The sequence below is a fragment of the Arthrobacter sp. CMU6 genome (assembly GCF_059090205.1).
The window spans coordinates 1-94,438 of sequence record NZ_JBNHFL010000021.1; the positions used below are offsets into that span (position 1 = coordinate 1).

The 94,438-nt window shown below is 66.9% G+C and carries 84 protein-coding genes, 3 pseudogenes and 1 riboswitch; of the genes and pseudogenes, 44 read left to right on the forward strand and 43 right to left on the reverse strand.

What is annotated here, in order from left to right:
• Positions 1-374 precede the first annotated feature (374 nt).
• Positions 375-1,643, reverse strand: a complete 1,269-nt coding sequence (locus AC5RWD_RS15215; protein ID WP_494020806.1) for a helix-turn-helix transcriptional regulator — start codon at positions 1,641-1,643, stop codon at positions 375-377.
• A 199-nt stretch (positions 1,644-1,842) separates the two neighbouring features.
• On the opposite strand from AC5RWD_RS15215, the gene tkt reads away from it, so the two are divergent.
• The 6 genes from tkt to AC5RWD_RS15245 all read left to right on the forward strand — a co-directional run bounded on the left by tkt (position 1,843) and on the right by AC5RWD_RS15245 (position 8,055).
• Positions 1,843-3,990 carry a transketolase gene (gene tkt, locus AC5RWD_RS15220; protein WP_494020807.1) on the forward strand — a complete coding sequence of 716 codons (2,148 nt, stop codon included), beginning with the start codon at positions 1,843-1,845 and terminating at the stop codon, positions 3,988-3,990.
• Between the two features lie 22 nt (positions 3,991-4,012).
• The gene (tal, locus tag AC5RWD_RS15225; RefSeq protein ID WP_494020808.1) at positions 4,013-5,134 is read left to right on the forward strand and encodes a transaldolase; all 1,122 of its coding nucleotides are present in this window, start codon (positions 4,013-4,015) and stop codon (positions 5,132-5,134) included.
• Positions 5,135-5,226: 92 nt separating this feature from the next.
• Positions 5,227-5,946 carry a ribulose-phosphate 3-epimerase gene (rpe, locus tag AC5RWD_RS15230; RefSeq protein ID WP_494020809.1) on the forward strand — a complete coding sequence of 240 codons (720 nt, stop codon included), beginning with the start codon at positions 5,227-5,229 and terminating at the stop codon, positions 5,944-5,946.
• A gap of 12 nt (positions 5,947-5,958) precedes the next feature.
• Positions 5,959-6,432 carry a ribose-5-phosphate isomerase gene (locus AC5RWD_RS15235; protein WP_494020810.1) on the forward strand — a complete coding sequence of 158 codons (474 nt, stop codon included), beginning with the start codon at positions 5,959-5,961 and terminating at the stop codon, positions 6,430-6,432.
• A gap of 1 nt (position 6,433) precedes the next feature.
• Positions 6,434-7,456 (forward strand): class II fructose-bisphosphate aldolase, encoded by a 1,023-nt coding sequence (gene fbaA / locus AC5RWD_RS15240; protein ID WP_494020811.1) that lies wholly within the window; start codon positions 6,434-6,436, stop codon positions 7,454-7,456.
• Between the two features lie 32 nt (positions 7,457-7,488).
• Positions 7,489-8,055, forward strand: coding sequence for a ribose-5-phosphate isomerase (locus tag AC5RWD_RS15245; protein WP_494020812.1), 567 nt, complete (start codon positions 7,489-7,491; stop codon positions 8,053-8,055).
• A gap of 139 nt (positions 8,056-8,194) precedes the next feature.
• Here AC5RWD_RS15245 and AC5RWD_RS15250 read toward each other — a convergent pair whose 3' ends face one another.
• The 10 genes from AC5RWD_RS15250 to AC5RWD_RS15295 form a co-directional block, all read right to left on the reverse strand.
• Positions 8,195-8,689: a MarR family winged helix-turn-helix transcriptional regulator gene (locus tag AC5RWD_RS15250; RefSeq protein ID WP_494020813.1), complete on the reverse strand. Its 495-nt coding sequence runs from the start codon at positions 8,687-8,689 to the stop codon at positions 8,195-8,197.
• A gap of 30 nt (positions 8,690-8,719) precedes the next feature.
• Positions 8,720-9,808, reverse strand: a complete 1,089-nt coding sequence (locus AC5RWD_RS15255) for a calcium:cation antiporter (protein WP_494020814.1) — start codon at positions 9,806-9,808, stop codon at positions 8,720-8,722.
• Between the two features lie 46 nt (positions 9,809-9,854).
• Positions 9,855-10,157, reverse strand: coding sequence for a DUF4193 domain-containing protein (locus AC5RWD_RS15260; protein ID WP_003802821.1), 303 nt, complete (start codon positions 10,155-10,157; stop codon positions 9,855-9,857).
• A gap of 110 nt (positions 10,158-10,267) precedes the next feature.
• A complete protein-coding gene (locus AC5RWD_RS15265; protein ID WP_494020815.1) occupies positions 10,268-10,477 on the reverse strand; it encodes a hypothetical protein in 210 nt (69 codons plus the stop codon).
• A gap of 296 nt (positions 10,478-10,773) precedes the next feature.
• Positions 10,774-11,427, reverse strand: coding sequence for an IclR family transcriptional regulator (locus AC5RWD_RS15270; RefSeq protein ID WP_494020816.1), 654 nt, complete (start codon positions 11,425-11,427; stop codon positions 10,774-10,776).
• A 22-nt stretch (positions 11,428-11,449) separates the two neighbouring features.
• On the reverse strand, positions 11,450-13,159 hold the full coding sequence (locus AC5RWD_RS15275; RefSeq protein WP_494020817.1) for a thiamine pyrophosphate-binding protein: 1,710 nt from the start codon (positions 13,157-13,159) through the stop codon (positions 11,450-11,452).
• Between the two features lie 33 nt (positions 13,160-13,192).
• The gene (locus tag AC5RWD_RS15280; protein ID WP_494020818.1) at positions 13,193-13,729 is read right to left on the reverse strand and encodes a gamma carbonic anhydrase family protein; all 537 of its coding nucleotides are present in this window, start codon (positions 13,727-13,729) and stop codon (positions 13,193-13,195) included.
• A 109-nt stretch (positions 13,730-13,838) separates the two neighbouring features.
• On the reverse strand, positions 13,839-15,272 hold the full coding sequence (locus tag AC5RWD_RS15285) for a 2-hydroxycarboxylate transporter family protein (protein ID WP_494020819.1): 1,434 nt from the start codon (positions 15,270-15,272) through the stop codon (positions 13,839-13,841).
• Between the two features lie 82 nt (positions 15,273-15,354).
• Positions 15,355-16,230, reverse strand: a complete 876-nt coding sequence (locus tag AC5RWD_RS15290; protein ID WP_494020820.1) for a hydroxymethylglutaryl-CoA lyase — start codon at positions 16,228-16,230, stop codon at positions 15,355-15,357.
• Between the two features lies 1 nt (position 16,231).
• Positions 16,232-17,467, reverse strand: coding sequence for a CaiB/BaiF CoA transferase family protein (locus AC5RWD_RS15295; RefSeq protein WP_494020821.1), 1,236 nt, complete (start codon positions 17,465-17,467; stop codon positions 16,232-16,234).
• 164 nt (positions 17,468-17,631) lie between these two features.
• On the opposite strand from AC5RWD_RS15295, the gene AC5RWD_RS15300 reads away from it, so the two are divergent.
• The gene (locus tag AC5RWD_RS15300; RefSeq protein WP_494020822.1) at positions 17,632-18,399 is read left to right on the forward strand and encodes a lytic transglycosylase domain-containing protein; all 768 of its coding nucleotides are present in this window, start codon (positions 17,632-17,634) and stop codon (positions 18,397-18,399) included.
• Positions 18,400-18,443: 44 nt separating this feature from the next.
• Here AC5RWD_RS15300 and AC5RWD_RS15305 read toward each other — a convergent pair.
• The 3 genes and pseudogenes from AC5RWD_RS15305 to AC5RWD_RS15315 form a co-directional block, all read right to left on the reverse strand.
• A pseudogene (locus AC5RWD_RS15305) lies at positions 18,444-18,798 on the reverse strand (ammonium transporter); the annotation flags it as partial.
• Positions 18,799-18,885: 87 nt separating this feature from the next.
• On the reverse strand, positions 18,886-20,271 hold the full coding sequence (locus tag AC5RWD_RS15310) for an APC family permease (RefSeq protein WP_494020823.1): 1,386 nt from the start codon (positions 20,269-20,271) through the stop codon (positions 18,886-18,888).
• A 230-nt stretch (positions 20,272-20,501) separates the two neighbouring features.
• Entirely contained in the window at positions 20,502-21,173 is a 672-nt protein-coding gene (locus tag AC5RWD_RS15315) for a DNA alkylation repair protein (protein WP_494020824.1), read from the reverse strand.
• 47 nt (positions 21,174-21,220) lie between these two features.
• On the opposite strand from AC5RWD_RS15315, the gene AC5RWD_RS15320 reads away from it, so the two are divergent.
• The 3 genes from AC5RWD_RS15320 to AC5RWD_RS15330 all read left to right on the forward strand — a co-directional run bounded on the left by AC5RWD_RS15320 (position 21,221) and on the right by AC5RWD_RS15330 (position 24,891).
• Complete coding sequence (locus tag AC5RWD_RS15320; protein WP_494020825.1) at positions 21,221-22,369, forward strand: MFS transporter; 1,149 nt, start codon at positions 21,221-21,223, stop codon at positions 22,367-22,369.
• A gap of 124 nt (positions 22,370-22,493) precedes the next feature.
• On the forward strand, positions 22,494-23,855 hold the full coding sequence (locus tag AC5RWD_RS15325; RefSeq protein WP_494020826.1) for a hemolysin family protein: 1,362 nt from the start codon (positions 22,494-22,496) through the stop codon (positions 23,853-23,855).
• A complete protein-coding gene (locus AC5RWD_RS15330; RefSeq protein ID WP_494020827.1) occupies positions 23,848-24,891 on the forward strand; it encodes a hemolysin family protein in 1,044 nt (347 codons plus the stop codon). Before AC5RWD_RS15325 ends, AC5RWD_RS15330 begins: the two co-directional genes overlap by 8 nt.
• Positions 24,892-24,988: 97 nt before the next feature.
• On the opposite strand, the gene AC5RWD_RS15335 is transcribed toward AC5RWD_RS15330, so the two are convergent.
• Both AC5RWD_RS15335 and AC5RWD_RS15340 read right to left on the reverse strand, forming a co-directional pair.
• Positions 24,989-27,277 (reverse strand): fibronectin type III domain-containing protein, encoded by a 2,289-nt coding sequence (locus tag AC5RWD_RS15335; RefSeq protein ID WP_494020828.1) that lies wholly within the window; start codon positions 27,275-27,277, stop codon positions 24,989-24,991.
• A gap of 349 nt (positions 27,278-27,626) precedes the next feature.
• On the reverse strand, positions 27,627-28,025 hold the full coding sequence (locus AC5RWD_RS15340; protein WP_494020829.1) for a DUF5997 family protein: 399 nt from the start codon (positions 28,023-28,025) through the stop codon (positions 27,627-27,629).
• A gap of 94 nt (positions 28,026-28,119) precedes the next feature.
• Between AC5RWD_RS15340 and AC5RWD_RS15345 the strand changes: the two genes are divergently transcribed.
• Together AC5RWD_RS15345 and AC5RWD_RS15350 are read left to right on the forward strand one after the other, a co-directional pair.
• Positions 28,120-28,869, forward strand: coding sequence for a LysR family substrate-binding domain-containing protein (locus AC5RWD_RS15345; RefSeq protein WP_494020830.1), 750 nt, complete (start codon positions 28,120-28,122; stop codon positions 28,867-28,869).
• Positions 28,870-28,980: 111 nt separating this feature from the next.
• Positions 28,981-30,432: an APC family permease gene (locus AC5RWD_RS15350; RefSeq protein WP_494020831.1), complete on the forward strand. Its 1,452-nt coding sequence runs from the start codon at positions 28,981-28,983 to the stop codon at positions 30,430-30,432.
• A 66-nt stretch (positions 30,433-30,498) separates the two neighbouring features.
• Here the strand turns inward: AC5RWD_RS15350 and AC5RWD_RS15355 are convergent, their stop codons facing one another.
• Positions 30,499-32,556 carry an Ig-like domain-containing protein gene (locus AC5RWD_RS15355; protein ID WP_494020832.1) on the reverse strand — a complete coding sequence of 686 codons (2,058 nt, stop codon included), beginning with the start codon at positions 32,554-32,556 and terminating at the stop codon, positions 30,499-30,501.
• A 245-nt stretch (positions 32,557-32,801) separates the two neighbouring features.
• Positions 32,802-33,014, reverse strand: coding sequence for a hypothetical protein (locus tag AC5RWD_RS15360; protein WP_494020833.1), 213 nt, complete (start codon positions 33,012-33,014; stop codon positions 32,802-32,804).
• A 321-nt stretch (positions 33,015-33,335) separates the two neighbouring features.
• Between AC5RWD_RS15360 and AC5RWD_RS15365 the strand changes: the two genes are divergently transcribed.
• The 7 genes and pseudogenes from AC5RWD_RS15365 (at position 33,336) to AC5RWD_RS15395 (ending at position 40,233) form a co-directional block, all read left to right on the forward strand.
• Complete coding sequence (locus tag AC5RWD_RS15365) at positions 33,336-35,060, forward strand: multicopper oxidase family protein (protein ID WP_494020834.1); 1,725 nt, start codon at positions 33,336-33,338, stop codon at positions 35,058-35,060.
• 1 nt (position 35,061) lies between these two features.
• Positions 35,062-35,895, forward strand: coding sequence for a hypothetical protein (locus AC5RWD_RS15370; protein ID WP_494020835.1), 834 nt, complete (start codon positions 35,062-35,064; stop codon positions 35,893-35,895).
• A 77-nt stretch (positions 35,896-35,972) separates the two neighbouring features.
• Positions 35,973-36,020: pseudogene (locus AC5RWD_RS15375) on the forward strand (hypothetical protein); the annotation flags it as partial.
• Between the two features lie 79 nt (positions 36,021-36,099).
• Positions 36,100-36,603 carry a LacI family DNA-binding transcriptional regulator gene (locus tag AC5RWD_RS15380; RefSeq protein ID WP_494020836.1) on the forward strand — a complete coding sequence of 168 codons (504 nt, stop codon included), beginning with the start codon at positions 36,100-36,102 and terminating at the stop codon, positions 36,601-36,603.
• A 360-nt stretch (positions 36,604-36,963) separates the two neighbouring features.
• Positions 36,964-37,872, forward strand: coding sequence for an ABC transporter ATP-binding protein (locus AC5RWD_RS15385; protein ID WP_494020837.1), 909 nt, complete (start codon positions 36,964-36,966; stop codon positions 37,870-37,872).
• The gene (locus AC5RWD_RS15390; protein WP_494020838.1) at positions 37,872-38,795 is read left to right on the forward strand and encodes an ABC transporter permease; all 924 of its coding nucleotides are present in this window, start codon (positions 37,872-37,874) and stop codon (positions 38,793-38,795) included. The genes AC5RWD_RS15385 and AC5RWD_RS15390 overlap by 1 nt, the downstream gene beginning before the upstream one ends.
• A gap of 28 nt (positions 38,796-38,823) precedes the next feature.
• Positions 38,824-40,233 (forward strand): LLM class flavin-dependent oxidoreductase, encoded by a 1,410-nt coding sequence (locus AC5RWD_RS15395; RefSeq protein ID WP_494020839.1) that lies wholly within the window; start codon positions 38,824-38,826, stop codon positions 40,231-40,233.
• Here the strand turns inward: AC5RWD_RS15395 and AC5RWD_RS15400 are convergent.
• Entirely contained in the window at positions 40,230-41,249 is a 1,020-nt protein-coding gene (locus AC5RWD_RS15400) for a bile acid:sodium symporter family protein (RefSeq protein ID WP_494020840.1), read from the reverse strand. The genes AC5RWD_RS15395 and AC5RWD_RS15400 overlap by 4 nt on opposite strands.
• A 156-nt stretch (positions 41,250-41,405) precedes the next feature.
• Between AC5RWD_RS15400 and AC5RWD_RS15405 the strand changes: the two genes are divergently transcribed.
• Positions 41,406-42,545, forward strand: coding sequence for a GGDEF domain-containing protein (locus AC5RWD_RS15405; RefSeq protein WP_494020841.1), 1,140 nt, complete (start codon positions 41,406-41,408; stop codon positions 42,543-42,545).
• A gap of 240 nt (positions 42,546-42,785) precedes the next feature.
• On the opposite strand, the gene AC5RWD_RS15410 is transcribed toward AC5RWD_RS15405, so the two are convergent.
• From AC5RWD_RS15410 to AC5RWD_RS15420, 3 genes are all read right to left on the reverse strand, one after another.
• On the reverse strand, positions 42,786-43,589 hold the full coding sequence (locus AC5RWD_RS15410) for a hypothetical protein (protein ID WP_494020842.1): 804 nt from the start codon (positions 43,587-43,589) through the stop codon (positions 42,786-42,788).
• 3 nt (positions 43,590-43,592) lie between these two features.
• Positions 43,593-43,758: riboswitch (cyclic di-AMP (ydaO/yuaA leader) on the reverse strand.
• A 180-nt stretch (positions 43,759-43,938) separates the two neighbouring features.
• Positions 43,939-45,441, reverse strand: a complete 1,503-nt coding sequence (locus tag AC5RWD_RS15415; RefSeq protein WP_494020843.1) for a SulP family inorganic anion transporter — start codon at positions 45,439-45,441, stop codon at positions 43,939-43,941.
• A gap of 6 nt (positions 45,442-45,447) precedes the next feature.
• A complete protein-coding gene (locus AC5RWD_RS15420; protein ID WP_494020844.1) occupies positions 45,448-46,554 on the reverse strand; it encodes a GTP pyrophosphokinase in 1,107 nt (368 codons plus the stop codon).
• 206 nt (positions 46,555-46,760) lie between these two features.
• On the opposite strand from AC5RWD_RS15420, the gene AC5RWD_RS15425 reads away from it, so the two are divergent.
• The 6 genes from AC5RWD_RS15425 to AC5RWD_RS15450 all read left to right on the forward strand — a co-directional run bounded on the left by AC5RWD_RS15425 (position 46,761) and on the right by AC5RWD_RS15450 (position 52,970).
• Positions 46,761-47,582: an alpha/beta hydrolase gene (locus AC5RWD_RS15425; protein WP_494020845.1), complete on the forward strand. Its 822-nt coding sequence runs from the start codon at positions 46,761-46,763 to the stop codon at positions 47,580-47,582.
• Positions 47,583-47,933: 351 nt separating this feature from the next.
• The gene (locus tag AC5RWD_RS15430) at positions 47,934-49,052 is read left to right on the forward strand and encodes a ferredoxin reductase (RefSeq protein WP_494020886.1); all 1,119 of its coding nucleotides are present in this window, start codon (positions 47,934-47,936) and stop codon (positions 49,050-49,052) included.
• Between the two features lie 14 nt (positions 49,053-49,066).
• Positions 49,067-50,245, forward strand: a complete 1,179-nt coding sequence (locus AC5RWD_RS15435) for a fatty acid desaturase family protein (protein ID WP_494020846.1) — start codon at positions 49,067-49,069, stop codon at positions 50,243-50,245.
• 52 nt (positions 50,246-50,297) lie between these two features.
• A complete protein-coding gene (locus tag AC5RWD_RS15440; RefSeq protein ID WP_494020847.1) occupies positions 50,298-51,263 on the forward strand; it encodes a carbohydrate kinase family protein in 966 nt (321 codons plus the stop codon).
• 9 nt (positions 51,264-51,272) lie between these two features.
• Entirely contained in the window at positions 51,273-51,803 is a 531-nt protein-coding gene (locus AC5RWD_RS15445; protein ID WP_494020848.1) for a YbhB/YbcL family Raf kinase inhibitor-like protein, read from the forward strand.
• Positions 51,804-51,974: 171 nt separating this feature from the next.
• Complete coding sequence (locus AC5RWD_RS15450; protein WP_494020849.1) at positions 51,975-52,970, forward strand: substrate-binding domain-containing protein; 996 nt, start codon at positions 51,975-51,977, stop codon at positions 52,968-52,970.
• Between the two features lie 73 nt (positions 52,971-53,043).
• On the opposite strand, the gene AC5RWD_RS15455 is transcribed toward AC5RWD_RS15450, so the two are convergent.
• The 3 genes from AC5RWD_RS15455 to AC5RWD_RS15465 form a co-directional block, all read right to left on the reverse strand.
• The gene (locus tag AC5RWD_RS15455; protein WP_494020887.1) at positions 53,044-53,748 is read right to left on the reverse strand and encodes a cache domain-containing protein; all 705 of its coding nucleotides are present in this window, start codon (positions 53,746-53,748) and stop codon (positions 53,044-53,046) included.
• Positions 53,749-53,823: 75 nt separating this feature from the next.
• Complete coding sequence (locus AC5RWD_RS15460; RefSeq protein ID WP_494020850.1) at positions 53,824-54,840, reverse strand: sugar phosphate isomerase/epimerase family protein; 1,017 nt, start codon at positions 54,838-54,840, stop codon at positions 53,824-53,826.
• The gene (locus AC5RWD_RS15465; protein WP_494020851.1) at positions 54,837-56,015 is read right to left on the reverse strand and encodes a Gfo/Idh/MocA family protein; all 1,179 of its coding nucleotides are present in this window, start codon (positions 56,013-56,015) and stop codon (positions 54,837-54,839) included. Before AC5RWD_RS15465 ends, AC5RWD_RS15460 begins: the two co-directional genes overlap by 4 nt.
• 144 nt (positions 56,016-56,159) lie before the next feature.
• On the opposite strand from AC5RWD_RS15465, the gene AC5RWD_RS15470 reads away from it, so the two are divergent.
• On the forward strand, positions 56,160-57,164 hold the full coding sequence (locus tag AC5RWD_RS15470) for a LacI family DNA-binding transcriptional regulator (RefSeq protein WP_494020852.1): 1,005 nt from the start codon (positions 56,160-56,162) through the stop codon (positions 57,162-57,164).
• 43 nt (positions 57,165-57,207) lie between these two features.
• Here AC5RWD_RS15470 and AC5RWD_RS15475 read toward each other — a convergent pair whose 3' ends face one another.
• The gene (locus AC5RWD_RS15475; RefSeq protein WP_494020853.1) at positions 57,208-57,519 is read right to left on the reverse strand and encodes a putative quinol monooxygenase; all 312 of its coding nucleotides are present in this window, start codon (positions 57,517-57,519) and stop codon (positions 57,208-57,210) included.
• A 9-nt stretch (positions 57,520-57,528) separates the two neighbouring features.
• On the reverse strand, positions 57,529-58,578 hold the full coding sequence (locus tag AC5RWD_RS15480; protein ID WP_494020854.1) for a LacI family DNA-binding transcriptional regulator: 1,050 nt from the start codon (positions 58,576-58,578) through the stop codon (positions 57,529-57,531).
• Between the two features lie 204 nt (positions 58,579-58,782).
• Here AC5RWD_RS15480 and AC5RWD_RS15485 point away from each other — a divergent pair, with 204 nt between their 5' ends.
• The 4 genes from AC5RWD_RS15485 to AC5RWD_RS15500 all read left to right on the forward strand — a co-directional run bounded on the left by AC5RWD_RS15485 (position 58,783) and on the right by AC5RWD_RS15500 (position 64,186).
• Entirely contained in the window at positions 58,783-60,135 is a 1,353-nt protein-coding gene (locus AC5RWD_RS15485; RefSeq protein WP_494020855.1) for an NAD(P)H-dependent oxidoreductase, read from the forward strand.
• Positions 60,136-60,222: 87 nt separating this feature from the next.
• On the forward strand, positions 60,223-61,245 hold the full coding sequence (locus tag AC5RWD_RS15490) for a DctP family TRAP transporter solute-binding subunit (protein WP_494020856.1): 1,023 nt from the start codon (positions 60,223-60,225) through the stop codon (positions 61,243-61,245).
• 96 nt (positions 61,246-61,341) lie between these two features.
• Positions 61,342-63,261: a TRAP transporter large permease gene (locus AC5RWD_RS15495; RefSeq protein WP_494020857.1), complete on the forward strand. Its 1,920-nt coding sequence runs from the start codon at positions 61,342-61,344 to the stop codon at positions 63,259-63,261.
• 28 nt (positions 63,262-63,289) lie between these two features.
• A complete protein-coding gene (locus AC5RWD_RS15500) occupies positions 63,290-64,186 on the forward strand; it encodes an NAD(P)-dependent oxidoreductase (RefSeq protein WP_494020858.1) in 897 nt (298 codons plus the stop codon).
• A gap of 7 nt (positions 64,187-64,193) precedes the next feature.
• Here AC5RWD_RS15500 and AC5RWD_RS15505 read toward each other — a convergent pair whose 3' ends face one another.
• From AC5RWD_RS15505 to AC5RWD_RS15515, 3 genes are read right to left on the reverse strand one after another with little or no spacing between them, the layout of a single operon-like run.
• Positions 64,194-64,550: a hypothetical protein gene (locus tag AC5RWD_RS15505; RefSeq protein ID WP_494020859.1), complete on the reverse strand. Its 357-nt coding sequence runs from the start codon at positions 64,548-64,550 to the stop codon at positions 64,194-64,196.
• Between the two features lie 26 nt (positions 64,551-64,576).
• Positions 64,577-65,044, reverse strand: coding sequence for an NUDIX hydrolase (locus tag AC5RWD_RS15510; protein ID WP_494020860.1), 468 nt, complete (start codon positions 65,042-65,044; stop codon positions 64,577-64,579).
• A gap of 20 nt (positions 65,045-65,064) precedes the next feature.
• Positions 65,065-65,988, reverse strand: coding sequence for an EamA family transporter (locus tag AC5RWD_RS15515; protein WP_494020861.1), 924 nt, complete (start codon positions 65,986-65,988; stop codon positions 65,065-65,067).
• A 69-nt stretch (positions 65,989-66,057) separates the two neighbouring features.
• Here AC5RWD_RS15515 and AC5RWD_RS15520 point away from each other — a divergent pair, with 69 nt between their 5' ends.
• Complete coding sequence (locus AC5RWD_RS15520; protein ID WP_494020862.1) at positions 66,058-66,924, forward strand: LysR family transcriptional regulator; 867 nt, start codon at positions 66,058-66,060, stop codon at positions 66,922-66,924.
• A gap of 123 nt (positions 66,925-67,047) precedes the next feature.
• A complete protein-coding gene (locus tag AC5RWD_RS15525) occupies positions 67,048-67,374 on the forward strand; it encodes a PepSY domain-containing protein (RefSeq protein ID WP_494020863.1) in 327 nt (108 codons plus the stop codon).
• A 26-nt stretch (positions 67,375-67,400) separates the two neighbouring features.
• Here the strand turns inward: AC5RWD_RS15525 and AC5RWD_RS15530 are convergent, their stop codons facing one another.
• From AC5RWD_RS15530 to AC5RWD_RS15540, 3 genes are read right to left on the reverse strand one after another with little or no spacing between them, the layout of a single operon-like run.
• Positions 67,401-67,550 (reverse strand): hypothetical protein, encoded by a 150-nt coding sequence (locus tag AC5RWD_RS15530; protein ID WP_494020864.1) that lies wholly within the window; start codon positions 67,548-67,550, stop codon positions 67,401-67,403.
• Entirely contained in the window at positions 67,547-67,864 is a 318-nt protein-coding gene (locus AC5RWD_RS15535; RefSeq protein ID WP_494020865.1) for a hypothetical protein, read from the reverse strand. The genes AC5RWD_RS15530 and AC5RWD_RS15535 overlap by 4 nt, the downstream gene beginning before the upstream one ends.
• Positions 67,865-67,869: 5 nt before the next feature.
• Entirely contained in the window at positions 67,870-68,127 is a 258-nt protein-coding gene (locus tag AC5RWD_RS15540; RefSeq protein ID WP_494020866.1) for a hypothetical protein, read from the reverse strand.
• Between the two features lie 264 nt (positions 68,128-68,391).
• Here AC5RWD_RS15540 and AC5RWD_RS15545 point away from each other — a divergent pair, with 264 nt between their 5' ends.
• The 8 genes from AC5RWD_RS15545 to metH all read left to right on the forward strand — a co-directional run bounded on the left by AC5RWD_RS15545 (position 68,392) and on the right by metH (position 80,664).
• Positions 68,392-69,102, forward strand: a complete 711-nt coding sequence (locus AC5RWD_RS15545; RefSeq protein ID WP_494020867.1) for a TetR/AcrR family transcriptional regulator C-terminal domain-containing protein — start codon at positions 68,392-68,394, stop codon at positions 69,100-69,102.
• A gap of 480 nt (positions 69,103-69,582) precedes the next feature.
• Entirely contained in the window at positions 69,583-70,863 is a 1,281-nt protein-coding gene (locus tag AC5RWD_RS15550) for an ABC transporter substrate-binding protein (protein ID WP_494020868.1), read from the forward strand.
• Between the two features lie 81 nt (positions 70,864-70,944).
• Positions 70,945-71,832: a carbohydrate ABC transporter permease gene (locus AC5RWD_RS15555; RefSeq protein ID WP_494020869.1), complete on the forward strand. Its 888-nt coding sequence runs from the start codon at positions 70,945-70,947 to the stop codon at positions 71,830-71,832.
• A complete protein-coding gene (locus AC5RWD_RS15560) occupies positions 71,832-72,779 on the forward strand; it encodes a carbohydrate ABC transporter permease (protein WP_494020870.1) in 948 nt (315 codons plus the stop codon). Before AC5RWD_RS15555 ends, AC5RWD_RS15560 begins: the two co-directional genes overlap by 1 nt.
• Positions 72,780-72,865: 86 nt before the next feature.
• Positions 72,866-73,909 (forward strand): LacI family DNA-binding transcriptional regulator, encoded by a 1,044-nt coding sequence (locus tag AC5RWD_RS15565; RefSeq protein ID WP_494020871.1) that lies wholly within the window; start codon positions 72,866-72,868, stop codon positions 73,907-73,909.
• Between the two features lie 38 nt (positions 73,910-73,947).
• Positions 73,948-75,531, forward strand: coding sequence for a glycoside hydrolase family 32 protein (locus AC5RWD_RS15570; RefSeq protein WP_494020872.1), 1,584 nt, complete (start codon positions 73,948-73,950; stop codon positions 75,529-75,531).
• Positions 75,532-75,563: 32 nt separating this feature from the next.
• A complete protein-coding gene (locus tag AC5RWD_RS15575; RefSeq protein ID WP_494020873.1) occupies positions 75,564-76,904 on the forward strand; it encodes a right-handed parallel beta-helix repeat-containing protein in 1,341 nt (446 codons plus the stop codon).
• Between the two features lie 109 nt (positions 76,905-77,013).
• Entirely contained in the window at positions 77,014-80,664 is a 3,651-nt protein-coding gene (gene metH / locus AC5RWD_RS15580) for a methionine synthase (protein WP_494020874.1), read from the forward strand.
• Here metH and AC5RWD_RS15585 read toward each other — a convergent pair.
• From AC5RWD_RS15585 to AC5RWD_RS15610, 6 genes are all read right to left on the reverse strand, one after another.
• Positions 80,654-83,647, reverse strand: a complete 2,994-nt coding sequence (locus AC5RWD_RS15585) for an ATP-binding cassette domain-containing protein (protein ID WP_494020875.1) — start codon at positions 83,645-83,647, stop codon at positions 80,654-80,656. The genes metH and AC5RWD_RS15585 overlap by 11 nt on opposite strands.
• Complete coding sequence (locus AC5RWD_RS15590) at positions 83,644-84,201, reverse strand: hypothetical protein (RefSeq protein ID WP_494020876.1); 558 nt, start codon at positions 84,199-84,201, stop codon at positions 83,644-83,646. Before AC5RWD_RS15590 ends, AC5RWD_RS15585 begins: the two co-directional genes overlap by 4 nt.
• Positions 84,202-84,317: 116 nt before the next feature.
• Positions 84,318-85,457 carry an N-acetylglucosamine-6-phosphate deacetylase gene (gene nagA, locus AC5RWD_RS15595; RefSeq protein WP_494020877.1) on the reverse strand — a complete coding sequence of 380 codons (1,140 nt, stop codon included), beginning with the start codon at positions 85,455-85,457 and terminating at the stop codon, positions 84,318-84,320.
• Positions 85,454-86,548, reverse strand: a complete 1,095-nt coding sequence (locus AC5RWD_RS15600) for an SIS domain-containing protein (protein WP_494020878.1) — start codon at positions 86,546-86,548, stop codon at positions 85,454-85,456. Before AC5RWD_RS15600 ends, nagA begins: the two co-directional genes overlap by 4 nt.
• Positions 86,549-86,610: 62 nt before the next feature.
• A complete protein-coding gene (locus AC5RWD_RS15605) occupies positions 86,611-87,591 on the reverse strand; it encodes an N-acetylglucosamine kinase (RefSeq protein WP_494020888.1) in 981 nt (326 codons plus the stop codon).
• Complete coding sequence (locus AC5RWD_RS15610; protein ID WP_494020879.1) at positions 87,591-89,000, reverse strand: sugar porter family MFS transporter; 1,410 nt, start codon at positions 88,998-89,000, stop codon at positions 87,591-87,593. The genes AC5RWD_RS15605 and AC5RWD_RS15610 overlap by 1 nt, the downstream gene beginning before the upstream one ends.
• A gap of 121 nt (positions 89,001-89,121) precedes the next feature.
• On the opposite strand from AC5RWD_RS15610, the gene AC5RWD_RS15615 reads away from it, so the two are divergent.
• A complete protein-coding gene (locus AC5RWD_RS15615; protein ID WP_494020880.1) occupies positions 89,122-89,838 on the forward strand; it encodes a GntR family transcriptional regulator in 717 nt (238 codons plus the stop codon).
• 200 nt (positions 89,839-90,038) lie between these two features.
• Complete coding sequence (locus tag AC5RWD_RS15620) at positions 90,039-90,494, forward strand: hypothetical protein (RefSeq protein ID WP_494020881.1); 456 nt, start codon at positions 90,039-90,041, stop codon at positions 90,492-90,494.
• 65 nt (positions 90,495-90,559) lie between these two features.
• Here AC5RWD_RS15620 and AC5RWD_RS15625 read toward each other — a convergent pair whose 3' ends face one another.
• Positions 90,560-91,723: an ABC transporter substrate-binding protein gene (locus AC5RWD_RS15625; RefSeq protein ID WP_494020882.1), complete on the reverse strand. Its 1,164-nt coding sequence runs from the start codon at positions 91,721-91,723 to the stop codon at positions 90,560-90,562.
• Between the two features lie 179 nt (positions 91,724-91,902).
• A complete protein-coding gene (locus AC5RWD_RS15630; RefSeq protein ID WP_494020883.1) occupies positions 91,903-92,517 on the reverse strand; it encodes a DUF6919 domain-containing protein in 615 nt (204 codons plus the stop codon).
• A gap of 189 nt (positions 92,518-92,706) precedes the next feature.
• On the opposite strand from AC5RWD_RS15630, the gene AC5RWD_RS15635 reads away from it, so the two are divergent.
• Entirely contained in the window at positions 92,707-93,708 is a 1,002-nt protein-coding gene (locus AC5RWD_RS15635; RefSeq protein ID WP_494020884.1) for an ABC transporter substrate-binding protein, read from the forward strand.
• Between the two features lie 5 nt (positions 93,709-93,713).
• Here AC5RWD_RS15635 and AC5RWD_RS15640 read toward each other — a convergent pair whose 3' ends face one another.
• Together AC5RWD_RS15640 and AC5RWD_RS15645 are read right to left on the reverse strand one after the other, a co-directional pair.
• Positions 93,714-94,286, reverse strand: a complete 573-nt coding sequence (locus AC5RWD_RS15640) for an MOSC domain-containing protein (protein ID WP_494020885.1) — start codon at positions 94,284-94,286, stop codon at positions 93,714-93,716.
• A 43-nt stretch (positions 94,287-94,329) separates the two neighbouring features.
• Positions 94,330-94,438, reverse strand: a pseudogene (locus AC5RWD_RS15645) (lipoyl synthase); the annotation flags it as partial.

A 94,438-nucleotide genomic window follows, 5' to 3' on the forward strand; every position in this document is an offset into this window, starting at 1 on the left:
CACCACCGCACGCAAACACCCCACCCGCACCGAACACGCCCTCGAAGCCCTCAGCGCCACCACCATGGCCCTCATGTTCGCCACCATGACCGCCTAGGACAGACCCCCGCCAACCCCGCCACCCCTACCCAAAAGGATCGTTTTGCAGGGGGCGGGGTCCTTCTGTCGGGACTGCTCGGCCGCGTCCCGAGCGCCGCAGGCGTGACGCCGGCCCACCTTCCCGGCGCCGGACAAGAAAGAGTTCCACCATGCACACCGGACTGACCGGCCATTGGAAAATGGGGTTAACGGGTGTGAACGGCGCACGCGCCAAAGTGCCCGGCGTCCTGGAAGGAGCCGGGCACTTTGGTCGGGGGAGCCCGGTTAGTGCCCGGTCACCGCAGTCCGTGGCTGTGTGCCAGTGCAATCGCCTCGGTGCGTGAACCGACGTCGAGCTTCCGGAACAGGTTCCGGACATGGAACTTGACCGTGTTCTCGCTGATGCCCATCGTCGACGCGATGGTGCGGTTGCGGTGTCCGGCGGCGAGGTGCTGGAGCACTTCGAGTTCCCGGGCGGCAAGGTTCCATCCGGCGGCATCCCCGGACGGGCGTGCCGGCAGGTCCAGCGGGAGCGAGACGAAGATATCGGCGCCCCAGCCCGGCATTACGTCCATCCGCAGCTGTCCGTTGAGCGCCTGGACCCTGCGGTCCAGGCGGCTGATGGCCGGGTCCTCGGTAGTGAGAGCGCCGCCGCCGTCGTCGCGCACGTTGATCAGCAGGTTTTCGCCGTCGCAGTCCCAGTGCGTCCGGATCCTGCTGACCTCGGGCTGCTCCATCATGGTCAGCACCAGGCCGCGGACGACGGCCCGCGCCGCGTGGGCAACTTCGCCGGGAAGCGCTCTTCCGTTCAGTGGCGGTTCGATGAACTGGACTTCCGTTCCGCTGAAGCTCGTGAGCGGCCGCAGGTCCTCCCGCAGGCGTTCAAAGGCTTTGGCGACGGGCTCTTCCACAAGGTCCGTCGTGCGGTCGCTGAGGGTGCGGAGCCCGACCAGGGCCTTGGCGGTGAGGTCGGTGACTGTTGTGCGGGCTGCGGCGTCCTCCAGTGAGGATGAGCGCAGGGCCGCCAGCAGGGTCTCCAGCGTGGTGGAGTGCAGGTCGGTCAGTTCGGCCGTCACGCGCACGCGTTCAGCCGAGGCGGCCCGCGATTCCGCGAGGTACGACGGCGGGGCATCGGCCACCTTCTCCTGGATCCGCCGGGCAGTAATGCCCCATAGGTACGTCAGCAGGTCCAGCCCAGGGCTGTCGAGTGGATCTGCCGGACGAGGCTCGGTGAGGACGAGGAGTGCCTGGCTGGGACCGTGTTTCAGGGCAAGTGCGGGCCTGGGCTGGCCGGCGAGCACCGCTTCCCCCAACCAAGGCGTCTCATCCGAAACGCCGGCGCGAAGCTCATCCAACTCGGCAATGGAGACCCGGGAAATGATGTCTTCCTGGCCTGCCTTCTTCTGTGGGCGGCCCGTGCAGTCTTCGGTGAATATAACCAGCGCGCTGCTTCCCAGGTGCGGAAGCGCGGCGTCACGCAGCCGTTCCGCTATCTGGGCCAGGGGGGCATCAGCCAATGCTGCCACGGAATGCAGCAGCGGCCACGGCAGGTCTGAAAGGGACATAGTGAATTCCTTCATGGACTGGTGAGCGGAGCGGCTGCGCTTCGTCGCACAGCCACCGGGCGAAACATCCGCCCACCCGAAAGTATAGCCAAAAACCGTCAGAAAACAGTGTTACCACTACCCATTTGTTTCGGAAGTATGGGTAGCAACCAGAGACCGGCCCTTATATAGCCGACGACCGTATCAAAGGAGATAAATCGTGAATCCGACTGCAACCGCGACACGCATCACTGAGTCAGCAACGTTGGAATGGACGTCCAAGGACCAGCGGGCGGTGGACACACTCCGGGTTTTGGCCGCAGACGCCGTCGAGAAGGTGGGCAACGGCCACCCCGGCACCGCGATGAGCCTGGCTCCGGCCGCCTACCTTCTGTTCCAGAAGCTGATGCGGCACGACCCGAAGAACCCGGAGTGGATCGGCCGCGACCGGTTCATCCTCTCGCCGGGGCACTCTTCACTGACGCTGTACAGCCAGCTGTTCTTCTCCGGCTACGGCCTGGAGCTGAAGGACCTTCAGGAGCTGCGCACGTGGGGTGCGCTGACCCCTGGCCACCCGGAATACAAGCACACCCCGGGTGTGGAAATCACCACCGGCCCGCTGGGCCAGGGCCTGGCCTCCTCGGTCGGCTTTGCGTACTCCCAGCGCCGCATGCGCGGCCTGTTCGACGCCGATGCTCCCGCCGGCGAGAGCCCGTTCGACCACACCATCTGGGTCATCGCTTCCGACGGCGATATCCAGGAAGGCGTGACCTCTGAGGCTTCCTCCCTGGCCGGACACCAGGAACTGGGAAACCTCGTTGTGGTCTACGACGAGAACCACATCTCCATCGAGGACGACACTGACATCGCCTTCACCGAGGACGTCCTGAAGCGCTACGAGGCCTACGGCTGGCACACCCAGCGCGTGGACTGGACCGAGACCGGCGAATATGTCGAAGACGTCCAGGAGCTGTACTCCGCGCTCCTCGCCGCGAAGGCCGAGACCTCCAAGCCGTCCATCATCTCGCTGCGCACCATCATCGGCTACCCGGCCCCGAAGAAGCAGAACACCGGCAAGATCCACGGCTCCGCCCTCGGTGCCGATGAAGTCGCAGCCTTGAAGGAAGTGCTGGGCTTCGACCCCGCCAAGTCCTTCGAGGTGGACGAGGACGTGCTGGCCCACGCCCGTCAGGTTGTGGACCGCGGTGCGGCCGCCCGCTCGGAGTGGGAAGAGTCCTTCTCGGCCTGGCAGTCCGCCAACCCGGAGGCTGCCGCCCTGCTGGAGCGTGTCGAGGCCCGCCAGCTGCCCGCTGGACTTGACGCCGCACTGCCCGTCTTCGAAGCAGGCAAGGACGTCTCCACCCGCGCCGCATCCGGCAAGGTCCTGAACGCGATCGGTCCGGTCATGCCGGAACTGTGGGGCGGTTCGGCCGACCTCGCGGAGTCCAACAACACCACGATCGAGGGCTCGCCGTCGTTCATCCCGGCCTCCCGCTCCACCGAAGCGTGGAAGGGCAACCCGTACGGCCGCGTGCTGCACTTCGGTATCCGTGAGCACGCTGCCGCGTCGATCGTGAACGGCATCAGCCTGCACGGCAAGACCCGCGCGTTCTCCGGCACGTTCCTGATCTTCAGCGACTATCAGAAGCCGGCGATCCGCCTCGGCGCCCTCATGGGCGTCCCGTCCATCTATGTGTGGTCGCACGACTCGATCGGCCTCGGCGAAGACGGCCCCACCCACCAGCCGGTGGAGCAGCTCTCCACCCTGCGTGCCATCCCGGGTCTCGACGTCGTTCGTCCGGCCGACGCCAACGAGGTTGGCATAGCGTGGAAGACCATCCTGGCGAACCACGAGAACCCGGCCGGCATCGTGCTGACCCGCCAGAACGTCCCGACGTTTGCCCGCGGCGGAGGCGCGGCAGAGGGTGACACCTTTGCTTCTCCAGCCGGCGTGGCCAAGGGCGGTTACGTCCTGGCCGAGGCGTCGAAGGACGGTAAGACCGTTGACGCGCAGGTCATCCTGATCGGCACCGGTTCCGAGGTCCAGCTGGCTGTCCAGGCCCGCGAAACCCTGCAGGCCGAAGGCATCGCCACCCGCGTGGTGTCCATGCCGTGTGTTGAGTGGTTCAACAAGCAGGATGCGGCCTACCGCGAGGCTGTCCTGCCCGCAGCGGTCAAGGCCCGCGTCTCCGTCGAAGCCGGCCTGGCCCTGGGCTGGAAGGAGTTCGTCGGCGACGCCGGACGCTCCATCAGCCTCGAGCACTACGGCGCCTCGGCAGACTACAAGCGCCTGTTCCAGGAATTCGGCATAACGGCAGAAGCAGTTACCGCCGCCGCCAAGGACTCCGTCGCCGCTGCGGCCAACTAGCCCCCGAAGGAAGAAACAAGCCATGACCAACGCAACACCCACCGCCCAGCTTTCCGAAGCAGGTTTGTCCATATGGCTGGACGACCTGTCCCGCGAACGGCTCACCAGCGGCAGCCTGCAGAAGCTCATCGACCAGAAGAACGTCGTGGGCGTGACCACCAACCCGTCCATCTTCCAGGCCGCGATCACCTCCGGTACGGACTACGACGCTAGGATCGCCGAACTTGCCGCGCAGGGCGCCGGCGTCGAGGAGACCATCTTCGAGATCACGACGACGGACGTCGCCGACGCCTGCGACCTCTTCGCCCCGGTCGCCGCGGCAACCAGCGGTGTGGACGGCCGCGTCTCCATCGAGGTGGACCCCCGCCTCGCCTGGGACACCGCAGGCACGATCGCCGAGGCCAAGAACCTCTACAAGAAGGTCGACAAGGACAATGTCCTGATCAAGATCCCGGCCACGCTTGAAGGCCTGGAGGCCATCACCGCGGTCCTGGCCGAAGGCATCAGCGTCAACGTGACCCTGATCTTCTCCCTGGAGCGCTACCGGGCCGTCATCAACGCCTTCCAGACCGGTCTGAAGCAGGCGGGGGAAAACGGCCACGACCTGTCCAAGATCCACTCCGTCGCCTCGTTCTTCGTCTCCCGCGTGGACACTGAAATCGACAAGCGCCTGGACGCTATCGGCACCAAGCAGGCCCTGGCACTCAAGGGCAAGGCCGGCGTCGCCAACGCCCGCCTGGCCTACCAGGTCTACGAGGAGCTCTTCTCCACCAAGCGCTGGGCCGTCCTGGCTGAGGCCGGCGCCCGCCCGCAGCGCCCGCTGTGGGCCTCCACGGGCGTGAAGGACCCGGCCTACCCGGACACCCTCTACGTGACCGAGCTCGTCGCCGCCGGAATCGTGAACACCATGCCGGAGAAGACCCTGGACGCCACCTTCGACCACGGCGTGGTTACTGGTGACACCATTACCGGCACCTACACCGAAGCCAACACCGTCCTCAACGCCCTCGAACACCTCGGCATCTCCTACAACAACGTGGTGGCGCAGCTGGAATCCGAAGGCCTGGAGAAGTTTGTTGCCAGCTGGAAGGAACTGCTGGCCGACGTCAACGGCGCCCTCACCGCCGCGCGGAAGGCCTCCTAGCCCGCCGGACCAGCCGCTACCCGCCACGAGGGCGTGGGGACCCACTGGGTCTCCACGCCCTCGTCACCCAGACCACCCGAAAGGCAGACACCATGTCCACCTCACCCCTGAATTGCTGCATCAACCCCAGCATCCTCTCGGCCGACTTCGTTAACCTCGAAGCCGAGCTGGCCCGCATCAGCAATGCCGACGCCGTGCACGTGGATGTCATGGACAACCATTTCGTGCCGAACCTGACCATCGGCCTGCCGGTCGTGGAACGGATCCAGAAGGTCAGCCCCGTGCCGCTGGACGCCCACCTCATGATTTCCAATGTCGACCGCTGGGCGCCGCAGTTCGCCGATGCAGGCCTGGCGTCTGTGACCTTCCACGTCGAGGCGTCCGACGCCCCCATCAAGCTCGCCCGTGAGCTTCGTGCGCGCGGCTCCAAGGCCGGCATGGCACTGCGCCCGGCCACTCCCGTGGAGCCATATCTGGACATGCTCCCCGAACTGGACATGCTGCTGATCATGACCGTCGAGCCCGGCTTCGGCGGCCAGGCGTTTCTGGACGTCATGCTGCCCAAGATCCGCCGCGCCCGCGCCGCCGTTGACGGCTCCGGGGTGAACGTCGCCATCCAGGTGGACGGCGGCATCACCGAAGAAACCATCGTCCGCGCCGCTGAGGCCGGCGCCAACGTCTTCGTGGCCGGATCGTCCGTGTACGGCAAGCCGTCGCCCGCCGACGCCATTGAGTCGCTGCGCGCCAACGGCCAACTAGCCTTCGCCCCGTCAGCACCGCGCCCCAACACCGCTCTATTCCAACAAGCCTGAAGGAGACCACCCATGCGCGTTCACATCGCAACCGACCACGCCGGCATGGAGCTCAGCTCCCACCTCATCAAGACACTGTCAGCCAGCGGCTACGAGATGGTTGACCACGGGCCTGCCGCATACGACGCCGAGGACGACTACCCGGCGTTCTGCATCAACGCCGCGGCCGCCGTCGTTGCCGACCAGGCCGCGGGCGTGGACGCCCTGGGGATTGTGCTGGGCGGCTCAGGCAACGGCGAGCAGATCTCCGCGAACAAGGTCAAGGGCGTGCGGGCAGCGCTTGCCTGGAACCTGGACACGGCCAAACTGGCCCGTCAGCACAACAACGCCAACGTGGTGGCAGTCGGCGGACGCCAGCACACGGTTGAGGAGGCCACCCAACTGATCAAGGCATTCCTGGCCGAACCATTTACCAATGCCGAACGCCATGAACGCCGCATCGGCAAAATCGCCACCTTTGAAACCACCGGCGAGGTTGTTGAGTAGCATGCCCATTGCAACCCCAGAGATCTACTCCGAGATGATCGACCGCGCAAAGGCGGGCGGCTTCGCGTTCCCGGCGGTCAACGTGACGTCCTCGCAGACGCTGAACGCGGCGCTGCGCGGTTTCGCGGAGGCCGAGTCTGACGGCATTGTGCAGGTCTCCACCGGTGGTGCCGCTTACTGGTCCGGTGCCTCGACGAAGGACATGGTTGCCGGTTCCCTGGGTTTCGCGGCGTTTGCCCGCGAGGTGGCCAAGAACTACAACGTGAACATCGCGCTGCACACGGATCACTGCCCGAAGGACAAGCTGGACGGTTTCGTGCTGCCGCTGCTGGCAGCCTCCGAGGCCGAGGTCAAGGCCGGCCGCAACCCGCTCTTCAACTCCCACATGTGGGACGGCTCCGCCGAGACGCTGCAGGAGAACCTGCGCATCGCCCGTGAACTGCTGGCGCGCACTGCTGCGGCCAAGATGATCCTCGAGGTCGAGATCGGCACCGTCGGCGGCGAGGAGGACGGCGTCGAGCACGAAATCAACGAAAAGCTCTACACCACGGTGGAGGACGCGCTGGCCACCATCGACGCCCTGGGCGCCGGCGAGAACGGCCGCTACATCACGGCCCTGACGTTCGGCAACGTGCACGGCGTGTACAAGCCGGGCGGGGTGAAGCTGCGCCCGGAGATCCTGAAGGACATCCAGGCCCAGGTCGGCGCGAAGATCGGCAAGGACAACCCGTTCGACCTCGTGTTCCACGGTGGCTCCGGCTCTTCCGACCAGGAGATCGCCGACGCCGTTTCCTACGGCACCATCAAGATGAACATCGACACCGACACCCAGTACGCGTACACGCGTCCGGTGGCCGACCACATGTTCAAGAACTACGACGGCGTGCTCAAGGTCGACGGCGAAGTGGGCAACAAGAGGACCTACGACCCCCGCGTCTGGGGCGCCTCCGCCGAAGCCGGCCTCGCCGCCCGCATCGTGGAAGCCACCCAGCAGCTCGGCTCCGCCGGCAAGACCACCCTGTGAATATCGGACCAGAACACCTTGAAGGCTGCCATATGACTAAGGAACCATCAGTAACCATTGAACGCGGGGCCGGAACGCCTTACCGGGTCCATATAGGCACCGACCACGCAGGTCTCGAACTCAGCCGGACGCTGCAACACGAACTGGCCAGCCTGGGGTTTGACGTGGTGGACCACGGACCCACGGAGTACGACGCCCAGGATGACTATCCGGGATTTTGCATCAGCGCTGCTGAGGGCGTCGCACACGACATCCACCACAACCGGCCAAGCCTCGGAATTGTCATTGGCGGCTCCGGCAACGGCGAGCAGATCGCGGCCAATAAGGTCAGGGGTATTCGCGCCGCTTTGGTCTGGAACGAGTCAACTGCACGGTTGGCCCGGCAGCACAACGACGCGAACGTCATCGCCCTCGGCGCCCGCGAACACACGCCGGAGGAATGCCTCAAGCTCGCGGTCTTCTTCCTTCAGGAGCCCTTCACGCAGGACGCCCGGCACAGGCGCCGCATCGCTCAGATTGCCGACTATGAAACCTGCCTCACTCCGTTAGCATGCGAGATCAGCAGGAGGGGTTCCGCGCTGGCAAACGCGTCCAGCTGATTCGGCAGGAGTTCTTGTCCAGATACCGCGACTTCAGGGCGGGTTTGGGGCCATTATCTCGACAAAGACTCGGGAAGGTGTTGCGACCCAGCCGCAGTCCCTGAGCGCCGGCTGACCGCCAGACGCTGAGAGGGCCCTCCTAGGCCGTGGCTTCGTCGTCCACGTCGGGGTCTGCCGGGAGGGAGTGGTCTGTTTGGGCGGTTTCGATGAGCTGGGTCATGGCCACGTGGATGTCCTCCGCCTGCGCGCGGGTGAGGCCGAGCTTGGCCAGCATGGTGCCGGGCACGCCCATCGCCTTGTCGCGGAGCGCGGTGCCTTCGGGGGTCAGGCCCACCGCAAGGGAGCGTTCATCCCCGGGAACGCGGCGGCGGGTGACATAGCCCAGGGCTTCGAGCCGCTTGAGCAGAGGGGACAGGGTGGCCGGAACCAGGAGGAGGGCGTCGCTGATTTCCTTGACGGATCGCGGGCTCTTCTCCCACAGCGCCAGCATCACCAGGTACTGCGGATGCGTCAGCTTCAGCTCCTGCAGCACGGGCCGGTACGCGCTGATGACGGTGCGCGAGGCGACAGCCAGAGCGAAGCAGAGCTGCCGTTCGAGCAGGAGGTCTTCGTCGCTCCCTGAAAGGGAAGTCATGAGGCCATGATATCGAAGTGGCAGTTCCGTCTACGGGAACATGGCGAGGAAAAGGAACGCGGCGAAGAGCACCAGGTGGATGGCCCCCTGCAGGCGGGTGGCGCGGCCGGGCACCACCGTGAGTGTTCCCACGATGACGCTCAGCACGAACAGGACTATCTGCGTGCCGCCGAGCCCCAGCGTCAACGGTCCCTGCAGCCAGATGCTGGCCACCGCTATGGCGGGAATCGTCAGGCCTATGCTGGCAATGGCCGAGCCGTAGGCCAGATTGAGGCTGATCTGGATCCTGTTCCGCGAGGCGGCCCGGGTGGCGGCAAGTCCCTCCGGCAGCAGGACCAGGAGCGCGATGATCACGCCTACGAAGGACTCGGGGATGCCCGCGCCGGAGACGCCGGCTTCGATGACGGGGGACACGGTTTTGGCCAGTCCCACGACGGCGACCAGTGCCGCGCACAGCAGCGCCAGGCTTGTGTAGGTGGCCCGGTTGGTGGGGGTGGGGCCATGCAGGTCATCCTCGTCGTCGTCCGGGGACACGACGGGAAGGAAAAAGTGGCGGTGGCGGACGGTCTGGGTCAGCACAAACACGCCGTAAAGCGACAGCGAGGCCACGGCCGCGAAACCCAGCTGAAGCGGCGAAAACTCGGGTCCGGGCCGCGACGACGTGAAGGTCGGCAGGACCAGCGTCAGCGTGGCCAGCGTGATGACTACGGCCAGGGCGGCACCGGATCCCTCCGGGTTGAACCGTGGAATGCCGTACCGGCGGGCACCCACCAGCAGGGCTATCCCCACGATGCCGTTGACGGTGATCATGACGGCGGCAAAAACGGTGTCCCGTGCCAGCGAGTGGCTTCCCTCGCCGCCGGAGGCGATCAGCGTGACGATCAGGGCCACTTCGATAACGGTGACCGCGACGGCCAGCACGAGTGATCCGAAGGGCTCACCGAGGCGCTGGGCCACCACTTCGGCATGGTGCACCGCCGCCAGGACGGCGCCCACCAGAACCACTGCGATGACGGTAGCCAGCACCGGCCCGGGGGAGACTCCCCAAGTCACGGCCAGCACGATCAGACCGACGACGGGAACGACGGCGGTCCAGGACGATCGGAGCCGGGCCAGCACAGCGCTATCTTCTCAGTGCCGGCCCTTCAGAGCTAGCCCTCTGGTACTAGCCTTCACACTCCGAGCAGTACTTCTTGCCGTCCTTTTCCCGCGCGAGCTGGCTGCGGTGGTGGACCAGGAAGCAGGACATACAGGTGAACTCATCTTCCTGCACCGGAACAACCTGGATCAGCAGCTCTTCGTGCGACAGGTCGGCGCCGGGAAGGTCGATGCCTTCGGCAGTGTCGGCTTCCTCCACATCAAGCAGGGCAGTCTGGGATCCGCCCTGGCGGGACTGGATGGCCTCCAGGGATTCGTTGGCCGGCTGGTCCTCTTGGGCCACGCGAGGGGCGTCGTAGTCAGTTGCCATGGTTTTTACTCCTTCGGCTGTGCGCCGGACGGCGCACATTTCGCAGGACTCAACGAGTGGGCGCCGCCAGGTATTCCCGGATACCGGGGACGGGTTAAGGTCCCCAAAGTTTAGAGGATAATTTCGCGGGTCATGCCGAATGGGACCTGGTCGGAGAGCGTGGCGGTGTAGCTCCCGGGCCTGTTGCGGGTGACCATGATCCCGTGTGTTCCGGTGACCATGGCGGCCTCCTGAAGGCACTTGACGGCGGCATCCAGCCTCTCGTCGAGGATCTGGCGGTCGTTTACCTGGATGTCGATGGTCTTGGTGGTGCTGGGCATGGGTGTCCTTTGGGGTGATAAAAATTTGAACTATGCAGAGCTTTTTGGGCCGCGCGAGCCGGCGGCAGGGCACTCCGGGATTTCTGCGTGCGCAGCGTCGACCGGATGCCAGTATGTGCGGCCTGTAGGCCGCCGGTGCACCGCCCCCACGGGCTCTGATGTAAGCCTGTCCACGCGTACGGTTCGCGTGCATCATGTTCGGTGCCTGCATAAAAGTAGAACGGCGAGGCCAACACTTTGTCAATGTCTGGCCGAGGGGATGGGAGCCACGCCGCGGGCATACGGCGGCAGGAACCCTACCGCCCTTGCCGCACCGCTTCCTCGATTCGCCGTGCCGCCTGCACCACGACAACGCCGTGGTCCTGCCCCGGAGATTTAGTGACACGGGCCAGGGGCATGGCGAGGCAGACGGCGGCGATAATTCCTTCCTCGGTCTGCACGGGCGCGCTGATGGAGCCGAGGCCGGGCGTTCGAGACCCCACCGATTCAATCCAGCCCGCCGAAGCCAGCTCGGCCAACACCTCGTCGTCGGCGGCGAGGAGCCGGCCGCTGGAGCCGGCGGGCAGGGGGAGGCGAGAGCCTGGCGGCAGGGTGGCGCGAAGTTCGTGGCGGCTGTCTGCGCTGATGAGGCAGACACGTTCGTCCCCCCGCCGGATCCAGAGCTGTGCGGTCTCACCGGTGCGGTCGCGGAGCTCGTGGAGCACAGGCAGGGCAACGTTCTCCAGGGCCGAACGGACGAACCGCTGTCCGAGCCGGAAGGTGCCGTCCTCGGTGCGGCGGAGGAAGCCGTAGTCCGCCATCTGCAGGGCCAGACGATGCGCCGTGGACAGTGACAGGCCGGTCCGCCGGGACAGCTCACTGGCTGACACGGCCGACCGGCCCACCGCGTCGAGGATCGCGGCGGCGCGCTCCAGCGTGCGGTTGCTTCCGTTCTGTTCAGTAGGCGGCATGTGGCCAGCTTATGACGCCGGCTCAGCCCTTGGCGGCCAGTGACTCCGCCATGAACTCCGCAATCACCTTCTGGGAAATCGCCACGTCCAAAACGAACACGCCCTCCTCGTGCGCCGCGAGCCAGTCCTCGAGCAGCCCCAAGTCGGAAAGGGTGCGCGCCTTGGCCCCGTCGGCGCCGAGGGCGCGTCCGACGGCGGCGAAGTCCACTTCGTCGATCAGCATCGCCTGGTCGTGCAGCCCCTTGGCGGCGTACTGGTGCAGCTCCGCGCCGTACGCCGAGTCGTTCAGGACCACCACCACACCCCTGCGGGTGACCCGCAGGAACGTCTCGAAGTCGGAGAGCCCCATAAGCCCGCCACCGTCGCCGCTGACCAGGACGGTGGTGCGTTCCGGGCGGGCGGCCGAAACCCCGGCGGCGGAGCCAAAGCCCAGCCCAATGGACTGGAAGGCGGTCCCCACCAGGACCATGGCGTGCGGGTCCGGGACGGAGAGGTACATCGGCGCCCAGCCGATGAAGTGCCCGCCGTCCATCACCACCGAACGCTCAGCCGGCAGGATCCGGTCCAGGGCGGCGACGACGGCCCGGGGGTTGAGACGCCCGTCCGGGCCGAATTCCACCGGGTCCTCCACCGGGCTGGACGAGCGGAAATCCGTCCCCGACACGTCGGGGACAGCATCCCGCCAGGTCGGCGTTCCTGCGGCGGGCAGGCGCTCCAGCAGGCCCTCGATGAACGGCAGGATGTCAGCCCGGACGTACTCGGCGCCGGCGTTCAGCCCGCCGTCGGGCTCGTTGTCGAGCCGGATGATCCTGGCGCCTGCCGGGAACAGGCGTCCGTAACGGGTCTGGAAGGCGTTGAGGCTCGCCCCGACCACCAGGACGAGGTCAGCCTGGCGTGCGACGTCGAGGCGGTGGCTGCGCGTGAAGCCGCCGGCGATGCCGAGGTCCCACTCGCTGCTGAACGCGTTGGCGGCCATCACGGAGGTCATGAAGAGGGCACCGAGCCGGTCGCCCACTTCCCGTAGCGGCACGGCCGCACCGGCCAGGAGCACGCCGCGCCCCGCCAGGATGAGCGGCCGCTCCGACGCAGCGAGCAGGGCAGCAACCCGGTCCAGTTCGTCGGGCACCGCGGGCCACGCGGGCTTGGCGGGCAGCGGTTCCATCGGCACCTGGGCCGACAGGGGAACGGTGGCGAGGTCGTAGGGGATGGCGAGCACCACTGGCTGGACGGTCTGCAGGGCGAGGTCGAAGGCGCGGTGGGTGGCTGCGGCGGCATTGTCAGGCCCGGCCACGAGCGTGGTGACGCCGGCTGCTTCGGCCGCTTTGGCCTGGTCGATGTCGAACGGCCGACGGCCGGCTGCAGGGGCGTCTCCGACGACGAATACCAGCGGGATGCGGGCGAGCCGGGCTTCGGCAAGCGTGGTGTAGGCGTTGGTGAAGCCGGCGCCGTAGGTGGTGGTGGCGGCCGCGACGCCTCCGGTGGCCCGGTGGTACGCGTCGGCCATGGCAACGGTCGCGGCCTCGTGGCGGGCCGACGTGAAGGGAAAGCCGCGGCGCGTGAGCCGGCTGATGAGATGGGCGTTGCCATTGCCCATCAGCCCGAACAGGTGCCCTGCGCGCTCCGCCAGGACATCAGCGACGGCCGCAGAGACGTGGCCCTCGTCGGGGAGGGCGGCGGACTGCCCTGCGTACCTGGAACCGGCGGGGCGGGAGGTGGTGGGAGTGGTGGTCATTGGCTGTCCTCGCGTTCGTGGGGTGGGAACTGGTCAGGCCGGCAGCGCCGCGGTAGTGGCATCCCGGTGCCTCAAAGTAAGCGCGGCGTACGTGAGCGCGTTCTGCCGGCAATGCTCGATTTCCTCCGTCAGGAGCGGGCGGCGCACTTTGGCAGGAACCCCCGCCACGAGCGAGCCGGGCGGCACCTCGGTGCCCTCCAGGACCAGTGCGTTGGCGGCCACCAGGGAGCCGGCGCCAATGATCGCGCCGTTGAGGACTGTGGCGTTCATGCCAATGAGTGCGCCGTCACCCACCGTGCAGCCGTGCAATACCGCACCGTGCCCCACACTGACGTGGTTGCCCACCCGTGCCGGGTGGCCCGGATCGGCGTGGACGACGGCGGTGTCCTGGACGTTGCTGCCCTCGCCGACGCTGATGTCCTCCAGGTCGGCGCGAATGACGGCGCCGTAGAAGATCCCGGTCCCTGCCCCGATGGTGGCGGATCCGGCGACGGTGGCGGTGGGTGCCACCCACGCGTCGCCGGTGATCCGGGGAGAACGGCCGTTGACGGCCAAAATGTTCAAGCTCATGGTGGTCCTAGTGGTGAGTTGGAGGGGCGGTGCTGAGTCTGATCGGCGGCGCCCGGCAGCGGCTGCCTGGCGCCGCCGTCGTAATTAATCGCGCTGCCGCAAGGCAGGGCTAGGCAAGAAACGGCACGATCAGCGATGTCACGAAGAGCACCAGCGCTCCGCCCAGGCGGTTGGTCAGGGCCGCGAACGGCATGAGGTGCAGGCGGTTCGCGGCGCTCAGGACTGCCACGTCACCGCTGCCTCCGGTGTCCGCCATGACTAGGCCGGGCGTGATGGACGCCTCGACGAAGTTGAACTTCACCAGCCAGCCGAGGACGCCGGAGGTCAGTGTCGCGATGATGACGGTGCACACCGTGAGCAGGATGAACAGCGGGTTGCTCAGCGAGGCCAGGACCTCGGTGATGTCGATGTAGGTGAGGCTGACGCCCACCAGGAGCGCGGGAACCAGGACGGCCCCGATCAGGTCACCCCAGTCTGCAGTGGAATCTTCGACGTCCTGCGGGAGCAATCCACAGATCTTGACCGCAGCGGCGGCGATGATCGTCCAGGCATAGGGGTGCAGCCCGGGGAGGAACGCGGCCGCGAGAGTGCCGAAGATGAAGAGGCTGCCGGCGATGAGCAGTCCCTTGCCCAGGGCGATGAAGGAGGACGTGTCGCGCTTGGGCGGCAAGGCGAGCTCTTCCGAGCGGCCGCTGATCCGCAGCAGCTGGCCGTGGCCATTGAAGCCGATAAAGAGCTGCTTTTTGCGCTTGCCCAGCCCGTTGTAAATGCCTGCGATGAGGATACAGGCCACGTTGGCCATCACGACGGCGGACATCAGGTCCCCCATGAAGGTGGCAGAGTCCCCGCCGGTTGCCGCGGCGTACATCTCGGACATGGGCAGGGCGCCGACGCCCAGGCCGCCGGCCATGATGGGGGCGGCAATGAAGAGAATGCCTTCGACAAAGCCGAAGCCCGTCAGTGCGGCGACCAGGCCCACCAAAACGAAGGTCGCGATGAGGCAGCCGATCAGGGGGACGGCGAAGCGCGGGCCGGCCTTCAGCAGCAGTGCCCGGGGCATGCCGAGGATGGAACCGGCGATGATGCCCACCACGAAGAAGTCCAGGAAACCCTGTCCATCCACGAAGTTCCGCACAACGGTGATGATGTTTTCCGGCATCAGGCCGAAGAAGGCGAGGGTGGCGGGTGCGAACGTGCACAGGACGGTCGGGAGCCCGAAGTCCCGGACCACCGGGAACAGGTTGCCGATCCAGATGAACAGCCCGCCGAGCAGGATGGTGGTGGCGAAACCCGCCACCATGGTGTCCGGGAGGTTGCCGGTGAGGGCGGCGGCAAGGACCAGGCCCGCGAGGACGAGGTAGAGGGGAGCGGGGACGCTGGCAATCCGGAATCCCAGCCGGCCGGGATAGGGGGTCCCGGGCCGTGGGCCCGCGGTGCGGGTTACCGGATGTTCGATGCCGCCGGCGGGGCCGGGCGAGGTCTCGCTCATGGCAGTGTCCGTTGGTTCGTCAGTGAGTTCCGTGGTGCGTGGGCTTGTAGACATCATCGTCTCCAAAACGGTGAGTAGGAATTGTTATTTTGACCTGCTGTTTGATGGCTGGGTGGAAAGGTTTCGGTCCGCTGGTTTAGCGGGCAGGGTCCAGCAGCCCGGCGGCGGGGGAGCGCATCACCACATCACGGGCCAGCCGGACGGCGTCGGCAAGGCGGTCCTCGTCGATGCCGGTCTGGTGCCCGGCATGGTGCAGGTGCCGGACCAGTTCCTCGGTGGCGATGTTGCCGTGCGCCCCCGGGGCGAACGGGCAGCCGCCGTATCCGCCCAGTGCAGCATCAAAACGGACGACGCCGGACTCCGCCGCTGCGCTCGCGGTGGCCAGCGCCTGGCTGTGCGCGTTGTGCAGGTGGAGGTAATACGTGAGGTCCGGTTCGGCCTCACGGACGTGGTGCAGGCTGGCCATCACCTGTCCGGTGGGTGTGGTGCCGAGCGTGTCAGCGAGCCCGACGTCGGTGATGCCCATGTCTTTGAAGGCACGCACCACGCGCAGCAGGTAGCGGGGGTCGACCGCGCCTTCAAACGGGCAGGTGAAGGCGGTGGAGATGCCTGCGAAGAAGCGCACCTGCGGGAACCTGGCGACAGCCGCGCCGAGGCTGGCAAGGGCATCTTCAATGGTTTGCCCGGCGTTGGCGTTGCTGTGCGCCTGGCTGGCCGAGGTGACCACCTGGATGTCCGTTGCCCCGGCGGCGACGGCCCGTTCGATGCCCTTCCCGTTGAGCGCCAGGCTGGTGTAAGTGACTCCCGGGACTGCCGGGAGAGAGGAAATAACCTCTGCGGCGTCGGCCATCTGGGGCACCCGCTTCGGGTTCACGAACGAGGCTGCTTCAATGCGCTTCACACCCGCATCCACGAGGGCCCCGGCAATTTCCAGTTTGTGCGCTGTTGACACGATGACGGGTTCGTCCTGCAGGCCGTCGCGCAGGAAGACATCGGTAATTTGCACCTGCATGTCAGCGCACCTCCTGCAGTCCGAGCGCCGCAATCTCGTCGGCGTCCATGCCGGCGAGCTCCTGCAGGACCTCTGCGGTGTGCTGGCCCAGCTCCGGGCCCACCCAGCGGACACGCCCCTCGTGGCCGGGGATCTTGGGCACCACGCCGGGGAACCGGATCAGCTCGGGCTCGTCCTCGATGACCACCTCGTGGGCCTGGATCATGTCCCGCGCCAGGTAGTGCTTGTCCACGGCGATGCTCGGGGCGTCGTAGACCGGGCCGGCCGGGACTCCGGCGTCGTCCAGCTTGTCCAGCACCTCGGTGAGTTGCATGCTGCCGGTCCAGGCGGAGATGGCACCGTTGAGTTCCTCTTCGCGGGCACCGCGGGCCTCCGTGGCGAGGAGGGTTTCGTCCCCGGCTAGGTCCTCCCGGCCGATGGCGCGCATGAGCCGGACGAAGACGGAGTTGGAGTTGCCGCCGATGACCACCTCCAGGCCGTCGCCGCAGAGGTAGGAGCCGGTAGGAACGACGCCGGGCAAAGCGCCGCCGGTGCGCTTCCGGACCATGCCGTACGCGTCATAGTCCGGGACCAGTGATTCGAGCAGGCTGAAGACGCCTTCGTAGAGGGCGACGTCGACCACCTGGGACGCGCCGGTCCCGAGTCCGCGGGCCTTCTGGAGCATGAGCATCAGGGCCCCGATGACCCCGTAAAGTCCGGCGACGGTGTCACCCATGCTGGCGGCGGCACGGCCTGCGGGCCGGTCCGGTTCGCCGGTGATGTAGCGCAGGCCAGCGAAGGATTCGGCCGAGCTGCCGAAGCCGGCGCGGTTCCTGTACGGGCCGGTCTGGCCGTAGCCGGAGATACGTACCATCACGAGCTCGGGGTTGAGCTCCTGCAGCACGTCAGGGCCCAGGCCCCACTTCTCAAGCGTGCCGGGACGGAAGTTTTCGATGACCACGTCGCACTGGGCAGCAATCTTCTTGACCGCCTCGCGCCCCGCCTCCGAACGGAGGTCCAGGGCCACGGACTTCTTGTTGCGGCCTATGGTCCGGAACAGCATGGAGGTGGTGCCGCGGGTCTTGCGCCAGTCGCGCAGTTCGTCGCCGCCCTGCGGCTTTTCGATCTTGATGACCTCGGCGCCGAAGTCGCCGAAGAGGCGGGCGGCGAACGGGGCAGCGATGAAGCTGCCCAGCTCGAGCACGCGGATGCCGCGGAGAGGGAGGGTGTCGCCCTCGATGTGTAGTTCGTCAGTCATGTCATTCCTCCCTGCGCACTTGGCGCCGAATTTCCCACTCTGTGGGAATGGCTTGTCATTAGGCGGAGGAACGACAGCAGGACCATGTGACGCGCGCAACAGGGCGGAGGCGCCTTTGTGTGCCATATGGGCATTCGCGGGCTGCTGCCGGGTTAGGCTGTTCCGTGCTTCGTCTGAAACGCCTTGCGGTTCTCAGCCTTTTCGCGTTCTGCGCCATCACTGCGTGTGCCTTCTGGCTCCTCGGCGCGACCATTGCGGGAATGCCCGGTGCGGGGGCGCGTGCAGCCCAGCCGGCCCCGCCGCAGGCGGGGGGAAAGTTCGTGCCGCTGGCAGGTGGCAGTGCGCACGCCGTGAACATCACCAGGACCGTGGACCCGGGCTGGCTGGCACGTACCGCCGCGCGGACAGGAATCCCCGCGCGGGCCCTGCGGGCATACGTCGCGGCGGCCGGCATGGCGAATGCCGCAGCGCCGGCCTGCAGGATCGGCTGGAACACGGTGGCCGCCGTCGGGTTTGTCGAATCAGTGCACGGCGCCCTCGGGGGAGGCCGCCTCACGGCTTCAGGGAAGGTGAGTGGCCCGATCATCGGGCCCGGCCTCAACGGCGACGGATTCGCTGCCATTGCCGACACCGACGGCGGCGCGCTGGACGGCGACGCCCGTTGGGATCGCGCCGTCGGGCCAATGCAGTTCATCCCGTCCACGTGGAAACTCGCAGGGCAGGATGGCAACGGGGATGGTGTGGCCGACCCGCACAACATCGATGACGCCGCCCTGAGCGCGGCCGGTTACCTGTGCGGCGGCGGGCGCGATCTCACCACGGCGCAGGGATGGACCGACGCCATCTGGTCCTACAACCAGTCCGAGGCCTACCTGGAGCAGGTGGGCCGTAAGGCCGTTGAATATGCAGAGCAGGCCGGGCCTACCAAGTAGGCCCGGCCTGCAAACGCAGATCCGTTCTCTTTTCAGACCGGTTAGTAGAGCCCGTTGACCTTGTTCGGGGCGGCGTCCGTGGCGAAGAACCCGATCAGCAGGGTTCCGATGATGCCGCCGATGAGGTGCACACCGACGACGTCGAGCGAGTCGTCGAAGCCGAGGCGGAACTTCAGTTTCGATGGCCAGGGAGCAGGCGGCCCCGGCAATCACTCCGATGGCCAGCGCGCCGAGGGGGCTCACGGCGCCGCATGCCGGGGTGATGGCCGCGAGGGCGGAAATCAGTCCGGAGGCGGCGCCCATGCTGCTGGCGCTGCCGAGCCTGATGCGTTCCACGAGGGCCCAGGCGAGCAGGCCGGCGGCGCCGGCCACGGCGGTGTTCAGGAAAACCACCGATGCGTAGGAATACACCATGGAGGTACATATCGTGCGTCAAGGTTTTCTGATGCGCCCGGTTGGTCCACTCCAACCGGGCGCCTTCGTCGGCTACTCCTCGAGCTGCAGGTGCGGCGTCGGGCGGCGGAAGCCGCGGGTGAGGTAGGCCAGGTAGGCGAGGCCAAGTGCCGCCCAGGAGAGGCCAAGCGAGAATGACAGTCCGCTGAGGCTGGTCCAGAGCCACAGTGTCAGCACAAAGCCGATTCCCGGCAGCAGGAGGTTGTGCAGCATGCCCTTGGTTCCGCGGCTCTTCTGGTCGATGAAGTAGTGCTTGATGACGGACAGGTTGACCACCGAGAAGGCAACAAGGGCGCCGAAGCTAATCAGCGAGGACACGGTGGTCAAGTCGAGAACGAGGGCAAGCAGTGAAACCCCCGAGGTGACGATGATCGGAACCACGGGTGTGCACAGGCGCGGATGGAGGCGCCCGAAGACCGCGGGCATGACCCGGCCGCGGCCCATCGAGTAGATGATCCGGGAAACCGAGGCCTGTGAGGTCAGCGCGGATCCGAGGCTTCCGGCAATGTAGGCGGCGGTGAAAAAAGCGACCAGGAGGTTGCCGCCCGCCGCACCCACCACTTCGATCGCCGCGGAGTCCGTATTGGCGAAGGTGTCCACCGGGAGCAGCAGGTGGCTGATGTAGGCCAGTCCCAGGAAGATCAGCCCGGCCAGGACGGTGGTCAGCATGATGGCCCGCGGGATGCTCCGCCGCGGGTTTTTTGCCTCCTCAGCGAAGGTTGAGACGGCATCGAATCCCAGGTAGGAGAGGCACAGGATCGCGGAACCCGCAAGAATGGGCGAGAAGCCCCCGGCGCCATCGACTCCGGTGAACGGGGCCAGCAGGTCAAGCTTCCCGGACCCCGAGACGGAGGCCCAGGCCAGTCCCACGAACAGCACTATAAAGAGCGCCTGGAGTCCCACCACCACGAAGTTTGCCCTGGCCACCGCTGTGATCCCGAGAATGTTCAGTGTGGTCACGGCAGCGATCGACACCACCATGAACATCCATGCCGGCACCGCCGGGAAGGCGGCGTTCAGGTAAATGCCGATGAGCAGGTAATTGATCATCGGCAGGAGCAGATAGTCGAGCAGGAGGGACCAGCCGGACATGAAGCCCAGGCCGGCACCGAACGACCTTGTGGCATACGTGTAGGCGGATCCGGCGAACGGGAAGGCCTGCGCCATCCGGCCGTAGGACCGGGCGGTGAAGAGCATCACCACCAGGGCGGCGGCATAGGCCGCGGAGAGGCGTCCGCCTGTCAGTTCGACGACGATCCCATAGGTGCTGAAGATCGTGAGGGGCACCATGTAGACCAGTCCGAGCAGAACCAGGGAAGGGACGCCCAGCACCCGGCGCCAACCGTTGCCTGCCCTACTTGTCCCGCTGCCTGGCCGGCTTCCGTCCGTGGGGGTCTGCGTGTCAGGGGCTGAGCTCATGGGATTCCTAAGCGTTGATGCCGCCGCGGGCGGCGGGAGGGGCATGAGTGCAAGCAAAAAGCTCACTCATGGGCATCGCCGGGTGCGATGAAGCGGTGGCAGCGCCGTCAGTGCCATCTCCCCGCCCGGAACATCGGGGCTCACCCGAGTCCTGGTCCGTGATGCCGGATAAATGAATGGAGTTCATTTAGTAAAGCAGTGACGGGTGTCACGGTCAAGTGCCGCGCGCCTCAGACCGCGCCCCGCCGGCTCACCATCTCGTTGATCCACACCGGTGCGAAAGGAGACGTGCAGTTCGGCGGGGTGGGGTAATCCTTCAGCACTGCCAGCCGTTCGCCGATGTCGATGGCCCGGGAACGGTGCTCGGAATGCTCGATGCCGATCTGGGCCAGGGTGTGGTTCATCGCCCACTGCAGGCGGTCCGGGGCATCCTTCATTTCCGCCTCGATCGTGTCCAGGAGCCCGGGCAGGTCGAGGCCCTCAGGCTTTTTCGCGACCCGCTCGGTGGTCAGGGCCCAGCCTGCGCTCGCGACCACCTGGTCGGGGTCGTCCGTCCAGGCCATGCGCAGCTGTTCGGCGTGCGGGCTCTTCTTCACCACGTAGTTCACCAGCCAGTCATGCACCTTGGGGGCGCGGGCCTGGCGCAGCATGGTGTCCAGTTCCTGGAACCCGAAGGCCTTCGGCCGGCAGATCAGCAGTGACAGCAGCCGGGCCGCGGTGTCATCCGTGGTCCACAGTTCGACGGCCAGCTCGTGCTGGGTCTTCAGCCGCTTCGCGACCGCGCGTAGCGCGGACAGGTTCACGCCGTGGTCATCGCCGCGCTTCCGGTTCGCCTCGCGCATCTTCGGATCCTCGAGCGTGGCCAGTTCGGCCATCACCGCGTCAATGGTTGTTTCCGCCATAACTGCTCCTGCCCGCCTGCCGTTCCCTCGCATTGTACGGTGGGTCCATGAGTGCGCCCGGATACCTCGCGGCTTCGATACCCCCGCGGATGGCCATGGCCGGCTCCGCTGTGGCAATCCCCATCCTTGCTGTGCAGCAAATGAACGACGTTGGCATCGGGGGCGCGCTGGTGGCGGTGTCCCTCGGCCCGAGCGTCCTCGCCTCACCGCTGGCAGGTGCCGCCCTCGACCGGGCCCGGTGCCCCGCCCTGCTTGTGGCCGCTTCCGGGGTCCTGACCGCCCTGGCCTTCGCGGCGACCGCGTTCCTCGGCCTGCTCCCGCTGCCGCTGGTGTTCGCCTGCCTGGCTGTGGCGGGGGTAGCGTCACCCTTCTACATGGGCGGACTTTCCAGCTTCGTCGCCGACGTGATCCCCGGCGGCCGCCGGGCGTTCGCCTTCGATGCCCTTTCCTACAACGTCTCAGCCGTCGCCGGACCGGCCTTCGTGGCCATCCTGACTGTGTTCCTGCCCGCCCCGGCCGCGCTGGCGGTGCTGGCCGCCACCGCCGCGGCAGGAGCAGTGGGCGTTGCCGTCATCGGGCTGAAGCCGCACTCGGGGCCGAGGGTTTCGCCGTGGGCGGCAGTCGCTGCCGGACTGCACCGGATCTTCAGCCACCGCCCCCTGGCGGTGGTCACCGCTGCCTCCACGCTGACCCAGTTTGGCCAGGGCGGGCTGGCGATCGCCGCCGTCGCCCTCTCCATCGAACGGATCGGCTCACCCAGCGAAGGTGCGCTCGTGGTGACCTCCTTCGCCGTCGGCAGCCTGCTGGGTGCGTTGTGCGAGACGGTCCGCCCCAGCCGGGCACGGCCGCACGCCGTCATGATGGCCGGCTTCCTGGCCACCGGCCTGCTGACGGTCGGCGCCGCCGTGGACATCGGAACGGCCTGGACCGTCATCGCCATCGGCCTGTCCGGCGTCTTCACCGCATCCACGGCCGCCGCGATGCTCTTCCTGCGCAGCCATCTGAGCCCGCCCCACCTCAGGTCCCAGATTTTCACCGTCGGCGCGGGCTTCCGTGCCAGCGCCTCAGCCGGCGGCGCAGCCCTCGCCGCCTCCGCCACGGAATTCGGCGGGGCACTCAGCCTTGTTGTGGTGGGCGCCGTCTGGGTTGCGTCAGCCGCGCTGATGGCCGCGTACCCGAGAGGCGCCCCGGCCTAAGCGGAGAGCGGCACAGGAACACCCGATATAGTGGATGGCACTATGGACGACCCTCCTTCACATATGCCCTGGCCCCTCACCATTCGACCGGCACGCCGGTCAGTCCGGGAGAGGGGCGCCCCCAATGAATGAATGGATCATGGTCGGGATCGGCTTGATCCTGACAGTCGGCACCGGATTCTTCGTCGCATCCGAGTTTGCCCTGGTCAACCTTGACCGCAACGACCTGGAAGCGCGCCAGGCCCGGGGTGAGAAGCGCCTTGCCCCGACCATCAAAGCCCTGAAAATCACCTCGACGCACCTTTCCGGTGCGCAGCTGGGCATCACCCTCACCACCCTCCTGACCGGGTACACCTTTGAACCTGCCATCAGCAAGCTGCTGAGCGGGCCGCTGACGGCTGCCGGGTTCCCGGAAGGCCTCGTGCCCGGGGTGGGTGCCGTCGTCGCGATTTTCATCGCCACCATCTTCTCGATGGTGATCGGTGAACTTGTTCCCAAGAACTTCGCGCTGGCGCTGCCGCTGACCACCGCCAAGGTGGTGATCCCGTTCCAGACCCTTTTCACCACGGTGCTCAAGCCCGTCATCCTCCTGTTCAACAACACAGCGAACGCCGTCATCAGGTCCTTCGGCATTGAGCCCAAAGAGGAACTCTCTGGTGCCCGCAGCGCCGAAGAGCTGAGCTCACTGGTCCGCCGCTCCGCGCTGGAAGGCGTCCTGGACCTGGACCATGCGGCCCTGCTGCACCGGACACTGCGCTTCTCCGAGCACAGCGCTGCCGACGTTCTGACGCCGCGCGTCCGCATGACCGCGGTAAACACCGACGACACGGCCGAACAGATCATCGCGCTGGCCAGTTCCACCGGCTATTCGCGGTTTCCCGTCATCGGCCGCGACCGAGACGACGTGCTCGGCGTGCTGCACGTCAAGCAGGCGTTCGCGATAGCCCTCGAGGACCGGGCCGGCGTCCTCGCAGCCGACCTCATGATCGAACCGCTCATGGTCCCCGAATCCATGGGCGTTGACTCCCTTCTGGTGCTGCTCCGCAAACAGGGCCTCCAGGTGGCCATCGTCTCCGACGAACACGGCGGAACGGCAGGCATCGTCACCCTGGAGGACCTGGTGGAGGAGATCGTCGGCGAACTGGAGGACGAGCACGACCGCGCCCGCGTTGGCGTGGTCAGGACCGGCCGCTCCATCACCTTCGACGCTTCGCTGCGGCCGGACGAGCTCATGGACCGGACCGGCATCGCCGTCCCCGACGGCGAGGACTACGACACCGTGGCCGGATTCGTCACGGACCAGCTGGACCGCATCCCTGAACTCGGCGACGAGGTGGCCATCGACCGCGGCGCCCTCCGCGTGGAGCGGGTTGCCGGCACGCACGTCGAGCGCCTCAAATTCACGCCGGAGGAATCGGCGGAGCCGCCCAGGAGCGCCCACGACCGGATCGTCGACAACCTGACCCAGGAGCTGACCCATGAGTGAGTATCTTCCGGGCATCATCTGGCTTGCCGTCCTGCTGGTGGTCAACGCCTTCTTCGTCGGTGCCGAGTTCGCCGTCATCTCTGCCCGCCGGTCGCAGATCGAGCCCAAGGCGGAGGCGGGCAGCAAGGCCGCGAAAACCACGCTGTGGGCGATGGAGCATGCCACGCTCATGCTGGCCACCAGCCAGCTGGGCATCACGGTCTGCTCGCTGGTGATCCTGAATGTCTCCGAACCGGCGATCCACCACCTGCTGGAGATCCCGCTGGGCCTGACATCCCTCTCCGGCGAAGCCATCGGAATCATCGCATTCGTTGCGGCGCTGCTGCTGGTGACCTTCCTGCACGTGGTGCTCGGTGAGATGGTGCCCAAGAACATCTCGTTCTCGGTCCCCACCCGGGCGGCGCTTATCCTGGCCCCGCCGCTGGTGATGGTGGCGCGCGTGTTCAAACCGGTCATCTGGACCCTGAACGGCATCGCCAACTCCATCCTCCGGCTGTTCCGGGTGGAGCCCAAGGACGAAGCCACCAGCGCCTACACCCTGGACGAGGTGGCCAACATTGTGGAGCAATCCACCAGGGAAGGCGTGCTGACCGACAACACCGGTGCCCTCACCGCAGCCTTCGAGTTCACGGAAAAGACCGTGGCCGACGTCGAGGTTCCCATCGCCGAGATGGTGCTCCTGCCGGCGTCATCGACGCCGGCGGACATCCAGCGCGCGGTCGCCGAGCACGGATACTCCCGTTACATCCTGACCGACGACGACGGCGACCCTTCCGGTTACCTTCACCTGAAGGACGTCATGGACCTCACCACGGCGGAGAAGTTCAGCCGTCCCGTGCCGGAGAAACGCATCCGCCGGTTGGCCTCGACCTTCCGCGGCAGCGAGCTGGAGGATGCCCTGGCCACCATGCGCCGCACCGGCGCCCACGTGGCAAGGGTTTTCGACGCGCGGGGCAACACCACCGGAGTGCTGTTCCTCGAGGACATCATCGAGGAGCTGGTGGGCGAAGTGCAGGACGCCACCAGCAGCTCCTAACTTGCCCTGAAAACAAGCAAACCCCGAACACCACGAAGTCCGGTGGCTGACGGCTGATGCCGCCGGCCACCGGACCCGGTGGTTAATGCTGGGTTGTTTACTTGTTGGCTACCGCCTTGGGGCCGGCGGTGCCGCCAAGCGTGGATTCAATCCACACGGTGCCCGGGTTGGTGGTCCCGGCTGCCGCATTGCGGAGCCGCAGGGTGTAGGCGCCGCCCGTTGCCGGTGCCACAGCCGCCGTGACGGCTGCCTGGCCCAGGATGCGGCCGGTCGCGCTGCCGACGCGGATGGTGACGGTGCCTCCGACCACGGAGCTGGTGCCCTCAATCCTGAGGTCGCCGGTCTTCCACTGCGCGAGGCCGATGGTTACCCGGTCCGGAACCGGCGCAACCTTGACTTCATCGGTCCGGATGGTCGAGCCGACCGTCACGGTGAGGCGGAACGTGAGCGGATTGTTGGTCATCGGAGAGCTGAAGACCGGGAGGCTGAACGTCGGCTTGAGCGTGGTGGCGCCGGTGAGCGTGACCTTGTCCGGATCAGCTGTCCCGGTCAGTACCTGCTCCCACCGGTAGGTTGCCCCGGTGGCGGTGGAGCCGGTGCCGTCAAGGGTGACCGTGGTGGCCGTGGTGCGGCGGACAACGTTCTGGTCCGGGCCGGCCACTGCGACGACGGCGCCCTGTGCGGTGACGGGGGCTGTCTTTGCCGACTCGGGCCCGGTGCCGTTGACGTTGCTGGCCTTGATCGTGAACTGGTAGGCAGTGTCGCCCGCGAGTCCGCTGTAGACCAGGGACGTTGCGGTGCCCGCGGCCGTCTTGGGTGCGCCGAACGCTGTGCCGTCAGCGGTGTAGGCCTGGAGGGTGTAGCCGGTGATGGTCAGGCCGGCGGCGCCCGGCTCCGGGGCGGTCCATGTCAGTGTGGCCGTGCCCTGGCCCACCACGGGGGCCCCTGTGAAGGCCGGAGCGGCGGGCACGGGATCGTTGGTGACCTTGAAGACGGCTTCACCGATGGTGGAGACGTTGCCGGACGGGTCGAAGGCGGCGAACCTCAGCGTGGTGTTGGTGGCGATGTCCATCGGGCCGGTGTAGCGGATTGCAGTGGCCCCGAGCACGCCGCCGGAGAGGACCGGATCGGAACCGTCGGTGGTGTAGTAGATGTCGCTGCCGGCCTCACTGGCGCCGAGTGTGACCCGCTGGGCGACCGGTGAGGTGCCTCCGTTGGGCGTCGCAGACACGGTCGGGGGCGTGCTGTCCGTCACCGGGATGGCGTGGGCGGCGGGGTAGGTCTCGCCCACGCTGCTGACGCCGACGACGTAGACGTCGTAGTCCTCGGTGGCGGAGAGGCCGGTGATGGTGGTGCCGGTGGCTGCCTGGCCGGAGATGCGCTTGCCGATCTCCACCTGCTCGTTGCCGGTCACCGTCTTGCCGACTGCAACGGCACGGTAGCCGGTGATGGCCGGGGTTCCGGGGATGGCTTCGGCCGGCCTCCAGTTCAGTTTGAGTCCGCCGGAAACCTTGGCGGCTGTGATGCTGGACGGTGCGGGGGGACCAGACTGCAGCGGGCCGTTGGGGCAGCCGCCCATGCCCGGGCCGCCGGGCTCGCCGTACTCTGCGATGGTCAGACCCTGCCGGTTGGCGTCCGCGTCTTCGAACTCCCAGGCCATGGCACGTTCGCCCAGCCCGGCGTTGGCAGCGATTTCAGCATTTGCGGGATCATCGAAGATGTAGGTGGCGGTGAAGGTGTCGCCCGTCACTTCCAGCCCGGAGGAGTATCCGCCCTTGTCGGAAGGGGTGATGGCACCCGGAATGGCGCGGATGTCGCGGCGGCCAATGCTGGTGTCCTTCAGTGCCGGCTCGATGATGCGCTGTTCCAGCTGGGCGCGGTTGACGGTGGCGCCGATGTGTCCCTTGACGGTGACGGTGCTCCCGCTGCGTACGGCATCGCCGGTGACGTAGGTGTCCTGCACAGTCGTCTCGCCGGCGGGTGTTGTGCCGAACCGCATGGAGACGACGTCTCCGGGACGGATGTCCGGGGTGACGTTGAGGCCGGTGCCGGCACCCCAACAGACGCCGCCAGGGTGGTTAACCTCAAAGGCGACGCCGCCGGCGTCGACTGCTGCCTCGGCCGAGCCGATGATCTTTCCGGCGCGCTTGACTTCAAGCGTGGCAGTCTGGCCGGCGTGTCCCTCGTAGCCCTCGATGGAGACGAAGTCACGGTCGGGGAAGACAACGATGTTGTCCGGGAAAGCCGGTACAAGCGCGTTGGCGGCGGGAATGGCAAACAGGGACGTTGAGCAGATGACTGCGGAGACGGTGGCAAGGACACCGGCCCTGCGGCCGCCGGGAAGGCGGGACGTGTGCGCCCCCGGCTCGTTTTGTGCTGGTTTCATGATGACCTCATCGATCCGAGGTGCGCGACCTTCACGCACAATCACAGAATCAAGAGGTCCCCTTGGGGAAACGCTGTGCGTTTCGGCTTGGGAAAACACGCTGCGGCACCAATTTGGCCGCGCTTCTGGGCCCCCCACATTAAGGGGCCACTGAGGGGGAGGAAGGTGATTTGCCCATGTCAGGGCGGGCGCACCCGGTGTTCGGCGGTGCGGGGGACATGCACCCCCCACCGGGTTGGAACCCCCACCTGCCCCTAGGGCGGGGGGATCAGAATTCCGGGTTTCCCCAAGGGTTTGGCCCGAAACCGGGCAGCCGCATACCGCCAAGGGCCGGAGCGGCCCGGGAGCCTCAGCCCTGGCTGGCCTTCTTTGCAGCCTTCTTGGCAGCCTCGTCCTTCACGCGCTGGGCTTCGGCGCGGACCGCGGCGTGCGTGGCGCGCTCGGCTACCAGCCACGCAGGGGGAGCCTGCAGCAGCGCGGTGATCTCCGCCGTCGTCAGCGCCTCTTCAACCCCGCCGCGGGCAAGGCCGCTGATGGAGACGTTGAGTTTCTGCGCCACCACCGGGCGGGGGTGCGGGCCGTTGCGGCGCAGTTCGGCCAGCCACTCCGGCGGGTTGGACTGCAGCTCGGCGAACTCCGCACGCGTGATGGTCGAATCCTGGAACTCCTGGGGCGTCGCAGGCAGGTAGATGCCAAGTTTCTTGGCAACGGTGGCCGGCTTCATGGACTGGGAGTTAGCAGAGGTCATGCATTAAGGGTATCCGGCTGTGCCCGTTCCCCTGACCAATGCCTGCGCCCAACACGCGCCGCGCTGTGAGTGCCGGTGGCAGTACTGTGAAGGTGTGCCCGCTGAAGATGAACCCACCCTGGACCCGGCCGCGCCGGAGTCCCCGCCGCGCGAGCTCCGCTTCGCCTACGTCGCCGGCGTAACGCCGGGGAAGTGGATCCGGCGCTGGGAGGAGCGCATGCCGGACGTTCCCCTTCGTTCGTTCATGTCCGACGACGGGACGCAGCTTTCGGTGCTGCAGGACGGTTCGGCGGACCTTAGCTTTATCCGCCTCCCAGTGGAGCGCGAAGGCCTGAACGTCATCCCGCTCTACGAGGAACAGCCGGTGGTGGTGGCGCCCAAGGGCCACGAAATCAGCGTGTTCGAGGAGGTGGCGCTGGAGGACCTCGCGGAGGAAACCTTCCTCGACGCCGATGAACTGGGCGGGCCGGAGACGGCCCTGCAGGTGGTGGCGTCCGGTGCCGGACTGCTGATCCTGCCCATGTCGGTTGCCCGGCATTTCAACATCAAAGACACTGTGGCCCGCCGCCTGACCGGGGCGCCCGGAACCCAGATTGCCCTCGCCTGGCCCAGCGACACCACGGACGAGGTCATCGAGGAGTTCATCGGCATTGTCCGCGGGCGCACGGCGCAAAGCTCACGGCAACCGTCCTCCCGGCAGGAGAAAGAGAAGAAGGAGCCTAAGCCGGACCGCCGCGGCAGCGGTGCGGGCGCCGGCGCCAAGAAGCCGAAGGTTGCCCAGCGCTATGCGCCCAACCCGGACAAGGGTCGCGGCAAGGGTTCGCGCAAGAAGGGCAAGCGGTAGCCCGCGGTATTGCAAAACTGATTGGCCCAGGTTCACAGTGAAGTAGGTCACGCCGAGGCCGGAACCCCGGCCGCGGTTCCACGAGGACCGGTACCGCTGTGGAGGTCAACCATGAGCACGACATCCCATGAAGTGTTCGACGCAACCCCCGAAGGCGACGCGCCGGAGCTGAAACGGGTCCTCGGACCCAAGCTCCTGCTCCTCTTCATTGTCGGAGACATCCTCGGTGCGGGCGTTTACGCAGTCACCGGGACCATGGCCGGCACGGTGGGCGGCATCGTCTGGCTGCCGTTCCTGCTGGCATTCGTCGTCGCAACGCTGACCGCCTTCTCCTACCTGGAGTTGGTCACGCAATATCCGCAGGCAGCAGGTGCAGCCCTATACACGCACAAGGCGTACGGCATCCACTTCGTCACCTTCCTGGTCGCGTTCGCCGTCGTCTGCTCAGGCATCACCAGCGCGTCGACCTCCGCGAACGTGCTCGCCCAGAACTTTTTCGGCGGCCTGGAAATCAACGGCTGGATGGGATTGCCCGGGCAGGGCGTGATCACCGCGGTGGCGATGGGGTTCATGCTGCTGCTGGCGGTGATCAACCTGCGCGGCGTGGGGGAGAGCGTGAAATTCAACGTGGTGCTGACTTTGGTGGAGATGACCGCCCTGTGCATTGTGATCGGAGTCGGCTTCTACGTCATGACCCAGGGCACCGGTAATGCGGGGGAGATCTTCGTCTTCAACGACTACCAGGACAAGGGACTCTTCCTGGCGGTCACCGCGGCCACCTCAATCGCCTTCTTCGCGATGGTCGGTTTCGAAGATTCCGTGAACATGGTGGAGGAGACCCAGCACCCGGAGAAGATTTTCCCCCGGACCATGCTGACCGGTCTTGGCATAGCGGTGATCCTCTACATGCTGGTGGCCGTATCCGTGGTCAGCGTGCTCTCACCCACCGAACTGGAAAACATCCGGGAGGCCGAAGGCGCCGCGCTCCTGGAGGTGGTGCACAAGGGCTCGCCGGACTTCCCGATCGACAGGATCTTCCCCTTCCTCGCGGTCTTCGCCGTCGCCAATACGGCGCTTATCAATATGCTGATGGCCAGCCGCCTGATCTACGGCATGGCCCGGCAGGACGTGCTGCCGCGGCCGCTGGGCAAGGTGCTGCCCAGCCGGCGCACACCATGGGCCGGCATCGCGTTCTCCACCGTCCTCGCGCTGGGCCTGATCTGGTACGTCACCAGCGATCCGGAGAGCAACATCGTGGCCAACCTCTCCGGCACCACCGCGTTCCTGCTGCTGTGTGTGTTCACCGTGGTCAACGTGGCCTGCCTGGTCCTCCGTCGCAAGCGTGACCCCAACCGCGAGGTGTTCTTCACGTCACCGGGGCAGCTGCCGCTGCTCGCCGCGCTGCTGTGTGCCTTCCTCGCCGGCCCGTGGGTGGGGCGGAACGTCATCCAGTATCAGATCGCCGGCGGACTGATGGCGATCGGCGTCGTGCTGTGGTTCATCACCTGGCTGATCAACCGACGAACCAACCGCATGGCGGGAACCGGCGCAGACGAGGTTTAGCCGTTCACATGAGGCAGCACCGCCCCAACCTGCGGGCGGTGCTGCCTGGTGTTTTAGTTCAGCCGCTTAGCGGGTGCCGGTGGTGAAGCTCCAGGCCGTGCTGGCCAGGGGAGTGCCGGCCACATCCCGTACCGCGGCGGGGCCGCCCGTGATGGTAGCGGTGTACCTGGTGCTGGCCGCAAGGGTGGCGGCCGGGTTCAGGATCCACTGGTTGGTGGTCCCGTTGCGGGTGACGGTGGCTGCCACCGCCGCGCCGGTGGAGGCGTTTTTCAGGGTGAACGTGGTGGTGCTTACGCCGTTGACCGGCTTGCTGAATGTTGCGGTGATGTTGGCCGTCCGGAGCACCCCGGTCGCGTTCACACCCGGGGCCCGGGAGGAAACGGTGGGTGCGGCGCTTGTGGTGAACCGCCAGCTCGTTGAGGCCAGCGGCCGGTTGGCCAGATCGCGGATGGTGGCCGTGCCGCCGGTCAGGGTGGCGGTGTAGGTAGTGCTCGGGGTGAGCAGGGCGGCGGGGTCGAGCGTTGCGCGCCGGGTGGCCTGGTCGTAGGTCACGGTCGCCGGGATCGTGACCCCGGCGGCGTTCTTCAGCGTGAAGGTGCTGCCGGAGACGCCCTGGACGAACTCACTGAAAGTGGCTGTGACATTCGTGCCCGTACCCACGCCGGCGGCGGCCGAGGCGGGTGCCCGGCCCGTGACGGTCGGAGCCACAGTATCCGCAGGGCCGATCTGCACGGTCCGGGTGGCTACGGCGCTGACGTTGCCGGCCGCATCCGTTGCCCGGACGTTGAACACGTAGGTCCCGTTGGCCTGGGCGTCCCAGGTTTTGGGGGCGGCGCAGGTGGGATCCCACTCCGTGTTGCTGGGCAGCAGCTGGCATTCAAACCTGGCGCCGGCTTCACTGCCGAAGTTCAGCGTCGGCGTGTTGTCCAGGGTCGGCGTGGACGGGAATGGTGCGATGACCGAGGCCACCGGCGCGGCACTGTCCACGGTGAACGTCAGCGTCGGAGAGGTCAGGTACTGCGGAACGCCTGCCGGCACGACTCCCGTCAGCGGGTCGGGCACGTAGGCCGGGTTGGCGGTCCGGGACTGTATTTTGTGGACGCCCTGGCTGAGCGGCGCCAGCCGGGCGGTGTAGTTTCCGCCGGCCAGGGTGGTGGCCACGGGGGTTGCGGCGCCGTCCACAATCAGCTGCACGGGTGCTGTGCTTCCGGCCGGCAAGGCTCCGGTGAAGGTGGGTGCCGTGACATTGGTGATGTTGTCCGTGGCGGAACGTCCGCTGTCGCTGGCTGCCGCCAGGTCCGGGGTGGAGGGTGCGCCGTCGGATCCTTCGGCTATCAGTCCCTGCACGGTGAACGTGCTGACCGTGAGGGTGTTGATTCCCGGACCGCCGGCGTTGGGCCCGGTGATGACGACGGCGTTGGTGCCGGAGGGTGCCCCGGTGACCGCCCGTGGGGTGTTGATGTCGCCCAGGGTTCCGGGCGCGGCGCCCACCTGGCGAAGGAAGGTCGCCGTGCTGCCGGCCTTGTAGTCGCCCAGGAAGGCGGCGCCGACTCCTGCCCAGTTGCAGGGTGCGGTGGGGCTCGGAGCGCATACGCCGGAGTCAATCGTGGTCTTGATCCTGCCCACCGCAGGGTTCTTGGGATCCGCTTCGGAGGTGAGCACATTCACGCCGTAAGGGTGCGTGATGGTGTAGGCGGTGTTCGGCAGGATGTTCTCGACGATGAACCGGAGCCGGGCGAAGCCCATCTGTTCCCCTGGCTCCACGATGCCGTTGGTGTGGGCGCCTTCGAGCGCCGCCTCGTAGAGCCGCAGGTTTCCGCCGGCGGCCTCGGCAGCGAACCAGAAGGCCTCCTCAGGGAAGTTGTCCGGATACGACGGCGGCGCGGCGGGGTCAGGCGGCTCGGAGAGGCAGCCCGCGCCGGCCATGTAGCAAAGCTGCAGCTTCACCGTGCCGTCGGAAAACCAGGTGGGAAAGCCGTTGGACGGATCCACGGGTCCCACGCCTGCGGTGGCGGCGCTCGCCGGCATAGCAGCCAATGGCGATACGGCAGCTGCCAGCAGGGCGCCGGCGGCAACAGTTGCCAGCCCGCCTCTGAGCCGTGTGCGGTGGAATTTTGCAAACATGGTGACTCCTTCTGTGCTCAAGATGGCCCCCAGAACCTCTTAGGCCAGGCCAGGTGACTGCCACCGACCAAGGCAAGCTTCAAATAAAGACCTTGGATAAATGCCCGGCGGGTCCACCCTCAAAAGAGCCCCCGTCCACCTGCAAAGGGGGACCACCTGCGGGGAGACAACCCCCAAGGCGACCACCCGCGGTGACCCACCCGCGGTGACCCACCCCAGTCTTCGGAACGTTTTAGCAGCCAGGTTCAGGACGAACCAGCTGCGGCGGATCCCTCTGCCCGGCCGGCGTCCTGGCCCCGGCAACCGCGGAGGTGTGCCAGCAGGGCCTGTTCCGGACTTCCGGGGTTCTCGCCAAGGTGCCGCAGCAGCGCCATCCGTACGTGCAGGTCCGTTGCCTCGTCAGTGAGGACGTGGCTGATGACGCCCATGATCTGGCGCCGAAGACCTTCCTCATGCATGGGACCACGCTCCTTTGCTCGTCAATGCATTCTGCCGCCGTTCCGTTGTGAATAGCCGGGAGTCCGCAGGATTGCCCGCTCCTGCGGCGGCCAAACCTAGGGGGCGCCCGCCGCGGGGGGCCGCGGGAGCCGGTTTGAGCGTGCGGCTTCCGTCCCGGACATTCCGACGGCGGCCCTCCCACCTATTCAGGTGGGACGGGCCCCCGCAAGCGCCGCTTCCCAAGGTTTTCTGGAGTCGCGCGGCGCACCATGGCTGTGTCTCATATGTGGCCCGGCGCCAATGCTGCCGCCGAAGCCATCGCAACCAGCTGGGAGGATGTCATGGCAACAACACGGAGGGACGTGTTGAAACTAAGCCTGTTGGGCGGCGCAGTCGCCGTCACAGCATCAACCGGAGGGCCGGCCCTCGCAGGTGTCCCCGGACGCCGGGGCGCGGACGACGACGAAACAGCGGCCGTCACGCCGAGCCAGCTTGCCCCGGCCAACATGCCGGTTCCGTTCACCAACGTCTTTCGGCGGCCTCCCGAACTGCTGCCCTATGCCACGGGCCGGGACCGCGACGGCACGCCGTTTGCCAAATATGCACTGAACCAGAAGCTGGGGAAGGCCCAGATCGCACGGGGGCTGAGCACCACCCTGGCTGGGTACAACGGCATCTTCCCGGGCCCCACTATCCGCGTGCAGCAGGGCACCAGGAGCGAGCTGAGGATCAGCAACCGCCTGCCTGCCACCGGCCTGCTCTACCCGAACACGTTTAACACCGTCACCCACCTGCACGGATCAGCGTCGCTGCCCCAGTATGACGGGTACGCCAACGACCGCACTGCGCCGGGCAGGGTGAAGAACTACCACTATCCAAACTGGCAGGCAGCGCGGACGCTCTGGTACCACGACCACAACCACATGCTGACGGCCCAGGGCGTGTACTCGGGGCTCGCCTCCATCTACTCCATCACCAGCGCGCGTGAGCGGGCGCAGCTGCCGCAGGGCGAGTTCGACGTGCCCATCCTCGTCTCCGATGTGATGCTGAACGCCGACGGGTCCCTCGGCTACAACGACAACGGCCACGCCGGCCTGTGGGGCGACATCATCATGGTCAACGGCGTGCCGTGGCCCACCATGAAGGTCAAGCCGCGCATCTACCGGTTCCGCTTCCTGGTTGGATCGATCACCCGCTCCTACCGCTTCGCCCTGTCCAACGGTGACCCCTTCCATGTGGTGGGCACCGACGCCGGGATGACCCCCAAGGTGCAGGCGGTGTCCTCCTGGCGGCAGGGCACGGCCGAACGCTACGAGGTGCTGATCGACTTCCGGAAGTACAAGCCAGGGCAGTCGGTGGAGCTGCGGAACCTGAGCAACAAGAACAACGTGAACTTCGCCAATACCGGCAAGGTCATGAAGTTCCAGGTGGTGGCAGATTCCCCCGCGCAGCCCGGGTCCCGCACCATCGCGGCCATCCCCACCACGCTGGATGCCGGCCCGCACCCCACGAAGGCACTCGGCGGGCTGGACACCATGGCACTGACCCCGGACATGGCCGTGGCCAAGAGGATACTCCGGGTCCAGCGGCACGGCGGGGAGTGGACCATCAACGGTGAAACCTGGGACACCGTGGAAAAATCCAACTTCACCCGGTGCTTCGCCAACCCGCAGCGCAACCAGGTGGAGCAGTGGACCATCGTCAACGAGTCCGGCGGCTGGTTCCATCCGGTCCATATCCACCTGATCGACGGCAAAATCATCGGGCGCAACACCAACGGCGGCAAGCCCTTCGCCTGGGAAGGCGGGCCAAAGGACGTCTTCTACGCGGGTGAGAGTGAGTCGGTCACCGTCCTCATGCAGTTCGACACCGGCAAGCACCTCGGCGGCCGGTACATGGTCCACTGCCACAACCTGGTGCATGAGGACCACGACATGATGGTCCAGTTCGCCGTAGGCGACCTGCGGAACAACGATCCCATCAACGCCGACAAGCCAGTCCTGGAAACCCGGCCCGAGGGGTACTACGCCTCGAAGTACAAGCTGGCCTACCCGGCGGGGACATGAGATGAAACGGACGCCGCTTATCGCACCGGCGGTGCTGCTGGCCCTCTCCCTGGCCGGCTGCACCGGCGGTGTCCAGGCCAGTCCGGCGGCCAATCCGGCTCCCGCCCCGCCCGCGAGCAGCCCCGCCAACGCGGCGGACGTCGCGAACCGGGTCCTCGCACAGGCCGAGGAAGGACAGGATGTGGGCAACGGCCGGCCCACCGTCAGCTACGACGGCCTCATGGTCCGGCGCAGGGTGGTGATTGCCGTGCACACCGGACTGGACGCGGACATCGCCGGCATCCGCAAGCGGCTGGACGCGGCCGCCGCGGCACGGGACACCGTCCTGACCGCGATCTCGCCTGATGTGCTTGAACCCGCCGTGCTGCAGCAGATGGTTCCCGAAGTCATCGTGGCCCTGCCGTCAACTGCCACTCCCGACGACGGACGCACCATTGTGCGGGCAGTCACCGAGGAGGACACCGGCAGCCTGGGCGTGAAGAACTTCTACGTCCTGCCGGTCCTGGTGCATGACCTGCGCTTCACCGTTGCCGCACCGGACCCCGCCGCCGTGTCGGCCGCGGTGGACCGGGAGGGCATCGTCTCCGACGCCCTGGGGAACTACAGCACCACGGCGCACGGCGGGCAGCTCAGCATCGGCTACACGGGTCCGCTGCTCGGCGACGAAATCGTCGAGAGCGTCCGCGGGGGAATCAGCAGGCAGGCGCACGTCCCCGCCGCCGAGGTGGCCGTGGGGCCGCGGTCCGCATCCGGAACGGGTGTGGACATGGCCGCCGAACCGCCGTGGGACCCGGAGCAGCTCGAAGGCCAGGCAATACATCCGCACACGGAGTGATGCACGCACCCCCGAACCGCACGCACTTCCAAACCGAAAACTGCGCGGAGGAACGATAGGAGAAAACAGTGAGGAGCATGTCCAGCCCCACCATCAGGGATGTTGCCGAACGGGCCGGGGTCTCACTGACGACGGTGTCCTACGTGCTGATCCGGCAGGACCGGAGGCACCACCCGGATCAGCCCGTCCACGCAGGAACGCGTCATGGCCGCCGCCGGCGATCTTGGCTACGTGCCCAACCAGGCGGCGCGGGGAATGCGCCGTGGAAAAACGGACCTCGTGGCCATCGCCATTCTGGACCTGGAATGGCCGGCGGACCGGGCGCTGGCCACGGCCGCCGCCGCGATCCTGCCCCGGCACGGCTACCAGCCGGTTATCCTGCTTGGCCCGTCGTGGCGGCAGTTCATGCTGGCCGGGGGTGCAGACGGCGTCATCGTGGGCGTCCCGCCCACCGAGGAAGAGGACCATGCCATCGCCGAACTGGCGAGGCGCGGCATCGCGCAGGTGGTCATCTCCGAATCGGTGCATGCAGAACAGGCCGTCGCGCTGCTCATGGACCGGATGGCCGGGTACGCGGCCAAGGCCGCAGAAAACACGGCCTCCTGGAAGCGCCTCAGCGGGCATGCCCTGTTCGGCGGCGGCGCGCTTCAGTTGCTGTACGAGGTGCTGTCCACTGGCGTGTTCACCGAGCAGCTCCCCCTCCTCTAGGAACCGGCTGATCGACCAACGGGTGCCTGCAGCCGCGTAACAATCGGACCTTCAGGCTGTCCGGGTTCAGTGCAAGGCGAGGTCGTGCCCGGGCCGTCATGTTCCGTCGCCGGCCGCAACATCACCCGCCTTCACTGCCGGTTTTTGTCGCCGTGCGTCATCCGATGTCCCCGGAAGACACCCGCAATTACGCACTGTTTACTTCGAAGTCCCCGCGCGTCCCGGAGCCGCCATCCGCGGCCCCGGCCCGCAGGTTACGCCCCGTTTCCCCTCGTGACCGGGCCCTTCAGGCGGTGCTCCATCTCTGCTCTCATGGTGGACACCAAACGCCTTGAACGACCTGCTGAAGGGAAGCACGCCATGACCTCCGGAACCGGGCCGATACCGAAAATCAGCCTTCAAAACGTCACCAAGAAGTTCACGGTGCGGCCCAGCAAGGACAATCCGGAAGGGGCAGTCCTGACCGCCCTGGACGGCATTTCCCTTGACGTCTCCGCAGGAGAATTCATCACCCTCGTCGGCCCCAGCGGCTCCGGCAAGACCACCCTCCTGGACCTCCTGGCCGGCCTCACCAAGCCGGACACCGGCAAGGTGCTGGTGGACGGCCGGGAAGTGGCGGGACCGGGCCGGGACCGCGCCGTCGTTTTCCAGCAGTATGCGCTGTTCCCCTGGCGCACGGCCGCTGCCAACGTCTCCTTCGGACTGGAAGGCGTGGGCAGCGACGGGAAGCGCTACAGCCGCAAAGAGCGGGCTGGGAAGGCACGCGAATACCTCGAGCTTGTGGGCCTCGGCGGGTTCGAAGACCGCTACCCCCACGAACTGTCCGGCGGGATGAAGCAGCGCGTGGCCATCGCCCGCAGCCTGGCCTATGAGCCGGACATTCTGCTGATGGACGAACCCTTCGCCGCCCTGGACGCCCAGACGCGCGAGCAGCTCCAGACCGAACTGCTCCGGATCTGGGCCACCACGGGCAAGACCATCATCTTCATCACCCACGGCATCGACGAGGCCGTGTACCTCGGCCAGCGCGTGGCCGTGCTCAGTTCCCGGCCGGGAAGGCTGAAGGAAATCGTGGACATCGACCTCGGGGACCGCTCCGGTGACGAGGACGTCCGCTCCGACCCGGCCTTCGTGGAACACCGGCACAAGGTGTGGTCGCTGCTGCATGACGAGGTACGCCGTGCCCAGGAGGCCGGGCACGCAAAGATCCAGCCCGACGGGACGGCGCCGGACGAAACCAAGACCATCACCACCGGAAAGGCAGCCTGATGAGCACGCCAACACTGACCAAGTACACCGAAACGGTGACCCAGCCCGGTCCCGGGGCAGTTGCCCTGGAGGCAGGGACGGCGCGAAATCCGGGGCTGCGTCCGGGGCCTGGCAAGACTCCGACGGCCACGCTGCGCCTGTACGCCCGCCAGGGCGGCAAAGCTGTGTGGGGTGCCGGGGCCATCATCCTGTTCCTGCTGCTCTGGGAACTGGGACCCACCTACCTCGCCCCGGCCTCGACGAGGGTGTTCCTTCCGCCCCTGCACGTGGTGCTCGAGGCACTGGGTACCCTCGTCGCAAACGGCCAGCTGCAGAACCACCTCGCTGCCAGCCTGAGCCGCTCCGCGAGTGGATTCGGCATCGCCGTCGTCAGCGCCGTGGCCCTCGGGCTGCTCGTGGCCTGGTACGGCGCCCTTGACCGCTTCCTCAACCCGCTGCTGGAAGTCTTCAGGAACACGGCAGCGCTTGCCCTGCTCCCTGTGTTCACGCTGCTGCTGGGCATCGGCGAAACGTCCAAGATCAGCATCGTGGCCTACGCGGCATTCTTCCCGGTGCTGCTGAACACCATCGCCGGCGTCCGCACCGTCGACCCCCTGCTTATCCGCGCCGCCCGCTCACTGGGGCTGTCCAACTTCCAGCTGTTCCAAAAGGTCATCCTTCCCTCCGCCGTGCCCACCATCTTCACGGGCATCCGGATGGCCGGCACCTCGTCCATCCTGGTCCTGATCGCCGCCGAGATGGTCGGTGCCAAGGCCGGCCTGGGCTACCTGATCGTCAATTCCCAGATGAGCTTCCTCATTCCGGACATGTATGCGGGCATCCTGACAGTGTCCCTCCTCGGCCTGATGGTCAACTACCTGCTGGTCGCCGTTGAACGCCACTTCTCCCGCTGGCGGACCGCCGTCGGATCCCGCACCGCCTGACCGCCCCCAGACCCCCAAGGACCACATCATGACTGAACGCACCCCAGCCAAAGCCATCGACGGCGGCACACGCCAACTCCACCTGAATGCCTTCCTGATGAGCACCGGACACCATGAGGCGTCCTGGCGTCTTCCCGAAAGCGACAGCTTCGCCGGGACACAGGTGGCACACTTCCAGCAGCTCGCCCGCACCGCGGAACGCGGCACCTTCGACTCGATTTTCTTCGCCGACTCGCCCGTGCTGCATGGCGACGTGCGCCAGCGCCCCTACGGAACCCTCGAGCCGACGGTCCTGCTCAGCGCCATTAGCGCCGTGACCAAGCGGATCGGCCTGATCGCCACCGCCTCCACCACCTACAACGACCCCTACAACCTGGCCCGCAGGTTCGCCTCGCTGGACCACATCAGCGGCGGCCGGGCCGGCTGGAATGTGGTGACGACCGCGGGCGAAGCGGCCGCGCGGAACTTCTCCCTGGAGGACCAGCCGGCGCACTGGCGCCGCTACGAGCGCGCCGCCGAGTTCCTCGACGCCGCCCGGAAGCTCTGGGACAGCTGGGAAGATGACGCCGCGGTGGGGGACAAGGCCGCCGGGGTCTGGGCGGACAGCTCCCGCGTCCACACCATCAACCACACCGGCCGCTACTTCCGGATCCAGGGTCCCCTGGATGTGCCGCGTTCGCCCCAGGGCCACCCCGTCATCGTGCAGGCCGGCTCCTCCGAGGACGGCAAGGACTTCGCCGCCCGCTACGCCGAGGCGGTGTTCACGGCGCAGCAGACCCTGGCTGAGGCGCAGCGCTTCTACGCGGACCTGAAGCGGAAGACGGCCGCCGTGGGCCGCAACCCGGAACACATCAAGATCCTGCCCGGCATCGTCCCGGTCATCGGCTCCACCGAGCACGAGGCGCGGCAGCTGGAGAAGCAGCTTGATGAGCTCATCCACCCCGAGCACGCGCGGAAGCAGCTGGCCGGCGTCCTCAGGGTCTCGCCCGAATCACTCCCGCTCGATGCGCAGCTGCCCGAGGACCTTCCCTCCGAGGACGCGATCGAGGGCGCCAAGAGCCGGTACACGCTCATTGTGGAACTCGCCCGGCGCGAAAGGCTCACCGTCCGCCAGCTCATCGGCAGGCTGGGCGGCGGCCGCGGGCACCGCACCTTCTCCGGAACACCCGAGCAGGTGGCAGACGCCATTCAGGAGTGGTTCGAGAAGGGTGCTGCCGACGGGTTCAACATCATGCCGCCGGTACTCCCCTCGGGACTGGACGCGTTCGTGGACCATGTCATTCCGATCCTCCGGTCCCGCGGACTGTTCCGCCAGCAGTACACGGGCCGCACACTGCGTGAGCACTACGGACTGCCACGGCCCGAGAACGGATTTGGCCCGAAGGTCCCCGGCGACCCGGCCGCCGCGGCTGAGCCGGCCGTGCCTGCTGCTGTCTAGGCTTCCGGCTGCTCCGGCAGGGGCTTCCGGGCCAGCCAGGCCGCCACGATGGCACCTGAGATGTTGTGCCAGAGCGAGAAGACGGCGGACGGCAGGGCCGCCAGCGGAGTGAAGTGGGCGGTGGCCAGCGTTGCCGCCAGGCCGGAATTCTGCATGCCGACCTCGAACGCGAGGGCCCTGCGCGCCCTGGCGTCCAGGCGGCCGAGCTTGCCGGCCAGGTAACCGAGCCCCAGGCCGAAGCCGTTGTGCAGCACCACGGCCAGGAACACAATGCCGCCGGCGGCCAGGATCTTGCTGGCGCTTCCCGCCACCACTACGGCCACGATGAGGGAAATAACGACGGCGGATGCCCAGGGAAGCGCCGGCAGCGCCTTGGCGACGAGCTTCTTGAGGAACAGCCGGGCCAGCAGGCCCGCGATCACCGGCAGCAGCACGGTCTTGACGATGTCCAGCACCATGCCGCCGGCGTCGATGGTCAGGAAGGAACCGGCCAGGGACAGCACCAGGACGGGCGTGACCACCGGGGCGATCAGAGTGGAGACGCTGGCGACCGCCACGGACAGGGCCACATCACCCTTGGCCAGGAAGGCCATCACGTTCGAGGCGGTGCCGGACGGCGCACAGCCCACGAGGATCAGGCCCATTGCGAGAGCGGGCTCCAGGTGGAGGAGGGTGGCGATCGCCCAGCCGGCGCCGGGCATGATCACATAGTGGGCCACGATGCCCAACACCACGGCCCAAGGCCTGCGCGCAACGGCCGCGAAGTCCGGCGGCGTCAGCGTCAGGCCCATGCAGAACATGATGATTCCCAGCAGGTACGGCACAGCCGGGCCGAGGGGTTTGAAGGCGCCGGGAAGCAGGAACCCGGCAACGCCGGCTGCGAGCACCAGGAGGGGGAAGACGGTCACCGCGACACGCGCAGTCCTGGCCTCCGCGGCGAGGGCCGGGTTCAGGGGTGCGGCGTCGGCCTCCGTGGCCGGGGGAGCGGATACGGGGTCTTTTGTTGCCTCAAGCATTCAATAATGCTGGCACCGGAGCGCCGCGGCGGCCCAATTCGTGACTGATGTCAGACAAATATGTCGGTCCCGGGAAAATTCTCCGCGGCCCAGCGGGACCCCCGGCGCTCCCGGTGCGATACTGGATTGCACTGGATCGGGATTCAAGGGGACGGAATGATCCTAGACACGGCAACACTGCGGATTGCCTTCGCGGCGATGGCCCTGATTCTGGCGCTGCTGTTCTACTTTTCCACCTTCCGCAGCACCCGCTCGCCCTACAGCGCCTGGTGGTGTGCCGCGCTGCTCCTGTTCCTGTCAGGCTCGGCGGCCTTCCTCCTGAACGGCACGCCGCAGCAGGCCTGGGCCAATCCGCTGGGCAACTTCCTGCTGGTATCCGGCGCGGCAGGTGTCTGGGCCGGGGCGCGTTCCCTCCGGAACCTGAAGTACAACGTGTGGATGTCTGTTGCGCTGCCGGTCATCGCCGGCGCTGCCGCCGGACTCGACAGCCCGGGATCCAACACGTGGGCCGGCGGAGCCGTCTTCCTGGCGTCCATGGCCGTGCTTATCGGCCTGGCTTCGCACGAGCTGTGGCGGCTTGAACCCGGGTACTCGCGGGTGAGAATCCCCATGGCCATCGCGGCCGGCGGGGTGGCATTCTTTTACACCTGCCGCCTGGTGGTGTTCCTCATCCAAGGGCCAAACGGTCCTGTTTTTGCCACATTCTTCGGGTCCGCGGTGACCACCATGGTCACCATGGTGCTGCTGGTGGTGGTTTCCTTCAGCATGGCGGGGCTGAGCACCGAGCAGCAGACGCGGGCGCTGCGCACGGTAGCCACCCAGGACGGGCTCACCGGCCTCCTCAACCGCGGCGCGTTCCTGGAAGCGGCGGCCGAAGAGCTGCACCGCAGCAAGGCCGCCAACAGCGGGGGCTCGCTGATCCTCGCCGACCTGGATCACTTCAAGTCGGTCAACGACACCTTCGGCCACGCGGCGGGCGACCTCGCACTTCAGGCCTTTGCCGAAGCGTGCAGCGCATCGGTCCGGTCTACGGACTTTGCCGGCCGCTACGGCGGGGAGGAGTTCATCCTCCTGCTGCCCGGTGCCGGCCCGAAGAGTGCGGAAATCATCGCGGGTGAGATCAGCAGGAGGCTGGCAGGGCAGCACATCCCCGAGCTGCTGCGGATGCCGACCGTCAGCTACGGCATTTCCACCTACAACGCGAATACCGCTGACCTCGATGAGGTGATCGCGGCCGCTGACGTCGCCCTTTATGAAGCCAAATCACAGGGGCGGAACCGTACGGTCAGGGGCTGAGGCGGGGTCCGGGGCAGAGCCGCCGACCTCCGGCGCAAGGACCTTAACGCAGGCGCCGGATCCGGAATGCATGGGGGACAATCCGGACCCGGCGATCCTGACTCGCAGCCGGAGACTGCGGTCTTTCATCAGGCATGCCCAGTGTGTTCCGCCATCCTTGTAGAAAGGTGGGAGCACCTTGGGGGGTGGCCGTGTTCCGCCGCCCCCAAGACAGCGGAACACGGCGGTTTTTCAGCTCGGCTAGGCCGCGCGCACGAACGTGACGGGGCCGGTCGCAGTGAGCCAGGACAGCGGGTGGGCCATGGTGGCGTTGATGCCGTTCATGCCGCCGCTGATGACCTTGCCGGCTCCGGCGTAGATGGCCACGTGGCCGGACTGCACCACCATGTCACCGGGCTGCGGGGTGGAGACCACCCTGCCGTGGCTCAGGAACTGCATCGGAGCCAGGTCACCCACGCGGATGCCGGCGGCGCCGAGGGCCTTCTCCACCATGGCGGTGCAGTCCTGCGTGATGCCGATCTGGGCGTACGCCGAGGCCAGCATGGTTGCATTGACGCCTGCCGCAGCCTGGACAGGGGCCTTCGGCGCGGGAGCCGCAGCCTTGACGGTGACCTTCGGTGCGGGCGCGGCCGGCGCAGCTGCGGCCTTTACGGGCGCAGCAGCCTTGGCGGGCGCGGCAACCGGGGCGGCAGCAGGTGCTGCGGCCTTCTTGACTGCCGGCTTCTGGACGACGGGTGCTGCCACCACGGTAGCCGGGGACGAGTTGACCGCGGGGCGTTCAAACGCGATCTGGACGCTGGAAGCAGCGTCCAGGGGAGCCTGAACCTGGCTGGCGGCTGCGGGGGCGGCGGCCGGAGCCTGCGCGGGCTGGGCCGGTGCGGCGCCTCCGGCGTTGGCCGCAACGGTGCCTGTGAAGGCCAGGCCGGAGGCGGCGAGGATCACTGCTGCCTGGCGGCCGACGCCCGAGTTTGCGGAGGCAAGGCGGGTGAACGGATTGGAGCGGGCGGCCGCAGCACGGCGGCCAGAAATAAAGCGGAACGACATGAAGAAGCCTCTCCCGATGCCTGCGAGGTGAGCTGTCGGATTCGGATGGGAGGCACCCGGCCGCGGTCCTGAGCGTGGTCAGGAACTGTGCGGCTTCACCCCAAGGCCCGCTAAAAGCAGGCCAAAAAGTGGTTTCCCCGTCTCTGCCGGACATGGGTCTTCGATTGGTTCCTCGGGCTGCGGCAGAGTTAGGCAATCAGCGCGGGAGCGCCTCGTCGGTGAAAGAGGCACGTTTTCCACCGTACGGGAGGGTTCGGTCAATGTCACATTAAGGTAACGGCACCGTGTCGTTCATGACGCGCCGGCCCGCGTCAGGTAAGGGATCGGGGTGTGATTTGTGTGGTGAACCTCACTCTGCGGCGTTGAGCTTGCCAGCCAGCCGCTCCCTCATCTGGATGCTGGCCGCGTTGAGGCCGATCAGTTCCACCTCGCGGCCGTGCCGGCGGTATTTCTCAGTCACGGCATCCAGCACGGCGATGGTGGAGGCATCCCACAGGTGTGATGCGTGCAGGTCGACCACCACGCCGCCGATGTCCGGCTCGGCGTCGCGGGCGTAATTGAACTGGGTGTAGAGGTCGTTGGAGGAGGCGAAGAACAGTTCGCCGTCCACGGTGTACGTGGCCACCGTCCGGCCGTTGAGCTCCACTTCCGTCCGCTCCACGGTGGCGAAATGGGCCACCCGGCGGGCGAACATCGCCATCGCTGCCAGCACCCCGACCCCGACGCCGATCGCCAGGTTGTGCGTGATTACCACCGTGCCAACGGTGATCAGCATGACCGCGGTTTCCGATCGGGGCATTCGCCGGAGCGTTGCCGGTGCAACAGAGTGCCAGTCGAACGTGATGGCCGAGACGAAGATCATCACCGCCACCAGCGCCGCCATGGGGATGAGGCCTACGATGTCGCCCAGGGCCACTACCAGGACCAGCAGGAAGACGCCCGCGAGGAACGTGGACACCCGGCTCCGGGCGCCGGAACCCTTGACGTTGATCATTGTCTGCCCGATCACGGCGCAGCCGCCCATGCCGCCCAGGAACCCGGTGACGATGTTGGCCACCCCCTGTCCCCAGGATTCGCGGGTCTTGTTGGAGCGGGTATCGGTGATGTCGTCCACCAGCTTGGCCGTCATCAGGGATTCCAGCAGCCCCACGAGCGCCATGGACAGCGAGAACGGCGCAATGGTCTGGAAGGTCTCCCGTGTCAGGGGCACAGCCGGGATGAACAGGGTGGGCAGGCTTTCCGGCAACTGGCCCTTGTCCTGGACGGTGGGGACGTCGATCCCGGCCACCACGGCGAGGACCGTCAGGAGGACAATGGCCACCAGCGGTGACGGCACCGCCGTCGTAATGCGGCGGAGACCGACGACGATCAGCAGGCCGGCGGCCACCAGCGGGTAGACCGGCCACGGAACGCCGATCAGTTCCGGCAGCTGGGCCATGAACACGAGGATGGCCAGCGCGTTTACGAAGCCCACCATTACCGAGCGCGGGATGAAGCGCATGAGCCGGGTGACGCCCAGGACGGCGAGCAGGATCTGGAAGACCCCGGCGAGGATGACCGCGGCGATCAGGTGGTCCAGTCCGTGGCTGCGCATCAGCGGCGCGATCACCAGGGCGACGGCGCCCGTTGCGGCCGAGATCATGGCGGGCCGGCCGCCCACGAAGGAAATGGTGACCGCCATGGTGAAGGAGGCGAACAGGCCGATCCGGGGATCCACGCCGGCGATCACAGAGAACGCGATGGCTTCCGGAATGAGGGCAAGGGCCACCACCAGTCCGGCGAGGGCCTCAGTCTTGAGGCGCCGCGGGGAGCGGAGCGTGGCCCGGACGGATTGGAGCTGTTCGGGCTTCATGAAACTCTATTTCTTGGTCTGGCGGTAGCGCTCGATCTGCTTCAGCCGCCGCAGGAGGCTGTCGCGCCGCGGGTGGGGAACGGCGTCGGGCGCCTCAGCGGTGAGGTCGATGTGTTTGGTGCCGTACTGCCACAGCAGGAGGTCATCCAGCAGGCGGTCCGGTCCGGGGGAGTAGCGGTGGTCCAGGGCCCGGCGGACCTCAGTGATCCGGTTGGCGCTGAGCAGTCCGGCAAGCTGGACGGTCTGCTTGAGTCCGTGGGCCGCCAGGAGTTCGGCCGCCCATCCCCAGTCGTCATCTACTTTACGGTCCACGTGGGGGAGCAGGGTGCGCCACACGTCGCGGATGCGGTTGGGGGTGAGCTGCGCCGCGCCCTCACCGTCCAGGTCCCAATAGCTGCGGACCTCCTCATAGCGTTCGTGCAGGTCGGCGAAGGCGGTCTCCACGGTCTCCAGCATGGCGGCCGTGGCGGTGAACTGACGGTCGAAGTGCGGCGTCCAGGCCCGCGGGTCCTCGGCCTTGAACCGGATGTCGTGCTCGATCTCGCTCCAGGCATGCGCAAAGACGGTGCGGATCTGGCATTCGAAGAAGTAGCTGCCGTTGGGCTGGACCTCAGGGTTGAACACCTGCTGGTAGCTCTTCACGACATCGTTCTGGATGGTGCGCAGGATCAGGTGCCGGCTGGAGTAGCCGTAGGTGCCGGACTCGATGGAGCCGATGTCCTTTTCACGGTCCCCGCGGCAGTCGAAGAGGTGCCGCTGGCGCTTGATCAGGTTGGCCACCAGTGCGTTCTCCGCCGGCAGTTTGGTGATGACGCGGACGCCCACCATGTCGTTGAGGGTCCGGAACGGGTCCGGGAACTTCAGGAGCCGCGGGCCGCCGGGTTCCAGGGGTTCCTCGGTGCGGGAGATCTTTTCCCGGAAGGAATCCACCGACTTGGTCCGGCCTGTCACAAACAGCGGGGTAACTTCGGTGTCCTTGAGCATGGTGCGCAATATCTGCAGGACTTCCCTGGTGACAAGCTTCAGGGCAGGCCGGACGCGCTCATAGAGTTCCACGCTTTCCTGTACGGAGTCGCGCTGAGTGACGTCCAGGCGATCCCAGTTGCTTGCCATGGTTCCAAACTATCAAGGCAGTGTGACAGCAGTGCAGGTGACACCCCCCGCCACTGCAGCCCCTTCTGCCCCATGGAAGCGGCCTCCCTGTAGGCTCGGCACATGGCTGTTGTGCGCCGTCGTGTCCCGCAACCCCGGATCCCGGGCGCGCGGGACGCGGCAAAGAGGGGCCCGGGGCCCCGTTCGAAGGATCCTAGGAGGATGCAGTGAAGCGGCAGAAGTACCACTACGGTGACCACCCCAGCCAGTGGGGCGAGCTCTTCCTGCCGGAGACACCTGCCGAGCGCAACGGCAAGCCGCCTTCCCCGCGCGGCGTCGTTGTGGTGATCCACGGCGGCTACTGGCGCTCGCAGTACGGTGCCGAGCTGGGCGAACCGCTGGCCAAGGACCTTGCGGCGCACGGCATCGTGGCCTGGAACCTTGAGTACCGCCGGGCGGGCAACGGCGGCGGTTGGCCGCGAACGTTCGAGGATGTCCTCGCCGGGATCGACAAACTCCGCGAGCTGGCCGGCGAGCATGACCTCGACCTGAGCCGGGTGGTGGCGCTGGGACACTCGGCCGGTGGCCATCTGGCCGTCTGGGCGGCCGGCCGGGACCGGCTTGCGGAACTCGGTGCGGCAGATGCCGACCGGCAGGTGGGCCGGAACCTCAACGGTGAAGCCGTCCACCTGGCCGGCGTTGTGAGCCAGTCCGGGCTGCTCAACCTCGCGCAGGCCGAGTGGCTCGACCTCAGCAACGGCGCCGTCAGCAACCTGCTGGGGGGCTCCGCCGAAAGGTACCCCAAGCGCCACAAGTACGCCGACCCGATGAGTGCCGTGCCGCTGGCCATCCCCGTGTACGCGGTCCACGGGCTCGAGGACGATACCGTGCCGGTGAGCCAGTCCGAGGCCTACGCGTCTGCCGCCCGCGCAGCCGGCGCCCCGGTCCAGGTGGTCAAGGTGCCCGGCGACCACTTCTCGCTGATCGACCCGAAGGCCCCGTCCTATCGGAAGTGCCGCGAGCTGGTGCAGGAGCTGCTGCAGCTCTAGGCTCACGGCCCGAGTGCGGGAACTCCTGCGACGCCTGTTCGTTGCTTTGTATGGGCTAAGCTTCTCTATGCACTCCGGCGGTAAGTATGCTTATCATCAACCGCGAATGCCGCAGACGCCACAACGGAGGGAGATAGCCCTGTTTGAACTCACTGCCATCACCCTGGTCTGCGCGCCCGCGCCGTCGTCACGGAGATCCCGCAGGTGAAGGCCATGCCGAAGCGGGCCGAGGTTGCTACCGGCGCCGGCATGGAGGACGCTAGTAAGTGGGGACTGAGGTACTTTTATATATCACGATCCCGGGTTTCACTAGGAGATACACATGGGTGAACCCATCATGCGGTGGACAGCATGATCCGGCTTCGCAAGCTGGCACGCGCCGCGTCTGTTTTGACCACTCCTCTCGCCCCGGAGGATATTCTCGCGCTCTTTGATCCGGTGTTTTCAACCCGGCAGCTGCGCGGTGTGGTCACCAAGGTTGTTCCCGAAACAGCTGATTCAGCCACCATCCATTTCCGGCCCGGCCGCGGCTGGAAGGCCCATAAGGCCGGACAGTGGGCACGGATCGGCGTGGAGCTCGACGGCGTCCGGCACTGGCGGTCCTATTCGCTCAGCGCCCCGGCGGGGGAGGATCCCGCCATTACCGTGAGCGATGTGGGCGCTGTGTCCGGCGTTCTGGTCCGCAATACCCGGCCCGGGGACGTCCTGTTCCTGGCACCGCCGCAGGGCGACTTCGTTCTTCCCGAACGCCCCAGGCCGCTTCTGATGCTCACCGCCGGCAGCGGCATCACCCCCGTGATGTCCATGGTCCGCACGCTCGTGCCGCACCGCCCCGACGCCGACGTGGTGCTGGTCCACTCCGCCCGCCGGCCGGAGGACAGCATTTTCCGCGAGGAACTTTCCGAGCTTGCGGACCAGTTTCCCAACTTCCGCGTCACGCACTGGTACACGGGGGAACGCGGCCGGATGGACTTCGGCTCGGCCGCCGGGCTGGACAGCCTGTGTCCCGACTGGCGCACCCGCGCTGCTTACGCCTGCGGCCCGGAAGGGTTCCTCGACGACGCCGAAGCCCTGTGGGCCGCCGAAGCCGCCGCCCATCCCAAGGACCCCAAGTCGGCCCGCGCAGACGGGGCCACCGGCCCGTTCGCGGCGGACCCCGTCAACCTCATCATCGAACGCTTCAACACCAGCCTGCTGGCGGGTGCCGGGCACGACGGCGGTCTGGTCACCTTTGAGGCCTCCGACCGCGAGGTGGAGGCCGACGGCGACACCCCCCTTCTTGACGTGGGCGAAGACGCCGGCGTCCTCATGCCCAGCGGTTGCCGCATGGGCATCTGCCACAGCTGCCTGCTGCCCCTGCGTGCAGGGCAGGTCCGGGACCTGCGCACCGGTGAAGTCCACGGTGAACCGGGCCAACTAATCCAGACGTGCGTTTCGGCAGCCGCCGGGCCCGTTAACCTCGACATCTGAGGAGTATCACAAGCATGACTGCAATATCCGACCGCACAGCCGCGACTGCGACGCCCACCGACAAGCCCGTTACAAAGCCGCGGCCCGGGGCCCTGGCCACCACCGGCCGGCCGGCCGTGCGCCCGCCCGCCGCAGCGCACCTTACCGACGAGCAGGTGGCAGAGCTCGGCCGGGAGCTGGACGCCATCAAGGACGACATCCTGGCCAAGCGCGGAGCCTCCGACGCCGCCTACATCCGCCGGGTCATCAAGATCCAGCGCGGGCTGGAGATCTCCGGCAGGGCTGCGCTGCTGATGGGCCGCAACAAAGCAGCCTGGGTCACCGGCACCAGCCTGCTCAGTCTTGCCAAGATCCTGGAAAACATGGAGATCGGCCACAACATCCTCCATGGCCAGTGGGACTGGATGCGTGATCCGGACATCCACTCCACCACGTGGGAATGGGACTTCGTAACCCCGGCGCGTTCGTGGCAGCACACCCACAACGACCTGCACCACCGCTGGACCAACGTGGTGGGCAAGGACAACGACGTCGGATACAACCTGCTGCGCATGGACGAGGACCAGCCCTGGACCCCGCGCGCCCTGGGCAATCCGCTGTATAACGCCATCCTCGCCCCCATTTTCGAATGGGGCATCGCCGTCTACGACCTGGAAATCGTGGACTACAAGGAGGGCAAGAAGAGCAAGGAGGCCATGGTCCGGGACCTCAAGGCACTCGGCATCAAGGCCCTCAAGCAGTTCACCAAGGACTACGCCGCCACCCCGGCCGTGGCCATGCTTACCGGATCGGGCAAGCAGGCCCTCTTCGGAACGCTGACCGCCAATGCCGTCCGTAACGTTTGGGCGCACGCAGTGATCTTCTGCGGCCACTTCCCCGAAGGGACGGATACCTTCACGGAGGAAATGGTCGAGGGCGAGACCCGCGGCGACTGGTACGTCCGGCAGATGATCGGCTCCGCCAACATTTCCGGTTCCAAGTTCATGCACATCATGACCGGGAACCTGTCCCACCAGATCGAGCACCACTTGTTCCCGGACCTGCCGTCCAACAGGTACGGGGAAGTGGCCCCGAAGGTCCAGGAAATCTGCCGGCGCTACGGCCTGCCTTACACCACCGGGCCGCTGCTGAAGCAGGTGGGATCCTCCTGGGCGAAGGTCTTCAAGCTCGCGCTGCCGGGGAAGAAGGCCTAGCCGGCTGTAGGGAACTCGAGCGCCGGGCGGCGTTCTCTGGCAGAGTATGACCATGCTCACTGTTATCGGCGAGGGCCTCGTTGACGTGGTCCAGCGCAGCTCCGGAATTGAAGCCCATGTGGGCGGCAGCCCGCTTAACGTCGCCGTCGGGCTTGCCCGGCTGGGGCACCCGGTGCAGTTCGTCGGCCGGTACGGCCGGGACGCGTACGGGGAGTCGGTGGCTGCCCACCTGAGGGCGAGTTCCGTCATGCTCCCGCAGGCCCCGGACGGGCTGCCAACAAGCGTGGCCACGGCACTGGTGGACGACGACGGCGCCGCCACCTACACGTTCGACCTCGCCTGGGAGCTCCCCGGCCTGGCGGAACGGCTGCCGTTCATGCTGCAGGGAACCACGCTGCTGCACACCGGCTCCATCGCCACCATGCTGGCGCCCGGCGCCGCGGAGGTGCTGGCCGCCGTCGAACATGCCCACCCGGCGTCGACCATCAGTTTTGACCCCAACTGCCGCCCCAGCATCATCACGGACGCCGATTATGCCCGCCGGCAGGTGGAAAAGTTCGTGACCCTGTCAGACATCGTCAAGGCCTCCGACGAGGACCTAGCCTGGCTCTATCCCGGCGTGGACCCGCTGGAGTCCGCGCGCCGCTGGCTAAAGCTTGGCGGTGCCGAAGGGCCGGCCGTCGTGGTGGTGACGCGCGGCGCTGCGGGGCCCTGGGGGATCACCGCCGCGGGCGAGGCCGAGTTTGCCGCACCCCGGGTGGAGGTGGCGGACACCGTTGGCGCCGGGGATTCCTTCATGGCGGCGCTGCTCTCCGGGGTAGTCGACCGCGGCCTGGACGGCGCCCAGAACAGGGCTGACCTGCGCGCGCTCCCGGCAGAGGGGCTCACGGCGCTCCTGGCCCACGCCTCCCGCGCCGCGGCGGTGACCGTGTCCCGTGCAGGCGCCAACCCGCCCACCCGGGCGGAGCTTAACCGCGTCGAAGCAGCAGCCGAGGAAGCCGAAGTTCCCACCACCTGAGGAGCAGCCATGACATCGCCGGGCCCGTTTTCAAACCTGCCGGACGTTCCAACGTTCGGGCTCACCAGCCGGTCCTTCGAGGATGGCGGGACCCTGCCGCCGCCGCAGCGCAGCGGCAGGATGCACGCCGGCGGTGCTGACGAGTCCCCGCAGCTGAGCTGGAGCGGGGCGCCGGACGGAACCAGGAGCTACGCGGTGACCGTGTTTGATCCGGACGCGCCGGGCGCAGGCGGGTTCTGGCACTGGGCGGTCCTGAACATCCCCGCGGACACCACCTCACTGGCGGAGGGCGCCGGGGCCGAGGGTGGCCCGCAGCTCCCGGCCGGCGCGGTACAGCTGAAGAACGACGCCGGCTTCCGCGGCTATCTTGGGGCTGCCCCGCCTCCGGGGCACGGGCGGCACCGCTACATCGTCACCGTCTACGCGCTGGACGTCGCGGAGCTGCCGGGCGGGGCTGGCGCGAAGCCTGCCGGACTGGGTTCTGAACTCGCCCGCCATTTGCTGGGTACGGCAACGCTTACGGGTACTTACCAGCGCTAGGCTTTCCGCCGCAAGTGACGCTGAATAGAGCTATTGACAGGACAAACCCCTGCTCGTATTCTCAACTCATGGAGCGCTCCAATTGCGCTCGCCCGCATCCCTCTTCTCCGGCCGGAAAGATGCAGTGGTGTGGTTCCCGAACCATCTGGACACGATCGAAGGAGATCACCAGTGAAAAAGTTTTTTTGGCGCCGCGCGGCGGTGGCCGCGGTTGCAATCCCGATGCTTGCCCTGGCGGCATGCTCCAGCCAGGGCGGAAGGGCGCCGGAAGCCAACAGCGGGGCCGGCGGGGGCCAGGCCGCCTCGACTCCGCGCATGAAGATTGCGCTGATCACGCACGCCCCGGCGGGCGACACGTTCTGGGACACGGTCCGGAAGGGCGCCGAGGAGGCCGCGGCCAAGGACAACGTGGAGCTCCTCTACACGAACGATCCCGAAGCCGGGCGGCAGGCGCAGCTGATCCAGCAGGCCGTGGACCAGAAGGTGGGCGGCATCGCCGTCACCCTGGCCACGCCCAGCGCGTTGAAGGATTCGCTCAAGAAGGCCTCCGACGCCGGCATTCCCATCGTGAGCCTGAACGCCGGTGAGGATGTCTCCAAGCAACTCGGGGCGTTCACGCACTTCGGTTCCAACGAGCAACTGGCCGGCCAGGCGGTGGGCGAGAAACTGGCGGCTGAGAACTTCAAGCACCCCATCTGCGTGATCCAGGCGCAGGGGCATGTAGGGCTCGAAGCCCGCTGCGCCGGCGTAAAGTCGAAGGTTCCGGGAACCGAGATTCTGTACGTGAACGGCGCCGACATGACCTCCGTCGAATCAACGGCAACCGCCAAGCTGCAGGCAGCCAAGGACGCCGATGTCATTATTGGACTCGGTGCCCCGATCACGCTGACCCTCCTGAAGTCCGTGGCCACCGCCGGCAGTTCGGCAAAGGTCGCCTCCTTTGACCTGAACAAGGAGCTCGCCCAGAAGATCGCCGACGGCACGGTGGTGTTCACGGTGGATCAGCAGCCCTGGCTCCAGGGCTACGGGTCCGTGGACGCCCTGTGGCAGGTTAAACGGGGCGGATTCAAGCTCGGCGGCGGGCAGCCCGTGCTCACCGGGCCCACCATTGTCGACAAGTCCAACGCGGCAGACGTCGTGAAATTCGCTGACCAGGGCATCCGCTAAACGACGCTGGCTGGGCCTGCCGGAACCCTGCTGGTTGAGCCTGTCGAAACCACAGGCTCAACCAGCAGTACGGTCAGCCGTCCGCGACGAGGTGCCACGGGGGAGAGGCGAGGCCCGCCACCGGCACGGGGACTGAGCCGGGGCCGCTGCGCGGGCCCTCGAACCGCGCGCCGGGGGCGAACCGGGCACTGTTGGACGCCACCACCTTGCCGGTTTCCGTGATAAGGGCGACGTGTTCCTCGTGGCGGCCGAGGTTGAGCAGGAAGGTGCGCTCGATGGACTCCATCGAGAGGTTCGCCCCGGCCACGGCCACCGGGCGCAGCTCCTGCGGCACCGGCCGTGACGCGGTAACGATTTTCATGTCGGCACCGCCGAAATCTATGTACGGGCCAATGAGTTCTGGCTGGCCGGACGCGAGGGGCCGCTCGTACCAGGTCATTTCCGTGTAGTCGTAGTAATTGATCGACGCAGGATTCAGGTTGTGCGGGATGAACACCAGCTTCCCGCCCACCAGGCTCCACCACTGGTGCCACGCGTCAGCGTCGCTTAGCAGGCCCCGGGCAACGGAAACGCCGGCGCTGTCCACCAGGCCGCCGTGCTTCAGGACAATGTCCTCAACGACGGGCCCCAGGGATTCGAGCTTGGTTCTCGAGGTGCCCGGCTCCCCAAGGATCTGCGCGGTGGCGTCGGCCAGGACCGTCAGGTCAGCGTAGACACTCTTCAGGCTCTGCCCAAGGGCCCGGGCCGTCGTCTGCAGGGCCTCGTCGATGGGCTTCACCGCGGGCAACGCAGGAAGCCTGCCGTCTGATGGCCGGCAGGCTTCCTGTCTGTGGTTGTGTTGACGGTCTGGTTGCTAGGGGCTGACCAGTGCGGCTGCCAGGGCTGCGTCCGCTTCCTTCAGGACCTTGGCGGCGACTTCGAGGCCTTCGATGCGGCCGAGTTCCACGTCTTCGTGTTCGATGTTGACGAGCATGTCAGGGTCGACTTCGTGGAGGGCGCGCAGGAACTCGGTCCAGTAGGCGGTGTCGTGGCCTTTGCCGAGGGCAACGAAGTCCCAGGCGGCGGGCTTGGGCCATTCGTTGGCCCATTCGTCGCCGCCGAGGTTGGTGCGGTTCTCCTGGGGGGAGAGCCTGCGGAAGCGGTTGTCCAGGACGCCGTAGATGGCGGCTGTTGCCTTGTTGACGCGCACGTCCTTGGCCGCTGCGTGGAACACCAGCGGGCCCAGTTCGCGGACCACGGCCACCGGATCCATCTGCTGCCAGAACAGGTGGGAGGCGTCGAGCTCGACACCCACGTGGGTGGCGCCGGTCAGTTCGATGAGCTTGTACACGTCGGCCGGGTTGAAGACCAGGTTCTGCGGGTGCAGTTCCAGAGCCACCTTGACGTCGAGGTCGGCGGCAAGCCGGTCCGTTACCTTCCAAAACTCCGCGGCGACTCCCCACTGGTAGTCCAGTACGTCCAGCGCCGCGGAGTTCCAGGCGTTCACGATCCAGTTCGGCACGGTGGCTCCGGGTTCCCCGCCGGGCAGTCCGGACATGGTGACCACGCGGTTCTGTCCCAGCCGGCGGGCCAGGCGGATAGAGCGGCGGATGTCCTCGGCGTGCTTGTCGCCGATCGCGCGGTTGGGGTGCAGCGGGTTGCCGTTGCAGTTCAGTCCGGCGATGGAGACGCCGGTGCCCTCGAAGATCGCCAGGTAGTCATCGCGCGCGGCGTCACTTTCGAGGATTTCGTCAAAGGTGGGGACGTGCACCGGGGGCAGGAACCCGCCGGAGTTGATTTCGATGCCGGTCAGGCCCAGGTCGGCGACGACCTTCAGGGCCTCGGGCAGTGGACGGTCGTGCAGGATCGCGTTGTAGACGCCGAGCTTCACAGCGTGATCTTCTTTCCGTTGTTCAGGGCGGATTCGGTGACGGCGGCGAGCAGTTCCATGTTGCGAACGCCGTCGTCGAAGGTGGCGCAGCGCGGCAGGGATTCCTCTTCGGAGAGCCCGGCCACCTCTTCGAGGAACGCGCGGGACTGGTAGGCGAACGCGTCGTTCTGGCCGAAGCCGACCTCGGGGGCGTCCATCGCCAGGCCGCCGGCGATGTAGGGGTGGCCGGGGCCGAGGATGACCTGGCGGTAGCCGTTCTCGTGGCCGGAGCCGTCGTTGAGGAACAGCTGGACTTCGCCGGGGCGGCGCTGGTCGAACTTGGCGGAGCCGTTCTCGCAGAAGACCTCGAAGTTGAGGCTGTTGGCGTGCCCGGCTGCGACGCGCGAGACTTCGAAGCTGCCGGCGCCGTTTTCGAATTCGGCGGAGAAGGCTGCGTAGTCGTCGTTCTCCACGGCCTCAAAGGTGTCGCTGACGGCGGCGTGCTCGTGTCCGATGACGGCGCCCAGCGGCAGGGGCCGCTTGTCGATGGCGGTGCTGAGGCGGCCGCCGCTGATGGACTTGATGTCACCGCAGAGGAATTCAGAGACATACGCCAGGTGGCTTCCGACGTCGGCCAGCGCACCGGAGCCGGGACCGCCCTTGTAGCGCCAGCTCATGGGGGCCTCCGGGCTGAAGCCGTAATCCGTCCAGTAGCGGCCGCTGAAGTGCAGCACCTTGCCCAGAGTCCCGTTCCGGATGAGCTCGCGGATGTAGGCGATGCCCGGGGTGCGGCGGAAAGTGAACCCGATCCGGGCGATCGAGGAGGCGTTGCGGGCGGCATCGGCCATGGCCCGCGCGTCCTCCAGGGTGTCGCTCAGCGGCTTCTCGCACAGCACGTGCTTGCCGGCGGCGAGGAGGCCTTCCACCACTTCCCGGTGCAATGAGTTGGCGATGACAACACTGACGACGTCGATGTCCGCTGCTTCGGCGATCGCCTGCCATGAGGTGTCGTTGCGCTCGTAACCGAAGCGCCGTGCGGCGAGGGAGCCGAATTCCGGGTTCACGTCTCCGATGGAGACCAGCCGGATCGGCGGCAGGACGGGGTTGTACAGGGCGGACGCGGTGCGGAAGGCGGCGGCGTGAGCCTTGCCGGCCATGCCCGCCCCGATGACGGCTACGCCGAGATCTTTGGGCATTGGTTTTCTCCTTTGAAACGGGCTTTGCGGGACTCAGCCGCTGTGATGCGTGAGGCAAATTGGAGCGCTCCATAAACACGATAAGGGGCGAACTTTGTCCTGTCAATGTCCCAAAACGACCGACTGATGGGTGACAATGGCAGGGTGACCCAGGAGACCGGCAAACGCCCGAACATTTACGACGTTGCCTCCGCGGCCGGGGTGTCGAAATCCCTGGTCTCGCTGGTCCTGCGCGGTGCGCCCGGCGTCTCAGCTGCCCGCCGCGCCGCTGTCGAGGACGCCATCAAACGGCTGAACTACCGCCCCAGCCGGGCGGCGGCGACGTTGGCTGGCAATAAATCCCGGACCATCGGCGTGGTGCTGGACGACTACCGGAACCTCTGGTTCGTCGGGCTGCTGGGCGGGCTGCACGATGAGCTCGCCCCTCTCGGCTTCCGGGTGGCGGTCGCCGACCCGTCCTTCAATGCGCACCTGGACCGGACGCCGGTGGACGGCCTCATGTCGCTGCGGGTGGACGGCATCGTGATCGCGACCGAGCCCACGGAGGAGATGTTCGCCGCCGTCGATGTTCCTGCGGTGGTGGCGGGCAACCGCGATGTCGCTGTCCCGGGGGCGGATATTGTGGCCAATGACGACGCGGCGGGCGGCCGCCTGGCCACCGGGCATTTGATCGGGCTGGGGCACAGGGAAATCGGGCACGTGACCGGCGGGGGCGGCGCCGCCCGTCTGCGGGCGCAGGGGTTCGAGGCCGCGATGCGCGACCACGGCCTGCGGCCGCACACCGCGCAGGGCCACGGGCTGACGATGGAGCCGGACGGCTACGAGGGCGGGCTAAGGCTGCTTGACCAAAACCCGGAGCTCACGGCGATTTTTGCGGCCAACGACGTGATGGCTATGGGCGTGGCGGCCGCGGCGCGGGACCGGGGGCGGCGGATCCCGGAGGATCTTTCCCTGATCGGCTACGACAATTCGCCGCTTGCGTCGGCAAACCTGCTGCGCCTGACCACCATCGACGGCCGGAACAGCGAGGTGGGTACAGGGGCTGCGAAGGCCCTGCTGGGCCGCATGAAGGATCCGGAACTTCCCGTCCGGACTGAGCTCGTGGACCCGGAGCTGGTGGTCAGGGGATCGACGGCGCCCCCCGCCTGACATGTTCAGGCGGGGGGCGCCGTCGTTCTTCGGATCCTTCGGGTCAGAGCGCGCCCTGTGCGCTGGTGCCTGCGGGGATCGCGGCCAGCCGGGTCACCTCCACCGGTTCCTCGAGGAGGCCCTCAAGCGAGGCGTTCAGGCGCTTGACGGCGTCGCCGGCGCCATGGGCATCGAGGAGCTCGGCGCTTTCCCACTTTTCGATCATGACGATCTGGCCGTTCGGGGCTTCGTGGATGGCGTACAGAATGCAGCCCGGCTCCTCGTGAACCTCCGCAATGGCGGGGGAGAGGGCGGCCACGACGTCGTCGAAGGCGCCTTCCTTGGGCGTGAACATGGCGGTGACAACTACTGTCATGGTTTTTCCTTATCTGGTTGCGGACTTGCTGGCGCCGAGGCGGGCCGGTGCAGCGCAGCTGCTGCGCGGCACGAAATCCGCCTTGACTTCGATGGTCCTGGCGCCGGCGGGGAGCCGGCCCTGCATCCGTCCGAGGACAAGCTCGAGGGAATGCACGGCCAGCATGCCGATCGGCTGCCGGATCACGCTGAGCGGCGGGCTGGTCAATTCGGTCCACGGATTGTCGTCAAAGACGATAACCGAGAGGTCGTCGGGGATCCGGACGCCCATCTGGACGAGGCGCCTGACTGAGCTTTGCACCTGGGCGGTGTTGGCGACGATCAGACCGGTGGGGGCCTCCGGGAGCGCCAGAAGTGATCCGACGGCGTCTCCTCCGCCGTCTCCGCGGAATGGGACGTCCCGGACCAGCATGGGATCGAGGCTTATTGAAGCGCTTTCGAGGGCGGCCCGGTAGCCGCCGATCCGTGAACGCCCTGTGGAAGTGCTGGCGGGTCCGGTGATCAGGCCGATCCGCTCGTGGCCGAGCGCGAGGAGGTGTTCGGTGGCGCGCCGGCCCGAGTCGGAGTTTTCGATGCTGACGACGTCGACGTCGCCAAGTTCCGCAATGGCGCGGTCAACGAAAACCACGTTGACGCCGAGGTCCCGCAGGCGGTCCCATTTCTCGACGTTTCCGCCCGTTGGCGTGGCAATGACGCCGCCCACCGAGCGGTCAAGAAGGGTGTCCAGGGATTCGGCCTCAAGGTGCGGGTCCTCCTGGGTGGTCATGACCACCACCTGCACGCCGTGGCTGCGGGCCTCCCACACCACGCGGTCCGCCAGCTGTGCAAAAAATGGGTTGGCAAGGTCAGTGACCACCAGGCCGACGGTAAGGGCGTGGCCGGCGCTGAGCTCCCGCGCCGCAGCGCGGGGACGGTACCCGAGTTCACTGATGACATTCAGTACCTGTTCGCGCTTGGCCGGCGCGACCGGACCGGAGTCCGGGTTCAGCACCCGCGACACCACGGACACGGAGACTCCCGCCGCTGCCGCCACGTCGCGGATAGTGGGCGCCTTCTTCAATGCTCCTCCTTGTGGCCGGTGGGGTTCACCGACATCTGTTGACACAGCTTAACACTGACTGGTACAAAAGTGGAACCGGTTCCACCCGGTACCCCAGATCACAGTGTCTGCTAATCCGGACACGCCCAGTGCGACGAAGAGGTTGCTCCACCGCACGGTGGACGGCCATCTCTCTTCCGCCAGACATCAATCAGAGAGATCCCCATGAACCTTCACAAGCTTCTTAGCGACCGCGAGAACCAGGGCCGTCCGATCCGCGTCGGACTCATCGGTGCCGGCCGGTACGGCACCATGTACCTGGCCCAGGCAAACAACATCCCCGGCATCCATGTTGTTGCCATCGCTGACATCAATGTGAAGCGCGCAGAAGGTGCCTTCGAGCTGGTCGGATGGCCCCAGCACCAGATCGCTCCGGACATTGCCACCGCGCTGGAGAACCGCTCCACCGCCATCGTGGCCAACGCGGATGAACTGTTCGACGTCGACATCGACGTCATCGTTGAAGCCACCGGCAACCCGATCGTCGGCGTGAAGCATGCGCTCCGCGCCATCGAAACGAAGAAGCACATCATCATGGTCACGGTCGAGGCCGACGCCCTGGCCGGCCCGGCCCTCGCCAAGCGTGCGGAGGAGGCCGGCGTCGTCTATTCCATGGCGTACGGCGACCAGCCGGCCCTCATCATGGAACTGGTGGACTGGGCCCGGACCAGCGGCTTCGACGTGGTCTGCGCCGGCAAGGGCGCCAAGTACCTCGAGCACTACCACGAGATGAACCCGGACAACGTGTGGGAAAACTGGGAGTTCTCCAAGGAGCTCACCGACTCCGGCCAGCTCAACCCGTACATGCACACCTCCTTCCGTGACGGTACCAAGGCGTCCATCGAAATGGCCGCCGTCGCCAACGGCGCAGGCCTCACGCCGTCCGACCACGGCCTGAGCTTCACACCGGGTGACGTGGAAGAGATCGCCACCATCTGCCGGCCCGCCGACGTCGGGGGTGCCCTGGCGCACGAGGGAAGCGTTGACGTCATGTCCAGCGTCAACCGCGACGGCAGCTGGATCAGCCACAACACCCAGGAAGGCGTGTTCGTCGTCGTCAAGGCAACCAACGGCTACGTCTCCGGCTGCTTCAACGAATATCCCTGGCACCCGGACCCCACCGGCCAGTACGCAGCCCTGTACCGCCCGTACCACTACGTGGGCCTCGAACTGAACATGTCCATAGCCAACGCAGCCCTTCGCGGCATCGCCACCGGTTCCCCGGTCGGTTTCTTCGGCGACGTCGTTGCCACCGCCAAGAAGGACCTCAAGGCCGGCGAATTCCTCGACGGCGAGGGCGGCTTCACGGTGTGGGGCAAGCTCGTCTCAGCCAAGCACTCGGTGGAAATCGGCGCCCTGCCGGTGGCCCTCGCCCACCATGTCGAGCTGCGTGCCGACATCGCCAAGGGTGCCACAGTGCGGTGGGAAGACGTCATCATGGACGACTCGCTGTCCCAGGCCCTCGAGCTGCGCCGCGAAACCGAAGCGCTCGTCGCCGAAGCCGCACTGACCTCCTAATTCACACGCCCGTCCCCACCTCCCGGGTGCGACCCCAAGCTTCCCGTGCCCGGGAACAAGACTCCTTCCAATGAAGAAAGGCACCACATGAACACCAAGACCCGCGCCCTCACCGGAGTGCTGGCCGCGACCCTCGCCGCCACGCTCCTCGCCGGCTGCGCTTCCGGAGCCCCGGGCGGCGGCGCCCCAGTGGCCAAAATCCAGCTGTCCATTCCGGACCCGCTGACCTCCTCGGTAGGTGTCTCCGCCCAGCACTTCGCCGACCAGGTGAAAAAGACCTCCAACGGTTCAGTGGTTGTCACGGTGGTGCCCAACGGCACGAGCTTCAGCGGGGACCAAAACGCTGCCGTCACGAGGCTGCAGGGCGGCTCGCTGGACGCGCTGATCCTGTCGACGTCGGTTTACGCGTCCGTGGTGCCCGAGATGAACGCCATCAGCATCCCTTACCTCTTCGATGACACCAAGGAAGAGGCGGCGTTCCTGGCGGGCAAGCCCGGCGATGTGCTGAAGGAGAAGCTCAAGGAGAAGAACACCGTCGCACTGTCCTTCCTCACCCGGACCGGTCGCCAGATCACCAACTCCGAACGCCCCATCGAGCAGCCCTCGGACCTGAAGGGCCTGAAGATCCGCGTGCCGGGCAACCCGCTGTGGACGGACTTCTTCGGAAAGCTGGGCGCGAGCCCCACCACCATGGCGTTCTCCGAAGTCTTCACCGGCCTGCAGACCGGAACCATCGACGGTCAGGAAAACCCGATCGAGGTGCCGTGGACCAACAAGTTCTCCGAGGTCCAGAAGTACGTATCGCTGACGCACCACATCAACGATGCCTGGGTCCTGGCACTGTCCTCCAAGAAATGGGATTCCCTCACCGAGGACCAGAAGAAGATCCTGACGGACGCCTCGGCCGAGACGGCGACCTTCAAGACCGAGTACGACGCCGAGCAGTCGGAGAAGCAGCTGGCCGAGCTCACCGCCAAGGGCATGAAGGCCAACGAGCCCACCGCCGCCGGGCTGGAGCAGTTCAAGGCCGTGTCCAAGAGCCTCTACCCGGACTTCTCGAAGCTGATCGGCAAGGAATTCTTCGACCAGGCGATTGCCGCAGCCAAGTAGAACCTTTGAGGGCCGGAGCGCAGTCCGGCGCCCCGGCCCTCAGCAAGCATCCCCGCACTCAGCATCCCGCTCTCAACGTTGACAGTCTGGAAAAACATGGAACATACACTCGCCCCCAAGGAACTCGAAGAGGTCCTTCCCTCTGATGCGGAAGAGATTCTCCACCACGGGCACGTCGCACCGCGCTGGAGCGGGGCCGTCTGGCTGGACAAGGCATTGGAATGGACCGTCGGCGCGGCCATCCTTGCCGAGCTCGTGGTTATCCTGCTGAACATCACGGTCCGGGTTGTCACCGGGGATTCCGTGCTGTGGACGCAGGAAGTGTCTGAAATCGCACTTCTCACCATCGCCTTCATCGGCGGTGCGATCGCCTATCCCAAGGGCGCGCACATGGCCGTCCAGGCGCTGATCATGCGGCTCCCGGCCAACTGGAAGCCCTACCTGGCGGCCCTCGTCGATTGCCTCGTCTTCGTCATGAGCGCGGGTGCCTTTGCGCTCTTCGTTCCCACCCTCGTCCAGCAGTTCGAGGAAAAGACACCGATCCTCCAGCTGCCGGTCTTCTGGGTTTCGCTGCCGTTCGCGCTGGGCATGGTGCTCATCGCCTGGTTCGCCGTCCTGAAACTCTGGAGGCAACCGCGCCGCGCCGTCCTGGTGGGTGCGGGCATCACGACAGCCTTGGCCGCCGTCGTAGTCCTGTCCCAGCCGCTGTTCTACTACGCCTCGCCCAACCTCCTGCTCGGCGTGGTGCTGGTTGCCCTGTTCGCCCTGCTGTTCCTTGGCCTGCCCATCGCGTTCGTCCTCGCACTGGCTTCCGGCATTTACCTCTACCTCGGCGGCATTTCCGAGGTCAGCGCCATCCCGATCGGCATGGCCTCCGGGGCCAAGGGCTTCGTGCTGTTGGCCATCCCGTTCTTCATCCTCGCCGGAACCGTCATGAACTCCGCCGGTCTGACCCTGCCGCTCGCCAAGCTGGTGGACGCTCTCATCGGCCACCTGCGGGGCGGTCTGCTCCAGGTGGTCGTAGTGACCATGTACATCTTCTCCGGCATCTCCGGGTCCAAGGTCGCGGACGTCGCGGCCGTAGGCACCACCATGCGCGGCATGCTCGAGGAACGAAAGTACCCGCGCGGTGAGGTGGTCGCCGTGCTGTCCGCCTCGGCCATCATGGGTGAGACCATCCCGCCCAGCATCGTCCTGCTCATCATGGGCTCCATCACCACGATTTCCACCACCACACTGTTCCTGGCCGGCTTCGTTCCGGCCGCCTTCCTCGCCCTCGTGGTCATGGCTCTCGTCTTCCTCCGCGCCAAGAAGCAGGGCGGCGTCGCCAGCCCCAAGGCCACCTGGCGGGCACGCGGTTCCGCCACGTTCTTCGCCATCCCGACTCTGCTCCTTCCGGTAGGCATGGTCGTGGGCATCCTGAGCGGCTTCGCCACCCCCACCGAGGTGTCCTCGGTCGCCGTCGCCTATGCCTTCGTCCTTGCCGCCGCCTACCGGCGCGGCAGCAAGCGGCTGCTGGGCGATACGCTGCGGGAAACGACGACGACGGCGGGCATGGTTCTGTTCATCATCGCCGCCGCGTCGCCGCTGGCCCAGACGCTTGCCCTGGCCGGTGTCTCCCAGCAGATTCACGACCTCATGTCCGGCCTGGGCGACTCGCCCCTGCTCTTCATGCTGTTCACCATCGTGCTGCTGATCATCATGGGCCAGCTGCTGGAGGGCCTGCCCGCCGTTCTGATCTTCGCGCCGCTGCTTCTGCCCATCGCCACCGAATTCGGCGTCAATCCGGTGCAGTACGCCATGGTGCTGATCATTTCCATGGGCATCGGTTCCTTCGCCCCGCCGGCCGGCGTCGGCTTCTACGTTGCCTGCGCAACCGGACTCGAGACCGTGGAAAAGAGCCTCAAGCATTTCTGGCCATACCTCATCGCGGTGTTCATCGGACTGCTGGTGCTTGCCGCCGTTCCGTGGTTCAGTACCTTCCTGCCCGCCATGGCCGGACTCATTCCCTTCTAACCACGTGAGCACAGTGACAGGCACAGCAGTGACAGACACACAGAACGAATTGAAGTCCGTTGCCCTGCTGGGCACCGGCCCGATGGGCGCCCCGATCGCCAGGAACATCCTGGCCGCTGGCGTTCCGCTCACGCTCTGGAACCGCACTGCGGAAAAGGCAAAGGCCGTTGGCGGGGGACGGGTGGCCGGCACACCGGCGGAAGCCGCAGCCGAGGTTGTTCTGACCGTCCTGCCGGACCTGCCGCAGGTGGCAGCTCTGCTGTCCGGAGGGGACGGACTGCTGGCCGGATGGAAGGCTGCCGGCATCGCGGAACCGGTCCTGGTCATCCATGGCACGGTTTCCCCGGTGGCCGTGGCCCGGTTCGCCGAAGACTGCAAGAACCGGCATGGGGTGACGGTGGTGGACGCGCCGCTGAGCGGCGGGACCATCGGAGCCGAGGAAGGCCGGCTGAGCACCATGGCCGGAGGGCCGTGCGGGACGGTGCGGCGGCTCCTGCCGCTCCTCGGGCTCTACAGTTCCACCGTCGTCTGGTTCGGCGAAGCCGGTGCAGGGTCCACGGCCAAGGCCTGCAACCAGATCGTCGTGGCCGCCACGGTCACCGCCCTGGCCGAGGCGATGGCTGTGGCCACTGCCGCCGGGCTTGACCCTGGGAAGGTCCAGTCCATTCTGGCCGGCGGACTGGCGAATTCGGAGGTGCTCCGGCAGAAGGGGCAGCGCTGGATCGACGGTGACTTCGAAGGCGGCGGCTCGGCGAAAAACCAGCTGAAGGACCTGAACTTCGTCGCCGAGATCGCCAAGGACGCCGGGCTGGAACTGCCGCTCTCTGCCAGCGTCCGCGGTGCCTTTGAGGTCATGGTGGAGGCGGGCGACGGCGACCTGGACCACACCGGGATCTACCGGACGGTCCTCGGGCAGTCAGGGTAACGGCACGTCAGGAGTCTATAAGGCGCCCGGCGTGCTCGGCCTCGGCCGGGTCGAGCACGCCCGGGCCGGCGCCGAGGTACACCCAGCGGCTGGTGCGGCCATCCGGCCCGGTGAGGCTTCCCTGGCGGAGGGCGCTGTCGATGCGGCTGCGGACCAGGGCCTCATTCGGAGGTTCCGTGGCGAAGATGATCCGCAGTGTGACGGTGTCCCCGTCCCTTTCCGGCCGGGTGTGGTGCGGTGCCAGCGGGCAGGGCGGCTGATGGTCCCAGCTTCCGCACAGTCCGCGCGTGACCGCGGCGCCCAGGGCGGCGATATCCGGGGCTGGCACGTCGCCGCCGCCGGTTTGCATGGTGACTGTTGCCAAGTGCAAATACGCGGATCTCACGGACGTCATGCCCTGAGGTGCTCGAGCAGTGCGTCGAGAATTGGCAGCTGGCCTTTGACCAGCTTGATGCGGGCCTCGGATTCACCGATCCACTCGGCGCGGTCGATCTCGGGGAAGTGCTGCACCGTCCCCGAGCCCTTGGGCCACTCCAGCGGGAACGTGTTGCTCAGGATTTTCTCGGGCTTGAAGGCGGACTCGGCCGTGAATGCCGTGATGAGCTTGCCCGAAGGCTGCCGGAAGGTGCCGAGGAGCACGTAGTCCGCGGACGGCGCCGGGACGCCCATTTCCTCCGCGAACTCACGCCGCGCCGCCGCGAGTGGATCCTCGTCTTCGAGGTATTCGCCCTTGGGAATCGACCAGGCTCGCTCGTCCTTGCGCTCCCAGAAGGGCCCGCCCATGTGGGCGATCCACACTTCCACTTCCGCCCCGCTGTTCTGCCGATACAGCAGAAGGCCTGCACTCCTGACCGCCATGTTGCCCTCCTGCCCCAAGGCTACCCCCGGGTTCCCGGCAAAGTCCGGCGGGTGCGGCGGCCGGCGAGCATTATGGCCGCCACGTTGGTGGCAACGATGACCGCCATGCCCAGCCACTCGTGCAGCACGAGGAACTGGCCCAGCACGATTGTCCCGGAAAGGGCGGCCAGCAGCGGGTTGATGCTCATATATACGCCGAAGAAGCCAGGCCGGATGTGCCGCAGCGCGATGAGGTCAGCGGCGTAGGGGATGACCGAGCACAGTACGCCGGCGATGACCGAGTACCCGAGAGCAGGGCCGGCCAGCGAACCCTGGGCCAGCAGACAGGCCGCCACCGGAAGGTAGAAGACAAGGGAAACAGCGGTGGCGGCCGCCGGTGCCTGCAGGCCCGGCAGCCGCTGCCCGGCAATCCTGTTCAGGACAATGTAGGCCGCCCAGCATACGGCCGCGGCCAGGGCAATGCCGATGCCGGCGAAGTCGCTGCTGGGACCGGGCAGCACCAGAACGTAGACTCCGCAGCCGGCGCAGGCAGCACACAGCAAGTCCAGCGGGGTCCTTGAGCGCAGCAGGGCAATGGCCAGCGGGCCAAGGAACTCCAGCGTTACGGCCAGGCCCAGGCCGATCCGCTGGATGGCGACATACAGGCAGATGTTCATCAGCGCGATGGCAGCACCCAGGAGGAGCGTCGGCCACCACTGGCGCCAGGTGAAACGGTGAAGGGGCGGCCGGGCCACAGGCAGCAGCACCGCGGCCGCGACGAGCTGCCGCACGGCCACGACGCCGGCGGGTCCGACGGCCGGAAATGCGTGTGCACCGATGCCGGCGCCGACCTGGCTGCTGATTCCACTGCCCGTCATGGTCAGGACACCGCCCAGGACCCGGCCCTGGGCTGGGGCTGATTCACTGCGGCCCCGGCCGGTACCGGGCTCTGCGAAAGTCTCCATGTTCCACAGTGTGCGGGCAGATCCGAAAACCCATAAATGCTCCGGCTGCCAGTTCTATACGATTGCCGTATGAATCTTGAGCTGCGCCATCTTCGGGCCCTCGTGGCTGTTGCCGAGGTTCAGACATTCACCGACGCGGCCATCGCGCTGGGGACCTCCCAGGCCAGCGTCTCGCGGTCCGTCGCGGCGCTTGAACGCACCCTCGGGGTGCGCGTTTTCCAGCGGACGACGCGCAGCGTCACCCCTACGGCCGCGGGGAAACGCATCATTGAGCACGCCCGGAGGGTCTTGGATGAAGCCCGCCTGCTGGAAGAGGCGGCGCGCCATGACCCCGGCGAACTCAGGGTGGGATACGCGTGGTCCGCGGTGGGCAGCCGGACACTTGCCGTGCAGCGGCGCTGGGAGGAATCGAACCCTGCCGTCCCGCTGATCTGGGTGCAAGCCGATTCGCCGGCTGCCGGCCTGGCCAACGGAACTGTTGATGTCGCCGTCGTCCGCAAGCAGCTCAGGGACCCGCGCTTCGACGAGGCGCTGCTTGGAACTGAAAGGCGCTACGCCGCAGTGGCGGCCACAGATCCGCTGGCCCGGCGGCGTTTCCTGCGCATGGCAGACTTTGCGGGGCGGACGCTTGCGGTGGACAGCCGGACGGGGACCACCACCGTGGACCTGTGGAACCCGGCGGTGCGGCCGGCATCGCTGCGCCCGGTTCAGGGAGTGGACGACTGGCTGACACTGATCTCCACCGGACAGGCGATGGGGATGTCCTCGGAGGCGACGGCGACGCAGTACCCGAGGCCCGGCGTGGTCTACAAGGTTGTCCGGGACGCTCCGCCCATTGCCGTGTTCCTCGCGTACTGGAAGGACGACCCGTCGGTACTCATCTCCGACTTTGCCCGCCTGGCGCGGCAGGCTTACGACGACGGCGGCACCCGCTGACCGGGGGCTACTTGCGTCTAGCTTCCTTCGGCTTTGTTCCGCTGTTCGAGACTGCTGAGATCAACGCCTTGTCCAGCCCCCTGGGCAGGGGGACACTGGAAAAGGATGCGAAAGGAGTCTGTCGTGCGCAAGAGAACAGTCTGGATTACTGGAGCAGCCGTTGCTGCGGTGGCGCTGGGAGGCGCATCGGTTGCAGCTGCTTCCGTCAACCCCTTCGACGATGACACGACCACGACCGGCGGCACGCAGCAGCCGCTGAACCAGGCCGACCGTGACAAAGCGGTCGACGCCGCAATGGCCAAAGTCGGTCCCGGGCAGGTTACCGAGGTCGAGCGGGGTGACAGCTCGGGTTCGTCCTACGAGGTGGAGATCCGGAAGAGCGACGGATCCGAGGTGGAAGTCAACATCGGTGCCAACTTCCAGGTGCTGACGCAGAGCGCCGACGACTGAGCCGCGCGCACAGAGCCCGGGGCGAGTTAGCTGTTGCCGGGGTGTACGAGGCTGTCGGGGTCCTGCTGGTTCGCCGGCGCGTCGGAGAGTCCCGCCGGTGACAGGTCGAACTCGTGGATGCTTCTGCCTTCGGCGATGGCGGGGGAGAGGCTGCTGGCAGCGCTGGGGGTAGTCATCTAAGGTTCTTTCTCGTGAATTTGAATGGCCGGAACCGGCGCTGACTGCGCCGGGGCGGGCTTGGGTGGGACACGGTAGTAGCCGGCGTGCGGGCCAGGACTGCTGCGACGAAGGCTGCGGTGGTGGCCAGAACGCGGGAGCCGCCGCACTTGGCGCAGTTGAAGGCGGCGGCGAGGGTTTCCCGCTGCCGGTCCATGACGGTGATGGAATCGACCGCGAGGTGCCGGTCGGTGTCGCATGCCGCGCACCATGGCCGGTTTCCGCGGGGCTGGTGCGCGTCCCGAGGCAGGTAGGTGCTGGCAGCTGTGTCCACGCCGGCTAAACCAGGCCGGGGTAGCTGGCCATGATGTAGTCCGCCGCCGCTGGGCCTGTCATGCGCAGGCCGTTCTGCCCGGGGTGGATGTGTTTTTTCTTCATGGCTGCCCAGAAGGTGCCTTCGGGCCGCGGCGCCAGTTGGTGGAGGAAGCACCAGCTGGTGTACAGGCCGTAGAGGCGGTCCCGGCCCAGCGGTGAGTCCGACCGGTCATCGGCTGTGGTGGCTTCCTGGAGGAATTGGTCGTATTGCGAATGTGCCATGGATGGCTCTTTTCCGCTGGGTGCCTTTGGGCCGCCGTCGGGCTGCAGCGGCTTACGCATCGGCGCCCTGCACGGGGGCGGCGAAGCGGGGGACAGGGGTACTCCTGGATGGAGTGAGCGGCCGGAACGGCCATGCAACCAGGGTCTCTTTGCTGAAACGGTGATAACAAGTCCTCTACGGTGTAGACTTTACGCGTAGACTACTTATTAAGCAACCGTGCCTACCGCACAGAAGGCGGGTCCCCTGGGCCGCCCAAAGGAGCCGTGTCCCCCGTGGATAAAGCATTGACCGACGCAACCGTTGGCAAGAAGAGGCGGCTCAGCCGGGACGTGGTGCTCACCGCTGCGCTGAAGCTGGTGGACGCCGAGGGGCTGGACGCTCTGACAATGCGACGGCTTGGGCAGGAACTCGGCCGGGACCCAATGAGCCTGTACCGGTATGCTGCTAACCGGGCCGCGCTGCTGGACGGGGTGACCGAGCTTGTCCTGGACGAACTGGCGATCATCGGCGAGGATCGGGACTGGCAGGGGCAGTTGCGGCGGATAGCACATGACTTACGGCTCCTGGCGCTCCGGCACCCCAATGTCGTGCCGCTGCTGGTGACGCGCCCGCTCTCCACGCCGTTGGGCCTGCGTCCGCTCGGGACGCTGCGTCCGCTGGAGCAGATCCTGTCCCTGCTGATCGACGCCGGATTCGGACCCGGCGATTCGCTCCATGTGTACCGGGCCTATTACGGGTTCCTGTACGGGCACATCCTCAATGAGCTGCAGGAGTTCATCGTCGATCCGGAAGAGAACGAGGCGCTGCTCCGTCTTGGGCTGCACCGTCTTCCCGCGCGGGAGTTTCCCCGGCTCCGCGCGCTGGCCCCGGATCTGGCCGAGTACGACGGGGCGGCCGAGCTGGACCAGGGCCTGGACATCCTGCTCTCCGGCCTCGCAGCCAGCCTGGCTCCACGCGACACCGTCAGGCAATAGCACGACCTCCTACCCGAGAACCCGGAGAACACCATGGATTCTGCGCGGATCCTTGCGGATCCACGCGGGCCAAGAAGTGAAGAGCCGGCCGAGTACGCGCACTCCTACATCGGGTTCGGTCTGACCCCCGTGGTGGCGATCGACCTGGAATAGGGCAGCAAAGGCGCCTTCAAGGAAATGTTCGCGAATACACGCGTGAGGGTCGAATGCGCCCCGGCCGCCCTGGACGCGCACAGAGGTGCGCCCCACGTTCGGCAGCGGACTGGCGGCGCTTGTATGCCAAAACGATTCTTCCGCGGTTCCGTATTACATTAGGGCGGCTTGTTGCCAGTCGTCAACGGGCCGCTGACTGGCCGATGTGACGCTTGACACTTCTTGAGGGGTGGTCCTACTGTGAGTGCCAAGTCGTTTTAGCAAAACGATTTTTCACCCCAGCTTCAGTCTCGCCATTTCCGTTCGAGAGAAAGTGAGTCGACAGCGATGTCCACTCGAAAGACCATCAACAGGTTCGCCACCATCGGCGGCATCTGCACCGCCGTCGCGCTGGCAGCCACCGGGTGCGGCGCAGGGGGCCCGTCCGCGACGGGTAGCGCCGGCACCAGCACCGTCAACGTCCTGGTGGAGGCAGGCGGCCACGCCGAGCTGACGGGCGTCGCCGAACAGTGCAAAAAGGATGCCGGAGTCGATGTGAACTTCGTGGAACTGCCGTACGACGGCATGTTCAACCGGCTCTCCAGCGAGTTCTCCTCCGGCAACGTTTCCTTCGACGTCGCAGCCCTGGACTCGGTCTGGCTGCCAAGCTTCAAGGATGCCGTCCAGCCCATCGACGAGATCTTCACCGACGAGGCCAAAAAGGACATCTTCCCCGCCCTTGTGAAGGAAGCAAACGTGGACGGGCACTTCATCGGCCTGCCCGCCTGGACCAACGCCGAAATCATCCTCTACCGTAAAGACCTCTTTGAGGATGCCAAGAACAAGGCCGAATTCCAGGCCAAGTACGGCTACGGACTCGCCGCACCCACCACGTGGAAGCAGTACCAGGACATCTCCGAATTTTTCACCAGGGACGGCATGTACGGCACCGACGTCAAGGGCGGCGTGGAAACCGAATGGCTTGCCCACGTCCTGCAGGCAGGCTCGCCGATGGTCCTGGACGAAAACAACAACGTGGTCATCGACAACGCCGCGCACAAGGAGGCCCTGGACTTCTACGTCAGCCTCACCAAGTCCGCGCCGTCCGGTGCCGCGCAGGTCGACTGGGCTGCCGCCCAAAACCTGTTCAACCAGGGCAAGACCGCCATGACCCGCTTCTGGGCCCACGCCTACCGGCAGATCCCCAAGGACTCACCGGTGGCCGGCAAAGTGGGGGCAGCTCCCATGATCGCCGGATCTGCCGGCATCGGGGGCGTCCCGGGACCCTGGTACCTCACCGTCCCGAAGGCCACCAAGAACACCGAGGCGGCCAAGAAGTTCATCAAGTGCGCCTATGACAACAACAGCATGGGCATTGAATCCAGCCTCGGTCTGGCTTCGCGTATCTCAGCTTTTGAGAAGTACCAGGACAGGGAAGGCTACGAAAGCTTCGGTCCGCTGATCGAAACCCTCAACGGGAAAGCCACGGCCACCCGGCCGGCAACCGAGAAATGGCAGCAGATCGTGGACACGGTTCTGGTTCCCATGCTGCAGAAGGCTGTGGCCGGCGGGGACTCCGCCATCCTCCTCGCCGACGCTAAGAAGCAGATCGAGGACCTCCTCAAGTAAGACCCCCGTGGCCGGCACCTGCCGATACGGCACTTTAAGTCCGGTGCCGGCCACGGTCCCCAACCAGCGGAAGAGAAAACCGTGCGTATCTCCGATCGCCGCTTCGCATTGTTCCTGATGACACCAGCGGCACTGTTTCTTGCAGTATTTGTCGCCTTCCCGCTGTTCCGCCTCGTGGCGGACAGCTTCTTCAAAATCTCACCGATCGCCGGCGGCCCCCGAGACTTTGTGGGTCTGGATAACTACGTCCGGGCCTTCGCCTCCGAAGCCTTCATGGGTGCCGGATGGCGGACCCTGGCCTACACGCTGGTCGTGGTCACCCTCGAATTCGCTCTGGGGCTGGGAATGGCTCTGCTGTTCACCACCCTTGGACGGAGTTCCCAGATCTGGCGGACCGTTTTCATGTATCCGCTCATGATCGCGCCGATCGTGGCAGGTCTCCTCTGGAAGTTCCTGATGATCGACAACTTCGGCCTCATCGGAACCCTCCTGCACCAGGCCGGCATCCTGTCCAACCCCAACCAGATTGGCTGGCTCTCTGACCCGGATATTGTTCTCTTTTCCGTGGCCATTCCTGACATCTGGCTGACCACTTCGTTCATGTGCCTGGTGCTCTTCGCCGGGCTGCAGAATATCCCCGGGGACCTGATCGAAGCAGCACGCCTGGACGGCGCACGCGCACCGGCGATGCTGTTCCGCATCATCCTGCCCCTCCTGCGGCCGGTCATCGCCGTGGCACTGGTGGTCCGCGGCATCGATGCGGCCCGCGCGTTCGACACCATCCTCATCCAAACCAACGGCGGCCCACAGTCCGCCTCGGAAACCATGAGCCTGCTGATCTACCGGACCATGATCCGATTCGGTGACCCCGGACTGGCTAGCGCCATGGGAACTCTCTACCTGCTTGCCATGCTCGCCGTCGCGTTCGTCGCGGTGTCCACCATCTGGCGGCCAGGAAAGGACAACTGATGCGCGTCGCTGAACGAATAACGAACGACGGCGGGGCGCCGGCCGAAGTGCACGCGGAACCTGCCGCAATCACAGCCACGCGCCCCTATAGGCGCCGGGGCGTCAACCGTGAAGGCCTGGAAGCGGGCCGGCGGAGCACCAGAACCCTGCTCTGGGTTCTCCTCGCGGCCGCCATGGTGCTTTATGGTTTCCCGTTCCTGTACCTGCTCTTCACTTCCTTCAAGACCCCGATCGACACCATCGCGGTGCCACCCACCATCCTTCCCCGGGAGTGGACGCTGGAGAACTACACCAACGCGCTGGGCCGCAACGGAGTCCTCGCCTCCTTCATCAACAGCATCCAGACGGCCATCATCAGCACCGTGCTTTCGCTCGTGCTGGCAGTACCGGCGGCCTACGGCATCACCCGGTACCAAACCCTCAGCGGACGGATCTTCATCATGGCCGCCCTGGTCACCCGCATGGTGCCGCCAGTGGCGATCGGCATACCGCTGGCTTCGATGATGGCGGCCGTTGGTCTTTCAGATACTCCGATCGCCCTGTCCATCGCCCACACCACCATCTCGCTGCCGCTCTCGATCTGGCTGATGTCCAGCTTCTTCGAAGCGGTGCCGAAAGACCTGGAGGAAGCTGCGACTGTGGATGGCTGCAGCAGACTCGGAGCCCTATGGCGGGTGGTGATCCCGGTGGTCTCCGGCGGCATCGCCGTCACCGCGATCTTCGCCTTCCTGGCCTCCTGGAACGAGTTCCTCTTCGCACTCCTGATGACAGCGATCCGCTCCCAGACAACGCCCGTGGTGATCGCGAACTTCCAGACCCAGTTCGGCCTGGACTGGGGATCCATGACGGCGCTGGCCGCCGTCTACTCCATCCCCGTCATCCTCCTCACCCTTCTCTTACAGCGCAAGATCGTCGCAGGCATGACGCTTGGGGCTGTCAAGGGCTAGCGCCGTCAAGGGCTAGACCATCAACAACCAGTAGCCTACTGGTGATGCCCAAGAAGCATCACCGACCATAAGGACGTGGGAGACAGATGAGCAACAAGAACATCGGTATCAAGGACGTGGCCGTCGCCGCCGGCGTCTCCGTGACAACTGTCTCCCACGTCCTCAACGAGGTTTCCTACGCACGAATCAGCCCCGACACCAGGGACAAGGTCAGGAGCATCGCGGAGCAACTGGGCTATGGCCCCAACCGCCTTGCCCAGGCCCTTCGCACCCAGAGAACCGGCATGCTGGGCCTGGTCAGCGAGGATATCGCCACCACGCCCCACGCCGGCCGGATCATCCTCGGCGCTGACGAGGCCGCCAAAGCCCGGGGGTACAACCTCATGATCATCAACACCTCCGGCTCAGCCAGCCTCGAATCCCGGCAGGCCGACGTCGAGGCCCTGCTGGAACGCAGGGTGGATGGAATCCTCTACGCCACCATGTACCACCGCAACGTAGAGCTGCCGTCCAACCTCGGCAGCGTGCCCTCCGTCCTGGTGGACTCGGTGGCCACCGGCGGAAACGTCACAGCCGTAATCCCGGACGAAGAAGGTGGTGCACGCGCCGCCGTGGGCGCGCTCCTCGAAGCGGGCCACACCCGGGTGGGCTTCATCAACAACACCGATGATGTCCCGGCAACCCGTGAGCGGCTCCGAGGCTTCCGGGCCACGCTGGCTGAGGCAGGGCTCGACGGCGACGCGGCACCTGTCGAGTCCGAGGCCTCCGAGGTGCAAGGCGGCTATGAAGCTGCCCGGCGGATCCTGGCACGCCAGAACCCGCCCACGGGCTTGTTCTGCTACAACGACCGGATGGCGATGGGAGCCTACCGCGCCGCTGCGGAGCTGGGACTCAGCATCCCCGGTGACCTTTCGGTCGTCGGCTTCGATGACCAGGAACTGATCGCCGCCAACCTCTACCCGGGCCTCACCACCGTGGCCCTGCCCCACTACGAGATGGGTGCCTGGGCCACCGAGCACCTGATTGACGCCGTCGAGGGAAAGACCGACCTTGCCCTCATGGCACTACACCCGACCATTCTGAGTTGCCCCCTGGTGCGCCGCGAGTCCATCGCGGCTCCGCGGCCATAGGCAGCCAGCCCTTTCCACTTCCACGAGGAACGCCAAACATGTCCAGTTGCCTTGACGCCGCACGCCCGGAAACAGCCCAGGCCGGAAGCTCCAGGTTCCGGCCCGCCATCCACTTCACGGCAAGGGATACCTGGCTGAACGACCCAAATGGCCTGGTTTTCCACGACGGCCTGTACCACCTCTTCTTTCAGAACAACCCGTACGGCAACGTCTGGGGCAACATGTCCTGGGGCCACGCCACCTCCCGTGATTTGCTGCACTGGACGGAACACCCTGTTGCGATTGCCTGCGACGAGACGGAGGACATCTTCTCAGGGAGTGTCGTCGTCGACCACGGCAACACGTCCGGTTTCAGCACGGCGGACGCACCGGCCCTCGTAGCCATCTACACGAGTGCCTACAAAGCCGCGTCCGAACACAGCGGCACGCAGGCCCAGTCCCTGGCTTACAGCATCGACGCAGGGATGACGTGGCGAAAATACGAGGAAAACCCTGTCCTCACCAGAAACTCCGCGAACTTCCGCGATCCCAAAGTCTTCCGCTATCAAGGTGACCAAGGTGCCTGCTGGGTCATGGTCGCCGTCGAAGCGCAGCACCAGAAGGTGGTCTTCTACCGTTCGGAAGACCTCAAATCCTGGCACTTTCTGAGCGACTTCGGCCCGGCCAACGCCGACGCCGGCGAATGGGAGTGCCCCGATCTCTTTCCCCTGGCGGTGGACGGGGACCCGGACAACATCAAGTGGGTACTGATCGTAAACGTCAACCCCGGCGCAGTGGCAGGAGGTTCCGGAGGCCAGTACTTCACCGGGCACTTCGACGGCGTCCGGTTCCTCCCGGACGCCGGTTCACTCGCGGCGCCGGCCGGACTGGCCTCCCTCCCCGACCCCAAAGCGGGCGCTGCAGCCTTGCAGGAATGCCTGTGGCTGGACTGGGGACGCGACTGCTACGCATCCGTGTCCTTTAGCAACGCCCCGGATGGCCGGCGCATCATCATCGGCTGGATGAACAATTGGGACTACGCCAACGAGCTGCCGACCGCTCCCTGGCGGTCCTCGATGACCCTCGCCCGCGAAGTGCGCCTCACCGCAGTCAACGGCTCCGCCCGTCTGATCCAGCAACCGGTCCTGGCCGGCCTTAGCGCAGGAGACGAAGTGCCTACTGCCAAGGACCAAATGAAAGCCGGCACCTTTGAGCTGCGCAATTCAGCCCTCCGACTGCCGGATGCGGTACCCGGCAGCGCCCAGATCATCGAGGCGGAGATACTGCCCGGAAGCGCCGAACGTCTTGATTTCCTGCTCCTCGGAAGCAGCGACCGTAGCCAGGGCACCATTCTTAGCTACACCATGTCCAGCGCCCGACTCCTCCTTGACCGCAGACAATCAGGAAACACCAGCTTCCACGGAAAATTCGCTTCGGCCGAGTCAGCGCCGGTTGACCTTGAAAACGGTGTGCTCAAATTGCTCATCGTCGTGGACCACTGCTCGGTTGAAGTATTCGCCCAGGGCGGCAAGGTGGTCCTGACTGATCTCATCTTCCCCGAAACCGAAAACCCGGAGAACTGGCTGACGGCTGAGGGGGGCTCAGCAACAATTTTGAAGCTCGCGGTCTCAACACTCACCTAACCCCCAACACCCCAACACAAAGGGAGGAACCTGTGTCAAGCAACAACTGCTACGACGTGACAACGTGGCCCGTCGGCAATCCGTCCAAGGATGTCGGTGAAGTAATCAACAGCATCATCGCTGACATCAAGGACCGGCAGACCGAAACGGATGTGGACAACGGAGGAAAGCCAGGAGCGGTGATCTACATTCCGCCCGGCGACTACCACCTTCGTACGCAGGTGGTGATCGACATCAGCTTCCTCAGGATCCATGGCTCGGGACATGGCTTTACGTCGTCGAGCATCCGGTTCAACGAACCGGAAGACGAATGGCCCGACTTGCATGAGCTGTGGCCCGGAGGGAGCCGCATAATCGTCGACATTCCCCTCGGCGGAGACGGGGAGGAATCCAAGGGAGCCGCCTTTTACGTTGCGCGCAGCGGGAGCCCGCGGATCAGCTCGGTCGAGTTCTCCAACTTCTGCATCGACGGGTTGCACTTTAATTCGGATGGCTCGGGGATGCCACCGGAGAACACCTACGTCAACGGCAAGACCGGTATCTATGTAGCGAACGCCAATGACTCATTCCGCGTCACCGGCATGGGGTTCGTCTACCTCGAAAACGCCCTCACCATCTACAACGCGGACGCGCTTTCCGTTCACGACAACTTCATCGCCGAATGCGGAAGCTGCATCGAGCTGCGCGGGTGGGGCCAGGCATCAAAGGTCACCGACAACCTGGTCGGAGCAGGCTTCAAGGGCCACTCGATCTACGCCGAGAATCATGGCGGGCTCCTGATCACCGCGAACAACGTCTTCCCGCGGGGTGCGAGCAGCGTCCATTTCAAAGGCGTCACGCGTTCAACCGTCACCAACAACCGTTTGCATTCGTTCTATCCCGGGATGCTGATTCTCGCCGCGGACAGTTCGGAAAACCTCGTGGCCACGAACCACTTCCTGCGTGACCATGAGCCCTGGACGCCCTTCCTGGGAGTCGATAATGGACTGGACGACCTCGACGGACTTCTCTGTGTCAGCGGCAGCAACAACTCTGTCATCGGCAACCACTTCTCCCAGATCATCGACTCACAGAGCATCCGGCCGGCAGGTGCGACGCCTGTCATCATCCGGCTGCTGGCGGGGGCGGGCAACTTCGCCTCCAACAACCACGTGGTGGCGAAGGACGTTCACTCCAAGTCAAGTGACTCCTGCTTCTCGGCACAGGTGGACGCTCTGTTGACGACCGAGGCTTCGGACGGCCTCGCCGTAACGGCCGTCATGGTTGATTCCGAATCAGCCCGCAATACGATCCTCGATTCCGGAAGCGACGCCCAAGTTATCGCGGACAGGGCTGTTAACGCCGTCAGGGCCACCCCCGCGATCGGTCTCTAGGCGGGGCATGCACTTGTGGGACATGCCCAGCGGGCATCTGTATGTTCACAGCCGCCGTAGCACAGGGAAAAACGGCGCAATGTTTCGGCCCCGCCCGTAATCTGGTCACATGCCTCGTTTTGCGCTTGATATTGAGTCCGTACCCCGCCCAGCCCGTTCGCAGGAGCTGCTGGATGCGGTGAACCACCGGGTCGTCATTGCCGATGGGGCGATGGGCACCATGCTGCAGGGCAGGGAGCTGTCGCTCGAGGCCGACTTCCAGGGGCTGGAAGGCTGCAACGAGATCCTCAACGTCACCCGCCCGGATGTCCTCGCGGACATTCATGACGCGTACTTCGCGGTGGGCATCGATGCGGTCGAGACAAACACCTTCGGTGCGAACTGGTCAAATCTCTCCGATTACGGCATCGACGACCGGATCGAGGAGCTCGCCCGGAAGGGTGCGGAGATCGCCCGGGACCGCGCCGAGGCGGCAGAAAAAGCAGACGGACGGATGCGGTGGGTCTTGGGCTCGATGGGTCCGGGCACCAAGCTCCCCAGCCTCGGGCACACCAGCTACGACTACCTCAAGCAGACCTTCGCCCTGCAGGCCGAGGGCCTCATCGACGGGGGAGCGGACGCATTCCTCATCGAGACCAGCCAGGACCTCCTGCAGACCAAGGCCGCGGTCAACGGCTGCAAGCAGGCGATCGTGGCCCGCGGCGTCCGCCTTCCGATCTTCGTCGAGGTGACCGTCGAAACCACCGGAACCATGCTGATGGGGTCCGAGATCGGCGCGGCGCTCACCGCGCTCGAGCCGCTCGGCGTCGACGCCATCGGCCTGAACTGCGCCACCGGGCCGGACGAGATGAGCGAGCACCTGCGCCACCTGTCCAAGCAGTCCACCGTGGCCATCGCCTGCATGCCCAACGCCGGCCTGCCAATCCTTACCGCGGACGGCGCGCACTATCCGCTGTCGCCCTCCGAACTCGCCACCGCGCACGAGCAGTTCGTGCGGGAATTCGGCCTGGGCCTGGTGGGCGGATGTTGCGGCACGACGCCGGAGCACATGGCCGCCGTCGTCGAGCGTCTTGCCCCCTTCCGCGCGAGCGCCGCCGTCACCAGCGGCGGGAGGGGCGCCGACGGCGAACGCCTCCCCACCGAGCGTGAAGCCGGCATCGCTTCCCTCTACCATCATGTGAATTTCGACCAGGAATCTGCGTACCTCGCCATCGGTGAGCGCACCAACGCGAACGGTTCGAAGGCGTTCCGGCAGGCCATGCTCGACGAGCGTTGGGACGACTGCGTCGACATCGCGCGCGAGCAGGTCCGTGATGGAGCGCACCTGCTCGATGTGTGCATTGACTATGTGGGGCGCGACGGCGTGGCCGACATCAAGGAGGTCGTCTCACGTTTCGCATCGGCCTCCACGCTCCCGCTTGTCATCGACTCCACCGAACCCCAGGTGCTGCAGGCTGGCCTCGAACACATCGGCGGGCGTCCGGTCATCAACTCCGTCAACTACGAGGACGGCGACGGCCCGGACAGCCGCTTCGCGCGCATCATGCCGCTCGTGAAGGAACACGGCACCGCCGTGATCGCCCTGACCATCGACGAACACGGCCAGGCGCGCACCACCGAGGGCAAGGTGGCTATCGCCTCGCGGCTCGTCGACGCCCTGGTGAACGATTGGGGGATGCGCGTCGAAGACATCATCGTCGACTGCCTGACCTTCCCCATCGCCACCGGCCAGGAGGAGACCCGCCGGGACGCCATCGAAACGATCGAAGCCATCCGCCAGATCACCACGAAGTACCCCGGCATCCAAACCACCCTCGGCGTCTCCAACGTGTCCTTTGGCCTGAACCCGGCAGCGCGCGTCGTGCTGAACTCGGTGTTCCTGCACGAGGCCGTCCAGGCGGGCCTGACCAGCGGCATCATCGACGCGGCCAAAATCGTGCCGCTCGCGTCACTGCCGGAGGACCAGCGCAAGGTGGCCCTGGACCTCGTCTGGGACCGCCGCGAATACGACGCCGACGGCAACCTGACGTACGACCCGCTGGCCAGCATGCTGGACCTGTTCGCCGGCGTCGACACCGCAGCGCTGAAGGACCAGCGCGCCGCGGAACTTGCGGCGCTTCCCACCGGCGAACGCCTGGAGCGGCGCATCATCGACGGCGAAGGCAAGGGCCTTGAAGAGGACCTCGACCTGGCCCGCGCCGAGGGCATGACCCCGCTCGGCATCATCAACGACTACCTGCTCGAGGGCATGAAGGTGGTGGGCGAGCGCTTCGGCGCCGGCGAGATGCAGCTGCCGTTCGTGCTGCAGTCCGCCGAGGTGATGAAGACCGCGGTCGCTCTGCTGGAGCCGCACATGGAGAAGTCGGATGCATCGGGCAAAGGCACCATGGTCATCGCCACCGTGCGCGGCGATGTGCACGACATCGGCAAGAACCTGGTGGACATCATCCTCACCAACAACGGCTACAAGGTGATCAACCTCGGGATCAAGCAGCCGATCGCCGACATCATCGCCGCGGCCGAGGAACACGACGCCGACGTGATCGGCATGTCCGGCCTGCTGGTGAAGTCCACCGTGGTGATGAAGGAAAATCTCGCGGAACTGCAGTCCCGCGGGCTCGCGAAGCGGTGGCCGGTCATCCTGGGTGGTGCAGCCCTGACCCGCGCCTACGTGGAGCAGGACCTGGCGGGGCAGTTTGAGGGCGAGGTCCGCTACGCGAAGGACGCCTTCGAGGGCCTGGACCTCATGGAGCCCCTGGTCCAGGTGGCCCGTGGCGCTGACCCCGCGGAGGTCGGCCTGCCCGCGCTGAAGAAGCGGAAACACCAGAGGGGCGCCAAGCTCACCCTGACGGAGCCGGAGGCAATGCCCGGCCGGTCCGACGTCGCCGCTGACAACCACGTGCCTTCACCGCCGTTCTGGGGCACGCGCATCGTGCGCGGCGTCGCACTCCACGACTTCGCGGCCTTCCTCGACGAACGCGCCACCTTCATGGGGCAGTGGGGGCTCAAGCCCGGCCGCGGCGAGGACGGCGCCTCGTATGAGGAACTGGTGGAACGCGAGGGCCGGCCGCGCCTGCGGTACTGGATGGACCGCATCCTGGCCGAGGGGATGCTCGACGCGTCCGTCGCGTACGGCTATTTCCCGGTGGTCTCCGAGGGGGAACAGGTGGTGGTGCTGCACCACGGAGAGGACCGCGACGGCGTCCTCGGCACCCCTGGCCTGCTCGCCCCCGACGGCGGATCAGGCTGTCCGCTCGGCACGGAGCGGCTGCGGTTCGACTTCCCGCGCCAGCGCCGCGACCGGCACCTGTGCCTCGCCGACTTCGTGCGCTCGCGCGACTCGGGACAGATCGACGTCCTGCCGGTGCAGCTGGTCACCGCTGGCGGCAATGTCGACGAGGTGACTGCCAAGCTCTTCGCCGGCGACCACTACCGCGACTACTACGAGCTCAACGGCCTGGTCATGCAGCTCACGGAGGCGCTCGCGGAGTTCTGGCATGCGCGCATCCGCTCGGAGCTGGGTTTCGCGGCCGAGGAGCCGAAGGACAAGGCCGGCCTGTTCAAGCTCGACTACCGCGGAGCGCGCTTCTCGCTCGGATACCCCGCGTGCCCGGACATGGAGGACCGCCGCAAGGTGGTGGAGCTGCTGCATCCGGAGCGGATGGGCGTGGTCCTGAGCGATGAGCTGATGCTGCACCCCGAACAGTCCACCGACGCGTTCGTGTTCCACCACCCGGAGGCGAAGTACTTCAAGGTGTGAGTTGGTGCCGGTCTCCGGCCGGGGCGGAAGGAGCCTGGGCGGGTTGGGCCTGCGCGGCCTGCCCGCCCGCGCTCGAAACCGGCTTCACCCGCCGTAGTGCGGCGAGAATGGCCCGCCCCACCACAGCGATTCCGACGACCGTGGTGATGCCGCGCAGGGTGTCCCAACCCGCCGTCGAGGTCACCAGCGAGTAAAGCAGGAAGCTGCTGAGATTGGTGCCCAGCGGCGCGCCGGGCACGTAGGAGATGCCGGTGCCGGCGCCCACGGCGAACGGCCAAAACCACAGATTGGTCAGCAGGCCGAAGACGTAGGACGCCAGGACGCCGTAGCCGCACAGCATCCACAGCTCGGCTTTGCCGCGCAGGCGGCGCGGGAGCAGGCCGGCCCCGGCACCCACCCATGCACAGGCGAAGATCTGGAACGGCGTCCACGGCCCGATGCCACCCCACAAAGCGCTTGAAACGGCGATGGTGGCGGCCCCCAGGAGCATGCCGAAACGGGCGCCGAAGGCCCGGCCGGCCAGGATCAGCAGGATAAAGACCGCCTCCACGCCCCCGACGCCGGTGCTGGCCACCCGCACCGCCGAACCTACCGCGGCCAGGACGCCGAGTAACGCCACCGTGTGTGCGGAGCGGACCGATCCGTCGAGGGACACAACGATGGCAACGGCGGCGAGCGGAGCAATGGCCAAGGCCGCGTAAGGGAGGGCCGCGGCGGCATCCTCCGGGAGGGCCGCGGCGAGCAGCGGCCAGCAGAAGGCGCCGAGCGCCAGGAGGTTTGCTGCTGCGAGAACTGCGAGCTCGACGCCCCGCGGCATCCTGATGCGGCGGGGTTTCCTGGCAGCCGGGATGTCTGTCCGCCGGTTGAGGAACCCTGGCGACGAGACGGGTTGCGCCGCAATGGGCTGCACGGCGATGCCCTGCGCTGCGATGGCCTGCGCTGTTTCGAAGTGGGGTGCTGCTTCGGATGGTGCTGTGGCTTCGGATGGTGCGGTGGCGTCACCTGCCGGGACGCCTTCTGTCCCGGATGGGGGTACGACGCCGTCACGCATCGGCAGGATCCGGGCGCCGAGGCCGTTGGCAAAGTCGAGGTCGTGGGTGGCGATCAGGACGGCTGCGCCGGCGTCCGCGGCGGCCCGCAGTGCCGCCGAGACCGCTCTCCGCGCCGCGGGATCGAGCCCGCGGGTGGGCTCATCGATCAGGAGTACCTGGGGGTGGTCCATGGTCTGCAGCGCGATGGCAAGGATCCTGCGCTCTCCTGCAGAGAGGTCCCGGGGATGCTCGTGTCCAATGGGCATCCCCGCGTCTCCCCGAAGAAGGGCAAGGCGTGACACCGCGGCGCCGGGCACAGGCTGTCCGACGCTCTTTCTGCGCGCCAGGCGCCGCTCTGCCGCGCGGAGCTCCGCCGCCACGGTATCCCTCGTGAAGAGGTCGTCCGAGGCGTCCGGGACGAGGGCGACGCGGCCGCCGTCGACCGCGAATTCACCAACCGTGCCTTCACCGCGTGTGCCTTCACCGAGGGCGAGCGCCACCAGAAGGGACGACTTTCCGGCACCGTTCGGCCCCACCAGGGCCACCACTTCGCCGCTGTGCAGGGTCAGGGATGCGTCGCGCACGAGCGCCGTGCCTTTGCGGTGTACGGAGAGATTTGTTGCCGTCAGTACCGGCGTGTCCTCCGTGTGACCCAAGTGCTCCAGGTGTTCTGCCTGCTCCAGGTGTCCTGCGGAATGTGCCGGCGTTGGACGGGCACCGGCAGGGGCCGCCGGCGCGGATGGCGCAGCACCCGGCACCAGGGCGCCGTCGTTGATGGTCCACCACGAGTCGGCAACCGGAACCAACGGCTCCGCGCGGTGCTCCGCCACGATGACGCAGACACCGGCATCGCGGGCGAGGGCGCTGAGCACGGCGATGACGCGTTTGCGGGCTGCGGTGTCAAGGTCGGCCAGGGGCTCGTCAACCAGGAGGAGAGCCGGATGCTCCACCACGGCGGCGGCGATGGCTACCAGCGTTGCCTCACCCGCAGAGAGGGTGCTGACATTCCGTTCCAGCAGTGCCGACACTCCCACACGTTCCGCCACCTCCAGAACGCGGGCCTTGGCGGGACCGGATGCCACGCCGCGCAGCTCAAGTGCGAGGGCGATTTCGTCCCGGACACGGGTGGTGGCGAATGCGGCACGGGGATTCTGCAGCACGACGCCGATAAGGCGGGCGGTATCGCGCGGCGGCGTGGTGGAACGGTCCGTTCCGGCGACGCGCACAGTGCCGGAAATCTCGCCGCCGTCAACGTGTGAGAGCAGGCCGGCGATACCCCGCAGGACGGTGGACTTGCCGGACCCCGTCGGCCCGGTAATGACCGTCATTGACCCGCTCGACGGCGTGAAACCGGTGACGCGCACCTGCGCGTCACCAATGCGGAACAGCGCGTCCCGGACGAGGAGCGGTGCTTCGCTGCCAGAGCCGGTCAGGTGTGCTGCCCGGCTCCCGAAGCCTCGCAGCTCCAGGGCCGCGGCAACCCGGCTGGCGTGTTCGAGGGTACGCTCGAGCACGGGAACGAGCGCACGGGGTCCGAAGCGTTCGCCGCGCAGCCGGCAAGCCAGGCGTACGGAGGCCACGGCGTCGGAGAGCGCCGGGAGTGCCGCCCAGGCCACCACTAGCGTCCGGGCCAGGCCCTGCAGGGGCCCGCCGCGGGCCAGATGCACGAAGCCGCGGGCCACATCCACCCAGGCGTTGAGCAGGCCGAAGGCCAGGAACATCCCGGCAATCGGCAGGGCGGACAGGACCGCTTCCCACAGGCCGGGCGCCGTTACCGGACCGAGTATCACCACGTGGGCGTACGGGGCAGCCGGCCGAACCGGCGGCAGGTTGAGCAGAACCGGCCCGCCTATGCCCGCCCCGTTGAAGAGGATGCGGTAGATGACCCGCGCCGCGATGAAGACGACGGCCAGAGCCGCCGCTGCGCGTACCGGCGCGGGCCGAAACGTCATGCCGCGGGTGTGGCCGGTGCGCCGTCGACCGTGTACAGCAGCTCGAGGCTCTGTCCCGGGCTGACCTTCAGTGTGGCGAGGCCTTCCTGCGCGTATGCCCAGTCACCGGAGGCCGGCTTGACCCAGAGCGACCAGTAAGCGAAGGCGGCGGGCATGCTCTTGCATTCTTCCCGGTACGTGCCGCCCTTGTGGGCGATGTCGAAGTCTGCGGCGGGCACACCGTTCACGCGGCACACAAGTTCGTTGGGGTATTGGGTGGTTCCCTCGGTCTTCACCTCTGCCTTTTCGAGCACCTTGGAAGCGGGAGTCGCTGCATCCACGGGCACGCAAACCGACTTATCGGCGGCAGCCTGCTTCAGGGCGCCCGAATCGACGATCACCTTCACACCGGCGCAGGGACCGGGGGCGGCGCTGGATGAAGCCGTTGCCGTAGACGCCGGGGCAGACGCGGTGGGCTGGGTGGCTGCCGGCGTGGAACAGGCGGCGAGGGTGAACAGGAGGCCTGCGGCGGCGAGGGAGCTCGCGGCGGCGGTGCGGATCTTAGTCAATGTCACCTGTTAAGGGTAGGGCGTTGCATGTCCGGATCCGGATGCCGTCGCCTTGTGTGACGTCAGGACTGTTGTGTGACGTCAGGACTTTCGGCAACCTCAGACAGCGGAGCCGGCCAGGCTCAGCCGCCGGGGTTCAGCCAGCGGCCCGCCTTCATCACCGCAGCCACCCCAAGATCCGGTGCGAGCACCACCAAATCCGCCTGCCGCCCGGCCTCGATCCGGCCGACGCCGCGCAGCCCCAGCATGTCCGCCGGGTTCTGGCTTGCTGCCCGGACGGCGTCGGCAAGCGGGATTCCGGCGTCAAGGACGGCGTGCCGGACGGCGGCGTCCAGCGTGAGGATGCTGCCGGCGATGGTGCCGTCACTGACAAGGCGTGCCTCGCCGTCGGCCACCCTGACGTCCAGCCCGCCGAGCTGGTACGTGCCTTCCGCAGCACAGGCTGCCGCCATGGCGTCGGTGACGAAAACGGCCCGCGCCGGGCTGGACAAGATGAAGCGGACCAGCGACGGGTGGAGGTGGACGCCGTCGGCTATCACCTCGGCGAAAACGGCGGGGTCCTCCAGCAGCGCCAGCGCGGGGCCGGGTTCCCGGTGGTGCAGCGGCCGCATCGCGTTGAATACGTGCGTTCCGGCGGTGGCCCCGGCCGCGATTGCTTCCCGGGCCAGGTCGTAGCCGGCGCCGGTGTGGCCGATGGCTGCGACGGCGCCGTAGCTGGTGATCTGCCGGATGGCGGCCAGGCCCCCTTCCAGTTCAGGGGCGATCGTGACCATCCGGACGGTGCCCCGGCCGGCCAGCATCAGCCGGTCGACGGCCGCAGGTTCCGGGGCAAGCAGAAGTTCTTCCGCATGGGCGCCCCGGTGGTCGGGGCTGAGCCACGGCCCCTCCAGATGGATCCCGGCCAGAACGCCCTCCTGCACCAGGGCCGCCAGCGCTGCCACCGCCTTCTCAAGCTGGGTGAGCGGGGCGGTGACCAGGCTTGCCATCAGCGTTGTGGTGCCGTGCGAGCGGTGCACCTCGGCGATCCGGACCGCGGCGGCGGCGGGGTCGGCGTCGTTGAAGCTGACCCCGCCGCCGCCGTGGATGTGGGCGTCCACGAAACCCGGCGCGAGGGTGCCCTCCGCAAAGCTAAAGTCCGGCTCCCTGGCAGGCAGCCCGGATCCGGCCGCAAGGATGAGGGGCCCGTCGGTCTCCACCCAGCCGGGCTCCAGCACGGTGTCCGGCAGGACGACCCGGGAAGCAGAAATGAGCGTGGGACTCACCAGGTTTCCGTGATCTTGCGCAGGCCGCGGGGAGCGTCCGGGTCCCGGTGGCGTGCAGCGGCCATCGCGTGCGCCAGCCGCTGCAGCGGCATGATTTCCAGGATCGGGGAGAGCTGCTCGTGGACGGCCGGCAGCGGTACCACGTGGTTCAGCGGGCGGGCAGCCCCGGGGTCGCCCACCAGGCAGACGTCCGCGCCCCGTTCGGCCAGGCGGTCCAGCACCGGATACAGGGCACGGCCGCCGGCGCCGGGTGAGGCGACGGCGATGACGGGCCGGTCGGCGTCGATCATGGCGAAGGGCCCGTGCAGCAGATCAGCGCCGGAGAAGGCGTGTGCCGCCAGGTAGGACGTTTCCATCAGTTTCAGTGCCGCCTCCCGTGCGGTGGGGTAGGAGAAGCCGCGTCCCGTGGTGATGATGTGGTTCACGAAGCGGTAGCGGTCTGCAACCTCCAGTATCTCCGGCCGGGCGAGGACATCGGCGGCGAGACGCGGCAGATCCGCGGCTTCGGCGCCGTTTCCTCCGGCCCAGGCGTCGATCAGCTGCCACAGCGCCAGCAGCTGGGACGTGTAGCTCTTCGTTGCGGCCACGGCCCGCTCCGGCCCGGCCAGGATGTCCAGGTGGTGCCGCGCGGCAATGGCCAGCGGCGAGGACGGGGCGTTCGTCACTGCCACGGTGAGGGCGCCGCCCCGCGCGGCTGCGGCGGTGGAGTCCACCAGGTCGGGGGAGCCGCCGGACTGGCTGACCGCCAGCCACAGCACCCCGTCCATCTTCGGTTCCGCTCCATAGACGGTGAGGCTCGACGGCGACGCCAGCCCGGCCGGCAGCCCCAGCACCGTCTCGATGAGGTACTTCGCATACAGCGCGGCGTGGTCGCTGGTGCCGCGCGCGGCCAAAAGGACGTACCTGATGTCGGCGTCCCGGAGGGTGGCGGCCAGGCGGGTGATGGCGGGACGCCCGTGTTCAAGCTGCCGGGCGAGAGCTTCCGGCTGCTCCAGGATTTCGGCGGCCATCAGGGAACCGGGAAGCGGCGGTTCAACCAGCGGCGAGCCGGCGGGCGTGGGCGTGGCGGCGGCGACGTTTGGGACGGTCATGGGTCTCCTTGGTGGGATTGACGGGGATGGGAGGGGCTTAGGGATGAGGGACAGCGAGGGAATCAGGCGGGGATTGTGGTGGCGGGCCGGTGTGGCACACCCGCTAGCTGGCTGGCCAGCTCCACGGCGCCCCAGGCGGGCGCGCGGTCCAGCACGCGGACGTCGGCGAGGCCGCCGGCCGCCAGCAGCTCCCGCACCCCGGTGGCCAGCGACGGCTGGTTCACCAGCATCCCGCCGGCAAGCAGGACCGGAGCACCTTCGGCAATGGTGCCCAGCCGCCGGTTCACCGTCAGGGCCAGGCCCGCGAGGTGCCGTGCCGCGTCCCCGGCGATGGCTGCGCTCGCGGCGTCCGAGGCGGCGAGGGCGAACACGGTGCCTGCCAGTCCGGCCCAGAACCGGCGCTCCGGCCGGCGGTAGAACAGGTCCAGCAGGTCACCGGGTTCCGCGGCTCCCGTCTGCACCAGCAGTTCGGCGGTCAACGGCCCGGCGGGCAGGCCGTCGTCGGACTCCTGCAGTGCGTTGCGGACAGCGCTGCGGGCCACGGCGTAGCCGCTGCCTTCATCGCCGAGCAGGTAGCCCCAGCCGCCGGCCCGGGCTTCCCGGCCGTCGCCGGCCTTCGCCCACGCGGCGGAGCCGGTGCCGGAGATGAGGACGGTGCCTGCTGTGTGGCCGCCGGCGGCGAGGATGATGCGGGTGTCGTGGTCCACATGGATCCGGGCTCCCGGGAACCTGCGGGAGAGCAGGCCGGTCAGGCGTTCCCGGGCCGCCGGCGTGTCCGCCCCCGCGGCACCGGCAAACACGGTGTCTATTCCGTGGCCTGCGTGATCGGCGATGCCGAGCTGCGCGGCGAGGTCGTCCAGCGCCGAGGCGGCTTCGTCCGCGCCAACGGAGGCAATGTTCGCACTGCCCGCCGTGCACTCGGCGAGCTTCCGGGCTGGTGCGGCGGTGCCGCCCTTCCCTTCAGCTTCCGCCAGGATGGCGTGGGTCTTGGAGCCGCCGATATCCAGGCCAAGGACACGGCTGGGGCCGGGGACGCGCTGCATCACTTGGCCGCCGGCTTGCTGTTGCTGCCGGTGGCTTCCGGCCAGCGGGCGCCGTTCTCCCAGTAGTGGCGGATTTCCTCGAGGTTCCGGCCCTTGGTTTCGGGGGCGAGACGGTGGACGAAGACGAAGCCGGCGATGGCCAGCGCACCGAACACGGCGAAGGTGCCGGCTCCGCCGAGCCGCTGCAGCATGGTCAGGAAGAACGCCGCAACGATCACGTTGGCCACGAGGTCCGAGGTCAGCATGGCGCTGGCGCCCAGGGAGCGCAGCCGGGCAGGGAACGACTCACCGGCGTAGACCCAGACCAGCGCGCCGAAGCCGAAGGTGAAGCCCACCGTGAAGAGCAGGACCCCGAGGAACCCGACCACCGTCAGCGCGCCGCCGAAGTCGCGGCCCACCATGAAGACGGCCACCAGGATGGCGTTGGCCACGATCATCATGCCGATGCCCCCAAGCAGGATGGGGCGCCGTCCCACCCGGTCCACGAGCGACAGTGACACAAAGACGGCAATCAGGGCAGCGGCCTGGACCAGAGCGGGCAGCAGGAGCAGGGCGGCGTTGCCGGTGAAGCCCATCGCCTCGAAGATCCGCGGGCTGTAATAGACCACGGCGTTGATGCCGGTGATCTGGATGAAGAAGCCGAGGCCGACGACGAACACGGTGGCCTTCAGGTACGGCGAACGGAGCATCTCGCGCAGGCCGCCGCCGCGCTCTTCGCTGATGGCACGGCGCATGTCCGCCAGTTCGGCGTCGACGTCGGCATCCGGCTCGATCGAGCTGAGCGTGCGGCGGGCGTCTTCCGTGCGTCCGCGCATCATGTACCACCGGGCGGTGTCCGGGAGCCGGAGGGTGACGGCGAGGACCGCGATGGCCGGAACGGCGGCCAGGCCCAGCATCAGCCGCCAGTTTTCGCTGGCGGACAGCACATAGGCAGCCAGGTAGCCGATGATGATGCCGATGACGGTGGCCACCTGGTACGCCACGAGCAGGGCGCCGCGCACCTTGGGTGGCGCTGACTCGGCCACGAAGACGGGCACCACCACCACGGAAATGCCGATGGTCAGGCCGAGGAGCAGGCGGGCCACGAGCAGCATGGGCACGTCGGCGGCGAGGGCGCTGAGCACCGCGAACGCGGCATACGCTCCGGCCACGCCCACCATGCAGGCCTTGCGGCCCAGTTTGTTGGCGAGCCAGCCGCCGAGGACGGCGCCCAGGACTTCACCGACGACGACGGCGGTGGTCACCAGCTCCTGTTGGCTGGTGGAGAGCTGGAACTCCTTGGTGATGAACAGCAGGGCGCCGGCGATATTCGACAGATCGTAGCCGTAGATTATGCCGATGGTGGCGGCGGTGCCGCCGACCAGAAGGCCGAGGCGGGGCGTCTGGCGCAGGTCTTGCAGGAACGACATCTTTGGGTCCTTGGAAGTGGGGGATTGGGGTCTGGAAGTTACGCAAACCGGGATTGGTGTAAACCAATTTCCATCATTTTGGCCTAGACCAATTTTTGTGTCAATAGGTACCATCAGATTCATGGAGACCTCCGCGGCCGCTGCCCTGCCCAAGTACTACGTACTCAAGGAGCAGATCCTCGCCCTCATCGAGGATGCGGCGCCCGGAACCCTGATCCCTACCGAACGCGCGCTTGCGGAGCAGTACGGAACCTCCCGCACCACCGTCCGGCAGGCGATTGGCGAGCTGGTGGCCGAGGGCCGCCTGGACCGGACGCAGGGGCGGGGGACGTTTGTGGCACCCCCGAAGGTGACACACGTCCGCCAGCTCACCTCCTTTACCGATGACGCCGCGAGCCAGGGCCTTACGGCCGCGGCGCGGATCGTGGACGTGAGCGTGCTGCCGGCCGACCCGGCCACGGCACGCCGCCTGGCGGTTGACCCGGGGACGGAGATCCACCGGGTGGAACGGATCAGGCTGGTGGACGGCGAGCCGCTCGCGCACGAGATTGCTTTCCTTGCCGGGCCGCTGCCGGACCTTGCACGGACAGTGGCCGAGCGCGGCTCCCTGTACGCGGCCCTGCGCGAGGACTACGGAATCCGGATCACGGAAGTCGAGGACACCGTGGAAACGAAGCTGGCCGGACCGGCCGAGGTGCAGCTCCTCGACGTCGAAATGGGCGCTCCCATGCTGCTGGTCCACCGGCTCGGCTTCGCCCCCGACGGGCAGCCTGTGGAGTGGACCGAGTCGGTCTTCAGGGGTGACCGGTTCCGCTTCGTGGCGCGGATGCACGTCTAAGGGCGGCGCGTCTCGTGCGGGAGGCACACGACAACCGGGCGCCGGGCGTACTTTTGTTACGCCCAACTGCGGAAGATGAAGCACTGTTGCGTTGCGCGACGGCGGGTGTCGCCGGGCATTGTGAAGCAAGTTACCGGGTGGTTGTGTGAGTCCATAATCACGACGGGGCGGCTTTACGCCCTCCCTGAATCGAGGGGGACATGATCACAGCTTTGGTGCACAGAATCCGGACGCAGTGCAGCACGGAACTGAACACGTTCCGCAGCCAGGTGCTCGCACTGGCGCGCCAGGACATCGGTTCGGGAGGCCTGGATGCGGCTGCCACCACCATGGCCCGCCGGCCGTGCCTGGCCACCCCGGGAGTCTCCGTGGACATCGTCGGCTTCACCTGCCCCCGTTCCTCCGATGGAGCACCCTCGGTGCGCGTTGCCGTGTCCATGAGCCTGCAGCCCGGCCGGATGTCCTCCGCCGTCCATTGGGAGGAGGCCCATGCCTGGGCCGGAGCCGTGGCCGGCGGGGAATGGGTGGCCGCCGAATATGTCGGAAGCCAGGAGAGCCCGGTGGGCATGGTCTTCCACTACGCCCTGAAAAACGCGGAGGATCCGTATGCCGTGCCTGAGTATTCGGCCGTGCCGGAGTACTCGGCGGTGCTGTAAAAGCGACTTAAACCAAAAGGATCCGGCGGGAATGCTCCCGCCGGATCTTTTGTCTGTCTTCCGGGTTATTCCTTGCCCAGCCCTGCGGCAGAGGTCTTGTCGCCGGTGACTTCATTCAGCTTGGCCAGGTCGAAGATGCCGTTGATGTCGGCCTGCTTGGTGGTGCCGGCGTCCACGCCGTCCTGCAACAGCTTCTTGAACGCGCCTGCCAGCGGGTCAACCGTGAACACGATGTTCTTCAGCGAACGGTCAATAACGTCCTGCGAGAGCGCCTTGCCGGCAGCTTCCTTCAGGGCGGCGTTCACTTCCGTGGCCTTCTCGGCGGCCGGGGTGTCGTTGAGCCACTTCACGGCCGCGACGTGGCCCTTGAGCAGGGCCTCGACGGTCTGCGGGTGCTCCGCGGCGAACTTCTTGTTCACGATCAGGATGGTGGTGGGGAACTCGCCGGGCTTGCCGGTCAGCGACCCGTCCCACAGGTCCTTCTCGTCCACCAGGACCTTGGCGCCGGCCTGGAGCACCAGACGGGAGGCCCACGGCTCCGGCAACCACGCGCCGTCGAGCTTGCCGTTCTGGAACAGCTTCAGGGTCTGGGCGTTCTCGGTGGGGTTGATTGCAACGTCCCCGCCGCCGTCGGGGTTGGTCTTGTAGCCCTGCTTGCCGAGCCAGGCGCGCAGCGCAACGTCCTGGGTGCCGCCGAGCTGCGGGGAGGCCAGGGTCTTGCCCTTCAGGTCAGCCGCGGTCTTGATCTCCGGCTTGACCACCAGCTGCGCGCCGCCGGAGGCTGCCCCGGCGATGATGCTGATGGACTCGCCCTTGCTCTTGACGAAAGAGTTGATGGCAGGGTTCGGGCCGATGTACGTGGCGTCGATCGCGCCGGCGTTAAGCGCCTCGATCGCGGCCGGGCCGGCGTTGAACACCTGGGTGCTCAACTTGGTGTCGCCCAGCTCCTTGGCGATGAAACCCTTCTGGACGCCGACCAGCGCGGTGGCGTGGGTGATGTTGCCGAAGTAGCCCAGCTTCAGTTCGGTGGCGGGGCTGGTGACGGCGGCGGCGTTGGCGGAACTAGGGGCGGTGTTGTTGGCGGCCGTCGTGGCGACAGCCACGCCTGCACCGAGGACTGCAAGGATGCCGGCGGCGATGCCGATCTTGAGCCCACTGGGGCGTTTCCGGCCGCTGGGCTGGCCCGCGGCGATCCGGGTGGAGCCCGGGTTCTCGTGTGAAGAAGACATGATGTTTTCCTTTTGGATGATGGAGCGGAGGGGATGGCGCTGAGCGTTGGATTGAGATTACGGAGGCCCCTCCGGCGGCCACAATGGCAACCGACGCAGACGTTCACCCGGCGTCGCAATCGTTCATCCTGGCGGTCTAATAGCTTCATCGGGCGTCGCGGAACGTCAAGAATCGCGGGTCAGGGAACGTCCGGGGCGGTCTTCAGGGTTTCCAGCACAGCGGGCAAAAGGTGCTGCTGCCGGCCCCAGACCGGGTCGAGCAGTTCGACGTACCAGGAGTCGGCCAGCAGGAGGGCGAGGGATTCGTTGCTTTCGCGTGCCCAGTCCTGGATCTGCTCCGACTCGACTGGAATCTCGCTGCTTCCCAGAACGGTGACCACTTCGCCGTCGTGCTGTGTGACCGGAACGGCAGCCTGGCTGACCTCGCCGGGGGCATGCGCGATGGCAATGAATTCCGTCTCGGCCGAGAGCCGCAGCAGGCGGGCGGCGGTCTCCGGGGAGCAGAATCCGGTGACGTACTCGCGCTGGGCATGCCCGGCGTCGCGACCGAACCCCGGCTGGGATTCCTTCGTGAACAGTCCGCTGCGGTTGAGCTCGGCCAGCTGGCCGGCGATGGGCTGGGTCTCGTCATCGAAGCGCGGGGCGAGGGTTCCGGGCTGGTACTCGCTGGTGCCTTCAAGCCACCGCGCGGTCAGCTCGCCGGCTGCGGCGAGCGTACTTGCCTGCCGCCACACCTCACGGTCTGCCAGGAGCCTGCCGTAACTGTCACGTTCGGTGGTGAATTGATCGCTCATACTCGATGCTAGGCGCGGTTTCGGGATGGGCGGCAGGCTGAATGACGCCTTCGAACGCAGTGTGAATCGCGGTTACGCCGCGTATCTTCCGGTTTCTCCGCGCTTTGACCGCCCTTTTGGGCTCCCGGATAGTTGCTGCCACAACCTTTGCATTCACTACTTCCCATTCACTATTTCCAGGGGGCAACCATGGTCCGTCAGTCTCTCACGTCCCGTGCAGGCGCATTCAAGCCGGGCCTGGCCCTCGCCGCCACCAGCCTGCTGGCGCTTTCCGCCTGCTCCGATCCCGGGGCTGCGGCGTCCGCGAACGCGCCGGCCGCCACAACCACCGCCACGTCGGCAGCCAAGACCTTCAAGCTGACGCCCGAGCAGGACCGCTTTCCCGTCACCGTGGACGAGAAAGCCGCGGCGCTGGTTCCGGAAGCCATCAAGAAGGACGGCAAGCTGACCGTGGCCGTCAGCCCGTTCGCGCCGCCGCTGGCGGTCTACGCCACGGACAACAAGACGCCGGTGGGCAACGAAGTGGACATCGCCGTCGCACTTGCCCAGACGCTGGGGCTGGAAGCCGAGATCGTTCCCACCGCCTGGGCGGACTGGCCGCTCGGCGTCGAATCGGGCAAGTACGAGGCCGTTCTCTCCAACGTCACGGTGACCGAGGAGCGCAAGCTCAAGTTCGACTTTGCCAGCTACCGGGACGACAAGCTCGGCTTCTATGCCAAGAGCGACAGCGACATCACCAAGGTCGAATCCGCCGCGGACGTTGCCGGCAAGCGCGTCATTGTCGGCTCCGGTACCAACCAGGAGTCCATCCTGCTGGGCTGGGACGAGGAGAACAAGGCCAAGGGACTGAAGCCGGTCGAGTTCCAGTACTACGACGACGACTCCGCCTCTAACCTGGCGCTGCAATCCGGCCGCGCGGACCTGACGTTCGGGCCGAACGCCACGGCCGCCTACAAGGCCGCCACCGACGAGAAGACCAAACTGGTGGGCCTGGTGGACGGCGGCTGGCCGCTCAAGGCGAGCATCGCCGCCACCACGAAGAAGGGCAACGGGTTCGCCGCCGCTGCGCAGGCGGGCCTGAACCACCTGATCGGGGACGGCACCTACGGCAAAATCCTGGACCGCTGGGGCCTGTCATCGGAAGCCGTGGCCAAGTCGGAACTGAACCCGGCGGGCCTGCCCAAGAGCTAGTATTCCTACGGCAGCCGTCCGGGCCGCAGCACGCTCGGAACGCCCGCCTGGTCAGGCTCCAGCGGCACCGGGCTGACCAGCACCGCCGGCCCGCGGTGCAGCACTCCGTCGGAAAGTGCCCGGCAGCGCATGCCCCCGCGCCCCCGCATGGCGGCGTGCGCCCCGGGCGCGAGCATGCGGTCCATCCACGCGCAGGGATGGGCGGGCCGCCCGCCTTTGAACCGCACCTTCCCGCCGCGGGATTCCAACACGAATTCCTGGCCCAGGAGCGGGGCCAGGTGCGCACCCCTGAGGATCACGTTGCGCCGGGTCAGCAGCGGGTCGAAGGGGCCAGCGCCCAGTTCCGCAGCTATGTCCTCGAGGGCCTCGATGGCGAACAGGGTGACCGCCGCGTCCATGTGCGCAGCCTTGCCGAAGAACCGGTCCCCGACAATTCCTTTACCGGCCACGATCTCCACCCGGCTGGCATCCGCCGTCGGCACATCAGCCGCGCCGTCACGCGCGCGGCCGAAGTAGGCGTGCACCGGCGACACGAGCAGATGCAGGACGTCCACGTCGTACCGGTAGGTTGGCGTCATGCAATAACGCTATACCCGGCACGGACAGAGCTCAGGGTAGCGGTCAGGCGGGCCTCGCGAGCAGGGTGCTGGCTTCCTGGCGGGTGGAGCCGGAGGATTCGATGTGGGCGAGTTCGGCGGGGATTTCCCAGCCTTTTTTGCGCATGGCGGTG

What these genes read in the sequence shown, in the direction of transcription:
- AC5RWD_RS15215 (WP_494020806.1), bottom strand. Translation starts at nt 1,643, where the DNA reads ATGTCCCTTTCAGACCTGCCGTGGCCGCTGCTGCATTCCGTGGCAGCA.
- tal (WP_494020808.1), top strand. Translation starts at nt 4,013, where the DNA reads ATGACCAACGCAACACCCACCGCCCAGCTTTCCGAAGCAGGTTTGTCC.
- rpe (WP_494020809.1), top strand. Translation starts at nt 5,227, where the DNA reads ATGTCCACCTCACCCCTGAATTGCTGCATCAACCCCAGCATCCTCTCG.
- AC5RWD_RS15235 (WP_494020810.1), top strand. Translation starts at nt 5,959, where the DNA reads ATGCGCGTTCACATCGCAACCGACCACGCCGGCATGGAGCTCAGCTCC.
- fbaA (WP_494020811.1), top strand. Translation starts at nt 6,434, where the DNA reads ATGCCCATTGCAACCCCAGAGATCTACTCCGAGATGATCGACCGCGCA.
- AC5RWD_RS15245 (WP_494020812.1), top strand. Translation starts at nt 7,489, where the DNA reads ATGACTAAGGAACCATCAGTAACCATTGAACGCGGGGCCGGAACGCCT.
- AC5RWD_RS15250 (WP_494020813.1), bottom strand. Translation starts at nt 8,689, where the DNA reads ATGACTTCCCTTTCAGGGAGCGACGAAGACCTCCTGCTCGAACGGCAG.
- AC5RWD_RS15260 (WP_003802821.1), bottom strand. Translation starts at nt 10,157, where the DNA reads ATGGCAACTGACTACGACGCCCCTCGCGTGGCCCAAGAGGACCAGCCG.
- AC5RWD_RS15265 (WP_494020815.1), bottom strand. Translation starts at nt 10,477, where the DNA reads ATGCCCAGCACCACCAAGACCATCGACATCCAGGTAAACGACCGCCAG.
- AC5RWD_RS15270 (WP_494020816.1), bottom strand. Translation starts at nt 11,427, where the DNA reads ATGCCGCCTACTGAACAGAACGGAAGCAACCGCACGCTGGAGCGCGCC.
- AC5RWD_RS15275 (WP_494020817.1), bottom strand. Translation starts at nt 13,159, where the DNA reads ATGACCACCACTCCCACCACCTCCCGCCCCGCCGGTTCCAGGTACGCA.
- AC5RWD_RS15280 (WP_494020818.1), bottom strand. Translation starts at nt 13,729, where the DNA reads ATGAGCTTGAACATTTTGGCCGTCAACGGCCGTTCTCCCCGGATCACC.
- AC5RWD_RS15285 (WP_494020819.1), bottom strand. Translation starts at nt 15,272, where the DNA reads ATGTCTACAAGCCCACGCACCACGGAACTCACTGACGAACCAACGGAC.
- AC5RWD_RS15290 (WP_494020820.1), bottom strand. Translation starts at nt 16,230, where the DNA reads ATGCAGGTGCAAATTACCGATGTCTTCCTGCGCGACGGCCTGCAGGAC.
- AC5RWD_RS15295 (WP_494020821.1), bottom strand. Translation starts at nt 17,467, where the DNA reads ATGACTGACGAACTACACATCGAGGGCGACACCCTCCCTCTCCGCGGC.
- AC5RWD_RS15310 (WP_494020823.1), bottom strand. Translation starts at nt 20,271, where the DNA reads ATGAGCTCAGCCCCTGACACGCAGACCCCCACGGACGGAAGCCGGCCA.
- AC5RWD_RS15315 (WP_494020824.1), bottom strand. Translation starts at nt 21,173, where the DNA reads ATGGCGGAAACAACCATTGACGCGGTGATGGCCGAACTGGCCACGCTC.
- AC5RWD_RS15320 (WP_494020825.1), top strand. Translation starts at nt 21,221, where the DNA reads ATGAGTGCGCCCGGATACCTCGCGGCTTCGATACCCCCGCGGATGGCC.
- AC5RWD_RS15325 (WP_494020826.1), top strand. Translation starts at nt 22,494, where the DNA reads ATGAATGAATGGATCATGGTCGGGATCGGCTTGATCCTGACAGTCGGC.
- AC5RWD_RS15330 (WP_494020827.1), top strand. Translation starts at nt 23,848, where the DNA reads ATGAGTGAGTATCTTCCGGGCATCATCTGGCTTGCCGTCCTGCTGGTG.
- AC5RWD_RS15335 (WP_494020828.1), bottom strand. Translation starts at nt 27,277, where the DNA reads ATGAAACCAGCACAAAACGAGCCGGGGGCGCACACGTCCCGCCTTCCC.
- AC5RWD_RS15340 (WP_494020829.1), bottom strand. Translation starts at nt 28,025, where the DNA reads ATGACCTCTGCTAACTCCCAGTCCATGAAGCCGGCCACCGTTGCCAAG.
- AC5RWD_RS15350 (WP_494020831.1), top strand. Translation starts at nt 28,981, where the DNA reads ATGAGCACGACATCCCATGAAGTGTTCGACGCAACCCCCGAAGGCGAC.
- AC5RWD_RS15355 (WP_494020832.1), bottom strand. Translation starts at nt 32,556, where the DNA reads ATGTTTGCAAAATTCCACCGCACACGGCTCAGAGGCGGGCTGGCAACT.
- AC5RWD_RS15360 (WP_494020833.1), bottom strand. Translation starts at nt 33,014, where the DNA reads ATGCATGAGGAAGGTCTTCGGCGCCAGATCATGGGCGTCATCAGCCAC.
- AC5RWD_RS15365 (WP_494020834.1), top strand. Translation starts at nt 33,336, where the DNA reads ATGGCAACAACACGGAGGGACGTGTTGAAACTAAGCCTGTTGGGCGGC.
- AC5RWD_RS15370 (WP_494020835.1), top strand. Translation starts at nt 35,062, where the DNA reads ATGAAACGGACGCCGCTTATCGCACCGGCGGTGCTGCTGGCCCTCTCC.
- AC5RWD_RS15380 (WP_494020836.1), top strand. Translation starts at nt 36,100, where the DNA reads ATGGCCGCCGCCGGCGATCTTGGCTACGTGCCCAACCAGGCGGCGCGG.
- AC5RWD_RS15385 (WP_494020837.1), top strand. Translation starts at nt 36,964, where the DNA reads ATGACCTCCGGAACCGGGCCGATACCGAAAATCAGCCTTCAAAACGTC.
- AC5RWD_RS15390 (WP_494020838.1), top strand. Translation starts at nt 37,872, where the DNA reads ATGAGCACGCCAACACTGACCAAGTACACCGAAACGGTGACCCAGCCC.
- AC5RWD_RS15395 (WP_494020839.1), top strand. Translation starts at nt 38,824, where the DNA reads ATGACTGAACGCACCCCAGCCAAAGCCATCGACGGCGGCACACGCCAA.
- AC5RWD_RS15400 (WP_494020840.1), bottom strand. Translation starts at nt 41,249, where the DNA reads ATGCTTGAGGCAACAAAAGACCCCGTATCCGCTCCCCCGGCCACGGAG.
- AC5RWD_RS15405 (WP_494020841.1), top strand. Translation starts at nt 41,406, where the DNA reads ATGATCCTAGACACGGCAACACTGCGGATTGCCTTCGCGGCGATGGCC.
- AC5RWD_RS15410 (WP_494020842.1), bottom strand. Translation starts at nt 43,589, where the DNA reads ATGTCGTTCCGCTTTATTTCTGGCCGCCGTGCTGCGGCCGCCCGCTCC.
- AC5RWD_RS15415 (WP_494020843.1), bottom strand. Translation starts at nt 45,441, where the DNA reads ATGAAGCCCGAACAGCTCCAATCCGTCCGGGCCACGCTCCGCTCCCCG.
- AC5RWD_RS15420 (WP_494020844.1), bottom strand. Translation starts at nt 46,554, where the DNA reads ATGGCAAGCAACTGGGATCGCCTGGACGTCACTCAGCGCGACTCCGTA.
- AC5RWD_RS15430 (WP_494020886.1), top strand. Translation starts at nt 47,934, where the DNA reads ATGATCCGGCTTCGCAAGCTGGCACGCGCCGCGTCTGTTTTGACCACT.
- AC5RWD_RS15435 (WP_494020846.1), top strand. Translation starts at nt 49,067, where the DNA reads ATGACTGCAATATCCGACCGCACAGCCGCGACTGCGACGCCCACCGAC.
- AC5RWD_RS15440 (WP_494020847.1), top strand. Translation starts at nt 50,298, where the DNA reads ATGCTCACTGTTATCGGCGAGGGCCTCGTTGACGTGGTCCAGCGCAGC.
- AC5RWD_RS15445 (WP_494020848.1), top strand. Translation starts at nt 51,273, where the DNA reads ATGACATCGCCGGGCCCGTTTTCAAACCTGCCGGACGTTCCAACGTTC.
- AC5RWD_RS15465 (WP_494020851.1), bottom strand. Translation starts at nt 56,015, where the DNA reads ATGCCCAAAGATCTCGGCGTAGCCGTCATCGGGGCGGGCATGGCCGGC.
- AC5RWD_RS15475 (WP_494020853.1), bottom strand. Translation starts at nt 57,519, where the DNA reads ATGACAGTAGTTGTCACCGCCATGTTCACGCCCAAGGAAGGCGCCTTC.
- AC5RWD_RS15485 (WP_494020855.1), top strand. Translation starts at nt 58,783, where the DNA reads ATGAACCTTCACAAGCTTCTTAGCGACCGCGAGAACCAGGGCCGTCCG.
- AC5RWD_RS15490 (WP_494020856.1), top strand. Translation starts at nt 60,223, where the DNA reads ATGAACACCAAGACCCGCGCCCTCACCGGAGTGCTGGCCGCGACCCTC.
- AC5RWD_RS15495 (WP_494020857.1), top strand. Translation starts at nt 61,342, where the DNA reads ATGGAACATACACTCGCCCCCAAGGAACTCGAAGAGGTCCTTCCCTCT.
- AC5RWD_RS15510 (WP_494020860.1), bottom strand. Translation starts at nt 65,044, where the DNA reads ATGGCGGTCAGGAGTGCAGGCCTTCTGCTGTATCGGCAGAACAGCGGG.
- AC5RWD_RS15515 (WP_494020861.1), bottom strand. Translation starts at nt 65,988, where the DNA reads ATGGAGACTTTCGCAGAGCCCGGTACCGGCCGGGGCCGCAGTGAATCA.
- AC5RWD_RS15520 (WP_494020862.1), top strand. Translation starts at nt 66,058, where the DNA reads ATGAATCTTGAGCTGCGCCATCTTCGGGCCCTCGTGGCTGTTGCCGAG.
- AC5RWD_RS15530 (WP_494020864.1), bottom strand. Translation starts at nt 67,550, where the DNA reads ATGACTACCCCCAGCGCTGCCAGCAGCCTCTCCCCCGCCATCGCCGAA.
- AC5RWD_RS15540 (WP_494020866.1), bottom strand. Translation starts at nt 68,127, where the DNA reads ATGGCACATTCGCAATACGACCAATTCCTCCAGGAAGCCACCACAGCC.
- AC5RWD_RS15550 (WP_494020868.1), top strand. Translation starts at nt 69,583, where the DNA reads ATGTCCACTCGAAAGACCATCAACAGGTTCGCCACCATCGGCGGCATC.
- AC5RWD_RS15560 (WP_494020870.1), top strand. Translation starts at nt 71,832, where the DNA reads ATGCGCGTCGCTGAACGAATAACGAACGACGGCGGGGCGCCGGCCGAA.
- AC5RWD_RS15565 (WP_494020871.1), top strand. Translation starts at nt 72,866, where the DNA reads ATGAGCAACAAGAACATCGGTATCAAGGACGTGGCCGTCGCCGCCGGC.
- AC5RWD_RS15570 (WP_494020872.1), top strand. Translation starts at nt 73,948, where the DNA reads ATGTCCAGTTGCCTTGACGCCGCACGCCCGGAAACAGCCCAGGCCGGA.
- metH (WP_494020874.1), top strand. Translation starts at nt 77,014, where the DNA reads ATGCCTCGTTTTGCGCTTGATATTGAGTCCGTACCCCGCCCAGCCCGT.
- AC5RWD_RS15585 (WP_494020875.1), bottom strand. Translation starts at nt 83,647, where the DNA reads ATGACGTTTCGGCCCGCGCCGGTACGCGCAGCGGCGGCTCTGGCCGTC.
- AC5RWD_RS15600 (WP_494020878.1), bottom strand. Translation starts at nt 86,548, where the DNA reads ATGACCGTCCCAAACGTCGCCGCCGCCACGCCCACGCCCGCCGGCTCG.
- AC5RWD_RS15605 (WP_494020888.1), bottom strand. Translation starts at nt 87,591, where the DNA reads ATGCAGCGCGTCCCCGGCCCCAGCCGTGTCCTTGGCCTGGATATCGGC.
- AC5RWD_RS15610 (WP_494020879.1), bottom strand. Translation starts at nt 89,000, where the DNA reads ATGTCGTTCCTGCAAGACCTGCGCCAGACGCCCCGCCTCGGCCTTCTG.
- AC5RWD_RS15615 (WP_494020880.1), top strand. Translation starts at nt 89,122, where the DNA reads ATGGAGACCTCCGCGGCCGCTGCCCTGCCCAAGTACTACGTACTCAAG.
- AC5RWD_RS15620 (WP_494020881.1), top strand. Translation starts at nt 90,039, where the DNA reads ATGATCACAGCTTTGGTGCACAGAATCCGGACGCAGTGCAGCACGGAA.
- AC5RWD_RS15625 (WP_494020882.1), bottom strand. Translation starts at nt 91,723, where the DNA reads ATGTCTTCTTCACACGAGAACCCGGGCTCCACCCGGATCGCCGCGGGC.
- AC5RWD_RS15630 (WP_494020883.1), bottom strand. Translation starts at nt 92,517, where the DNA reads ATGAGCGATCAATTCACCACCGAACGTGACAGTTACGGCAGGCTCCTG.
- AC5RWD_RS15635 (WP_494020884.1), top strand. Translation starts at nt 92,707, where the DNA reads ATGGTCCGTCAGTCTCTCACGTCCCGTGCAGGCGCATTCAAGCCGGGC.
- AC5RWD_RS15640 (WP_494020885.1), bottom strand. Translation starts at nt 94,286, where the DNA reads ATGACGCCAACCTACCGGTACGACGTGGACGTCCTGCATCTGCTCGTG.